This is a genomic window from Chitinophaga vietnamensis, assembly GCF_902167635.1.
Classification (GTDB): Bacteria; Bacteroidota; Bacteroidia; order Chitinophagales; family Chitinophagaceae; genus Chitinophaga; species Chitinophaga vietnamensis.
Map to the genome: position 1 here is coordinate 922,742 of NZ_CABHMS010000001.1, position 115,343 is coordinate 1,038,084.

At 50.1% G+C, this 115,343-nt stretch carries 85 protein-coding genes, 4 tRNA genes, 1 pseudogene and 2 riboswitches (2 of these 92 running past the window's edge); of the genes and pseudogenes, 47 read left to right on the forward strand and 43 right to left on the reverse strand.

Annotated elements, in window-relative coordinates:
- Positions 1–242 carry the 3' portion of a nucleotidyltransferase gene (locus tag FPG75_RS03825; protein WP_143305226.1) on the forward strand. The gene continues 247 nt to the left of window position 1, outside the view, so only the last 242 of its 489 coding nucleotides appear in the window; its start codon lies beyond the left edge, outside the window; the stop codon is at positions 240–242.
- Here FPG75_RS03825 and FPG75_RS03830 read toward each other — a convergent pair whose 3' ends face one another.
- Both FPG75_RS03830 and FPG75_RS03835 read right to left on the reverse strand, forming a co-directional pair.
- On the reverse strand, positions 243–2,102 hold the full coding sequence (locus FPG75_RS03830; RefSeq protein WP_143305227.1) for an Nramp family divalent metal transporter: 1,860 nt from the start codon (positions 2,100–2,102) through the stop codon (positions 243–245).
- 39 nt (positions 2,103–2,141) lie between these two features.
- Positions 2,142–2,801 carry a metal-dependent transcriptional regulator gene (locus FPG75_RS03835; RefSeq protein ID WP_143305228.1) on the reverse strand — a complete coding sequence of 220 codons (660 nt, stop codon included), beginning with the start codon at positions 2,799–2,801 and terminating at the stop codon, positions 2,142–2,144.
- A 128-nt stretch (positions 2,802–2,929) separates the two neighbouring features.
- On the opposite strand from FPG75_RS03835, the gene FPG75_RS03840 reads away from it, so the two are divergent.
- The 4 genes from FPG75_RS03840 to FPG75_RS03855 all read left to right on the forward strand — a co-directional run bounded on the left by FPG75_RS03840 (position 2,930) and on the right by FPG75_RS03855 (position 4,364).
- On the forward strand, positions 2,930–3,877 hold the full coding sequence (locus FPG75_RS03840; protein ID WP_143305229.1) for a hypothetical protein: 948 nt from the start codon (positions 2,930–2,932) through the stop codon (positions 3,875–3,877).
- Between the two features lie 206 nt (positions 3,878–4,083).
- Positions 4,084–4,158: transfer RNA gene (locus tag FPG75_RS03845), tRNA-Val, on the forward strand.
- A 27-nt stretch (positions 4,159–4,185) separates the two neighbouring features.
- Positions 4,186–4,260, forward strand: a tRNA-Val gene (locus FPG75_RS03850).
- Between the two features lie 29 nt (positions 4,261–4,289).
- Positions 4,290–4,364 (forward strand) — tRNA-Val (locus FPG75_RS03855).
- Between the two features lie 62 nt (positions 4,365–4,426).
- Here FPG75_RS03855 and FPG75_RS03860 read toward each other — a convergent pair.
- The 3 genes from FPG75_RS03860 to FPG75_RS03870 are packed head-to-tail and all read right to left on the reverse strand — an operon-like array spanning position 4,427 to position 7,722.
- Complete coding sequence (locus tag FPG75_RS03860) at positions 4,427–5,158, reverse strand: hypothetical protein (RefSeq protein WP_143305230.1); 732 nt, start codon at positions 5,156–5,158, stop codon at positions 4,427–4,429.
- Positions 5,159–5,212: 54 nt separating this feature from the next.
- The gene (locus FPG75_RS03865) at positions 5,213–5,566 is read right to left on the reverse strand and encodes a hypothetical protein (RefSeq protein ID WP_143305231.1); all 354 of its coding nucleotides are present in this window, start codon (positions 5,564–5,566) and stop codon (positions 5,213–5,215) included.
- A gap of 2 nt (positions 5,567–5,568) precedes the next feature.
- Complete coding sequence (locus FPG75_RS03870) at positions 5,569–7,722, reverse strand: cation:proton antiporter (RefSeq protein ID WP_236654191.1); 2,154 nt, start codon at positions 7,720–7,722, stop codon at positions 5,569–5,571.
- A 100-nt stretch (positions 7,723–7,822) separates the two neighbouring features.
- Here FPG75_RS03870 and FPG75_RS03875 point away from each other — a divergent pair, with 100 nt between their 5' ends.
- The 3 genes from FPG75_RS03875 to FPG75_RS03885 all read left to right on the forward strand — a co-directional run bounded on the left by FPG75_RS03875 (position 7,823) and on the right by FPG75_RS03885 (position 9,451).
- A complete protein-coding gene (locus FPG75_RS03875) occupies positions 7,823–8,131 on the forward strand; it encodes an ATP-dependent Clp protease adaptor ClpS (protein WP_143305233.1) in 309 nt (102 codons plus the stop codon).
- Between the two features lie 11 nt (positions 8,132–8,142).
- The gene (gene aat / locus FPG75_RS03880) at positions 8,143–8,781 is read left to right on the forward strand and encodes a leucyl/phenylalanyl-tRNA--protein transferase (protein WP_143305234.1); all 639 of its coding nucleotides are present in this window, start codon (positions 8,143–8,145) and stop codon (positions 8,779–8,781) included.
- A 64-nt stretch (positions 8,782–8,845) separates the two neighbouring features.
- Entirely contained in the window at positions 8,846–9,451 is a 606-nt protein-coding gene (locus tag FPG75_RS03885) for a DinB family protein (protein ID WP_143305235.1), read from the forward strand.
- A gap of 76 nt (positions 9,452–9,527) precedes the next feature.
- Here the strand turns inward: FPG75_RS03885 and mtaB are convergent, their stop codons facing one another.
- A complete protein-coding gene (gene mtaB, locus FPG75_RS03890; RefSeq protein ID WP_143305236.1) occupies positions 9,528–10,805 on the reverse strand; it encodes a tRNA (N(6)-L-threonylcarbamoyladenosine(37)-C(2))-methylthiotransferase MtaB in 1,278 nt (425 codons plus the stop codon).
- An 82-nt stretch (positions 10,806–10,887) separates the two neighbouring features.
- Between mtaB and FPG75_RS03895 the strand changes: the two genes are divergently transcribed.
- From FPG75_RS03895 to FPG75_RS03910, 4 genes are all read left to right on the forward strand, one after another.
- Entirely contained in the window at positions 10,888–11,325 is a 438-nt protein-coding gene (locus FPG75_RS03895; RefSeq protein ID WP_143305237.1) for a DUF4258 domain-containing protein, read from the forward strand.
- 83 nt (positions 11,326–11,408) lie between these two features.
- Positions 11,409–12,176 (forward strand): lysophospholipid acyltransferase family protein, encoded by a 768-nt coding sequence (locus FPG75_RS03900; RefSeq protein ID WP_143305238.1) that lies wholly within the window; start codon positions 11,409–11,411, stop codon positions 12,174–12,176.
- The gene (priA, locus tag FPG75_RS03905; RefSeq protein ID WP_143305239.1) at positions 12,173–14,617 is read left to right on the forward strand and encodes a replication restart helicase PriA; all 2,445 of its coding nucleotides are present in this window, start codon (positions 12,173–12,175) and stop codon (positions 14,615–14,617) included. Before FPG75_RS03900 ends, priA begins: the two co-directional genes overlap by 4 nt.
- A gap of 246 nt (positions 14,618–14,863) precedes the next feature.
- Entirely contained in the window at positions 14,864–16,072 is a 1,209-nt protein-coding gene (locus tag FPG75_RS03910) for a family 16 glycosylhydrolase (RefSeq protein ID WP_143305240.1), read from the forward strand.
- 56 nt (positions 16,073–16,128) lie between these two features.
- Here FPG75_RS03910 and FPG75_RS03915 read toward each other — a convergent pair whose 3' ends face one another.
- Together FPG75_RS03915 and FPG75_RS03920 are read right to left on the reverse strand one after the other, a co-directional pair.
- Entirely contained in the window at positions 16,129–18,096 is a 1,968-nt protein-coding gene (locus tag FPG75_RS03915; RefSeq protein ID WP_161596656.1) for a DUF3857 domain-containing protein, read from the reverse strand.
- Positions 18,097–18,121: 25 nt separating this feature from the next.
- Positions 18,122–18,796 (reverse strand): NAD(P)H-binding protein, encoded by a 675-nt coding sequence (locus FPG75_RS03920; protein ID WP_143305242.1) that lies wholly within the window; start codon positions 18,794–18,796, stop codon positions 18,122–18,124.
- A 37-nt stretch (positions 18,797–18,833) separates the two neighbouring features.
- Between FPG75_RS03920 and murB the strand changes: the two genes are divergently transcribed.
- Positions 18,834–19,862 (forward strand): UDP-N-acetylmuramate dehydrogenase, encoded by a 1,029-nt coding sequence (gene murB, locus FPG75_RS03925; protein WP_236654193.1) that lies wholly within the window; start codon positions 18,834–18,836, stop codon positions 19,860–19,862.
- Positions 19,863–19,969: 107 nt separating this feature from the next.
- Here murB and FPG75_RS03930 read toward each other — a convergent pair whose 3' ends face one another.
- The 16 genes and pseudogenes from FPG75_RS03930 to FPG75_RS04005 form a co-directional block, all read right to left on the reverse strand.
- Positions 19,970–20,932 (reverse strand): YpdA family putative bacillithiol disulfide reductase, encoded by a 963-nt coding sequence (locus tag FPG75_RS03930; protein ID WP_143305243.1) that lies wholly within the window; start codon positions 20,930–20,932, stop codon positions 19,970–19,972.
- 12 nt (positions 20,933–20,944) lie between these two features.
- Positions 20,945–21,643, reverse strand: a complete 699-nt coding sequence (locus tag FPG75_RS03935) for a type 1 glutamine amidotransferase (protein WP_143305244.1) — start codon at positions 21,641–21,643, stop codon at positions 20,945–20,947.
- A 50-nt stretch (positions 21,644–21,693) separates the two neighbouring features.
- A complete protein-coding gene (locus tag FPG75_RS03940; RefSeq protein WP_143305245.1) occupies positions 21,694–22,575 on the reverse strand; it encodes a class I SAM-dependent methyltransferase in 882 nt (293 codons plus the stop codon).
- A gap of 109 nt (positions 22,576–22,684) precedes the next feature.
- A complete protein-coding gene (locus FPG75_RS03945; RefSeq protein WP_143305246.1) occupies positions 22,685–23,644 on the reverse strand; it encodes a YeiH family protein in 960 nt (319 codons plus the stop codon).
- A gap of 94 nt (positions 23,645–23,738) precedes the next feature.
- Positions 23,739–24,563 (reverse strand): hypothetical protein, encoded by an 825-nt coding sequence (locus tag FPG75_RS03950; RefSeq protein ID WP_143305247.1) that lies wholly within the window; start codon positions 24,561–24,563, stop codon positions 23,739–23,741.
- A 139-nt stretch (positions 24,564–24,702) separates the two neighbouring features.
- Positions 24,703–25,065 carry a hypothetical protein gene (locus tag FPG75_RS03955; protein WP_143305248.1) on the reverse strand — a complete coding sequence of 121 codons (363 nt, stop codon included), beginning with the start codon at positions 25,063–25,065 and terminating at the stop codon, positions 24,703–24,705.
- A 53-nt stretch (positions 25,066–25,118) separates the two neighbouring features.
- On the reverse strand, positions 25,119–25,673 hold the full coding sequence (locus FPG75_RS03960; RefSeq protein ID WP_143305249.1) for a hypothetical protein: 555 nt from the start codon (positions 25,671–25,673) through the stop codon (positions 25,119–25,121).
- A 63-nt stretch (positions 25,674–25,736) separates the two neighbouring features.
- Positions 25,737–26,171, reverse strand: a complete 435-nt coding sequence (locus tag FPG75_RS03965; RefSeq protein WP_143305250.1) for a phosphohydrolase — start codon at positions 26,169–26,171, stop codon at positions 25,737–25,739.
- Positions 26,172–26,285: 114 nt separating this feature from the next.
- Positions 26,286–28,217 (reverse strand): annotated as a pseudogene (gene nagB / locus FPG75_RS03970) (glucosamine-6-phosphate deaminase); the annotation flags it as partial.
- Between the two features lie 217 nt (positions 28,218–28,434).
- Positions 28,435–30,738, reverse strand: a complete 2,304-nt coding sequence (locus FPG75_RS03975; RefSeq protein WP_201747878.1) for a glycoside hydrolase family 20 protein — start codon at positions 30,736–30,738, stop codon at positions 28,435–28,437.
- A 12-nt stretch (positions 30,739–30,750) separates the two neighbouring features.
- Complete coding sequence (locus FPG75_RS03980; protein WP_143305252.1) at positions 30,751–31,524, reverse strand: endonuclease/exonuclease/phosphatase family protein; 774 nt, start codon at positions 31,522–31,524, stop codon at positions 30,751–30,753.
- Positions 31,525–31,605: 81 nt separating this feature from the next.
- On the reverse strand, positions 31,606–32,490 hold the full coding sequence (locus FPG75_RS03985; RefSeq protein ID WP_143305253.1) for an alkaline phosphatase: 885 nt from the start codon (positions 32,488–32,490) through the stop codon (positions 31,606–31,608).
- Between the two features lie 65 nt (positions 32,491–32,555).
- Positions 32,556–33,314, reverse strand: coding sequence for a copper homeostasis protein CutC (locus tag FPG75_RS03990; protein WP_143305254.1), 759 nt, complete (start codon positions 33,312–33,314; stop codon positions 32,556–32,558).
- 99 nt (positions 33,315–33,413) lie between these two features.
- Entirely contained in the window at positions 33,414–34,469 is a 1,056-nt protein-coding gene (locus FPG75_RS03995; protein WP_143305255.1) for a N(4)-(beta-N-acetylglucosaminyl)-L-asparaginase, read from the reverse strand.
- Positions 34,470–34,479: 10 nt separating this feature from the next.
- Positions 34,480–35,445, reverse strand: a complete 966-nt coding sequence (locus FPG75_RS04000) for an ROK family protein (RefSeq protein WP_143305256.1) — start codon at positions 35,443–35,445, stop codon at positions 34,480–34,482.
- Complete coding sequence (locus tag FPG75_RS04005; protein WP_201747879.1) at positions 35,417–37,324, reverse strand: MFS transporter; 1,908 nt, start codon at positions 37,322–37,324, stop codon at positions 35,417–35,419. Before FPG75_RS04005 ends, FPG75_RS04000 begins: the two co-directional genes overlap by 29 nt.
- Before the next feature lie 182 nt (positions 37,325–37,506).
- Here FPG75_RS04005 and FPG75_RS04015 point away from each other — a divergent pair, with 182 nt between their 5' ends.
- Both FPG75_RS04015 and galK read left to right on the forward strand, forming a co-directional pair.
- Positions 37,507–38,829 (forward strand): sugar MFS transporter, encoded by a 1,323-nt coding sequence (locus tag FPG75_RS04015; protein ID WP_143305257.1) that lies wholly within the window; start codon positions 37,507–37,509, stop codon positions 38,827–38,829.
- 101 nt (positions 38,830–38,930) lie between these two features.
- Positions 38,931–40,073, forward strand: a complete 1,143-nt coding sequence (gene galK, locus FPG75_RS04020) for a galactokinase (protein ID WP_143305258.1) — start codon at positions 38,931–38,933, stop codon at positions 40,071–40,073.
- An 81-nt stretch (positions 40,074–40,154) separates the two neighbouring features.
- Here the strand turns inward: galK and FPG75_RS04025 are convergent, their stop codons facing one another.
- A complete protein-coding gene (locus tag FPG75_RS04025; protein WP_201747880.1) occupies positions 40,155–41,549 on the reverse strand; it encodes a Gfo/Idh/MocA family protein in 1,395 nt (464 codons plus the stop codon).
- Between the two features lie 223 nt (positions 41,550–41,772).
- Between FPG75_RS04025 and FPG75_RS04030 the strand changes: the two genes are divergently transcribed.
- The 10 genes from FPG75_RS04030 to argH all read left to right on the forward strand — a co-directional run bounded on the left by FPG75_RS04030 (position 41,773) and on the right by argH (position 53,538).
- Positions 41,773–43,803 carry an alpha-L-fucosidase gene (locus tag FPG75_RS04030; protein WP_143305259.1) on the forward strand — a complete coding sequence of 677 codons (2,031 nt, stop codon included), beginning with the start codon at positions 41,773–41,775 and terminating at the stop codon, positions 43,801–43,803.
- Between the two features lie 572 nt (positions 43,804–44,375).
- Positions 44,376–45,143, forward strand: coding sequence for a GNAT family N-acetyltransferase (locus FPG75_RS04035; RefSeq protein ID WP_143305260.1), 768 nt, complete (start codon positions 44,376–44,378; stop codon positions 45,141–45,143).
- 48 nt (positions 45,144–45,191) lie between these two features.
- The gene (locus tag FPG75_RS04040; protein WP_236652721.1) at positions 45,192–46,382 is read left to right on the forward strand and encodes an argininosuccinate synthase; all 1,191 of its coding nucleotides are present in this window, start codon (positions 45,192–45,194) and stop codon (positions 46,380–46,382) included.
- A gap of 85 nt (positions 46,383–46,467) precedes the next feature.
- Positions 46,468–47,436, forward strand: coding sequence for an N-acetyl-gamma-glutamyl-phosphate reductase (gene argC / locus FPG75_RS04045; RefSeq protein ID WP_201747881.1), 969 nt, complete (start codon positions 46,468–46,470; stop codon positions 47,434–47,436).
- Between the two features lie 32 nt (positions 47,437–47,468).
- Positions 47,469–48,593 (forward strand): aspartate aminotransferase family protein, encoded by a 1,125-nt coding sequence (locus FPG75_RS04050; RefSeq protein ID WP_143305263.1) that lies wholly within the window; start codon positions 47,469–47,471, stop codon positions 48,591–48,593.
- A gap of 132 nt (positions 48,594–48,725) precedes the next feature.
- Complete coding sequence (locus FPG75_RS04055) at positions 48,726–49,676, forward strand: N-acetylornithine carbamoyltransferase (RefSeq protein WP_143305264.1); 951 nt, start codon at positions 48,726–48,728, stop codon at positions 49,674–49,676.
- 2 nt (positions 49,677–49,678) lie between these two features.
- Positions 49,679–50,467: an acetylglutamate kinase gene (gene argB / locus FPG75_RS04060; protein WP_143305265.1), complete on the forward strand. Its 789-nt coding sequence runs from the start codon at positions 49,679–49,681 to the stop codon at positions 50,465–50,467.
- Between the two features lie 3 nt (positions 50,468–50,470).
- Positions 50,471–51,535 (forward strand): M20 family metallo-hydrolase, encoded by a 1,065-nt coding sequence (locus FPG75_RS04065; RefSeq protein WP_143305266.1) that lies wholly within the window; start codon positions 50,471–50,473, stop codon positions 51,533–51,535.
- A 1-nt stretch (position 51,536) separates the two neighbouring features.
- Positions 51,537–52,118, forward strand: coding sequence for a GNAT family N-acetyltransferase (locus tag FPG75_RS04070; protein ID WP_143305267.1), 582 nt, complete (start codon positions 51,537–51,539; stop codon positions 52,116–52,118).
- Positions 52,119–52,206: 88 nt separating this feature from the next.
- A complete protein-coding gene (argH, locus tag FPG75_RS04075; protein WP_143305268.1) occupies positions 52,207–53,538 on the forward strand; it encodes an argininosuccinate lyase in 1,332 nt (443 codons plus the stop codon).
- A 56-nt stretch (positions 53,539–53,594) separates the two neighbouring features.
- Here argH and FPG75_RS04080 read toward each other — a convergent pair whose 3' ends face one another.
- Entirely contained in the window at positions 53,595–55,955 is a 2,361-nt protein-coding gene (locus FPG75_RS04080; RefSeq protein WP_143305269.1) for a TonB-dependent receptor, read from the reverse strand.
- 10 nt (positions 55,956–55,965) lie between these two features.
- A riboswitch (TPP riboswitch) is annotated at positions 55,966–56,059 on the reverse strand.
- A 144-nt stretch (positions 56,060–56,203) separates the two neighbouring features.
- On the opposite strand from FPG75_RS04080, the gene FPG75_RS04085 reads away from it, so the two are divergent.
- The 5 genes from FPG75_RS04085 (at position 56,204) to FPG75_RS25950 (ending at position 59,465) form a co-directional block, all read left to right on the forward strand.
- Positions 56,204–56,614, forward strand: coding sequence for a single-stranded DNA-binding protein (locus tag FPG75_RS04085; RefSeq protein WP_143305270.1), 411 nt, complete (start codon positions 56,204–56,206; stop codon positions 56,612–56,614).
- A 109-nt stretch (positions 56,615–56,723) separates the two neighbouring features.
- Positions 56,724–56,795 (forward strand) — tRNA-Met (locus FPG75_RS04090).
- Positions 56,796–56,925: 130 nt separating this feature from the next.
- Complete coding sequence (gene era, locus FPG75_RS04095) at positions 56,926–57,795, forward strand: GTPase Era (protein ID WP_143305271.1); 870 nt, start codon at positions 56,926–56,928, stop codon at positions 57,793–57,795.
- A gap of 41 nt (positions 57,796–57,836) precedes the next feature.
- The gene (gene der, locus FPG75_RS04100; RefSeq protein WP_143305272.1) at positions 57,837–59,150 is read left to right on the forward strand and encodes a ribosome biogenesis GTPase Der; all 1,314 of its coding nucleotides are present in this window, start codon (positions 57,837–57,839) and stop codon (positions 59,148–59,150) included.
- Between the two features lie 99 nt (positions 59,151–59,249).
- Positions 59,250–59,465 carry a hypothetical protein gene (locus FPG75_RS25950; protein WP_161596657.1) on the forward strand — a complete coding sequence of 72 codons (216 nt, stop codon included), beginning with the start codon at positions 59,250–59,252 and terminating at the stop codon, positions 59,463–59,465.
- Positions 59,466–59,548: 83 nt separating this feature from the next.
- Here the strand turns inward: FPG75_RS25950 and FPG75_RS04105 are convergent, their stop codons facing one another.
- The 4 genes from FPG75_RS04105 to topA form a co-directional block, all read right to left on the reverse strand.
- Entirely contained in the window at positions 59,549–61,363 is a 1,815-nt protein-coding gene (locus FPG75_RS04105; protein ID WP_143305273.1) for a hypothetical protein, read from the reverse strand.
- 63 nt (positions 61,364–61,426) lie between these two features.
- Complete coding sequence (locus FPG75_RS04110; protein ID WP_143305274.1) at positions 61,427–61,876, reverse strand: glycosyl hydrolase family 28-related protein; 450 nt, start codon at positions 61,874–61,876, stop codon at positions 61,427–61,429.
- Between the two features lie 65 nt (positions 61,877–61,941).
- The gene (locus FPG75_RS04115; RefSeq protein WP_143305275.1) at positions 61,942–62,814 is read right to left on the reverse strand and encodes a transglutaminase-like domain-containing protein; all 873 of its coding nucleotides are present in this window, start codon (positions 62,812–62,814) and stop codon (positions 61,942–61,944) included.
- Positions 62,815–62,939: 125 nt separating this feature from the next.
- Positions 62,940–65,291: a type I DNA topoisomerase gene (topA, locus tag FPG75_RS04120; protein ID WP_143305276.1), complete on the reverse strand. Its 2,352-nt coding sequence runs from the start codon at positions 65,289–65,291 to the stop codon at positions 62,940–62,942.
- A 191-nt stretch (positions 65,292–65,482) separates the two neighbouring features.
- On the opposite strand from topA, the gene FPG75_RS04125 reads away from it, so the two are divergent.
- Genes FPG75_RS04125 through FPG75_RS04140 form a run of 4 tightly spaced genes read left to right on the forward strand, consistent with a single transcriptional unit; the run spans position 65,483 to position 68,347 of the window.
- Positions 65,483–66,256: a Rossmann-like and DUF2520 domain-containing protein gene (locus FPG75_RS04125; protein ID WP_143305277.1), complete on the forward strand. Its 774-nt coding sequence runs from the start codon at positions 65,483–65,485 to the stop codon at positions 66,254–66,256.
- A gap of 39 nt (positions 66,257–66,295) precedes the next feature.
- Positions 66,296–66,817, forward strand: coding sequence for a KdsC family phosphatase (locus FPG75_RS04130; RefSeq protein WP_143305278.1), 522 nt, complete (start codon positions 66,296–66,298; stop codon positions 66,815–66,817).
- A gap of 18 nt (positions 66,818–66,835) precedes the next feature.
- Positions 66,836–67,777 carry a geranylgeranylglycerol-phosphate geranylgeranyltransferase gene (locus tag FPG75_RS04135; protein ID WP_143305279.1) on the forward strand — a complete coding sequence of 314 codons (942 nt, stop codon included), beginning with the start codon at positions 66,836–66,838 and terminating at the stop codon, positions 67,775–67,777.
- The gene (locus FPG75_RS04140; protein ID WP_143305280.1) at positions 67,778–68,347 is read left to right on the forward strand and encodes a Maf family protein; all 570 of its coding nucleotides are present in this window, start codon (positions 67,778–67,780) and stop codon (positions 68,345–68,347) included. It begins immediately after the preceding gene.
- A gap of 87 nt (positions 68,348–68,434) precedes the next feature.
- On the opposite strand, the gene FPG75_RS04145 is transcribed toward FPG75_RS04140, so the two are convergent.
- Both FPG75_RS04145 and FPG75_RS04150 read right to left on the reverse strand, forming a co-directional pair.
- On the reverse strand, positions 68,435–69,616 hold the full coding sequence (locus FPG75_RS04145; RefSeq protein ID WP_143305281.1) for a homoserine dehydrogenase: 1,182 nt from the start codon (positions 69,614–69,616) through the stop codon (positions 68,435–68,437).
- A gap of 67 nt (positions 69,617–69,683) precedes the next feature.
- Positions 69,684–70,862, reverse strand: a complete 1,179-nt coding sequence (locus FPG75_RS04150) for a trans-sulfuration enzyme family protein (RefSeq protein ID WP_143305282.1) — start codon at positions 70,860–70,862, stop codon at positions 69,684–69,686.
- Between the two features lie 181 nt (positions 70,863–71,043).
- Positions 71,044–71,165: riboswitch (SAM riboswitch) on the reverse strand.
- Between the two features lie 133 nt (positions 71,166–71,298).
- Here FPG75_RS04150 and FPG75_RS04155 point away from each other — a divergent pair.
- Positions 71,299–72,579 carry a DUF2851 family protein gene (locus FPG75_RS04155; RefSeq protein ID WP_143305283.1) on the forward strand — a complete coding sequence of 427 codons (1,281 nt, stop codon included), beginning with the start codon at positions 71,299–71,301 and terminating at the stop codon, positions 72,577–72,579.
- A gap of 30 nt (positions 72,580–72,609) precedes the next feature.
- On the opposite strand, the gene FPG75_RS04160 is transcribed toward FPG75_RS04155, so the two are convergent.
- A complete protein-coding gene (locus FPG75_RS04160; RefSeq protein WP_143305284.1) occupies positions 72,610–73,017 on the reverse strand; it encodes an OsmC family protein in 408 nt (135 codons plus the stop codon).
- A gap of 165 nt (positions 73,018–73,182) precedes the next feature.
- Between FPG75_RS04160 and FPG75_RS04165 the strand changes: the two genes are divergently transcribed.
- The 5 genes from FPG75_RS04165 to FPG75_RS04185 all read left to right on the forward strand — a co-directional run bounded on the left by FPG75_RS04165 (position 73,183) and on the right by FPG75_RS04185 (position 80,962).
- A complete protein-coding gene (locus tag FPG75_RS04165) occupies positions 73,183–74,010 on the forward strand; it encodes a hypothetical protein (RefSeq protein ID WP_143305285.1) in 828 nt (275 codons plus the stop codon).
- A 35-nt stretch (positions 74,011–74,045) separates the two neighbouring features.
- Positions 74,046–74,945, forward strand: a complete 900-nt coding sequence (gene lipA / locus FPG75_RS04170; protein WP_143305286.1) for a lipoyl synthase — start codon at positions 74,046–74,048, stop codon at positions 74,943–74,945.
- A gap of 318 nt (positions 74,946–75,263) precedes the next feature.
- On the forward strand, positions 75,264–76,598 hold the full coding sequence (locus FPG75_RS04175) for a TolC family protein (protein WP_143305287.1): 1,335 nt from the start codon (positions 75,264–75,266) through the stop codon (positions 76,596–76,598).
- 18 nt (positions 76,599–76,616) lie between these two features.
- Complete coding sequence (locus FPG75_RS04180; RefSeq protein WP_143305288.1) at positions 76,617–77,753, forward strand: efflux RND transporter periplasmic adaptor subunit; 1,137 nt, start codon at positions 76,617–76,619, stop codon at positions 77,751–77,753.
- 26 nt (positions 77,754–77,779) lie between these two features.
- Complete coding sequence (locus FPG75_RS04185) at positions 77,780–80,962, forward strand: efflux RND transporter permease subunit (protein ID WP_143305289.1); 3,183 nt, start codon at positions 77,780–77,782, stop codon at positions 80,960–80,962.
- 58 nt (positions 80,963–81,020) lie between these two features.
- On the opposite strand, the gene FPG75_RS04190 is transcribed toward FPG75_RS04185, so the two are convergent.
- Positions 81,021–81,401 carry an SdpI family protein gene (locus tag FPG75_RS04190; RefSeq protein WP_143305290.1) on the reverse strand — a complete coding sequence of 127 codons (381 nt, stop codon included), beginning with the start codon at positions 81,399–81,401 and terminating at the stop codon, positions 81,021–81,023.
- Positions 81,402–81,676: 275 nt separating this feature from the next.
- The gene (locus tag FPG75_RS04195; protein WP_143305291.1) at positions 81,677–84,367 is read right to left on the reverse strand and encodes an AsmA-like C-terminal region-containing protein; all 2,691 of its coding nucleotides are present in this window, start codon (positions 84,365–84,367) and stop codon (positions 81,677–81,679) included.
- Between the two features lie 81 nt (positions 84,368–84,448).
- Between FPG75_RS04195 and FPG75_RS04200 the strand changes: the two genes are divergently transcribed.
- Positions 84,449–85,036: a TrmH family RNA methyltransferase gene (locus FPG75_RS04200; RefSeq protein ID WP_143305292.1), complete on the forward strand. Its 588-nt coding sequence runs from the start codon at positions 84,449–84,451 to the stop codon at positions 85,034–85,036.
- Positions 85,037–85,245: 209 nt separating this feature from the next.
- On the opposite strand, the gene FPG75_RS04205 is transcribed toward FPG75_RS04200, so the two are convergent.
- The 8 genes from FPG75_RS04205 to FPG75_RS04240 all read right to left on the reverse strand — a co-directional run bounded on the left by FPG75_RS04205 (position 85,246) and on the right by FPG75_RS04240 (position 96,341).
- On the reverse strand, positions 85,246–86,889 hold the full coding sequence (locus FPG75_RS04205; RefSeq protein ID WP_143305293.1) for a RagB/SusD family nutrient uptake outer membrane protein: 1,644 nt from the start codon (positions 86,887–86,889) through the stop codon (positions 85,246–85,248).
- A gap of 72 nt (positions 86,890–86,961) precedes the next feature.
- On the reverse strand, positions 86,962–87,639 hold the full coding sequence (locus tag FPG75_RS04210) for a methyltransferase family protein (RefSeq protein WP_161596658.1): 678 nt from the start codon (positions 87,637–87,639) through the stop codon (positions 86,962–86,964).
- A 68-nt stretch (positions 87,640–87,707) separates the two neighbouring features.
- Entirely contained in the window at positions 87,708–89,864 is a 2,157-nt protein-coding gene (locus tag FPG75_RS04215) for a c-type cytochrome domain-containing protein (RefSeq protein ID WP_143305295.1), read from the reverse strand.
- On the reverse strand, positions 89,865–90,890 hold the full coding sequence (locus FPG75_RS04220) for an NHL repeat-containing protein (RefSeq protein ID WP_143305296.1): 1,026 nt from the start codon (positions 90,888–90,890) through the stop codon (positions 89,865–89,867).
- A gap of 14 nt (positions 90,891–90,904) precedes the next feature.
- Positions 90,905–92,359, reverse strand: a complete 1,455-nt coding sequence (locus tag FPG75_RS04225; RefSeq protein ID WP_143305297.1) for a DUF1501 domain-containing protein — start codon at positions 92,357–92,359, stop codon at positions 90,905–90,907.
- 39 nt (positions 92,360–92,398) lie between these two features.
- Positions 92,399–94,717: a PSD1 and planctomycete cytochrome C domain-containing protein gene (locus tag FPG75_RS04230; protein WP_143305298.1), complete on the reverse strand. Its 2,319-nt coding sequence runs from the start codon at positions 94,715–94,717 to the stop codon at positions 92,399–92,401.
- Positions 94,718–95,131: 414 nt separating this feature from the next.
- Positions 95,132–95,677, reverse strand: a complete 546-nt coding sequence (locus FPG75_RS04235; protein WP_143305299.1) for a cysteine hydrolase family protein — start codon at positions 95,675–95,677, stop codon at positions 95,132–95,134.
- 76 nt (positions 95,678–95,753) lie between these two features.
- On the reverse strand, positions 95,754–96,341 hold the full coding sequence (locus FPG75_RS04240) for a Crp/Fnr family transcriptional regulator (RefSeq protein WP_143305300.1): 588 nt from the start codon (positions 96,339–96,341) through the stop codon (positions 95,754–95,756).
- Between the two features lie 196 nt (positions 96,342–96,537).
- Between FPG75_RS04240 and FPG75_RS04245 the strand changes: the two genes are divergently transcribed.
- The 6 genes in view from FPG75_RS04245 to FPG75_RS04270 are tightly spaced (at most 31 nt apart) and all read left to right on the forward strand, a layout consistent with a single transcriptional unit that may run on beyond the window.
- Positions 96,538–98,850, forward strand: coding sequence for a hypothetical protein (locus FPG75_RS04245; RefSeq protein ID WP_143305301.1), 2,313 nt, complete (start codon positions 96,538–96,540; stop codon positions 98,848–98,850).
- 2 nt (positions 98,851–98,852) lie between these two features.
- Positions 98,853–99,968, forward strand: coding sequence for a hypothetical protein (locus tag FPG75_RS04250; protein ID WP_143305302.1), 1,116 nt, complete (start codon positions 98,853–98,855; stop codon positions 99,966–99,968).
- Positions 99,969–99,999: 31 nt separating this feature from the next.
- Positions 100,000–106,359 (forward strand): DUF5977 domain-containing protein, encoded by a 6,360-nt coding sequence (locus tag FPG75_RS04255; RefSeq protein WP_143305303.1) that lies wholly within the window; start codon positions 100,000–100,002, stop codon positions 106,357–106,359.
- A gap of 8 nt (positions 106,360–106,367) precedes the next feature.
- Positions 106,368–107,615 carry a hypothetical protein gene (locus tag FPG75_RS04260; RefSeq protein ID WP_143305304.1) on the forward strand — a complete coding sequence of 416 codons (1,248 nt, stop codon included), beginning with the start codon at positions 106,368–106,370 and terminating at the stop codon, positions 107,613–107,615.
- Between the two features lie 10 nt (positions 107,616–107,625).
- Positions 107,626–108,375, forward strand: coding sequence for a hypothetical protein (locus FPG75_RS04265; RefSeq protein WP_143305305.1), 750 nt, complete (start codon positions 107,626–107,628; stop codon positions 108,373–108,375).
- Between the two features lie 8 nt (positions 108,376–108,383).
- Positions 108,384–115,343: the 5' portion of an RHS repeat-associated core domain-containing protein gene (locus FPG75_RS04270; RefSeq protein ID WP_143305306.1), read on the forward strand. The gene runs 1,902 nt beyond the window's last position; only the first 6,960 of its 8,862 coding nucleotides appear in the window; it begins with the start codon at positions 108,384–108,386; its stop codon lies beyond the right edge, outside the window.

A 115,343-nucleotide genomic window follows, 5' to 3' on the forward strand; every position in this document is an offset into this window, starting at 1 on the left:
TTCAGCTTAATAACGGTGCTCCTCTGGACATTATGACCTCGATAAAAGGAATGGAAGAGCATTCTTTTGAAGAATGTCTGGAATATGCGTCTATTGCTGAAATATATGGTGTTAAAATACCTTTTCTTCATATCAATCATCTTATCACAGCTAAAAAGGCAAGCGACCGCCCCAAAGATAGAATAGACGTTGCCAACCTTGAAAAGATCAAGGAAATGGAAGACAACAATCCCCAGACCTAATCACTGCACCACCAGTACCGGCACAGACACCCGGTGCCTTACCTGATTCGCTGTTTCACCATAAATCCAGTCTTTGATGCCACGATGCCCGTGCCCGCCCAGTACCAGGAAATCGGCATGCTCTTCTTTTACGATGCGGGCAATCTCTCGCGCCCGGCGCCGGAAGCCCAGCACGCCTTTGGCCGAGATGTTACGGCTCTTCAGCAACGCAATGTAGGTATCCAGTTGTTCCTGGTCTTTACGCGTTTCGAGGTCGTCGGAGTCCTTGCCGAAATATTTGGCGGATGCGCTTTCTACAATGTGTATCAGTATATACTGCGTGTGTGCGTTACCGTGAGCAATGGCATTTTTAATGATCTGTTCATCTTTCTTACTGAACTCCAGCGCCATTGCAACGCGGTTATACACCGGGCGTTCCAGCTCGCCAAGACTCACCTGTGCCGCGTGGATATTGGCATTCACAGCGAGGCGGTAGCGGGTGATCAGCGGATAAACGATGGTAATGACCAGCAGCGCCACAAAGCCGAGGCCTGCGCCTACTATGAGGGCATCTACCCAGAAATTGCTCTGGCCTGCTATATAACCAATGGCTGATGTATATACCATGCGCATGTTGAGATAAACGAGTATGGCGGTGATGATCCAGCTGATGATCTTTACAGATGGTTTGATGGCGAAGTCGCCCATCGTATGTTTATCGCTCACAAAATGTATCAGCGGGATGATAGCAAATCCGAGCTGCATGCTGAGCAGCACCTGGCTGAAAACCAGCAATGCGCCTACTTCTTTGTCGCCCGCAATAACGATCACCAGCAATGCAGGGATGATGGCCAGCAGGCGGGTGATGAGGCGGCGCAGCCATGGATTGATACGCAGCCGCAGGTAGCCTTCCATCACGATCTGGCCAGCCAGCGTGCCGGTAACGGTGGAGCTTTGTCCGGCCGCTATCAGCGCTACGGCAAAGAGCACGGGCGCCAGTTTGGTACCCAGCAGTTTTTCCAGCAGCTCATGTGCATCCTGTATCTCGGCGATCTGTGTGCGGCCGCTGGTGAAGAATACCGCCGCTGCCAGGATGAGGATGGCGGCATTCACCAGAAATGCCAGGTTGAGCGCGATGGTACTGTCTATAAAGTTAAGTTTTAAAGCCTGGCGGATACCTTTTTCATCGCGTTTTATTTTCCTCGTTTGCACGAGGGCTGAGTGCAGGTAAAGGTTGTGTGGCATAACGGTGGCGCCGATGATACCGATAGCGATGTACAAGGCATTGTTATCAGGGAGGGTAGGGATGAAACCTTTTACTACTTCGCCCATCTGTGGTTTGGCGAGTATGAGCTCTATCATGAAGGAGACGCCAACGATGGCGACGAGGCACACGATGAAAGCTTCCATTTTACGCATGCCGAACCTTTGCAATACGAGCAGCAGAAAGGTGTCGAGTACGGTGAGGCTCACGCCCCAGATGAGCGGGAGGCCGGTGAGCAATTGTATCCCGATGGCCATACCAAGTACTTCGGCGAGGTCGGTGGCGGCAATGGCGATTTCGGCGAGCACATACAGGAGAAAGTTGACGGCCGGCGGATAGGTTTCACGGTTGGCCTGTGCGAGGTCGCGGCCGCGGACAATGCCGAGACGGGCGGCCAGACTTTGCAACAGCAGTGCCATGAGGTTGCTCATCAGCAATACCCAGATGAGCTTATAGCCATACTGACTGCCGCCGGCCAGGTCAGTGGCCCAGTTACCGGGATCCATGTAGCCTACGCTTACCAGGTAGGCAGGCCCGAAGAAGGCGAATATTTTTCTCCATTTTGATTTACTGCCAGTATCTATACTTTCGTGTACCTCGCTTAATGACGGTCCCATAATATTTTAAATCAAAAAATCCTTAAATCCGCAAATCCTTTACAGTGGCCTTACCATGATATGCTTGGCTACCTGCTCGCTCACCATGAAGGCAGGTTGGTGTTTAATTTTTATTTCGATAGAGTTATCGTATTCATAGTGTGCGACGATCTCCAGCTGTGTGCCCAGTTTCACGCCTTTGGCATTGAGGAAGGCCAGCAATGCGGTGGATTGGTCGGTGACGGCGGTGACGGTGAGCCGCTTGGCAGTGGCCTGATCCAGGGAGGTTTGTGGGCGCGGCCTGGCGAGCTTACCCTGTGCATCCGGGATAGGATCGCCATGGGGATCGAAGAGCGGGTTGCCCAGAAATTCGCTGAGGCGGTTGGTGAGTTTCTCGCTGCGTACATGTTCCAGTTCTTCGGCCAGTTCATGCACTTCTTCCCAGCTGAAGGCCAGCTTTTCCACCAGGAAACATTCCCAGAGGCGGTGGCGGCGCACGATCTGCAGGGCGGCTTTCCGTCCTTCGGCGGAAAGGGTGATGCCTTTATATTTTTCGTAGCCGATGAGTTTTTTCTCTTTCAGCTTCTTGGCCATATCGGTTACAGAGGCGGGCTTTGTTTCCAGTTCATACGCCAAAGCGTTGGTGGTAACGGTTTCATCGCCTTCCTGCAGCTTGTATATCGATTTGATGTAGTTCTCTTCCGCAATAGATAAATTCATGTTACCTAAATAATTATTTAGACAAATCTAAATAATTAATCCGAACATTTTCCTATCCGGTATGTTTTTTGTTTTTTGTCGCGCACATATCAAAATTATATATAACTTTTGCCCAGAATTTAAAATTGATGAAGCGTTATCTGTTATTACTATTGGCGATCGGTGTTTTCGCGGCTTGTAAATCGAAGAAGAAAGGACATGGCGGCGATGAACCCATGACATTTGAAGACTTCCAGGAGTCGTTCACCGCAGGAAATCTGCCATACAAGTTGCCAGCGGATTCGCTGCAACAGAAGCTGGCGGATTCCCTCACGCTGGATACCGCCGACATTCGCCACTTCCTTACGGATACGCTCACGCGGGGCGATTTCTCCAAAAATGAAAAGGTCCGCTTCTGGCCCTTGCAGCGCATGAATGGCAGCGCGGTGAATTACATGGTGGTGAAAGCCGCCGGCAGATCCGCTACAGTAGGCTATCTATGCATGCTCGATAAAAAAAATAAGTTCCTGAAACGTTTTCGTGTAGCCGCCACCGGTAGTAACGATGGAACGCTCACATCGCTCAGCATTGATACAAAAAATGTAGTGAAGCTCACCACCGAAACGCAAAGCGCTACCAATCGCGCTACCCTTCGTGAAGACTTCTTCATGGTCAATAACGATGGCAGCATGACCCTGATTATGACCAACAGCAGCGGGCCTTCACAACCGGGCCAGCTCTTCAATCCAATCGATACATTACCGCGCAAGCACAAGTTCTCTGGCGACTATACCGCCGGCGATATGAGTCTCGTTTCCATCCGCGACGGAGAAGATGCCAAGAGCTTCCAGTTCTTCATCACCTTCTCTAAAAACAATGGCGAATGTAAGGGAGAACTCAGTGGTAAAGGCCATTACCTGGCCGGCAACAGAGGTGAGTATAAAGACAAGGAATCCTCTTGCGGTATCAGCTTCCAGTTTTCAAGCGGCCGGGTGAACATCCGTGAAATAGGCGGCTGTGGCGCTTATCGGGGTATCAAATGTTTCTTTGAAGGCGGCTTTGTAAAGAAAGCGGAGAAGAAGAAAAAGAAACAATAATCATTTTGGAATGTATGGATTTACGGATTTTTTGATTGGATGGAAGAGATTTTAAAATCGATGAAATGCTTGCTGGTAGCCACAAATCCGTAAATCAATAAATCCGTAAATCCCAAAATTTCAAAAATTATTTGGTAGAATAAAAATAGTTTATACCTTTGCGATCCAATCGAACGAAAGGCTCGAAGGTTACGAAGAAACATAACGGGAGTTTAGCTCAGCTGGTTCAGAGCATCTGCCTTACAAGCAGAGGGTCGATGGTTCGAATCCGTCAACTCCCACACTTCAAAATAATAAAGATCTTTTCAGGGAGTTTAGCTCAGCTGGTTCAGAGCATCTGCCTTACAAGCAGAGGGTCGATGGTTCGAATCCGTCAACTCCCACACTTCAAAATAATTAAAGATCTTTTTAAGGGAGTTTAGCTCAGCTGGTTCAGAGCATCTGCCTTACAAGCAGAGGGTCGATGGTTCGAATCCGTCAACTCCCACAACATAATAAAAGCAGCTACGATGAGTAGCTGCTTTTTTATTTATAGCGCCTGCCGGCACATTATTTATTCCCCAATTCCTCATCAATTTCCGTAATCAGCGTTTTTATTTCTTCTTTTAAAGCTACTTTCTGATCTGTCATCTCGTGCAGCAGGTTCCTTTGCCACATGATTTGAAACCGGACGGCCGGGTCATTTAAAAGACCGGAGATCAGAGAATTGCCCTTAGGCCCCATGGGTGCTTTCGATCCGATAAAGGTGATGTACTGATTTCGTCTTTCCTGAAAAACCAGTTGATCTGAGTTGCGCCTGTTAGGTAAGGCTACGGTGTACATTTTAGTAATATGCTGCAACAATGTTTTATCTTCTATTAACCTTAGATTTCCGGAAGACTTAAAGCTTTCAAACCGGCTGCCGTCAAAAACAAAGCTTGCCATATTGACGAGATTGCCGCTGGCGCTGTCGGCAAATGCGGGGTTGAGCCTGTTCTCAACGATCTGCGTCCAAAGCGTGTCATAGTAATCCAGCGTTTGTTGGAAATGTATGTTGCCCTTATCTATCGTAGTGGCAGTTATTTTGAGATCTTCGCTTATCCCGGTCAGGAAATCTTTTGCAAGCTTCTTTTCGTGCAGGTGCTCATTCCAGTTATGGAACCAGAGTGTAATGCTTACCGCTATTACAATGATCAGGATTTCAAAAAAGAGCTCTTCCAGTTTTTTCTTCCAAGGGGTATTTTTTCTCAGGAGTACTTTGGCTGCGTTTCCGGTGTGTTTAATAATTTTTTCCTCAGACATAAGGTTTAATGACGTATTTGGTTTGTACTAAATATAAAGTGAATAATAATAGTTTTACTGATTTTCTTTTGTATTCTCCACATGAAAAATATGTAGTATCCGGTGCGCTATGGGCGTGAACATGATCGCGGTAACCGTCAGGAACATCACACCGCTGTACAGGGCATAGAGGCCTGAAAATATTTTAGCGGCGTTGGAGGTCATCGGATTTACAGGCCCCATGCCAGTGAGGATCATGGCCGCATTCAGATAGGCATCGATCCAGTTGAGACCGGCGAGGAAATGATAACCCATCGTTCCTATCAGCATACTGAGTACAATCAGCCCAAGGGCATACCTGCCGTATTTAAGCAAACGTTTTGCAAAGCTGCGCCTGGATGGCAGCGCTTGTGATTTATGTTCTAACATAATTATTTTTTCGGCCCTTTGAAAATGCGTTTCACTGCCCTGCCCAGTTTGTTCAGGTTAGCCAGCTGTTCCTGGATAGGCGCCAGGGTAAGGTCTTCCGGCTGAAGGCCTGCTTCAATAAAGTCTACCGCCCTTTGTTCCGGATACAAAAGGATCACGTTATTATCCTTGAAATGACGGCTTACCTTAGCCGGGATCGATTCCATAAAAGCATGGTAAGAGAGCGTTCCCTTGCGGGCTGTCACCGTTACCACGAGGTCGTCGCGCGTTACTTCGCGGGAAAGGATGAGGAAATCCTCAATGGTATCGAACTGCTTGAAAACCACGTCCACACTCATTTTCGCCTGTTCCATCCAGGCAGTGACCACCTGTTGTGTTTTGTTATTACAGAAGATGAGCAGCCTGGCCCCGGCTTGTTTGGCCAGTACGAACATCTTGCCGATATAATGTGAAAAGCCGATCTCATACTCGGTATTATGCGGCATCACCAGCACCATCTTTTTAGTGGTACTGAGCGGATGCTGGAAATTGCAGACGTATACTGTTTCCCAAACGCTTTGCAGCACGTTATCCAGCGTGGTACCGAAGATATTGCCGAAAAGACGGTCGGTAGTGCTGGTTTTGTCGGTCCAGCCGAGGATCACGTCGCTGACCATGAGTTCTTTGGCGGCTCTTGCGATACCATCAGATACGTTGAGGTCAATACGCGTCACCACCTGCACTTCGCTTTCGGTAGCGGCAGCGTGTATCACGGCTTTCTCCATCATTTTGTTGGTAAGATGGATGCGTTCTTTCGCTTCTTCATTATCCTGCACTACTGCCAGCGGATAGATGGGCGTGGGGGCGTGCGCATCTTTGATCATCACTGCAAAATCCAGCAGGGCTTCTATACGCTCGGGGTTGGCTACGGGAATGAGTATACGTTCTGGCTGATCGGGCAGTTCGGGCTTGTCCGCTGCATCTTGTATGGCCAGCTTGCGCGCTGCGCCTTCCGTTACAAATGAGCCAACGAGACAGGTAATGAGGATCAATACCACGGTGCCATTCAACACATTTTCATCTACAATGCCCATATTAAAACCAATGAGGATAACGGCGATCGTAGCTGCGGCATGCGCGCTGCTCAAACCGAAGATCACATTGCGTTGCGTAGGGCTGTAGCGGAACGTGAGCTGTGTGAAAAATGCGGCGAGCCATTTGCTCGAGAGCGCCATGCCGGTGAGCGCGCCCGCGATGATGAGGGCTTCCGGCCCTCTCAGCAGCACGCGAAGGTCTACCAGCATACCCACGCTGATCAGGAAGAAGGGGATGAACAGGGCGTTGCCAACGAACTCGATACGGTTCATTAACGGCGAGGTATGCGGTATCAGTTGGTTGAGCGCCAATCCGGCGAGGAAGGCGCCGATAATGCCTTCCACGCCTGCGAGTTCGGCGAGGAAGGCAGCTGCGAACACCAGTGCCAGCACAAATATGAAATGCGATGTTTTGTCGTCTTTTATTTTTTTGAAGAACCAGCGGCCCAGCATAGGCATGAGCCACAGGATGATGGCGGCGAATACGGCCAGGGAGATGCTCAGCCTGGTCCAGAACTGTGCATTGAGGTTGCCGGCTTCAGCGCCGGTGATGATGGCCAGTATCAGCAGTACCAGGGTATCTGTGATGATCGTGCCGCCAACGGCTACAGTTACGGCTTCATTTTTTGTAACACCCAGGCGGCTGGCCAGGGGATAGGCCACTAGCGTATGTGTGGCAAACATGCTCGATACCAGCAGTGTGGCCATGAAATTGAAATGCAGCACATAGGAACATACCAGAAAACCCATCACCAGCGGAATGAGGAAGGTGAAGGCGCCGAAAACCATGCTGCGGTAGCGGTTCTTGCGGAACTCTGTCATGTCCAGCTCGAGGCCGGCGAGGAACATGATATAGAGCAGGCCTGCTTTTCCAAACAGGTCTATGCTGCCTTTTTCTATGATCTTGAAGCCATGGTCGCCGATCAGCATGCCGGCCAGTATCAGCCCGATAATGCTGGGAATACGGAACTTGCGCAGGATGATGGGCGCCAGCAAGATGATAAACAATACCAACGAAAAAATAGGTACCGGATCTTTCAACGGCAAGCTGGTACTCATCAATAAAACCAATCTGTTCATCATAACCAATTTTTAAAAATTACAGAAAATCGTCCGATCTCAGCTATCAAATATGGATAAATTAACGAATAATCCATGTAATTTTGCATAAAGCTTTTTTTAAATGAGCGATCGTACAAGTACTGAGATAATTCCTGAGGAATTGGAAGATGTGATGGTAGCGGAAGATGAGCAGTTTCCCTTCAGCCTGATCGTTTGGAATGATGAGGTAAATACGTTTGACTGGGTCATCGCATCGCTCGTAGAGGTGTGTGGCCACTCCAATGAGCAGGCAGAGCAATGTGCCCTCATCATCCATTTCAATGGTAAATACGCCGTAAAGCATGGTGAGTACCTGAAGTTGCGCCCGCTGTGCGAGGCATTGCTGGAGCGGGGCCTCAGCGCCACCATCGAGGAAATGGCCGGCAAGTAGTTTCTTTCAACATGTCTGTTTTCCGTCTTAATAAAAAACTGATCTTTCCTCCTGTGCAGCTATCGGAATCCGATGGTTTGCTGGCGGTAGGCGGCGATCTTTCCACCGAACGTCTTCTGCTGGCCTATCAATCCGGTATCTTCCCCTGGTATGATGAACCGCCCATCCTGTGGTGGAGCCCTGATCCCCGTTTCGTACTTTTTCCCGAAAATCTCAAAGTGTCTGCCAGCATGAAACAGGTGCTGAGGCAGCAGCGTTTCCGTATCTCCTTCAATGAAGCCTTCCCGGCGGTAATCCGCCGCTGTAGCGAGATTCCGCGGGCCGGGCAAAGCGGCACCTGGATCACCAAAGAGATGCAGGAGGCCTATATACGCCTGCATCGCGAAGGCTATGCCATGTCGGTGGAATGCTGGGATGGCCCCCTGCTGGCCGGCGGCCTCTATGGCGTAAAAATTGGCCGCTTCTTTTTCGGCGAGTCCATGTTTGCGGATGTCAGCAATGCCTCCAAAGCCGCCTTCATCACGTTTGTACAAACCTTTGGCCACGAGCTCACCATGATCGATTGCCAGGTACATACCCATCATCTTGCATCGCTGGGGGCCAGCTTCATCACACGCGAAGAATTTCTACAGCTACTGGATTTTTCGTAACTTTTGGCCCTGCTGTAATTCCTCTTTTTCATTCAATTATTTACTGGCACTAAAAAATTAAACTATGAAACGTACACTCCTGCTGTTGGCTGTTGTTGTGTGCTCGGCATTTCTTGTCCCCAAACAACCCACTGTTCGGGAAGACCGCAGCCTGCTCCTCTCGGAATTGAAAAACACCAAAGAGAACCTGCTCAAAACAGTGCAGGGGCTCAGCGACGCCCAACTGCAATACAAGCCCGCACCTGACCGCTGGTCAGTAATAGAATGTGTGGAGCACATCACCCTGATCGAAAGATTTTTCCGCGAAGCGGAACAATCCATGATAAAGGAACCTGCCAACCCCGACAAAAAGAAAGACGTAAAGGTAACGGACGACTTTATCGTGAAGTCGGTAGAAGACCGCAGCCACAAACGCCAGGCGCCGGAATTTGGGCAGCCTAAAAATACTTTTGGCTCGCCATCCGCTACCATAGCGGCTTTCAGCGCACAGCGCGATTCCCTGATCGATTATGTTACTAACACCACGGATGATATGCGCAATCATCTCACCGACAAATCCCCTTTTGGCACTATCGATGCCTATCAACTGCTCCTGCTGGATGCCGCCCATACGGCCAGGCATACTAAACAAATGCAGGAAGTGAAGGCGGATAGCGGATTTCCTAAATAATTTATAGTACAAAGGAGAAGGGCTTTTGTTGTGCACTGGCACAGCAAAAGCCCTTCTCCTTTGTACTATAAATTATTTATCTAAGTTCCCAGTCGATGATCTGATTGCTCCATTCTTCACGGAAAGGAGTGGTGATCTTGATGTAATTATCTGTATAGCCTTCCATCATACCATCTTTGTTGTGTGATTCAAACAATACTTTCCTGGTTTGATGAAGATGTTGTTCGGTGAAGAACTGCATCTTTTTATGGCTGAGGTTACGCAGCGCCTTGTTGCGCTCGTGGCGTACATTTACGGGCACTACCGGCTGAATATCCAGTGCCTGGGTATTGGCGCGTTCAGAATAGGTGAACACGTGCAGGTAGGATATATCCAGCTGATGAAGGAAGTCGTAAGTATCGCGGAAATGTTCATCGCTTTCGGAGGGGAAGCCTACGATCACATCCACGCCGATGGCGCAATGCGGCATGAACTGTTTGATGAGCGCTACTTTTTCGGCATAGAGCTCGCGGCGGTAGCGGCGGCGCATCAGGCCGAGAATATGATTGCTGCCGCTTTGCAGCGGAATATGGAAATGCGGCATGAACTTGCGGCTGTTGGCTACAAATTCGATGATCTCATTGCTCAGCAGGTTCGGCTCTATTGAAGAGATGCGGTAACGCTGGATACCTTCCACCTGGTCGAGCGCCTGTACCAGTTCATAAAAAGTTTCTTCTCTTTTTTTGCCGCCTTCGAAGCCTTTACCGAAATCGCCCAGGTTTACGCCGGTGAGTACGATCTCTTTCACGCCGCTGGCAGCAAGGGTTTCCGCGTTTTTAATCACGTTGGTGATACTATCGCTGCGGCTTTTGCCACGAGCCATCGGGATGGTGCAGAAAGCGCAGTTATAGTCACAGCCGTCCTGCACCTTCAGGAAGGTACGGGTGCGGTCGTTGATAGAGTAGGAAGAATGGAAGGAGTTTACTTCCTCGATATCGCAGGAACATATTTTAGTGCTGTCGCCTTTGGTGAGCGTTTTCAGGTGTTCGGCGATATTGAATTTTTCAGCGGCGCCCAGTACGAGGTCAACTCCTTCGATGGAGGCGATCTCCTGGGGTTTGAGCTGGGCGTAGCATCCGGTGATCACGACCATGCTTTCGGGCGCGCGGCGCTGTATGCGCCGTACCAGCTGCCGGCATTCCTTGTCGGCATTGTCTGTTACCGAGCAGGTATTGATCACATATACATCTGCGGTGTTGTCGAAATCTGTTTTCACAAAACCATCCTGTTCCAGCAACCTGCTTAAAGTGGAGGTTTCTGAAAAGTTCAGCTTACAGCCGAGTGTATGAAATGCTACTGTTTTTACTTGTTCCATAAAGGAGGGCAAAGGTAGCAACTTTTTATGTCATAGACAGGTCAGGAATTTTAACTATTTTACGCTGCGCTTTTAATTGATTATGAAATCTCTGCAGAAATACCTTCCAGTTGGATTGTTGGCCTTGTTACTGGTGGCCGGATGGCACCAGCATTGGTGGAAAAGTAATATACCTGGCGCCGGCGACCGGCCGTCGATGACCCGGGTGCCGCGTCCAACGGCCGCCCAGGCAGGTGATATCCTCAACCGCCACGCACATCTTGAATATACGAAACATGCCAGGTGTCGGATGGAATGCCGTCATGTGACTGAAGCCGAAGTGGGAGAGATCCTGAGCGACGGTAAAGTGAACATGGAGAAGTCCAATCCCAACGATCATCCCTGCCCAACGTATGCCCTGGAGGGATATTCCCATGAAGGGCAGCACCTGCGGATTGTTTTCGCACCTTGCGATGATAGTAATACGCGGGTGATTACCTGCATCGACCTGGATAAGGACTGGTCTTGCAGTTGTGAATAATTTCGACCCTGCAATTCATAATTCGTAATTCGTAATTATTGTTGTAGTTTTCGGCCTTAATTCATCACTCTCAAGGGGCGTTTATGAAATTTCTTTTGAAACTGTTGCGTGTTATTTATGTAGTATACGCCGCCATTATCTTCTTAGGGATCATGTTCCTGATACTGCCGCCGATATTCCTGGCGTCCTTGCTGGGAAAGGAAAAGGGCGGAAATATCATTTTCTATTTTCTCCGTTTCTGGGCACATGCCTGGTTTCCGCTGGTAGGCATGCGCGTATCGCGTGAATATCTTTGTGAGAAAGATAAAGAGCCGTGTATCTACGTGGTGAATCACCGCTCTTACCTGGATGCCGCCATCGCGGTGAAAGTGATGCGCCTGCCTTTCAGGCCGCTGGGCAAAGTGGAAATGTCTAAAATTCCCTTCTTCGGTTTTATTTACAGAAATTCTGTTGTGCCGGTAGACCGCTCCAATGCGCCTGCCCGCGCCCGCAGCGTACGTGAGATGATGACCGCTCTCAAAGCAGGCATCTCCATCCTCATGTTCCCCGAAGGCACCACCAATGAAACCAATCAGCCGCTGAGGCCCTTCCACAACGGGGCTTTCCGCATGGCCATCGAAATGCAGATACCCATCAAACCCGTACTGTACATCGATGCCGGCGACCGGCTGCCGCATACTGGCCCCATGCATTTGAATCCCGGTAAATGCCGCGTCGTGTTCCTGCCCACCATCCCTGTGTCGGGGCTGACCCTCGATGATATCAATACCCTGAAAGAACAGGTATATGAGGTAATGGAAAGCACCCTGCGCAAATACCGGCATTATCCAACCTTGCAGCAAGTAGGATGAAATACGCAGATGTAATACTGCCATTGGCTTTACCTAAAAATTATACTTATGCCGTTCCCGAAAAAATGGAGGCCATCCTCCAGGTAGGGAGCCGTGTGGCCGTACAGCTGGGCAAACAAAAGAAATATGCCGGCATCGTAAAGGCCATCCATGAACAGGCGCCGCCAGACTATAAAACCAAGCCGCTGCTGGATATGCTCGACAAAGAGCCTGTCGTATATCCGACACAGTTAGCCTTCTGGAACTGGATCGCCAGCTACTATATGTGCAGTGAGGGAGAAGTGCTCAACGCCGCATTGCCCGCACATCTCAAACTATCCAGCGAAACACTGCTGCTCTTCAACGACGCCTACGGCGAAGATTTCTCCGCCCTCGACGATGATGAATACCTGATCGCAGAAGCATTGCTCATCCGCAAAGAGCTGCGCATAGACGAAGTACAACTCATCCTCGATAAATCAGAAGTATATACCGTCATCAAAAAACTCATCGAGAAAAAAGTTTGCCTGGTATACGAAGAGCTGAAAGAAGTTTATAAAGAGAAGAAAGAAAACTACGTACTGCTCCACCCTGCCTATCATGAAGAAGAGCAGCTGGCGGCGCTTTTCAACGATATGGGCCGCGCTCCCAAACAAATGGAATTGCTGCTCGCTTATCTTCACCTGCAAAAAACGCAGGGAGAAGTACTGCAAAATGAACTGCTGAAAAAATCCGGCGCTACCACCGCGCAACTCAAAGGGCTGATCGATAAAAATGTATTGTTCATTGAGAAACGCAGGGTAGACCGTATCCAGAACAGCAAGGTAGATACGCAGATCGATTTCGAGTTGAGCCCGGCCCAGGAAACCGCGCTGGCAGCGGTACGCAGCCATTTTAAAGAAAAGCAGGTATCCCTGCTCCACGGCGTTACCTCCAGCGGTAAAACACAGGTATACGTGAAGCTGATGGAAGAATGCCTTGCCAGTGGTAAACAAGTGCTGTACCTGTTGCCCGAGATCGCGCTCACCGCGCAGATCATCCGGCGCTTACAAAAACATTTCGGCAAAAGCATCGGCATCTATCACTCCCGCTTCAATAATAATGAACGTGTGGAGATATGGAACAAGGTCAAGAACGGCGAGCTGCAAATATTGCTGGGCGCGCGTTCCAGCCTGTTGTTGCCTTTCCGCGACCTCGGCCTCATCATCCTCGATGAAGAGCATGATGCCTCTTACAAACAGCATGATCCGGCGCCCCGCTATCATGCGCGCGATGCCGCTATCTATTATGCCGGCCTCTTCAAAGCCAAGGTGCTGCTGGGTTCTGCCACACCCTCGCTGGAGTCCTACTTCAATGCGCAGCAAGGTAAATACGGCCTGGTAGAACTAAAAGAACGTTTTGGCGGCATCGAAATGCCGGCCATCGAAATAGTGGATGTGAAGAAAGAAACCGCCGAAAAGACCATGGACGGCAACTTCACACAAGCCTTGAAAGATGCGATTACACAAAGCATCGCGGAAGAGAAACAGGTGATCCTCTTCCAGAACAGGCGCGGCTATGCACCTTTCATGATGTGCACCACCTGCGGCTGGATACCGCATTGCAAACAATGTGATGTATCGCTCACTTATCATCGTAACCAGGACAAGCTCCATTGCCACTATTGCGGCACGCGTTATCCTTATGTGTATACCTGCGCCGCCTGCGGGAGCCAGTCGCTCGTACCGAAAAGTTTCGGTACTGAAAAGATCGAAGACGACCTGCAACAGGCTTTCCCGGAAGCGCGCATCGCCCGTATGGACGTGGACGCCGTGAGGAATAAGGATAGTCACAATAAAATGATCAAACTCCTCGAAGAAAGAGGGATCGATATTTTAGTAGGCACGCAGATGGTGGTAAAAGGCCTCGACTTCGAAAACGTGAACCTGGTGGGCATCCTCAGCGCTGATAGTCTCCTGAGCTACCCCGATTTCCGTGTGAACGAGCGTGCCTTTCAGCTGATGGAGCAGGTAAGCGGCCGTGCCGGCCGTAAACACGGCAAGGGCAAAGTATTAGTACAGGCCAGCAACACGCGTCATCCGATATTGCACTATGTGACCGAACACGATTACAAAGCTATGTATGATGCCGAGATCGCAGAGCGGCAACAGTTCGGCTATCCGCCATTTTACCGCCTGTTGAAGATCACGCTCCGTCACAAGAACCAGCAGATCGTAGACCAGGCCGCGCAGATATTAGCCAGCTGGCTGCAACCACATCTCGGCCCTCAGCTGGTAGGGCCCGCCGCCCCGCTCGTAGCCAGGGTGCGCAACAACTACCTTCAGGAAATGCTGATCAAACTCCCCCGCGAAACCCGCGTGATCGCGCATACCAAACAAGTGCTCCGCGAATACTTTATACAACTGCTCGCAGAAAAACGCTTCCGCTCCGTAACAATTGTGCCAGACGTAGACTGCATGTAATATTTAGGGATTTAGGGATTTTCGGATTTATGAATTTAATTGGAGCGGAGATGATATTGTTTATCTCCGCTCCAATTAAATTCATAAATCCGTAAATCCGTAAATCCGTAAATTCATAAATCCGTAAATCCATAAATCCGTAAATTCTGCGGGGGCGCCGCAGTGAAATATCCTATCTTAAATGATCATCTCCACGTTATTATATGATCACCCGCTCATTGTTCACCTTTTTTAATTGCAAATTCCATGAGAGTAAAACCTATTTCGTTCCACGTTGGCGCGTTACTGTTAGTCGCCATGAGTTCCTGTACAAAAGATGTAAAAGATAAAGCGGCCCTTGATCCGCTGAATGCGTCTAAAAGCGCCATCACAGCCCAGGCGGCCGCTACTTATAACCTGATATGGTCTGATGAATTTAATGGTACCAGTGTTGACGGCAACAAGTGGCAGTTTGAGACCGGCCCCGGTGTTAATAATGAGAAAGAATATTACCAGGCGGCCAATGCTACGGTAAGCAATGGTAACCTGGTGATCACCGCAAAGAAAGAATCAGTGAATGGCTGGCCGTATACTTCGGCGCGCCTCAATACTGCCGGGCGTTTCACCACCACTTACGGACGTATAGAAGCGCGCATCAAACTACCTTCGTTCCAGGGCCAGTGGCCTGCATTCTGGATGCTGGGTAACAATATCGGTTCCGTTGGATGGCCCAAATGCGGCGAGATCGATATTATGGAACAGGTGAATACCAGCAACACTATCTATGGCACTATCCACTGGGATGTGAATGGACACGTGTCTTACGGTGGCAATATGGCATCTACCCCCACTGATTATCACGTGTATGCGGTAGAGTGGGACCCCAGCTCTATCCGTTGGTATGTGGATGGTACGCAATATCTCACTGCCAATATTTTAAATAATATCAACAATACAGGCGCTTTCCATAATCCTTTCTTCATTATCCTGAACCTCGCTGTGGCAGGGGATTTCCCGGGACAAACGGTAGACGAGAGCAAGCTGCCCGCCAGCATGTATGTGGATTATGTGCGTGTATATTCCATTACGCCAGGCAGCAGTGCGCCGATTGGTTCCACGATCACACTGAAAGGATTTAATAACGCTTATGTAAGCAGCGAGAACGGCACACAACCCATGACTTGCAACCGCGCTACTGCCCAGGCATGGGAACAGTTTTATGTGGAAGATGCCGGCGGCGGCAAGATCGCATTGAAGAGCATGGGCAAGTACGTATCATCTGAAAACGGTGTGAACCCGATTACCTGCAATCGTACAACAGTAGGGGATTGGGAGAAGTTCGACTGGGTGGTGAATGCAGATGGTACTATTGCGCTGCACGGCAACAATGGCCGTTATGTATCGTGTGAGAATGGTACACAGGCCATGACCTGCAACCGTACGGCTATTTCAGGTTGGGAATCGTTCCATTATTGACAACATATTATCTTCGGGTGATCAGTGGCCGGCTGTTTTTGCAGCCGGCCATCTTTTTATTTTTTCTCAAGGATAATACCTTGTTGCTGTATATGTTTGATCCGCTTCATCATGGCTTCGAATGCCGGTTTTTCCGCATCGTTGAAATCGGTGTTGCGGTACCATTCTATCAGGTAAATGTGCAACTGGTTGCCGGATTCTTCGCAACGCATTTTATATCCCAGTGCATTGCTTTTGCTGCTGATATCAGCGCTGAAGTCGGCTTTGTTCATCACTTTGTATCCCGCCGGTATTTCGATGTGCAGTTTCTTTTCCTGGTAGAATGGAAAGCCTATCTGCGCGGGCGTTCCGGCCGGCGGCATTGCGGTGGCAACAGTATTGCTGCCACCCAGTAAAGAACCGATCTTTATATACAACTGGTTGCCTTGTTCCAGCACAAGGTTGGGCGTGGTGAGCGTGCTGTTGAGCACAAAAGGCTCATCGGTGAAAGGATTGTAAGCTTCATTTTTCATGGTAACGCCTGTTACGCGGCGATCGCCGGGCTCCATCGGCAGCAGGAGATTGAGCAAAGCGTTCCTGCGTTCCGTGCTGCTATTACCTTTGAGCGCCTCGCGGATATTGGCCGCAGGGTAGCCGCCGAAGGATTGCACCAATTGCCAGCTGCGGTCTTTGAAAGAAGAGAGCGTGGCTTCCAGTGTGATGTTGCTGTTGGTATAAGTAGGCAATGGCGTGCGTATGAAATCCGTGATCACCTTGCTTTCCTGGCCAATGAGCGTATCGCGGGCGCGTAGCGCGAGGGTGTTGATCCACATCGGTGGGTAGCAGGGAAAGCGTATAGCCGTTTCCGTTGGCGCCAGCGCTTGCCCCAAGGTAGGGAAATACAGCAGCACGTTTTTAGCCAGCGAGCGGTTTACCAGCTGCGAATCCAGCGGGAGCGTATCTCTTGCGGAGGTGAACAGCATCTGCACCGGAACATTGAGCATGTAGTAGATGGCGTTCATCAGGCGGGTGTAGCCGATCTTGTCTGTTCTTTTGGTGCGCAGCGTAGCGATGATATCGCCGGGCTCATACACCTCATCGGGATTATCGACGGTGAAATTGGTTTTCACAAAATTCTCCACCTGGTACACCAGCTGGGCCATCGGCATGCGGCGTTGTGCGAAAGACAAGCGGCTCATCTCTTTTTCCAGCGCTTTGTATTCAGCCTTGCTTACGGCCACATAAGGTACGTAGGCCTCCTCACCGAATTGTTTCCAGGTTACTTTGGTGGTGTCGCGGCCTTCAACGAAAGAATGCAGGGCATAGTCGATACGGCGCAGGCGTGGCAGCGTATAGGCCAGCTCGCTGTTTTCTATTGCAGGAATATTATGTACCGAGAGATCATATACATGGTTGTTGCCGGAGATGCTTTCCGTTACATCGGGCAAACCATTGACGCTCTTGAAACTGAATATCAGATCTTTGGGGGCTACTGCCCTGAAAGTGGCTTCCACACAGGGAATCGCGGACTGTATATATTCAGAACCGGCATAATCGAACTGTGATTTGAGGTTGATCTCATATTCCAGTTCACAGCCGGGTTGAAGGGCGAGATTACTAACGACGATGGCTGTACGATCATCTTTAAGGCGGAGGCTGCGGGTTTGGTTATCGTAGTTCATCACATTGCCATCCGGCATGATCGCACGTACACGAAAGCCGCGCAGGGCCTCGGTTTGTTCGAGTTCCAGCACCAGTTGTGTGAGGCTGTCGGCCGCCGGTTTGGAATTGATGCGCACATTTTTATACACCGTTTTATAGGTGGCATAGCCATCGGCCTTATCACGGTTGGAAGCATTGAAATCCTTGATCACCAGGTATTGCAAGGCGGTATAGGATGAATGAAGTTGACTGGCATCAGGCGCCGGATGCAGTGTGGGCGTAGCTTTCCAGGTATCAGGGAAATAATTGTTCACCTGTGCCTGCGTGGTGGCTGGCCGGGCAAATATAGCGGTGAGGGTCAGGAAGAATATAAGTCGTTGCATAGGCGCTAAAGATACGTACTTTGCCTCAACAAGCTCCCGGTGTTTCTCCGATCTCCTGTATCGCATCTGATTCAAATACATGGATGCCGGCTTCGCCCCTGATTGCCGTTTTTACCATGGCGCTCGCCACGATGGCGGCTTTGATGCCCCGGTATTTCTTCCATCTTCCCTGTAACAAAAAATAGAACAGCTGGATAAGATATTTAGCGATCCATTCGCCCAGGCGAAATTCTTTTCTTTGCCCCAGCAGGAAAGAAGGCCGGAAGATATAAGTAGCGCGGAAGCCGGCACCGGCGATCACGTTTTCTATTTCGCCTTTGGTGCGCAGGTAAAATGAGCGGGAATGCTGGTTGGCGCCGATAGACGACATCAGGAGAAATTTATCTGTTCCTTGCTGCCGCGCGATGCGGGCGCATCTTGCCGGGATATCAAAATCCACTTCGCGGAAGGCTTGCTGGCTGCCAGCCTTTTTAATGGTAGTACCGATGCAACAAAAGAGGTCATCGCCATGCAGTGCAGCGGCCAGGCTTTCGTCATCTTTAAAGTCCACGATCACGCTTTCCAGTCCCGGCCGCGGATGCGCCCAGGGCTGGCGTACGAGCACTTTCACCTTGCTGTAATATGGCTGTTGCAGCAGCGCTGCCACCACATGTGCGCCGGTCATGCCCGTAGCGCCGATTACTATGGCTGTTTTATTCATGTATCGATTATCTTTGCCTGATTATAAAGTTAAGTTATTGAAGCTTTTTATGCGCATCTCCGAAAATGTTCCGCTCCAGCCATATAATACGTTTGGTATTGCCGCTACGGCACGCTATTTCGCATCTTTCAGCCATGTAGAAGACCTGCAGGCGCTGCTGGCCGATACCCGCGCCAGCAGTCTGCCTCACATGATATTGGGCGGCGGCAGCAATATCCTGCTCACACAGGATTACAATGGTATCATCCTCAAAAATGAGATCAAAGGCATCACTACCATCAGGGAAGATAACGACTACGTATATGTGAAAGCCGGCGCAGGGGAGAACTGGCATGGCTTTGTGCAGCATTGCATTGCCGCCAACCTCGCCGGACTGGAAAACCTGTCGCTCATACCCGGCAACGTAGGGGCCAGCCCGATGCAGAATATTGGCGCATATGGCGTGGAGATAAAAGACTGCTTTCATGAACTGGAAGCGCTGCACCTGAAAGACCAGCAGGTAGCGACTTTCAGCAATGCGGACTGCCAGTTCGGTTACCGTGAAAGCGTTTTCAAAAAGCAATACCGTCAGCAATTTGCGATCCTGTCTGTCACCTATCGTTTAAATAAAACACCTCATTTCAATACCAGCTACGGCGCGATAGAAGAGGAGCTGCGCCGCATGGGGGTACAGGAATTGTCTATCCAGGCGATCAGCCAGGCGGTGATCAATATCCGTTCGTCCAAACTGCCTGATCCTGCGCAGATCGGCAATGCCGGCAGCTTCTTCAAAAACCCTTCTATTGATCAAGCCAAATACGAACAGCTGAAAGCCGCTTTCCCTGACATTGTCGCATACCCGTTGCCCGACGATCATTACAAACTTGCCGCCGGCTGGCTGATCGAGCAATGCGGCTGGAAAGGCTATCGCTCCGGCGATGCCGGCGTGCACGCCAAACAGGCGCTGGTACTGGTGAACTATGGCCATGCCAAAGGCAATGAGATCTATGCGCTGTCGCAGGAGATCGTGGATAGCGTGATGGAAAAGTTTGGTGTGGAGTTGGAGAGAGAGGTGAATATTATTTGAGGATTTTTTGATTTACGGATTTATGAATTTATGGCGGATCTGAAGTCTGCCACAAATTCGTAAATCCGTAAATCCGTAAATTCGTAAATCCGTAAATCAAAAAATTCTCAAATCTTAATATTGCTTATAATCCTGTCCGCATGTTCCCTTGAATTCTCAATAAACCACAAATGCGTGTCCATGCCGCCGCACACTACCCCTGCTAAATAAATACGCGGCATATTTGTTTCCATCGTTATCGGATTGTAGGCCGGATGTTTCTTGCCATCGTCAGACAGTGCAATGCCTGTTTGTTCGAGGAAGCGGAAGTTAGGCTGGTAGCCTGTCATGGCGATCACAAAATCGTTAGGGATGGTGATCATACCTTCCGGGGTGTTGATATCCACTTCCTGCTCGCGGATAGCCTGTACGGTGGAGTGGAAATAGGCTTTGATCGAGCCTTCCTTGATACGGTTTTCGATATCAGGTTTTACCCAGTATTTCACACGGGAGCCGATACCTTCTTCCCGGATCACCATGGTCACATGTGCGCCTTTGCGGTAGGTTTCGAGAGCCGCATCCACAGCGGAGTTGTGGGCGCCGATCACGAGCACTCGCTGGGTAGCGTAGAAGTGAGGATCTTTATAGTAATGCGTTACTTTAGGAAGATGTTCACCGGGTATGTTGAGCATGTTGGGGATATCATAGAAACCGGTGGCGATCACTACATGCCGGGCATGGTATGTTCCTTTGGAAGTAGTAATCGTATACTCGTTGGCGTTAGGTGTTACCTGTTGTACTTCTTCAAACAATTTAATGTTGATGTGATGGGAGGTGGCTACGCGGCGGTAGTATTCCAAAGCCTCTGGCCTGGTGGGTTTCGGGTTGATGGAAACAAAGGGCACGCCTCCGATCTCCAACCTTTCGGAGGTGGAGAAAAAGGTCATATACAGGGGATAGTTGAATAAGGAATTGACGAGACATCCTTTCTCTATCACTATGTAAGTAAGTCCGGCCTTCTGTGCCGAGAGGGCGCAGGCGATACCAATAGGCCCTCCGCCTATGATCAGTACATCAAATGCAGCATTCATGTTTCCATATTTTTACAACGCGGCCATAAATTGCAACAGGCGTTTCATGGTGTTGTTGTTGTCTTTTAACAGGTGTTGTTGTGCCAGTATATCTTCCCGGCTTTGAATGAACTGGCCGCCTTTTGCGATCACTTCTTTTCCGAAGTCGAGCATGCCGGGCAATGCATCGGGTGTTACTTCCATATGAAATTGCAGCCCGATCACGCGGTCGCCATAGATAAACGCCTGGTTATTGCAAGCCGAAGAGGCGGCGAAACGGGTAGCATTGGCGGGTATATCGAAGGTGTCGCCGTGGAAATGGAAAGTATCCATATGTTGTGGCAGCACATCGATGAGTGGTGCGGCATTGTCCTGGAAAGTAAAGTCGATGGGATAGATGCCCAGCTCTATCTGTGTATGTGGATATACTTTAGCGCCGAGTGCGGCGGCCAGCAGCTGTGAGCCGAGACAGATGCCCAGCACTTTTTTGTTTTGTTGTATGGCTTCGCGGATGAGTGTTATTTCTCCGGCCATCCAGGGATATTGATCCGCTTCATATACGCCCATGGGGCCACCCATGATGATGAGCCAGTCGGCATCGACCAGTGGTGCGGTGTCGGCTGTTGCTTCGTACCAGCGGGTACCGGTGAGGCGGTGTCCTTCCTGCTTTATCCAGTCTTCAATGCAAGCCAGCCCTTCAAACGGAACATGTTGGAAATAGTGAATATGCATACGGATCTTTTTTGCCTGACAAAGTTCCGGCAAAGATCCGATATTCAAAATTATTTCAGCTCTGCTTTTACGACGCAGAAGTATTCATAGCCGTGCATGTGGTTGGCGGCGGCGCCGAAGTATTGAGCGCGATATTTGTCAGCGCCGCCTTCATAGAGCACGCGCATATTACGTTCCCGCATAAACGAATCCCATTCTGCCGGATGCATGCCGTAGTTCCATTTGTCGCCACCGGCGCGCATCGTGCGGGCGATGCGGCGGAAACCGCGATAGGCGGTAGGGTTGTCGAGCGCGGCTTTGTTCATATACGTAAAGATCACTTGCGTGCCTGCCGGGAAACGGTTGATATACCGGAAGATGGTATCGGCTTCACGTGCTTTCAGGTCGCTGGTGAGGCCTTCCCAGAGGAACAAGGTCTTGTAATGCTGGCGCTGCAATAGTTGATCGAATACCTCCGACATGGGCTGGGTGTTGATATCCAGCGGGATATAGTCTACGAACTTCGCCGGTTCTTCCAGTAATTCGTATAGCCGTTGCTGTTTGCGATACTGGCTTTCAGGATGGTCTATCTCTACAAACTGCACCGGCGATTCGGTTTTCAGGCGATGAGCGCGGGTATCGATACGGGCGTTCAGGATGATCACCTGGTTGATACCTTGCTTGTCTACCGCTTCCACGATCATGTCATCGATCAGGCGGGTACGGGCGATACCTGCGGTATAGGTGCCCGGCCAGAAGAATTGTATATACGCGGTGAACAGGCGCCGGAACAGCGGAAATGCGCAACAGGCAATAGCTGTCTGGTACCTTTTGTCAACAAAAGCGGCCGCAAAGGGATCATAAAGCAATCTCTTGTCGGCGGGTTTGCTGCTCTCTATAGCTCTGAACACGGCCATATAGATGGATGACCTGCTGGCGGGACTCCAGCTCATAAAACAGGTTTGTGCATAATGGTTATTTTTTCCTGCAAGGAGATTTTGGCTATCTCAACATTCTATGTTTCCAAATTTAACGAATCAAAATGAGAATTCCAGCATTAGATCATGCCCAATGAAGGATGGCCGCCAAAGCGCCGGCGCTGATAGCGATCCATAGTACAATGCCCTGTAGTAGCGGTTTCCAGCCGATGCTGGCCAGCGTTTGGCGGGTAAGGCCCGCGCCGATCAGGAAAAGCGTGAGCGAGAGTCCTGTTTTGGCGCCGCTTACCAGCCAGGGGCCGATCGTACGCACTGCTGGTACCCAGGTGTTGAGCAACATGACCAATACAAAGCCGGCGATGAACCAGGGTATCTTTATTTTTTTAGCGCCGCTGCGGAAGAAGAAGGTAGTGAGCAAGGCCATGGGAATGATCCACAGCGCGCGTGACAACTTCACGGTGGTGGCCACTTGCAGGGCTTCGTCGCCATATTTGGCGGCGGCGCCTACCACGGAGCTGGTATCGTGTATGGCTACCGCGCTCCACAGCCCGAACTGTGTTTGCGACAATTGCAGCCAATGGCCTACTGCAGGGAAGATGAACAAGGCGGCGCTATTGAGGAGAAATATGATGCCCAGCGCAGCGGATATCTGTTTCTCTGTTGCTTTGATCACGGGGGAGATGGCCGCGATGGCGCTACCGCCGCAGATGGCGGTGCCGCAAGCTACCAGGTGCGAAGTGTGTTTGTCTATGCGCAGCCAGCGGCCCAGCAATGTGCCGAGCAGCATGGTGGCGGCGATGGATGCGATGGTGAAGATCCAGCCTTCGCTGCCCGCTTTCAGGGCGCTGTGCGCATCCATGCCGAAGCCCAGCCCTATCACCGACAGCTGCAACAGCCAGTGGGTAAGCCCCGGCGTTACATTGGCGAAAGGATTGCCGATGGTTTGCGCCAATGCGATACCGAGCAGCAATGCTATGGGCGGTGTCATGAAAGGCAGCAGGGTAGCGGCTCCTGCCAGCAGGAACACTGTTTTGTAAAGGGCTGACGCCTGTTGCCAGCTGCTGATGAATGGCTGTTGTTGCATGTGCTGATCCTTTGTTTCGAGGTACAAAGTTCAGCAGTATCCGGTCGCAAGTCAAATGCCTATTGGTGATAGATCATAACCAGAAGTTATAGGATCAATCAACGGAAAGAATAAAGGAATTGAATTTTTTGCAGAAATCATCCCGGAGGGTTTTGTCGATCCCGTTGAGGAAGTTGATGGCAAACCCGCGCTGCATACGGCGCGAGGTGGTGCCTTCGATGCTAAGGGGGCGGGCATGTATCACACCAATCAGCTCATTGCCCTGGAATACCAGCGCCAGCCGGTACATAGGACTGGGATCATCGATACCGCTTTCGTAGTTGAACCAGAGCACGTAGGGTTTCAGCACTTTTTCTTCTTCCAGCTTGAAGTTGCGGATGAAGGGTTGCATGGCGTCCAGGCTGTAGTTCTTGTGTTGTTTGAGGTAGCTGGCCACGGCATTTTCGATGATGGTGCCGCTACGGATGCTGGTTTGCTCCGTATAGCCGTTTACGGTAGCCCACATCTTTTCGCCGTTGGTGGCTACGGGCAGGCGGGTATCGCGTTTCAGCTCGCCGGCCACTACGCCATTCACTTTCAGCTTGCGGCCTTTGCGGAAGAGCGGCTTGCGGTACTCGTCCGGCGTGATGTCGATATCCACGCTCACAGGGTACCATCCTTTTTGCAAACTGGCGCAGCGCACAGGGATATAGTCCGCGAGCGTGGCCAGCACATCGCCGTTGGGGGCGGTGCGCAGCGTGGCGGCGCCGCTGATGCGTTCTCCGATCACAGGGGCAGCAGCGGCTGTTTTCTTCTTCGTATTGTTGGTATGGGAACTGGAGGTAGTGTCTTCTTCGTTATCGTATTTACTATGCCTGCCCTTCTGGTCGCAGGCGGCCAGCAGCATGACTGCCAGCACCAGGTGGATGATCTTCTTCATAAATCACTCTGATACAGGCCGTAAGATAATCAATTACGAATTACGAATTAAGAATTACGGTGTTTATTAATCAATGTATGGGCAGAATGTTAATGAACCATATTGCATCTACCAATATCCAGCCCCGTAGGGGCGATATCTATTCTTTAATGGAAAATAAAATGCTGTCGCCGGATTGAATACGGTTGATCTGTTTCATACTGGAGAATGGATCGAGTGGCGACCAATCGCTGGAAATATAGAGCAGTACCGGCTTTCCAATGAAGGCTTGGAATTGGGCGGCATTTTTTTTATGCGCGATATAATAAATACGGGGATCCTCTTTCAGGTGAATAACAGTACCGGGCGATCCATCTTTTACGATCTCCACGATTCCTCTTCTGGCGGTACAACGGTGTAAGGATGCATGGCTGCTGCCGGGGAGGCCGGAGATCAGCAATACCAAAATCAGTGCAGCGGCCAGCAACAGGGCCATGCCGCCTTTCTTGTAGGTTGTCGTCATAAGTACAGGGGATAAGGTTCTTCAAGCGCGGATAGCGCCTGAAGAACGAATAATTATTTCTCTTCTTCTTCTTCCCATTCACCGGTTTCATTCCACTCTTCATCGTCCCAGTCTTCCTCTTCTTCCTCGATGAGCAAACTCGCTTCTGATCCGGGTTCTACATTGTTGCTACGCCAGTGGGCCACGATTTCGTCGGCACGTTGTTGTACGGGCCCGAAGTTGTCGATCTTTTTTCCTTCAAAGAAAACTTCGGTATTGAGCACGTCTTTTATTTGCTGATAACAATCGGCTAACAGGGAAATGTTGACGGGCGCATTGCGCAGCGCGCTGTAAGACAGGCGCAGGGAATCGAAAGGGCCGGCGTTGTGAAATACTTCTTCGCCATTCTGCATGGGGAAGAGCCATACCAGTACATCATCTCCTTCTTCCTCACCGTTAAGTATGCCGAAGAAATCATCTAGTTGTTCAAAGCCCAGCGAGGCCAATTGTTCAAAGGCCCTGTTTTTGGGCGGGAATTTCGGATGATCTTCTCCGGTAATTAAAAAAAGTTCTCCGAATCTTGGTTTTTCTTTCGTGAACCTGAAGTCAATGAGGATATCATTTTCCATCGATGGGTAAACTTTTGCTTATGTAATTTAATTGTTTAATCGGGAAAGCTGTTCAATTTTTATTTAAGTGCGGGCAAGCGCTGCTGAAATGCGTTGCCATGCGTGCAGATACTTATTGAGCCGTGCAACATCTTTATCTTGTACGATGGACATGCGTTTGATGTCCATATTATCGGTGAGGTCATTGAGTTTCACCAGGCATGCGAGCCGGTTTTGCAGGGTACGGTTTACAAAATGTTCGTAGTCCTCTTCATCAGAAAGTTTCGTCACGCAGCGAAGCGCTTCGAGGATATGCGGTGCGAGGCCTTCCCGGGCAAGGGCTTCAAAGGTCCAGTCGCTGTCTTCGACCACATCATGTAGTACGCCCAATATTTTCTCATCCTCCGTACGGCCTTGCTGCATCACACGGAACACATGGCCGATATAAGGCTGACCATATTTATCTACCTGGTTCTTGTGTGCATCGATCGCGATTTCAATGGCACGGCTGAGCGTCATGTGAGGATATTTTGTTGTAGGGGTGAAGGTAGATCAGATTTTTGATTTTTTGATATGTTGAAAATAAAAAGTCCCGCCGGATAGCGGGACTTTTTTATGATCATATGAAGATGATTACATGAAATGATAACGTACGAAAGCCTCCATGGCGGCGTATTTCTGCAAGCCGAGCTTATCATACAACTCTGCGGTATTGGCGTTGCGGTCTTCTGCGCGCTGCCAGAACTCGCGGAGGTCGGTACCCTGGAAAGGCACCACATCTTTCTGACTTTGGTGGATGAAGATACCAAGACGTTTCTGCATCACCTGGTCAGGGCTCATGGGCACTGCCATTTCAATCTCATGGATATCCCATTCCTGCCATGCGCCTTTGTAAAGCCATACCCAGCAATCTTTTGCCCAGTCGTCGTGTTTCACGATCTCCAGTGCAGCGAAGATGATATCCAGGCAAACTTTGTGGGTGCCATGCGGATCGGCGAGATCGCCGGCGCAATAAATTTGTTGTGGTTTTATTTTACGCAGCAGGTCTACCGTGAGCTGCACATCTTCAGGACCCATTGGTTTCTTTTCTACCAGACCGGTTTCATAGAAAGGCAAGTTCATAAAGTGGGCATTCTCTTCGGGGATACCTACGTAGCGGCAGGTAGCTTTGGCTTCGCAACGGCGGATGAGGCCTTTGATAGCGCGGATCTCCGGAGTATCTTTCTGGCTGGGCTTTTTCACGTTGATGAACGCTTTGGCATCTTCCAGGATATTGGAGCTTTTGCTGTTGTTGATATCGAACATGCTTTCAAAGCCTACGGCGAAGTCGATGAAACGCAGCAGGAACTCATCATTCACGGCGATGTTACCGGAAGTCTGGTAAGCTACGTGTACATCATGGCCTTGCTCGTGCAGGCGGATGAAAGTACCGCCCATAGAGATGATATCATCATCCGGGTGGGGAGAGAAAATGATCACGCGTTTTTTCGCGGGCTCGGAGCGCTCGGGATGTTTGGGCAGCTGTGGGCCTGGTTTGCCGCCGGGCCAGCCAGTGATGGTATCACGGAGCGCATTAAATTCTTTGATGTTAAGCTCATATGCCGAACCGTATTGTACGATCAGGTCGTTCAAACCGTTCTCGTTATAATCCCTGTCGGTGAGCATGAGGATCGGTTTGTTCAGCTTGAGAGCCAGGTTGGTAACGGCTTTGCGGATAAGACCGGGCGTCCATTCGCAATCGCCGGTGAGCCATGGCTCTTTGAAGCGTGTCAGTTCCTGTGATGCCTGTTCGTCGATCACGAACTTGGCATTAGGATGCTGTTGGAGCAGGGAAGCAGGCACCTGGTCAGTGCTCTGACCTTCTACAGAGCGGCGTACGATCTTGGCTTTGTGGGAACCCCAGGCCATGAGCAGTATACGTTTCGCTTTGAAGATAGTGCCGATACCCATGGTGATGGCCAAACGCGGCACCTGGCTCATGTTCGGGAATTCGTAAGCGTTTGCCAGACGGGTGCTGTTATCCAGCGTGATCAAACGGGTATGTGAGTTGATATTGGAACCGGGTTCGTTGAAACCGATATGGCCGTTGTTACCAATGCCCAGTATCTGGATATCGATGCCACCAGCCGCTTCAACGCGTTTGTCGTATTCTTCGCAGTATTTTTTGATCTGGTCTTTCGGGATGGTGCCATCTGGTACAAAGTAGCTGCCTTCCGGAATATCCACATGGTTGAACAGGTGTTCTTTCATAAAGCGGTTGTAGCTCTGCAGCGCATCCGGCTCTATGGGGTAATATTCATCCAGGTTGAACGTAATAACATTTTTGAAGCTCAGACCTTCTTCTTTGTGAAGGCGAACCAGTTCGGCATAAAGGTACTTGGGAGTGGAGCCTGTAGCTAAGCCCAATACACATTTCTGATTGGCAGCCTGCCTTTCGCGTATCAGCGCGGCAATTTCCTGTGCCACAGCCTTTGAACCTTCTTTCGCCGAGGGATAGATATCCACTGCGATCTGTTCAAAGCTGTCAATCAGTTCGATTTCCTGATGATTAATCGTCATTTGTAAACGTTTTTGATTAGATGCGGTTTAAAAACGAGCCGGAAAATTAAAGAAAATACTGCTAAATATGTGCAAATATTAGCGGGTATTTAATTTTTATTTCTCGCAAAGTTCGCAGAGGAGCAAAGCAGCAAAGGCGGGCTTCGCCCGCAGAAAAAATATTTTTACCCGCGGGCGAAGCCCGCCTTTGCTGCTTTGCTGCTTTGCCCCTCTGCGGGAAATATTATTGCACGATCAGCTCATCGGCGAATACCCAGGCCGGATTACCCGCGCCTGCTGCGCCGGCAGGTATCTTGCCCGCATTTTGAACATTCATTTTAATATAACGGCCACGCACATTGTCCAGCTTGCCGCGCACACGGTTGATGCCGGTCTGCGGGAAAGCAGTTTGCTTATACACTTCTTTCCACATCTTGCCATCTTCAGAAACAGAGAAAGTGACCTGTTTGGGTGGATAGATCCAGTTGCCTTTTACGCTCAATGTATTCATACCTACAAGATGAATGTCCTGCACGCTATCCAGTTCCACTGTAGCTTCCATATCGGCGCCATTGTAGCCGAACCACTGGTTATCGTTATAGGTGTCGGAACCTTCGATACCGTTCACCAGCGCAAAGCTGCTGCCCGGATTGTAGGACTGGCTGGGCGGAGCAGCCAATGTTACTTTTTTGCCCAGGGCTTTATGGAAGATAAAATACTGGTTGTATTCATTACCGAAAGGTTTGCCATCAGCGGTGAACACCTGCGCGCGCACTGTGCCGCTCTGTTGTATGGGCAGTGGCGCAGCGTAAGCGTGCGATTGCATCGTGGGCGCGCTGCTATCGGTAGTATAGAAGATCTTGCCGCCATCCAGCTTGCTGTCGAGCTGCACTTCGATACCGCCTTTCTTGCTTGCTGCTACTGTGCCGCGTGCTTCAAACACATGTTTGGCGTAATTCACTTTTTTCATGTCGAGGCGCTTCACATGCAATTTCAATCTTTCGAGAAAGTTGTCATAGTTCTTTCTTTCCGGCTGGCTCCACAATACTTCTGCCAGTGCGCTGGCCCGTGGATACACCATATATTCGAGATAGTCGGCATTGTTGATGTATTCTGTCCATACATTGGCTTGCGCGCCTTTGATGTATTTCGCTTCATCTTTGCTCAGTTCTGTGGGCACTGGCTCGTAGGCATATACCATGCTTACCGGCGTGTAGCCGCCGATGGCAATAGGTTCGTTCTTGCTCTGTGATTGATAGTGATCGAAGTAGCAGTAGTTGCCGGGCGTCATGATCACCCCGTGTTTTTGTTTCGCTGCTGCGATACCGCCTTCGATGCCTCTCCAGCTCATTACGGTAGCATTAGGAGCAAGACCGCCTTCGAGTATCTCATCCCAGCCAATGATCTGACGACCTTTACTGTTGAGGTATTTCTCCATGCGCTGGATGAAATAGCTCTGCAAGGCATGTGCATCTTTCAGGCCTTCCTGTTTCATGCGGGCCTGGCATTTGGGGCATTTCTCCCAGCGTACTTTGGGGCATTCGTCGCCACCGATGTGGATATACTTGCTGGGGAAGAGTTCCATCACTTCGTCGAGCACGCCTTCGAGAAACGTATATACGCTATCGTTACCTGCGCAGTATACATCGTCGTATACGCCCCAGTGGGTGCCTACTTCGTAGGGGCCGCCGGTGCAGCCGAGGTTGGGATAGGCGGCGAGTGCGGCGAGAGAGTGGCCGGGCATTTCGATTTCAGGAATGACGGTCACGAAATGTTCGCTGGCATATTTCACTACTTCTTTCACCTGTTCCTGGGTGTAGAAGCCGCCGTAAGGTTTACCATCGTATTTGTTGTCGGCATAGCGGCCGGCCATGGTTTCCTTGCGTTTGGAGGCTACTTCCTGCAAGCGCGGATAACGCTTGATCTCGATGCGCCAGCCCTGGTCTTCGGTGAGGTGCCAGTGGAAGGTGTTGTATTTGTGCATCGCCAGCAGGTCGATATATTTCTTGATAAATTCTACCGGGAAGAAGTGACGGCCCACATCGAGGTGCAGCCCGCGGTAAGCGAAGCGGGGCGCATCTTTCACGGCTACGGCAGGGATATACAGGGCATTGCCTTTTTCTACGGGCAGCAGCTGGATGAGCGACTGCACGCCATAAAAAGTGCCGGCGCTGCTGTTGCCATGAATGGCGATATTATTATGATCTACATCCAGCGTATAGGCTTCTCCGTTAGTACTGTCGCTACCGCTTTGCAACAGTATGGCGTTGCGGTCGGCCTGGTCTTTAATGGTGAGTTCGTAGCCGGTGAGTTCTTTGAGCCAGCTATTGAACAGGGCGGCAGTTTGTTTATCGGCTGCATTGGAAGCAACGATCACGGTGTGTTTGTCGAGCAGAAAGGAGTCTGTCTTTTCTGTGATGCTTGCAGGCATCGGGATAATGCTCACCTTACCTTTGGGCGCGTCTGCATGTTGGGTGGAGGAGCAGCTCCAGAGGCCTGCTGCGGCCATCACCACGCAAAGGCGGGAGATGTTTTTCTTTATCATCATTGGCATATAGTTTTAATTGCTGATCATCGAGAGTTCACTGAGTACAGGGCGGTGGTCGGAAGCGATGGTTTCCTCTATCACGCGGGCGCTGAGGGGCTGCCAGCGATGTTTCGGATGTACCAGTATATAGTCCAGCTTCACCTTCGGCGTATCGGAGGGGAAGGTATGACCTGCTTTTTCAGTGATGTCGGTGAAGAGTTGTTTCATCACGGCGATCTCTTTGCTGGACGGACTTGCATTGAAATCTCCTGCGAGGATCACCGGCGCTTTCAAAGTATTAAAATATTCAACGAGGGTATTGGCCTGCGCTATGCGTTCATTGCTGTTGTCTGATGCATCGAGGTGTGTACAGGCAAAATGCAGGAGGCTATCGTTAGGCAGTTTTACGCTTACAATGCCAACGGCTCTCGGCTCTTGTCCTTTGGCGCCGGGCAGCGGCAGCGTAGTGCCTTCTGTGATCGGGTAGCGGGAGAGGATGCCGGTGCCATAGGCGCCGCCATCGAAATCCATCGACTTCGCAAAGTAGGTGTACATGCCGGTGACGGAGGCAAGTTCTTTCAGCTCATCCAGTTTTTGGGTGCGCTGAGTGGCGCTGTCTACTTCCTGTAATGCCACCAGATCCGGATTGGTGGCCAGTATCACGTTGGTGATGCCTTGAAGGTCCACCACGCCTTTCACATTTTCTCCATGATGGATGTTGTAGGTCAGCACCGTGATCTTTTGCGCCTGTGCAAACAGGGATAAGCTGGTGAAGCAAACAGCTGTAACGAGTAGCAATTTTTTCATAGCACAAAATATTTATGGATTTACGGATTTTTTGATTTTGGGATTTAAATCAGAAAATCCGTAAATCCGTAAATCAAAAAATTATTTGAATGCTTCTGCCACGGGCCTGCCAATCCATACCTGTGGCGTTTTGAGGCCGAATATCCAGGCGAGGGTAGCGGCGGTGTCGAAGGTCATTACGCTGCCGGTGATCTCTTTGTTCTGGCGAACGCCGGGCCCGCGCATGATCCAGGGTATCTGCATCTCCTCCATGGTTTTACCGCCATGTCCTTTTTTGATGCCGCCATGATCTGCTGTGAGCAGGATGATGGTATTATCCCACATGCCGGCATCTTTCACCGCTTGTAAAATTTTCCCTAGCAGGATATCGTTCTTGTGTACCTGTGCAAAATATTCGGGAATATTATGACCGATATTATGACCGGTGCCATCCGGCTCATCGAAATGTACGAAAAGAAAATCCGGTTTTTTTGATTTGATGTAATCCACGGCAGTGGCGGTGGCCAGACTGTCGTTATCGTGGCAGGGCACTGCGTAGTTCACCGCTTCTTTCGGGAAAAGGTAGCCGATGCCTTGCCAGCTGTAAATAACGCCTATTTCCGCATTGGGTTTCTGTTCGCGCAGCAGGGTGTAGATAGAAGGGAACATGCCGTATTTGTCGAGCATGCGGGAAGGCAGTTCCGGTTTTTTGCTGTCCCATTCTGTATATCCGTGGATCTCGGGGCCGGCGCCCATTACCATAGATGCCCAGTTAACGGCACTGGAAGAGGGGAGTACACTGCGTGCCTGTAATGTCCAGGCGCCGTCTTTCATCATTTGTTTCATGTTAGGATTGTCTACTTTCGGGAAGCAGTAAGCGCCGAAGCCGTCCATTCCTACCAGGATCACGTGTTTCACGCCTTTCACTTGCGCATGCGCGAAAAGCGCAGCCAGCATGCATCCTGTTGCAATGATCAGTTTTTTCATTCCTTGTTCACTTTATGTTGATGATTAAATTGTCGCGATCATCCCGCCGCTAAATAACTGAAATATCAGTTTGATTTTAATGCTTTTTCAGCAATTTCACGTATTAATAATACTTCATTTTTTTGTGTGAGAGAGATACCGTATTCCGGTACGCCGGGAATGCCGCCCATGCTGACATTGGGATTGCGGTACTGCATCTGGCTGTCTACATAAGCTTTGGCGGTGGTATGATATTCTGTGACGCCGGTAGTTTTCACCAGTTCGGCGATATTGGTGGAGCGCACGCCGGAACCGGCCATGATGGCGATGCGGTCGTTGGCGCGGATCACTAATTCTTTCAGGAGGGAAGCGCCTTCCAGCGCGGTGTTGCGGCAGCCGGAGCTAAGTATTCTTTCGCAGCCGATGCTGATAATATCTTCCAGTGCTTCAAATGGATTGTCGGTCATATCAAACGCACGGTGAAAGGTAACGCCCATGGGCCATGCGGTATCCACGAGCGCTTTGCAGCGGGCTTTGTCTACCCTGCCATCGGCGGTGAGGATGCCGATCACTACGCCATTACAGCCGAGTTGCTTGCAAAGCTCCACATCTTTTTTCATGACTTCAAATTCCAGGTCGGAATAGAGGAAATCGCCGCCACGCGGCCTGATGATAGGATACAGGTCGATCTTCACTTTTTCACGGGCAATGGCAATGGTAGCGTAACTGGGTGTGGTGCCGCCTTCCAGCAGGTTGTCGCATAGTTCAATACGATTGGCGCCGCCTTCTTCCGCAGCAATGCAGGAAGCGACTGATGCAGCGCATATTTCGAGGGAGATTTTCATATTTGTTTATTTGTTTATTTTTTTATTTGGCTATTTCGCTTCCAGGAACTTTTTCCTGGAAGCGAAATAGCCAAATAAAAAAATAATAAAATGATGAAATTAAAAGTAGTGTTTGCCATCGATCAGCACATTGCTGGTATCGCTGGTGCACACAGCATAGCTAAAGCCTTTCTGGAGGCAATATGCGCCGTGCTGGCCTTTTTTGTTGAGGGCAAGAAAACCTACCTGTATCTCTTTGGCTTTTGACGGGCTTCTCTTTACGATGCGGTTCACTGCTTCTTTGCAGGCGGCTTCCGGAGGGTAACCCTGACGCATCAGTTCCACTACGAGGTGGCTGCCTACGATCTTGATCACTTCTTCGCCTACGCCGGTGCTGGTGGCAGCGCCTACTTCATTATCTACGTATAGTCCTGCGCCGATGATCGGCGAGTCGCCTACGCGGCCATGCAGTTTGAAGGCCATGCCACTCGTGGTGCAGGCGCCGGAGAGGTTGCCTGCGGCGTCCATGGCCACCATGCCGATGGTATCGTGATTGTATACATTGCCGGGCAGCATCAGCGGATTAAAGGCGGTAGCGCCTTCCTGCTTGCCGTACGACTGGTTTTCGATGTTGATGACTGGTTTGTATTCAGATTTTTTCAGCCACTCTTTCCAGGCTTTTTCTGATTCGGGCGTGAGCAGGTTCTCTTTCTGGAAACCATTGGCCAGCGCGAATTGCAGGGCGCCGTCGCCAACGAGCATCACATGCGGCGTTTTTTCCATCACGAGGCGCGCCACGGAGATGGCGTGGGTCACATGTTCCAAAGCCGCTACAGATCCGCAGTTGCCGAATTCGTCCATGATGCAGGCATCGAGCGTTACGCGGCCGTCGCGGTCGGGATAGCCGGAGTAACCAACGGTGTGGTTGTTGGGATCTGCTTCCGGTACGCGCACGCCGGCTTCTACAGCGTCGAGGGCGCGGCCGTTCTTCTTCAATATCTCCCAGGCGGCAGCATTGGCGGCACGGCCAAAATCCCAGGTGGATACCACGATGGGCTTACCTGTCACGACGCCTTTTTTCGACTGTGCGCGTAGAGGCGTTCCCGTTACTCCGTCTAAAGAGAAAACAGCGGCGCCCAGGGCCGCTGTTTTCAAAAAATGTCTTCTATCTTTCATATAAATATTATTAGTCTTTCATCTCCCATGCCAGGGCGCTCGCGCCGAGGATGGCGGCATCGCTTTCCTTCAGTTCAGAGAACACTAATTTAACTTTATTCTGGAAAATAGGAAGCAGGTTGGCTTCCATATGTTCGCGGACAGGCTTCATGATCAGGTCGCCAGCTTTGGTGAGGCCACCGAAGAGGATGATAGCTTCCGGGCTGGAGAACATCACGAAGTTGGCCAGCGCTGCGCCGAGTATCTTGCCGGTGAACTCATACACTTCCATCGCCAGCGGATCGCCTTTCATGGCGGCTTCGTAGATCAGCTTGGAGTCGATCTCTTCTTTGGTATGCTCGCGCAGAAGGCTGTTCATTTCCGGGCGGGTAGCCAGCAGTTCCAATGCAGAGTTGGTGACGCCGGTAGCGGAGGCATAGGCTTCCAGCGAGCCATGGGCGCCGGTTCCGGGATGCAGCCTTCCACCGGGGATCACGATGCAATGGCCCAGCTCTCCGGCAAAGCCGTCATGACCATAGATCAGCTGGCCATTGGCAACGATACCGCTGCCTACGCCAGTGCCCAGGGTGATCACGATGAAATCTTTCATACCTCTGGCTGCGCCGTAGATCAGTTCGCCCAATGCGGCGGCATTGGCGTCGTTGGTTAATACTGCGGGCAAGTTGAATTTAGCCTCCAGCAGCTTGGCCAATGGTATAATGCCTTTCCAGCGCAGGTTAGGCGCATATTCAATGTTGCCATTGTAATAGTTGCCGTTCGGCGCGCCCACGCCGATACCCCTGATATTTTCGATTCCACCTACCTGCGCAATCAGCGGAGCTAGTTGGTTGCTGAGGTCTTCAAGAAAACAATTGACATCTTCATGCTTGTTGGTAAGCATTCTGCCATCGCATAAAATATTTCCCCGACGATCTACAATACCGAATTTGGTGTTAGTACCCCCAATATCAATGCCCACCACTAATTGCTGACTCATAATCAATTCCTTGAGATTTTAATATGTTTTTTACTCTGAAAGCGAAGAATGCAAGATATGCAAAGCACAGGCCCGGGATCACATAAGAATAATGGATACCGATGCTCGGGATATCGGCCAAACCGCCCTGTACTGGCGGAACAAGCGAGCCGCCGAGGATCATCATCACAAGGAAGGCAGCGCCCTGACCGGTATATTTACCCAAACCGGCGATAGACAATGCGAAGATGTTCGGCCACATTACAGAGCAGAACAATCCACCGCTGATGAAGGCGAAGGTAGCAAGCGGACCATGGGAGGCGAGACCTATCAGCACAGAAACGATGCCCAGCAAACCGAATATCATCAAGGTTTTGGCAGGTTTGTCCTGGCCGGCGAAGAAGCCTACAATCTGAATCGCGATGCAGATCGCATAAGGATAAAGCTGGCTGATATCGTTGCCTTTGATCACGTTAGCGCCCAATACTACGCCGTAAGCAACGAAGGGCACGATCACGCAAAGTATCTTGCGGGTATTTTTAGAAACGTTGAAAACGCTGATGGCGCCTGTCCAGCGGCCGATCATCATACTACCCCAGAAGAGGGATACATAAGGATCGAGTTCTGACTCGGCGAGGCCATTAGGCGTAAGGAAGCCCGGATGTTTCAGCAGTGCGCCGAGGTTGCTGGCGATGGTCACTTCTACGCCTACATAGATGAAGATAGCCAGCATGCCCAGTGTGAGCTGCGGATATTTCATCGCGCCCCAGCCTTCGCTGTTATTTTGCGAAGCTATTTTTGTATAGAATAGAATGCCGATGATACCAATAATACCGGTGATGAACAGCGGCAATTCCACTTTCAGATAGAGGCCCAGCAGGATCAGGATGAACATGAGAGAAATACCGACGATAGATTTGGTTGCTTTCGGTGATGACTCAAATGGCTCATCGCCGCCGCCTTCCGGCATTTTCACAAATGCGAAGATCGCTGCCGCAATCAGGAAAAGCACGATGAGCATGATATACAGCGTGTTGATCTTGCTGATATCAGTACTCACTGCACTGCCTTTGATATTGCCGAACAACAGCATGCTCACGATGATGGGACCGATGGTGGTACCAAATGAATTCACGCCTCCTGCAAGATTGAGGCGGTGAGAACCTTTGGCCGGATCGCCCAGCAGCACGGCAAATGGATTGGCTGCCGTTTGTTGTAAGGAGAAGCCCAGCGCTACGATGAACAATGCCATCAGGATGAGGACAAAGTAGCCGAAGGTAGCCGTTTGTTTGAATTGTGTATCCAGCACGCCGAGCACTTTAGGCAGTTCCGCCTTTTCGAAAGTGCCCGTGTAATGATCTTTATCTTTGGTGAAGCCTGCCGGTACGGTAGACAGCAGATCCGCATTGCTGGTGTATTTGGCGGCTGCTTCATTATCTGCAATGATGAGCGAGTAGTTGTTGCCTTTTTCGCGGCGGATCTTCACCTGCCTGTCGGATGATTGCAGTTGTTGTTCCGGTTGGAAGCCGCTCACATCTTTCAGCGTTTCGCTGATGGGAACGATCTTTTCTTTGTTTACACAAGGGATCATGATCGCCGATCCGAGTACAGAGATGAGGAGACCGTAGATGATACCTTTTTTGTAGCCGATCTTGTTGAGGATATCCACTTTTCTTGCGGCAGAAGCGAGGTACAGAATAACAGAACCAATGAAATACGCGCTGTAAAAGGAGAAGTCGATCAGTTGTGACTCAAGCTGTGTAAGGTTGAAATGAGATTTACAGAACGGGATAAAGATACTGTTGGATGCAGCCAGAAACCCCCAGAAAAAGAACACCAATATTAGCACAAAGAACGATGGATGAGTGCTCTGTGCGCCTTGCTTTGTTTGCTGAGCCATAAACGTGTTAAGTTACAGTGAAATTTTGCCCGATAAATGTATAAATATTTTTTTAGGAATTTCTAAAAAACCTAATAAACCCTTGTATTTTTTTTGGTTGATAAAACGTTTTAGCTAAGATATTTAATAAAATATAGATAAAGTTGTTTATGTTCGCGTTTATCTTAAACAATTGACAGCTTATGTCCAACCAAACAGCAACAATGGAAATTCCCGCCAAGCAAGCGAGTTATGGACAATCTATGGCCATCATGGGCATGTTGTTCTTTATATTCGGCTTCGTTACCTGGCTGAACGGCACCCTCATCCAGTTCTTCCAGATCGTGTGTGAACTTAACGTATCCCAGGCTTTACTGGTAACCTTTGCGTTCTTTCTCGCCTATTTCTTTCTGTCATTACCTTCTTCGTACATCCTCGGAAAAACAGGATTCAAAAACGGGATGTCGCTCGGCCTGCTGATCATCGCTGCAGGCTCACTGGTATTCATTCCCGCGGCCAATGCCCGCAGCTTTGGCATGTTCCTCACGGGCCTGTTCATACAGGGCGCCGGACTGGCATTGCTGCAAACGGCTTCCAACCCTTATGCAAGTATCATCGGTCCTAAAGAAAGTGCTGCCAAAAGGATCAGTATCCTCGGTATCTGTAACAAGGGCGCAGGCGCGCTGGCGCCGCTCATCCTCGGTTCCATCGTACTGAAAGGCGCAGAGAAACTGGAAAGCGATATCAAAGCCGCAACGGATGTAGCACAGAAAAACGCGTTGCTCGATAGTCTCGCCTCCCGTGTGATTGGTCCTTACGTAGTGATGGCCATCGTGCTCACGATCCTCGCCATACTGCTGAAACGCTCTTCCCTGCCTGAAATTGATACCAACGCGGAAGATGAAGGTACAGCTGCCGTTACCAATGGTAAAACCAGCGTGTTCCAGTTCCCGCACCTGCTGCTCGGCGTATTGTGCATCTTTGTATATGTGGGCGTGGAAGTAATGGCGGGCGATGTGATTGGCTCCTACGGTAAATCGCTGGGCATGAGCGTGGCGGATACCCGTTACTTCACCACCTTCACGCTACTGGCGATGATGGTCGGATATATTATTGGCATTGCTACCATTCCCAAGATCATCAGCGGCCAGAAAGGTTTGCAGATATCTGCGGTATTGGGCGTGCTGTTCACTGTGTGCGCTTATCTTACCAGCGGTTTTTCTGCGGTAACATTCATCGCGCTGCTGGGCCTCGCCAATGCACTGATGTGGCCCGCTATCTTCCCGATGGCGATCGATGGCCTGGGCCGCTTCACCAAAACCGGTTCTGCCTTGCTCGTAATGGGTATCGTTGGTGGCGGCGTGCTGCCGCAGATCTACAGCGGTATGTTCAACGAAAAAAGTATGTTCAGTTTCCTTTATAGCAGCAGCATCGATTTCAAACATGCCTTCCTGTATTGCATGGTGCCCTGCTACGTGTACATCCTGTTCTATGCAGTGGCGGGCTATAAAGTAGGCAAGGAATAAATTTATTCAACACATCTCGCAAGGAACAATCAAATTTGTTGTTCCTTGTTTTTTATTCTTTATTTTTAGGTGTAAAAATTACGTTTAATTCCACTTTTTTGATGATACAGACAACAAGAGAGCAATTCATCCGCCTCTTCGGAAAAGAGCCACTGATAGTAGTTTCGCCCGGAAGGATCAATCTTATTGGAGAACATACCGATTACAACGACGGTTTTGTACTACCCGCAGCGATCGATAAAAAAATTGTATACGCCATTGCGCTGAATGGCACGCAACAATGTACCGCGCATGCTGTATTCACAAATGAAACGGTGTCTTTTTCACTCGACAAAGTGCAGCCCACCAAAGGCTGGATCAATTACCTGATGGGCGTAGTGTTCCAGTTGCAGGAACGTGGCTTGCCGATGCAGGGCTTCGATTGTGTGGTGGCGGGTGATATTCCGGTAGGCGCGGGCATGTCTTCATCCGCAGCAGTAGAAGGCGGCCTGGTAGCGGCGCTGGACAAACTGCTCGGCTATGGCCTCGATCGCATGCAGATGGCGCTCATCGGCCAGAAAGCTGAACACACCTTTCCTGGCGTGAAATGCGGTATCATGGACCAGTTTGCAAATCTTCACGGAAAGAAAGACCAGGTGATGCGCCTCGATTGCCGCAGCCTGGCCTATGAATATTTTCCTTTCAATTTTCCCGAATACAAAGTGGTGCTTTGCAATTCAATGGTGCATCACTCGCTGGCATCATCAGCGTACAACGTACGTCGTCAGCAATGTGAAGAAGGCGTGAAGGCCATCCGGCTGAAACACGCTGCCGTGCAGTCTTTGCGCGATGCCAGCATGGCCATGCTGGAAGAAGTGCGCGCACAGCTTGATCCCAAAGTATACGACCGCTGCGCATACGTGATCGCCGAGATACAACGCGTGCAGGATGCCACCCAGCTCTTGCAGGCCGGCGATCTTGCGAAATTCGGGGAACTGATGTATGCTACTCATGAAGGACTCAGCAAGCTCTATGAAGTGAGTGTACCGGAACTGGATTTCCTCGTGTCGCTCGCCCGCCAGCGGGAAGAAGTGGCTGGCGCGCGCCTGATGGGTGGCGGCTTTGGCGGCTGTACCATCAACCTCGTAAAAGCAGATAAGGTAGATGATTATATTTCGTTTATACAATCCCGTTATAAAGCGGAATACGGAAAAGTACCGGAAGTGTACGTAACAACGATACAGGACGGTGTAACAGTCTTATAATTACGAATTACGAATTAAGAATTACGGCCTGCCTGGTAGCTACCAGGCAGGCCGTAATTCTTAATTCGTAATTCGTAATTATTAATATTGATCGTCGAAAGCGAAGATCGGCTTCCTGTTCATCCAGCGGCCGCGGGTGAAGTCAGGAATGTATTGTACGCTGCCGCCTTCTGCTACTGATTGCTCGCTCAGCGGAGTGATCGCGTACCAGGTAGCCATATCGTATACGTCCAGCTGATAAGGAGCGCCACGTTTGATGCTCTCGATGAAAGAGTTCATCACGAACCAGTCCATACCGCCGTGACCTGCGCCTGCAGCGTCGTTGGCATAACGCTTCCACAGCGGGTGATCGTATTTACCGAAGTAAGAGGCTTCGTCTTTGAAGTCGCCTGTTTTCTCCCATTCATCGTACGGACTTTTCTTTTCGATGTAGATAGATTTCTGATCATCCATCCACAGGCCGTTGGTGCCTTGCACGCGGAAATTGAGGGAGTAAGGGCGTGGCGAGTTAGTATCGTGCGACAGCATGATCGTTTCACCATTATTGGTTTTGATCAGGGTAGATACGATATCGCCGAGTTTAAATTCCACTTTGGCATTGGGATGACTTTCGCCGCCATTGTCAACGATATATTTGTGCAGGCCGCGTGATTTCGTTGCTACGGAAGTGAGCGACAGCAGGCGGTTTCCACGGTTGATGTTCACAGCGTTGCAGATAGGACCGAGGCCGTGAGAAGGATACAGGTCGCCGTTGCGATGCACGGAGTGGTTAGTTCTCCATTTCGCTTCGGAGAGGCCTTTCTCGCCAAATTCCACGCCGCCGCCATAATATTGTTTGCCATTGTTGAACTTCACCCCGCGGAGGTCGTGCTGGTAGCCGCCTTGCAGGTGTGTGAGCTCACCGAAGAGGCCCTGGCGTACCATGTTGAGCACGGCCATCACATCTCTGCGGTAGCATACGTTTTCCATACCAAACACTTGTACGCCGGTGGATTCACTGGTGTTCACCAGTTCCCAGCATTCCTGGATATCGGAAGCGCCGCAAACCTCTACAGCAGGGGTTTTGCCGGCTTTCATCGCAGCAACGGCCATGATGGAGTGCCATTCCCAGGGTGTAGCGATGATCACTGCGTCGATATCATCACGTTTCAGCATATTGCGGAAATCTTCCGGACCATTGGTGTATTCAGCCACTTTCCTTTTGCCGCCATAGGCTTTGGTGATCATGTCTCTGGCTTTCGGTACCGTGAAGGCGGTATCAGGATCAGCAAAGGCAATTACTTCTACATCTTCACGACGCAGGCAGAGGTTCAGGTGACCCAGTCCGCGGGCGCCTACACCGATCAAACCTACTCTAACCTTTGGCTTTTTTTCATTGGCAAACAGTTTTGCAGAAGAGCCCAACATGGAAAGGCCTATTCCTGCCGCTGCCGTGTTTTTGAGAAAACTTCTGCGATGCAGTGGTTGTTTAATCATTGTTCAGTTGTTTAAATATCGTATTAATACTACGTTCAGGAGGGTTTAAATTTATAAAATAAGATCTATCTTATGCAATCCTGCCGCTTATTTTCTTACATTTTTGTGATAAACGGCAGATAATTTTTTTGATAATAGTGAAGATAGGATCATGAATGGATAATAACGTTCAGTTATCGGCAGGATAACTACATTATCTTCGCTCTGATCTAATTACTTATTAATGAAAAGAACACTGCTGATTGCCTGCCTCCTGGGCAATGCGGCGATGGCGCAACAAACCATCAAGCCTTACGGTGCATTGCCATCCAAAGCCCAGGTAGCATGGAATGACATGGAGTATTACATGTTCATTCATTTCGGTCCCAATACCTTCACTAACCGCGAGTGGGGGCATGGCGACGAAGATCCGAAAGTATTCAATCCAACGCATGTAGATGCCCGCCAATGGGCGCGTACCGCCAAACTCGCCGGTATGAAAGGCATCGTGCTCACAGCCAAACATCACGACGGCTTCTGCCTCTGGCCCAGCAAATACAGCACGCACACGGTGCGTGAAAGCAGTTACAAAGGCGATATCCTCAAGGAGCTCTCTGCTGCCTGTAAAGAATATGGCCTCAAGTTCGGCGTATACCTTTCGCCCTGGGACCGCAACCATCCCGAATATGGCACGCCCACCTATAACCAGGTGTTCGCCAATACGCTCAATGAGGTGCTATCCAGCTATGGGCCTGTGTTTGAGCAGTGGTTCGATGGCGCCAACGATGGTACCAAAAAGCAACAGTACGACTGGCCCCTGTTTCACAGCGTAGTATATAAAAATCAGCCCAACGCCGTTATCTTCAGCGATGTAGGCCCCGGTTGCCGCTGGGTGGGCAATGAAAACGGCATCGCCGGTACCACCAACTGGAGCACGCTCAACGTAAAAGGCTTCTCGCCCGGCGCTGGCGGCCCTCCCGCCAAATCGCTCAACGAAGGCAATGAAGATGGCGAACGCTGGATACCCGCAGAATGTGATGTGAGCATCCGCCCGGGATGGTTCTACAGCCCCGATACCGACGACAAAGTGAAATCCCTTTCCGAGCTGCTAGATATCTACTATGGTTCCGTAGGCCGCAATGGTAACCTGATCCTCAATGTGCCGGTAGACCGCGACGGGGTGATACATCCCAACGACTCTACCCGCCTGATGGAGCTGCGCCGCGTGCTGGACGCCTCTTTCAAAGATAATCTCGCTAAAAAGGCGGTAGTAACGGCTACGCCTACACGTAAAAATAACAGCGCCGTGAAAGTGGCCCACCTCACCGATGGCAACAGCGACACTTACTGGGCTACCCCCGACGAGGCCACCACAGCGGATATCACGTTGAGCTACGCCCAGCCGGTCACTTTCAACCGCGTGGTATTGCGCGAGTTCATTGCGCTGGGGCAGCGTGTGCAGGCTTTCTCTGTATCCATCTGGGACAAAGGCGCCTGGAAGGAAGTGGCCAAAGAAACCACCATCGGGCATAAGCGCATCCTGCGCCTGCCGGACTATACCACTACTAAAGTGCAGGTGAAAATACTGGCGGCAAAAGCAGCGCCGGTGATCAGCGAAGTACAGCTCTTCAAAGCGCCTGCCGTGCTGGCCACGCCGGAGATCAGGCGCAACAGGGAAGGCATTGTGCAGATACGTTGCGCCTCTGCCGATCCGGAAGTACATTATACCCTCGACGGCAGCGATCCCGTGCTCAGCTCACCTTTATATGATGGCAGCATGCCGCTGGCGCTCCCGCAGGGCGGCATCGTGAAAGCCCGCGCCTTCATCAACAAAGGGCAGCAGGCCAGCCAGGTGGTGACGGCTCATTTCGATGTGGCCCCCGCCAAATGGACCGCTACCGCTGCCGGCAAAGATGCATCTAAAGCCATCGACGCCAACCCGGGCACTGCCTGGGTAGCAGAGAAAGGCTTCCCGCAGGAACTGAAGGTAGACCTGGGCGAAACCCTCACCCTGAAAGGGTTTACTTATCTGCCTGTTACCGGTCACCAGGGCGGCGTAATATATAAATATGCTTTCTATACCAGCGAAGATGGCCAGCAATGGGGCAATCCCGCTGCCAGCGGCAGTTTCGCGAATATTAAAAATAATCCGGTACTGCAAATAGTACCCTTTGCGCCTGTGAAGGCCCGCTACATCCGCTTTGTAGCGCTTTCACCTGCCGATGAAAAAGATACACAGGCCACCGTGGCCGAACTGGGCGTGATCACGCGATAGGTTCTCGCAAAGGCGCAAAGCAGCAGAGCAGCGAAGGCGGGCTTCGCCCGCATAAATCTGGCTCAGGATTACAGGATTGAAAGGATTTATCAGGATTTTCGAATTGATCTTCGCGAATCTTTTTTAATCCTGTAATCCTGGGTTTAATCCTGTAATCCTGAGCCAGATTTATGCGGGCGAAGCCCGCCTTCGCTCCTCTGCGCCTTTGCGGGAACGCCTTTTGAAAAAAAATTGGTTTCCCCAAAAAAATTGGACCATTTAAAAATATATTGTTATAACTTTGCGGATATTCTAAACTAAAGACAATATTTATAACAATTTAACGCTGAACTGAAGTTGGAAAAAATCGCAACTCATACCAACATCTCCGCATATCATCCCGCTTTAAACGAAGGGGTATATTCTGTTGGGTTCAATGTCTTTAGATACCTTTCCCGACGACCTAGGATTTGATAGCGTTTGTCATATGGCCCGCTGTCGCACCGTGATTCCCAATCATATGGTGTTCCTTTTATTTCCGCCAAGGAAATTTCTCAATGTAGTTTATTGATTCACGATTTCAATTTAAAAAGTTGGAAAATCAGCATATCATCGTTAGGGTAGCCACTCCTGACGATATACACTATTCAAAGACCATCACCGATGAGATGGAATCGTCTGCAAAGGCGCGTGGAACCGGCATTGCCAAGCGTTCCCCCGCTTATGTAGAGCTGAAGATGCAGGAAGGCAAAGCCGTTATCGCCGTTACAGAAAAAGGAGACTGGGTAGGCTTCTGTTATATTGAAGCCTGGGGACATGAGAAATTTGTTGCCAACTCCGGACTGATCGTGAATCCCGCATTCCGTGGGCATGGCGTAGCTAAATCTATCAAGAAAAAAATATTCGAGCTTTCCCGGGAGAAATATCCTGACGCAAAAATATTCGGTCTTACCACCGGCCTCGCCGTGATGAAGATCAACTCTGAACTGGGTTATGAACCGGTTACCTATTCCGAGCTCACCGATGATGAGGAGTTCTGGAAAGGCTGCCGCAGCTGTGTCAACTTCGATATCCTCACTGCCAAAGGTCGTAAGAACTGCCTCTGCACGGCCATGCTCTATGACCCCCTGGAAAAGCTCCGGGAAGCGGAAGAGAAAGCCAAAGCCGCTGCCGAAGAGCAATCCAAACTGGCCGTGAACGCCGGCGGGCACATGCACCACGAACATCGCCGCAGAAGAAGATTTAAAGGAAATATAAAACTCTACGAGCGCTGGCTCCGATTTAAAAGATTTGTTTTGCTGAAAAGCAAAAAAGAAGGCGGCGCCGCCGGATCAAAAAAGAAATTCTTTTTCTTCTTCTGATCTCTTTAAAAAAAATAAATATTGTTATTCGTATAAAACGTTGTCATAATGAAAAAAGTAGTATTGGGATTTAGCGGAGGACTTGATACTTCCTATTGCGTTAAATATCTGACGGATGAAAAAGGTTATGAAGTGCATTCAGTGATCGTTAACACCGGCGGCTTCTCCGATGAAGAGTTGCAGGAAATTGAAAAGCGCGCTTACAGCCTGGGAGTAAAGAGCCATAAAACCGTTAATGCCATCCGCTCTTATTATGACGGCGTGATCAAATATCTCATCTTCGGCAATGTGCTGAAGAATAACACCTACCCGCTGAGCGTGAGCGCCGAGCGCATGAGCCAGGCCCTCGCTATCGCGGAATATGTGAAGGAAGTAGGCGCCGACGCTGTAGCACACGGCAGCACCGGCGCTGGCAACGACCAGGTACGTTTTGATATGGTATTCCATATCATGATCCCTGGCGTAGAGATCATCACGCCCATCCGTGATATGAAACTGAGCCGCGAAGAAGAGATCTCCTACCTTAAAGCCAAAGGCGTGCAGATGAACTTCGACAAGGCCATGTACTCTATCAACAAAGGTATCTGGGGCACTTCTGTTGGCGGTAAAGAAACCCTTAGCTCCAATGGCATGCTGCCGGAAGAAGCCTGGCCTACACAGCTCACTAAAAAAGAAGAAGAGCAGGTGAAACTGGTATTCGAAAAAGGTGAACTCAGCGGTATAAACGATAAAACATTTGCGCATCCTTCCGAAGCGATCCAGTACCTGCAAACACTGGCAGGACCTTTCGCGATCGGCCGCGATATTCATGTGGGCGACACCATCATCGGCATTAAAGGCCGCGTAGGCTTCGAAGCCGCCGCTCCCATGGTGATCATCAAAGCGCACCACGCCCTCGAAAAACATGTGCTCACCAAATGGCAGCTCAGCTGGAAAGACCAGCTGGCGCAGTTCTACGGCAACTGGATGCACGAAGGCCAGATCATGGACCCCGTAATGCGCGACATCGAAGCCTTCCTGCAAAGCACCCAGCAGCACGTGAGCGGCGAAGTGTTCGTTACCCTCATGCCATACCGCTTCCAGGTTACAGGCATCCAATCTGCCTACGACCTGATGAGCAGCAAATTCGGCAAATACGGCGAAATGAACAGCGGCTGGACCGGCGACGACGTAAGAGGCTTCAGCAAGATCTTCGGTAACCAGACGATGATCTGGCACCAGATCAAGAATAATTTATAGATTTCTTGATTTGAGAATTGATGAATTGTATTGAAGCGGTTTAATAAATCAAAAAATCCGTAAATCCATAAATCAGTAAATGACCATGGTAAAAGTTGGAATCGTAGGCGGAGCAGGATATACAGGAGGGGAGATGATCAGGTTATTGCTGCATCATCCGGCGGTAACTATTTCGTTTGTACATAGCCGTAGTAATGCCGGCAACCCGCTGTATGCGGTGCATGCCGACCTGCTGGGAGATACGGACCTCACCTTTACCGGTGAGCTGAGCAATGATATTGACGTGATGTTCCTGTGCCTCGGCCATGGCGAATCCAGAAAGTTCCTGGAAGCTAATGATGTTGCGCCACACGTGAAAGTGATAGACCTGAGCCAGGATTTTCGTTTAGGCGAAACCGTCAATGGCCGCGAATTTATCTACGGCCTGCCCGAAATGCAACGTGAGAAGATACAATCAGCAAAGAACATCGCCAACCCCGGCTGCTTTGCTACCGCCATACAGTTAGGACTCCTGCCACTGGCTAAAGCCGGTCTGCTACAGGAAGTACATGCTACCGGCATCACCGGCTCCACCGGCGCAGGACAGAGCCTTCAGGCTACCTCGCACTTCACCTGGAGAGCTAACAACGTATCTACCTACAAAGTGCTTACCCACCAGCACCTCAAAGAGATCCGACGAAGCCTTCAGCTGCTGCAGCCGGAATTCGCCGCCGATATCAACTTTGTACCGGTACGGGGCGATTATCCAAGAGGTATCTGGATCACTTCCTACACACAGAGCGATCTGTCGCTGGAAGCCGCTGTGCAGCTGTATAAAGACTACTACGCCGGTCATCCGTTCACACACGTGAGCGATAAACAGATCGACCTCAAACAGGTGGTGAATACCAACAAATGTCTGATCCAGCTGGAGAAGGTAAACGGCAAACTCGTGATCCACTCCATTGAAGACAACCTGCTCAAAGGCGCTTCCGGTCAGGCCGTACAGAACATGAACCTGATGTGCGGCCTGGATGAAACGGCAGGACTTAAACTGAAGTCCATCGTTTTCTAATCGTTTTATCATTTTCAATTCCAACGACGAACATGAAACTTTTTGATGTATATCCGGTTAATAATATTGTTATAGATAAAGCGCTCGGCTCTCATGTATGGGACGACCAAGGCACTGAATACCTCGATCTCTACGGCGGCCATGCCGTGATCTCTATCGGTCATACGCATCCGCATTATGTAAAGCGCCTCACCGACCAGCTGCACAAAGTAGGTTTCTATTCCAACTCTGTGAAGATGCCTTTGCAGGAACAGCTGGCAGCCTTGCTGGGCAAGGTTTCCGGCAAGGAAGACTATCAGCTCTTCCTCTGCAACTCCGGCGCGGAAGCCAATGAAAATGCACTGAAACTGGCTTCTTTCCATAATGGGAAAAAGAAGATACTGGCATTCAAAAAATCTTTTCATGGCAGAACATCACTGGCGGTAGCAGCTACCGACAACCCGAAGATCGTAGCGCCGGTGAATGAAACAGATAACGTTGTGTTCCTGCCCTGGCAGGATGAAGCTGCGCTGGAACAGGCTTTCAAGGATCATGAAGTATCTTCTGTGATCATCGAAGGTATACAGGGCGTAGGTGGCATCAATGTGGCCAGTCCGGCATTCCTGCAAAAGATACGCAGTCTTTGCGATGCCCACAATGCCGTATTCATAGCGGATTCCGTGCAATGTGGCTATGGCAGGAGCGGTAAATTTTTCTCCCACGATTTCGCTGGCGTAAATGCAGACATTTACACCATGGCGAAAGGGATGGGTAATGGTTTCCCGATCGGCGGTATCATCATCTCCCCGAAAATCGCGCCCAGTCATGGTATGCTGGGAACTACCTTCGGCGGCAACCACCTCGCCTGCGCGGCAGCACTGGCCGTACTGGAAGTGATTGAATCTGAAAAGCTGATCGACAATGCCGCTAACATCGGAAATTACCTGATGGAGCAGCTGCGCACTTTCCGGCAAGTAAAAGAAGTAAGGGGTCGTGGCCTCATGATCGGTATCGAGCTGCCGGAAGAACTGGCGCATGTAAGAAAAGCATTGCTCGGCGCCCACAAGATCTTCACCGGCGAAGCCAAGCCCAACGTGATCCGCCTGCTCCCGTCGCTGGCACTCACCAAAGCCCACGCAGATCAATTTTTAGAAGCATTCGGAAAAGAAGTTAAATAGATTTTGGAATTTTTTGATTTACGGATTTATGGATTTGTGGAAACGGGAATATGGTAAAATGCAAGATGTTGCCGTTCCCACAAATTCGAAAATCCGTAAATCCCAAAATTCCAAAATCCCAATCAAATGTCAATGAAGCAATTTATTTCTACAGCAGATGTTCCCAGTGTCCCGCGGCTGGTGGACATTGCATTGAACTACAAGAAAGATCCTTTCAGGGATCAGGAATTGGGTAAGAACAAAACCCTGGGTATGATATTCCTGAATCCCAGTTTGCGCACGAGGCTCAGTACGCAGGTGGCTGCAAAGCACCTGGGCATGGAAGCGGTGGTGTTCAATATTGACAAGGAAGGATGGCAGCTGGAAATGAATGACGGCGTAATCATGAATGGCAATACTTCCGAACACGTGAAAGAGGCCGCCGCCGTGATGGGACAGTATTTCGATATACTGAGCATCCGTACTTTTCCCGGATTGAAGAATAAAGAAGAAGATTATACAGAGAAATATATCAATCAGTTCATCAAGTACGCCGGCGTGCCGGTGGTAAGCCTGGAAAGCGCTACCCTGCATCCTTTGCAGAGCCTTACCGATGCCATCACCATCAAAGAACGCTGGCAGGCCACCAGCAAACCGAAAGTGGTGATGACCTGGGCGCCCCACGTAAAAGCGCTGCCACAGGCCGTTCCCAACTCCTTCGCACAGTGGATGAATGCCTGGGGGGAAGTGGATTTCGTGATCACGCATCCCGAAGGCTATGAGCTGGATGAGAAATTCTCCGGCAATGCACGTATCGAACATGATCAGGACAAAGCCCTCGAAGGCGCCGATTTTGTTTACGTGAAAAACTGGTCGTCTTACAAAGACTACGGCAAAGTAACCTGCACCGACAGCAGCTGGATGATGACCAACGATAAACTCAAACATACCAATACCGCCAAAGTAATGCACTGCCTGCCCGTGAGAAGGAATGTGGTGATCGCCGACGAAGTGCTCGATGGCCCGCAATCCATCGTGATACCGGAAGCCGGCAACCGTGTGTGGGCCGCACAGGCAGTATTGAGCGAAATTCTGAAAGGATAATTATGATCGACCTGTTTATTATTAAAGTAGGCGGAAATGTAATTGACAACCCGGAACTGCTGCAATCTTTCATCGGAAAGTTTGCAGCCATTCCCGGTAAAAAGATATTGATACACGGTGGCGGCAAGATCGCTACGCGTATCGGCGACAAGCTCGGCATCGAATCTAAATATGTGGATGGCCGCCGCATCACAGATGCCGATACCATCGACGTAGTAACGATGGTATATGGCGGTCTGGTGAACAAGCAGCTGGTGGCCCGTTTGCAGGCAACAGGCTGCAATGCTATCGGTCTCACCGGCGCTGATGCCAACATCATCCCGGCGGTGAAACGTCCTGTGAAAGAGATCGACTACGGTTTTGTAGGGGATGTATACCCGGAGCAATTGCAAACAGCGCCTTTGATCGCCCTGCTGGAAAACGGCATCACACCGGTGTTTGCGCCCCTGACGCATGATGGCAAAGGCCAGATGCTCAATACCAATGCGGACACCATCGCCTCTTCTCTCGCCATCGCATTATCTTCAACATATAAGGTAAGACTGATCTATTGCTTCGAGAAGAAAGGCGTACTGAGTGATCCGAACGATGATAACGCTGTGATCAATCTCATCAACAAAGATATTTATCAACAATTGCTGACCGATAAGGTATTGTCCGACGGTATCCTGCCCAAGCTGCAAAACGCTTTCAGCGCGATCGGTAACGGCGTGAAAGAAGTGCTGATAGGCCACGCCGCTGATGTGCTCAGCAACACCACCGGCCAGGTAGCCGGCACCTTAATATGCTAACCTATGTGGAACGAGAAATTATATGATGTGGCCGTGGCGCTCCTGAAACAGCTGATCGCCACCCCCTCATTGAGCCGCGAAGAAGAAGGGACCGCACAAGTGATCAGCGATTTCCTCGCTGCCATGGACATCCCGCACGAACGGCATCTCAACAATATCTGGGCGTACAACCAACACCACGACCCGGCGAAACCCTATATCCTGCTCAATTCCCATCATGATACCGTAAAACCTAATCCGCAATATACCCGCGATCCTTTCAGTCCGGATGTGGAAGACGGCAAACTGTTCGGCCTCGGCAGCAATGATGCCGGCGGCTGCCTGGTAAGCCTCATCGCCACTTTCCTGCATTTCTATCAGCGCACGGATCTCTCTTATAACATCATCCTCTCTGCTACCGCAGAAGAAGAGATCAGCGGTCATAACGGCATAGAAAGTATCCTCGATAAATTGCCTGTGATCGATTTTGCGATCGTGGGCGAGCCTACGCAAACGCAGCTGGCCGTAGCCGAAAAAGGCCTGATGGTGCTGGATTGCACGGTTACCGGCAAAGCAGGTCATGCTGCGCGTGAAGAAGGAGAGAACGCGCTCTATAAGGCATTGCCCGACCTGCAATGGTTCAGGGATTTCCGTTTCCCGAAAGTATCGGAAACACTGGGCCCCGTGAAGATGAGCGTAACGGTGATCAACACTTCCAACAAAGCGCACAACGTAGTGCCGGCAGATTGCACCTTTGTGGTGGATGTGCGGGCCAATGATCAATACACCCTCGAAGAGCTGCTGGATATCATCCGCGCCAACGTGCACTGCGACGTGAAGCCACGCTCCATGCGCATGCGGCCTTCATTCATCCCGCTGGATCACCCCTTTGTGAAAGGAGGCATCTCGGTAGGGAAAACCTGGTATGGATCGCCTACAACATCCGACCAGGCGCTGATTCCGGCTACTTCGGTGAAGATGGGACCCGGCGATTCCGCCCGTTCGCATACCGCCGACGAGTTCATTTATCTGGAAGAGATAAGAGCTGGTATAGATAGTTATATTAAATTGCTGGAAATAATCATGTAAGATGGATTTCTTTCCTACACTAGAGAATAAACGTGTATTGCTGCAACCGCTGGAAATGGAGCACCTCGACGACCTGTTGCCCATTGCCCTGCAACCGGTGTTGTGGAAACTGACACCCACCGCAGTGAGCAGTCAACAGGACCTGGAAAGATATATCCAGACGGCCCTCGACGAGCGCACAGCGGGCGTTTCCATCCCCTTTGTGATCATCGACAAACAAACGCACCGCGTAGCCGGCAGCACCCGCTTTGCCGCACTAACGCTGCCGCATAAACGAACCGAGATCGGCTGGACCTGGATAGATCCATCCCTGCATGGCACCGGCCTCAACAAAGCGATGAAGTTCGCCATGCTGCAACACGCCTTTGAAGTGCTGCATCTTAATCGTGTAGAGCTTAAAACCGATGAACTGAATACGCAATCGCGCAACGCCATGCTGAGCATCGGCTGTCAGCAGGAAGGCATCTTCCGCAGCCATATGATCACCAGCAGCGGCAGGGTCAGGAATACCGTATATTTCAGCATCATCAAAGAAGAATGGCCGGAAGTGAAGGAAAGGATCTTCGGCAAATACGATCTATAACACGCAAAGCCGCGAAGTGGCAAAGAACGCAAAGAATATCTTTGCTGCTTATGCTGCTCCGCTGCTTTGCGAGAACAAATACTCGATTATGAAATTGTGGCAAAAAGATAAAGCATCGCTGGCAGCAGTGGAAACGTTCACCGTCGGTAAAGACCGTGAAATGGATGCTTTCCTCGCACCCTTCGATGTACTCGGTTCCATGGCCCACATCACCATGCTGCAAAGCATCGGGCTGCTCGAAAAAGAAGAACTGACCGTACTTAAAGCGGAACTGAAAAATATTTACCAGGAAATACAGGAAGGGAATTTTACGCTGGAAGAAGGCGTAGAAGATATTCACTCCCAGGTAGAACTATTGCTCACACGCCGTTTGGGCGAAGTAGGCAAGAAGATACACAGCGGCCGTTCCCGCAACGACCAGGTGCTGGTTGACCTCAAGCTGTTCCTGCGCCACGAACTGCAGCTGATGGTAGAAGAAGTACAGGCCCTGTTCACTTTACTGCAATCGAAAAGTGAGGAGTACAAACATCAGCTGATGCCGGGTTATACACACCTGCAAATAGCGATGCCCTCCTCTTTCGGGCTGTGGTTCGGCGCCTACGCCGAAAGCCTGGTGGATGACCTCACCATGCTGCAAGGCGCTTACCGCGTGGTGAACAAGAACCCGCTTGGCTCTGCCGCCGGCTATGGTTCTTCGTTCCCCCTTGACCGTGAGCTCACCACCTCCCTGCTCGGGTTCGACACGCTCAACTACAACGTCGTATATGCCCAGATGGGCCGCGGCAAAACAGAAAAGCTGGTGGCCTTTGCATTGGCAGGCATCGCCTCTACCATCGCTAAAATGGCCATGGACGCCTGTTTGTTCATGAACCAGAACTTCGGCTTCATCAGCTTCCCCGATGAGCTCACCACCGGCTCCAGCATCATGCCGCACAAAAAGAACCCGGATGTATGGGAACTGATCCGCTCTCATGGCAACAAGATACAGGCATTACCCAACGAGATCGCCATGATGATCACCAACCTGCCATCGGGCTACCACCGCGACTTACAGCTGCTGAAAGAAAACCTGTTCCCGGCTTTTCAAACGTTGAAAGACTGTATCCGCATGAGCCGCCTGATGCTGGAAAATATCCGCATCAAGGATCATATTCTCGACGATGAAAAATACCAATACCTTTTCAGCGTAGAAGTGGTGAACAACTTCGTGCTGCAAGGCACGCCATTCCGGGAGGCGTATAAAAAAGTAGGACTGGATATCGAAAACGGAACGTTCTCTCCTGAAAAAGAAGTGAAACATACACATGCCGGCAGCATCGGCAACCTCTGCACCGCGCAGATCAAAGCTCAGATGGATGCGGTGGTTAAAGGTTTCCCGTTTGAAAAAGTAGAACAGGCAATTGCTGCGTTACTAAAATAATTATTACTAGAATAAACTAAAAGGTCCCGGCAAAACGCAGGGACCTTTTAGTTTTATCAGAAGCCAATATTCACGCCCACGAAGAAATTAAATCCCGCCATCGGGTAATAGTAATTATCCGGTCTTACTCTACCATCCACATACGAGCCATAGGTGCTGCCATTAGGCTGATAGAGATTGTTGAAGATATTGTTGAGCAACAGCTGTACACCCAGTTCGCGGAACAGTGGCTGCGGCACCAGGTAGTTGAAACGCAGGTTGCTCACGAAGTAAGGATCGAGGCTGCTGGCTATATTGGATGTGTTATCCATATATTGGCGGCTTACATATTTTCCTTGCAGATCGATGGTCAGGTTCTTCACTGGTCGCGCAGTTAACGTATATCCACCTACGAAAGCGGGGGAGTAGGAGATGTTGGTATTGCCAAACTGCAATACATGTGGCGCATTGGCAGCGTCATAATATACGCCGCTGAAATCCTGTACTTTGTTCTCGCTCAAAGCCGCATTGGCAGCGATGTTGAACATACTGCCCAATTTCACATTGCCCTGTACCTCCAGGCCCAGGCGGTAGCTTTTCGGGATGTTGGTGCGCACATACGCGCCTACATCGTTGAGTTGCCCGGTTTGTACAAGCTGGTTGCGGTAGCTCATGTAATATACATTGGCTTGTATGTTGGCGATGTTGTTGTTCCACACGTAGCCTGCTTCAAGATCGCGCAGCATTTCCGGTTTGGGCATGCCTGCTCCGATGTTGGACTCAAAGTCGGTACGGTTGGGCTCTTTGTGGCCGATGGCAACAGATGCAAAGATGCGGTTGTTGGTATTGAGATAATAATACAAGCCTGCTTTCGGGTTGAAGAAATCGTAGTTCACATGCGGCATGTATTGTGGCGCCGCATCGAAGCCGTTCATGTTATACTGGATATTGCGGTACTGCAGATCGGCGAAGAAGCGGAGGGCCTCTGTGATCTTGTATTCTCCTTTCCAGTAGATGTTGAAATCATTTTTGTCTGCCGGAAAGCGGTGATATTCGTGGTCTTTATCGATGCCGGCGAAGGCCCAGATCACTTTCCCGAAGTGTTGCCCTTCGTAGCGGTTCCAGCCGCCGCCAAGGCTCCAGTTGAATTTATTGCCGGTACGGTTAACGGAGAAAATGGAGCCATAGAAGTAGTTGTCGAGCCATAGCTGGCGCACGAGATCGGTGGTATCTACTTTACCGCCATTGATCACCGGCGCTGCAATGCCGTAATCGGCGAGGGCTTGCGCGGCTTTGTATTCTTCATAGTAGCCGCGGCCGCGTGTGAGGTGGAGCGCAACGTTGAAGTTGAGATGCGTATTGATCTCCTGGTTGAGGAACAGTTGATAATGATCCTGCTGGTAGTTATCTGTTTCGTTATCGTAAGGTGTGCCGGGCTTTTCCGTGCCTGCGGGGTTGTAGGTACGGTTTGTTTTCAGCATGGCTTCTGGTACGCCATACCAGGCCTGGTAAGTTTTTTCTTTACCGGAGAAGATGTTGAGGCGGATCGCTGTTTTTTTGGAGATGTAAGCAGCAGAGGTGTAGAAGGACCGGAGATCGGAAGATGCGCGGTCGATATAACCGTCTGACGATATTTTAGACAGGCGCGCATCGATGGTGAAGTGATCGTTGATCAGGCCGGAACCCGCTTTCACGGTATGTTTCCAGCTATTGAAAGAACCGTAGCTGTTATTCAGTTCGCCATATGCTTTCTCATGAAATTCGTTGGTGCTGAGGTTGAGGGTGGCGCCGAATGCGCCTGCGCCGTTGGTGGAGGTGCCTACGCCGCGCTGCAGTTCTATACTGCTGACAGAAGAAGCGAAATCAGGCATGTTCACAAAGAAAGTACCTTGTGATTCTGCATCGTTGATGGGGATGCCGTTCACGGTTACGTTGATGCGGGTGATGTCGGAACCCCGCACCCGCAGGCCGGTGTAGCCGATGCCGGTACCTGCGTCGGAATTGGTGACTACGCCGGGGAGTTCATTCAGCAGGATGGGGAGGTCTTGTCCGAGGTTTTGTTTTTTGATCTCTTCCGCAGATAAAGTGCTGTGTACGAAAGGCGCATTTTTTCCTGCGCGCAGGCTGCTGATCTCGATCGGTTTTACGAACAAACCGGTTTCTTCCAGTGCGATGTTGATGGTTTCACCAGTGTTAACGCTGGTATTGAATGCCTTGAAACCCAGGTAGGTGGCGGAAAGCGGGTAATGACCTTTTTTATGCAGCTGAATGGTGAAGTGTCCTTTGCTATCGGTGAGTGCGCCTTGCTGGTTCACGGATATCGATACGCCTTCGAGCGGACTGCCATTGGTTTTGTTGATGACGGTGCCGGTAATCAGGGATTGTGCTTGCAAGATGCCTGGTATAGCCAGCAGCATCCACAACATGAGCTGTTTCATTAGTAATATGTATTTCTTGTTTTCAAATTCCTAACCAGCATTACCTGGTCCAGGTTCGGTGGGTGTGATCTCAGCCTGAAAGTAAGGCACCCCATTGGAACGCTTGTGCAGCGCTATTTCCAGTACAAAGGTATTTTGTTGGCGCTAAAAAAGGCAAATTATTTTTTGCGAAGAGAAAAATCAGTAATTTGATGTGGCTTCTCTCAATCATCGGTATAAATTTTTAATCATTTAAATTTTTATTGAAGATGATCAAGATGCAGTTGATCGGCTACCTCGGCCGCGATGCGGTAAAGCGTGAGGTAAACGGCGTATCCGTTCTTAATTTCTCGGTAGCGGTAACAGAGCGTTTCAAGAACGCGCTGGGCGTATTACAGGAAAGGACCACCTGGGCAGATTGTTCCCTTTGGGAGCGCGACTATCTGGCGCCTTTTCTGAAACTGGGTACGCAGGTATTTATAGAAGGCTCTCCGCGGGTGGAAGGTTATGTGAGTAACAACACCGGCGAAGTAAGCGGAGCCTTGAGGATACGTGTAGGCCAGTTGCAATTGCTCAGCCGTAAAGACGACGACAAACGCCGCGCTACCACTTCCATTGAACCGCCTGTACCGGAGGCCTCGCCCGAACAGGAACTACCGGCAGACGATCTCCCATTTTAAATGTTCATGTGCATTCCAATATGAAAGCCAACCTGTTATGGTTGGCTTTTTTGTATTTTTTCAAAAAGATTTGGTGTTAATTGAAAAACACCTATCTTTGCACCCTCATTGCGAGGTAGAGCAGAGGTAGCTCGTCGGGCTCATAACCCGAAGGTCAGTGGTTCGAATCCGCTCCTCGCTACAAAAAAACAAGGGCCGAAGAAATTCGGCTTTTTTTATTTAGGAATTTACTGATTTTCGGATTTTTGGATTTGATGTAAATCCTTAGATCCAAAAATCAATAAATTCCTAAATTCATTCAAGGTTATATCATGCATAAAGCTGGTTTTGTAAATATCTTCGGTAAGCCCAATGCGGGAAAAAGTACATTGCTGAACGCCATCATCGGCGAGAAGCTGGCCATTATCTCCCCCAAAGTGCAAACCACCCGCCACCGTATCACAGGAGTGCTAACGGAACCGGGCTATCAGATCGTATTCTCGGATACGCCGGGTATCATCGATCCCAAATACAAGCTGCATGAAAAAATGATGAGCGCCGTGAAATCCGCCCTCGAAGATGCGGACGTAGCGCTGCTGATCGTAGATGCGAAAGACTCGCTCGACGAGAACCTCGCTCTCTTTGAATCGCTGAAGCTGAAAGTGCCCTGTATCCTCATCCTCAACAAAATGGATGTGATCAGCAAAGAAGATATGGCCGCGCTGGTAAGCCGCTGTGAGGCCTGGGGCCATGCCAAAGCAGTGATCCCCATCTCCGCCCGCCAGCAGAAAGGCGTAAAGGAACTGATCGCCAAAATAGTGGAACTCATCCCCGAAGCCGAAGCCTTCTACCCGGATGACACACTAACGGATAAGTCTACACGCTTTTTCGTCGCCGAGATCATACGCGAAAAAATATTCCATCTCTTTGAAGAAGAGATCCCCTATCACACCGCCGTGATCGTAACACAATTCCAGGAAAAGGAAACGCTCACCAAAATTACTGCCGAGATCATCGTTACCAGGGAAACACAGAAAGGTATCATCCTCGGTGAAAAGGGTAAATCCATCCGTGAGCTGGGAACCCTTGCCAGGAAAGAGATTGAGCAGTTCATCGACAGGAAGGTGTTCCTTGAGCTCTTTGTAAAAGTGCGGGGCAAGTGGAGAGATAATGACCTGTATCTGAAAGAATACGGATACTAGGTAAGGACTGAAAATTTTTAGAATATCAAATCAAAGTAATAATGGCTGGATTTACAGTAGCTATAGTGGGCCGCCCTAACGTGGGCAAATCAACGTTGTTCAACCGTTTGCTGGAACAGCGCAAAGCTATCGTGGATGACCAGAGCGGCGTTACGCGCGACCGCCAGTATGGTATTGCCGACTGGAACGGCAAAACTTTTAACGTAATCGACACCGGTGGATTTGTAGCAGGTAGCGACGATGTGTTTGAAAGAGAGATCCGCAAACAGGTGAAGATCGCGATGGAAGAGGCCAACCTGCTGATCTTTATGTGCGATGTAACTACCGGTATCACCGACCTCGATGCCGACGTGGCAGACCTGCTGCGCCGCACCTCCAAACCGGTATACCTCGTAGTGAATAAAGTGGATAACCAGCAACGCCAGCTGGAAGCGACCGAGTTTTACAGCATGGGTTTCGAACATATATTTTTCCTTTCTTCCATGACCGGCAGCGGCACCGGCGAACTGCTGGATGATATCGTTACACATATCACCGACGATATGGGCGAAGCCACCATGGAAACAGACCTGCCCAAGATCGCCATCATTGGCCAACCTAACGTGGGTAAATCTTCCCTGCTGAATGCCCTCATTGGCGAAGAACGTAACATCGTTTCTGATATCGCCGGTACCACAAGAGATACCATTCACACGCATTACAAGCTGTTCCAGAAAGAATTTATGCTCATCGATACCGCTGGTATCAGACGTAAAACAAAAGTAACAGAAGACCTGGAGTTCTACTCTGTGATCCGCGCCATCAAAGCGCTGGATGAAGCTGATGTAGTGATGCTGCTGCTGGATGCCGAAAAAGGTATCACTGCGCAGGACCTCAACATTTTCAGTCTGGCTGCCCGCAAAGGTAAAGGAGTAGTAGTGCTGGTGAACAAGTGGGACCTCGTGGAAAAGGCTACCAATACGGCCCGCGACTACGAAAAAGAACTGAAGCAACGCCTGGCGCCATTCTCTGATGTGCCTATCATCTTCACCTCAGTAATGGAAAAGCAGCGTATCTTCAAAGCCATAGAAACCGCGCTGGAAGTGTATGAGAACCGTACCCGCAAAATACAGACCTCCAAATTGAATGAGGTGATGCTGAAGGCCATCGAGGCTTATCACCCGCCAGTAGTAAGAGGTGTGCCTATCCGCATTAAATATGTAACGCAGCTGCCTACGCATACGCCGGCCTTTGCGTTTTTCTGTAACCTCCCGGATGATGTGAAAGCGCCTTACCGGAATTACCTGGAAAACCAGCTCCGTAGCCACTTTGACTTCCGCGGCGTACCCTTAAAGATATTCTTCAGGAAAAAATAAATTCGGATCCGGATGCAAACATGACGAAATAAATATTTTGTATTTTGATTTTATTCAATACCTTTGCGCCGGTTTTTAAAAAATAAAAAAACACAGAAAATGAAAAAAGTATTTGTATTCGCAGCTGCTGCCAGCCTGTTCTTCGTAGCTTGCAATGGTGGTAAATCTACTACTACTGATTCTACTGCTGCTCCAGTTGACACTGTAACTGCTGCTGCTCCTACAGCTGCTCCTGTTGCTGATTCAGCTGCTAAAGTTGACACTGCTGCTCACGCTGCTGCTCCTGCTGCTGATTCAGCTGCTGCTAAAAAGTAAGAGATTATTAGTATAATAATATCTTTCTTGCAAGAAATAAAAAATGTCCCGTCATTGGCGGGACATTTTTTATTTTATATAGGTTAAACAGCATTGCCTGTCATATCTTTCCAGTTGGCGCCCCACCAGATGATTTTCTTTTGTATAGTGAGATCCAAGAATTCCAGTCCTGCGGGCTGTGCCACCGGCCTTTCAGCGGAGGCTCCTGAGACAGGTGATACAACCAGGTTGGCGCTGCCGATCTTGTTACAGATACGCATTGGTGCTTGGTCATTTCTGTTGGTGATGCTATTATTGATGATATTATTTAGTCCCATAAATACCGTGAAAGCCGGGAACTCAATAGAATTGAAGGTAAGATCGGAAATAAATGAATTGCTGATCATATTGCAATGTTCCAACTGCAGAGAGGTAGAGGATGGGTCAAATCCGTAGATACCAAATCCATTTCCTTCGAAAATATTGTGTGTAATATCACATTTAGACAACAGTGCGTTAATCAGCAGCAATCTGTTTTTAAAGAGATTCTGTGTAATATGTAAATAGTTATGGGTGCCTTTGAGGCTCACCGACGCCATGAAAGTATTACCACGAACATCAGATTCCACCAACAGATTATTCAGTACCGTTTCCCCATAAACGATGTTGCCGGTGATATTGGCAGCAACATTAGTGTTGGTGAGCAGACTGATCTTGCCTATTGCAGAATTATTGATGATACTGATTTTACTGTTTTGGGTGGCAGTAGGGGACCAGTTCCACATAAATTCCAATGTAGGTGCATAGTTGCGGGCGACGTGTACATCGAGAGTCCCATTGATCATATTGATTTTACCGGCCTGCACGACGTTGTTGTCGCTGATGAGTAAACTGGAATCCGTATTGCCATATTCTCCTCGCTGATTAAAAAGATCTCCTGAGCATATAATGGCGGGATTATTAGCGATAACGATCTGTTTGGGCAATTTGAAGAAATTAGTACCGGTGAAGACTTCGCCGTTGTAGCCCATTACAAATTCTCTACAAGTCACATTGTTTCCTGTCACATGGAGATATTCGCAAGGCCGGGAAGCACTGTTGGTATTAAGGTAAATAAAATCACTGAGGGGAGCGTGATGCATGTTATCCTTGATATTGATCACTGCATCATTGCTATTGGTAATGATGCTGATGGTGGCAGTGGTATCGTTGGCTGTATCGGCAGCTATATAAGTGTTACCTGAGTATTCGAAGTACGGTTTCTCGGTATTATATTGCGCTATAGCAAACCTACACAACTGGAACGCACCGTCACCGGTGGCGCGCTTTCTGAATGAGAAGCGGTTGTTGGTAACAAGTGCGGACTGATGATTTTCCACCCAGATAAATCCAGGCGGATTAAAGCCTTTCAATCTGTCGGAATTAGCGATAAAGCTATTTTCACTGATTAGTATCCTGCTTTCCGGAAGGCTACTTGTGTTGTAATGATCGGCGCCTATGCTTAATCCGCTGCTATTCTCAAACAGGTTGTTGATAACATTCATTTTGTTGCCTAGTAATGAAATGGGCTGTCCAAACTGCCACGCGTATTTCGTGGTGGTGAAATCTTGAGGGGTTTCTACGCCTTTGGCATCTACAAGTACAAATTGATCTGGCATTAATGCGATATTATAGAATCTGTTTCCTTCTATATTCAGTCCTCTATTTGTCCATTGCGCATCGCCCCATATTTGCACGCCACAGTCCACAAAGCAATCGTCGTGAATATTGTTTCCGATGAAGTCCACATCGCACTGAACAAGCTGGAAAATGGCCACGCCATAAACAGCAGTGATATCGCAATGGTGTATGTTAACGATATTACAGCCGGAGAAGGTGAAGATATAACCTGCTTGCCCGGAAACGGTAAATTGATACAATTTTGTTTGGTCATAATGATCACTAAACTTTAGTACGGCGGGTAAGCTATTCCTTACGTTTACCTAAAAATCTACCAGTGGACAACTAATAAATGTGATCATGTCTCCGGTTGTAAAACGCTTGTTCAGAAAGCCATCAGGCGCCGAAGAAATAGTAATGCGTTTGTTGCTAATGGTTACAGGCGCGGTAATGGCGTAGTCGCCTTTGTCGATATAAACATTATCGGAAAAGGTGAGGCATTGTTGAATGGCAGCCGTATCGTCATTGGTACCATTGCCTTTAGCACCAAACCATTTCACGTTGATGGCGCCACTATATACTCTTTTCCATCTGCCGCTGGCAATACCATTTGCCTGTATCACAGTACCTCTGTTATCTGTTTCCATACTGGTGTCGTCCCAATAAAAATCGCCACCACCGCCATCTCCAGGGGTATAATAGCCCAGCACGTTCCTTAATTCCATAGATGTTCCGCCTGCGTTTTTCAGCGCGGCAATAGATGTTACTGTCATACTTTTTTGGGGTTTTAAATAAAAGTATGCCGTTGTTGCGCATTGGATATACGCAGCCTTGATGTTTAATCTTCCAGGATAGAAGAGAGATTCATCAGCTCATCCTGCTTATACGCGTCTTTATCATCGCGGAAGCATTTGGAAAGCTCTTCGAGCAGAAATTGTATAATGCGTTTGTTGGATTGCGGTTTGAAATAGGCAGGCACAGAAGGCACGGAAACGCGCTTCAGGTAAGTGTCTACATCCTGCTGTGTGTAGATCTGTCCTTGAATGGGATCAATGAAAAAGAGGATGCGGTGATCGCTGCTGGCTACGGGCTCGTCGAAATCGATGAAGGAATCGAAATAGGCGAGAATGAACTGTCGCGGGATATTCACGGCATACACCGGCAGATCCAGCATGGTGCAAAGGCTTTGGTAGATGACGCCGTTGGTAACAGGATTTCCTTTTTTAGATTCTATTACCTGGTTGATGAAGAACTGGTTTTTGCGCTGGTACGATACTTCTTCGCCTTTCAGCCCAAAATAATTATAGATCATGCTGTTGAGCACATTGATCTGTTCCAGTGGTGTGAGGTAGTTATTCAGTTCAAGCCAGATGTTGCGTTTGATGCGGTCTATTTCCGTCATCACCTGTCCGGCGCTGAGGTCGGGGAATTGGTACCTGGCCGCCAGGATAGCGCCCTGGAGCAGGTCTTGCGCGGCAGACAGGCCCCATTCACGCAGGGCTGCTTGCAGATCCTGGTAGTGAACCCGGTGGATCAGCAATTCTATCCTTTCCTGTATAGACTCGTCAATCGTATTCTCCCACAAATTCTCCAGGTTCGGAATAATATCTTTGCCGTACAATAATATCTTATTGGCAACGGTGTCAAATACTTCCTGATCAGGATCATCCAACAGGTGGAACAAAGCGTTTATTTCTCTGTTTTCGTGCATGTCATCTTAATGAGCAATGATCAATCTCCGCATGCGATCCTACAGGCAAATTTAAATAATAAATAAAGTGAATGCGCAGCAGTTGCTTTACTTATTTTTTCCCCCACGTTGGCCCCACACGGTTATCAGGCTTTCTTTTTTCTCGGCGGCGCTTTCTTTTTCGGCGGATTGGCTTTGGCTTCTTCAATGATGGCCTTGGCATCTTCTACCGTCAGGTCAGCGGCGTGATCGATCTTTTCTTTGGGTATCTTGTAGTTCTTCAGGCCTTGCTTGATGTAAGGACCATAAGGACCTCTCAATACCTGTATCTTTTCTTTTTCAAAAATCTTGATGGTGCGTTCGTCTTTTGCAGCGCGCTTTTCCACGATCAGCGGGGCTATTTCATCCAGCTCCACCGTGTATGGGTCCATTTCCTTTTTGAGGGAATAGAATTTTTTATCGTGCTGCGCGTACGGACCGAAGCGGCCTATGTTCACCACTACGTCGGTGCCTTCAAAGAGGCCGAGGTTGCGGGGCAGTTTAAACAGCTCCATGGCCTCTTCCAGCGTGATGGTCTCTATGCTTTGCGTTGCTTTCAGTTTGGCGAAGCGCGGCTTCTCTTCATCTTCCACCTTACCGATCTGGATCATCGGGCCATAGCGTCCCATGCGGGCTACGATGGGCTTGCCGGTGGATTCCTCGATGCCCAGCTGGCGTTCGCCTTTTACGCGTTCCGCATTTTCCAGCGTGTTTTCCACATCCTTATGGAAAGGACTGTAGAATTCTTTGAGCATCTTGTTCCATACTTTTTTGCCGTTGGCAATCTCGTCAAATTCCTCTTCAATCTTCGCAGTGAAGCCATAGTCCATCACGGAGTTGAAGTACTGGTTGAGGAAATCGGTGACGATCATGCCAAGGTCGGTAGGGAACAGTTTCGCTTTTTCGGCGCCGGTATTTTCGTTGTCGGTTTGTTTGTTGATCTTGTCTGCCTTCAGGATCAGGATGCGGAACGCTCTTTTCACGCCTTCCTTATCTCTTTTTTCCACATAACCACGTTTTTGAATAGTGGTGATGGTGGGCGCATAGGTAGACGGGCGGCCGATTCCCAGCTCTTCGAGTTTTTTCACCAGACTGGCTTCCGTGTATCTCGGTGCAGGACGTGAGAAGCGTTCGGTAGCTTTCATTTCCTTCAGGTCGAGCGATTGTTTCACGGAAAGCGGCGGCAGTGAGCCTTCCTGAGCCTCGTCTTCATTCACATCTTCATCATCATGGCTTTCCATATATACTTTGAGGAAGCCGTCGAATTTCAGCACTTCACCGCTGGCGGTCAGCTCTTCATGGTTGGTGGAGATATCGATTTTGGCGATGGTCTTTTCCAGTTCTGCATCGGCCATCTGGCTGGCGATGGTACGTTTCCAGATGAGCTCATAGAGGCGACGGGTATCGCTGTCGTCTACAGAGGCATTTTCCATATAAGTGGGGCGGATCGCTTCGTGCGCTTCCTGAGCCGATTCGTTCTTGTTCTTGAACTTGCGGTGTTGATGGTAACGCTCGCCGTAGTTGCCGATGATCGCTTTCTGGATATCGGCGATGGCGGTATCGGAGAGGTTCACCGAGTCCGTACGCATGTAGGTGATATTACCGCTTTCATACAGCTTCTGCGCCAGCAGCATGGTTTTAGACACGCTGTAGCCCAGCTTGCGGCTGGCTTCCTGTTGCAGGGTAGAGGTGGTGAAAGGGGCTGCCGGCGTTTTTTTGCCGGGCTTTACCTGGATATCTTTTACCGTATAGGCGGCGCCGATACACTGCTGAAGAAATTTCTCCGCATCTTCGGCGGTCTTGAATTTATTGGGTCCTTCTGCTTTGAAAGAGATGTTCTTTCCATTGATGTCCTTACCGGTGAACCAGGCTTCTACTTTAAAGGTGCTGGTAGCGTTGAAGGCGTTGATCTCTCTTTCTCTCTCTACGATCAGCCTTACCGCTACTGATTGTACACGGCCGGCAGAGAGGGAATTGCGCATGCTCATCTTGCGCCACAGTACGGGGGAGAGCTCGAAACCCACGATGCGGTCCAGTATGCGGCGGGCCTGCTGGGCGTTCACGCGGTCCATATCCAGCTTGCGCGGATGTTGTACGGCGGCCTCGATGGCAGGCTTGGTGATCTCATGAAAAACGATGCGCTTGGTACTCTTTGGATCGAGGCCCAATACCTCGCACAGATGCCAGGAAATGGCCTCCCCTTCACGGTCCTCATCCGTTGCCAGCCATACCTCATCGGTATCCTTCGCCAGCTTCTTCAGGTCTTTTACTACCTTTTCCTTATCTTCCGGTATCACATATTTAGGCTTGAAATTATTATCAATGTCAATCCCCATGTCATCCTTCTCCAGGTCACGGATATGACCGAAGCAGGATTTGACTTCGAAGTCCTTGCCCAGGATCTTTTCAATGGTCTTGGCCTTGGCCGGGGACTCAACTATAACTAAATTTTTTGCCATGTATGCTTCTTTAATAGGAATACGAATTTTGCAAGTATATAAAATATTTCTCGCAAACTCACAAAGCTGCAAAGTCGCAAAGTTTTTTTCTTTATTTACAGAAGATTTATATAGATTATAAATTTTATATATAAAATCTTTGTTGCTTTGCTCCTCTGCGAACTTTGCGCGCAACTCAAAAAACCTGATCCATGGAAATTGTAATCGTTGGCACCGGGAATATAGCCCACTGCTTTGGTCATCTACTGAAACTACACGGCCACCAGATCAAACAGATCGTGAGCCGCAACCGGCAACATGCAGAAGAGCTGGGCGAAATGTTACATGCTCCCTTCACCGACGACCTGCTGGATATTAATATGGAAGCAGACATGTACCTGCTGGCGGTGAGCGACGGAGCCATCCCCGAGCTGAACGACCAGCTGCGCCTCGGCAGGCGCATGGTGGCGCATACCGCCGGCGCAGTGCCACTCGGCGCCATCTCAAAAATATCCACACATACTGGCGTGATCTATCCCCTGCAATCTATCCGCAAGGAAATTAAAACATACCCGCCCATCCCCATCATGCTGGAAGCCAGCAGCGATGAGGTATTGCGCCGACTGCAAGCCCTGGCACAGAGCATCGCTTCCCGCATTGAAGTGGTGAACTCGCACCAACGCCTGCAATATCATCTCACCGCCGTGCTGTGCAACAACTTCACCAACCACCTCATTGCGCAAGCCAAAGCCTTCTGTGATAAAGAGCAGCTCGACTTCACCCTGCTGCAACCTATTATTAAGGAGACCTTCGACCGCCTCGAGAAATATCCGCCGGAATCAGTACAAACCGGCCCGGCCCTGCGCCGCGATGAAGCGACCATGAACCTGCACCGCGGCCTGCTCGCGGATAATGAATACCTGCAGCTGGTGTACCAGGTGATGTCCGACAGCATCTCCCAGTTTCATCAGCGGCAACAACAGTAATTAATAAGTGGTGTCTTCTTCGTATTTTCGCCCCCGACTATGAACGTATTATCGCTTTTTAAGCCCATCACCACCTTTGTGCTGGATGTAGACGGCGTACTCACGGATGGCACCCTGCAATTGTTGCCCGGTGGTGAGATGTCGAGGAAAATGAATATCAAAGACGGCTATGCCATGCAACTGGCTATGAAGAAAGGTTACCGCGTAGTGATCATCTCCGGCGGCAGATCAGAAAGTGTAGTGAGCAGGTTGCAAGGACTGGGCATCAAAGATATCTATACAGGCATCACCGATAAAAAGGAAAAGCTGCAGGACTATGTTTTTGAACACGATTTACGTTGGGATGAGATATTGTACATGGGAGATGATATCCCGGATTATCAGGTAATGCAGCTGGTATCATTGCCGGTATGTCCTGCTGATGCTGCCGCAGAGATCAAAAGTATCTCCCGTTATATTTCCCCTCAACCCGGCGGCCATGGCTGCGTGCGCGACGTGATGGAAAAAGTGCTGAAGCTCAATGGCCATTGGCTGATGGACGAAGGTATTGCCTCGAAATAATAAAAGAATCAAGAAACTATGAAGCTCTGGGCCGCATTTTTCAGACTGGTGAGGTATCCCAATCTATTGTACATTGCCCTTACCCAGTTCCTCTTGCAATATTGTGTAGTGGAACCAGTGCTGCGCAGCACGGGGGAAATGCCTTCCCTCACCGTGCCGCAGTTCGTGCTGCTATGCCTCTCCACCGTACTGGTGGCTGCCGCAGGATATATCATCAACGACTATTTTGATATCAATATAGATATCATCAACAAACCGGAGAAGATGGTGCTGGACAAGATCATCAGCCGGCGCTGGGCCATGGCATGGCACACCATTTTCAATATGACCGGCGTATCGCTCGGGTTTATTGTGGCCTGGAAAACAGGACAGATCTACCTCGGCTTCACACAGGTGATCTGTTCTCTCTTGTTGTGGTTCTATTCCACCTCTTTCAAAAGACAGGTACTCATCGGCAATGTGATCATCTCGCTGCTCACCGCGCTGGCTGTGGTGGTGGTAGGCTTCTACGAAAAGCAGATCTATGAAAGCTTTGAGGCTATCATGTCGCCAACGGGCCGCAAGCTGATACAGATCATCGGCGTATATGCGCTCTTTGGTTTCGTGATCTCGATGGTGCGTGAAATTGTGAAAGACCTGGAAGATATGATTGGCGACAGCAAAGATGGTTGTCGTACCATTCCCATCGTTTGGGGCGTGTTGCCGGCGAAGCGCCTGTGCAATGCTTTCCTGCTGATCCTGTTTGTAACGATACTGGCGGTAGAAGTGCGCGTATGGCTGCTGGGCTGGTATGTAGCAGTGATCTACCTGCTGTTGTTCGTACAACTGCCATGCCTATACGTTTATCAGCAATTGAAAAAGGCGCATCTGCCGGAGCATTATCATAAGGTCAGTGCTGTTGTGAAGCTGATCATGCTCACTGGTATCTTATCCATGATATTCTTTAAAATATTTTTGTAGATGTATAAAGGAGGACCTGTGATACTGGCTTCACAGTCGCCGCGCCGCAAGCAGCTGCTGGAGCAGGCCGGCATTTCATTCCAGGTGAAAGTGGCAGACACTGAAGAAACATTTCCGGCAGGGATGCCTATCCCGGATATACCGGTGCATATCGCGCGGCAGAAGGCAGATGCTATACAAGCGCTGAGCGATGCCAACGAAGTGATCATTGCCGCAGATACGGTAGTAGTACTTGACAGCGATATCATCGGCAAACCGAAAGACCGCGCCGATGCCATCCGCATCCTCACAGCACTCAGTGGCCGCGAGCACCGCGTGATCACAGGTGTGATCATCCGCGGCAAAGGGAAAGAGCAGGCCTTCTCCAAAGAAACAGTGGTGCATTTCAAGGCACTTACACAAGAGCAGATCATTTATTACGTAGACCATTTCAAACCCTTTGATAAAGCCGGCGCTTATGCCATACAGGAATGGATCGGTGCAGTGGGCATCGATCGTATCGATGGCTGCTTTTATAATGTGATGGGCCTCCCGGTAAGCAAGGTAGTGGAGGAGTTGGAAGCATTTTAAACAACAAACGGTGCAGAAAACTGCACCGTTGTAACATGGTTGGCTGCGCATCCTGCGCAAATGCAATACTGGTTGGTTTTTGCTGCTTTATTCGAGTACCAGCAGGTTCACGTCTTTGTTCTTCAGCCAGCTGGCGTCTTTTAATTTTTGCAGGTTGATGGTGCCTACTACATAGCGCCAGCCTGGAGATTCGTATTTCTCTGAAATATTGAAGAACTCCGTCAGGTCCACCTGGTCGGGCGTTTTGTAGCGCAGATATACTTTCAGCTTCACATCGTTGGTGAATGCCGGCTGATTGGATTGTTTGATTTTTTTGTATTCGTAGCGGTAGTTATACAGCAGCGCGGAGATGTCGGACAGTACAGCGCTGCCGGTGGCGGTGCCGCCTGCGCCCTTGCCTACGAAGAACTGTTTGTCGGTGAAGGCGCTTTCCAGCAAGATGCCGTTGTATTCGTTGTACACATCATAGAGCAGGTTATGTTCTTTGATGAGATGAGGTAATACATAGGCGAACACGCTGCCGTTCTGGCGGCGGCATTGGCCTATCAGCTTGATGGTGGAGCCGCGTTGTTTGGCGAACTGGATATCGAAATCGTTGAGGTGATGGATACCGAAGTTGAACACTTCTTCCGGTTTTACGAAGGTGCCGAAAGCGTGGAGCAGGAGGATCACGATCTTGAATTTAGGATCGAATCCTTCGATGTCGAGCGTAGGGTCGGTTTCCGCGAAACCCAGTGCCTGCGCCTGTTGCAGGGCAGTTTCGAAGCTGAGGTTCTCTTCAAATATTTTGGTGAGGATATAATTCGTAGAGCCGTTACAGATACCTTCTACTGCGTTGAGCAGGTCGTTATCATAATATTCTTCCAGGTTGCGGATGATGGGAATGCTGGCGCAGCTGGAGGCTTCGTACAGGAAAGGTACTTTGTTCTCTGCCTGCAATTGATACAGTGATGCCAGGTTTTCGGCGATCATGCGTTTGCTGGCGCTTACTACGGCTTTGCCGTTGCGCAGTGCGGTGCTTACAATTTCGAAGGCCGCTTCCGTGTCGTTGATCAGTTCCACTACCACGTCAATGGTGGGATCTTCGAGGATCTCGTTCTTATCTGTAGTAAAATAACTGCTGTCTATCGGTCTTGACTTATTAGGATCTTTGATGCATATTTTTTTGATGCGTGCATTGATACCTTTAGTCCTGTTCAATACTTCGTACAGTCCTTGTCCTACGCAACCGAATCCGAAAATACCCAGATTGATGATCTTTTTTTCCATACTTTTTTTCAAACTTGTTGATGCGTATGCGAACCGGTTTGCGAAGGCCGACACGGCTGCATCTGCATTATTGTAAAACGGTAATTTGTTTTCCTGCCGGATGGTTTAGCTTATCCAGCGCTTGTTTCAGGTCGTTGATCAGGTCATCGGCATCTTCGATGCCTACTGATAGCCGGATGCAGGAGTCCTGTAGTCCTGTTTTTCTGCGGAAGTCTTCCGGTATGTTGCGATGTGTCATGGTGGCCGGGTGGGCCAGCATACTTTTCACGCCGCCGAAGCTCTCCGCGAGTTTGAACAGCTTGGTAGCGTTCACGATGCGGATCGCATTTTTGATATTATCGGCTTTCAGTGAGAAGCTCACGAGTGCGCCGTAGTTCTTTTGTTGTTTCCGCGCGATGTGATGATTTTTATGTGTGGCCAGGCCCGGGTAGTACACTTTATCTATCGCGGGATGTGTGGCCAGCCAGTTGGCGATGGCGCTGGCATTGCTGCATTGTTTTTCCAGCCGCAGGTATAATGTTTCGATGCCGCGGATGGTAAGCCAGGCTTCGAAGGGGCTGAGGATACTGCCGGAGATGTTCTGGTTATATCTCAGCTGATCGGCCAGGGGCTTGGCGTTCACCACTACCAGTCCGGCGATCACATCACAGTGGCCGGCGAGGTATTTGGAGGCGCTGTGTATCACGATATCCGCGCCCAGTGTGATGGGTTGTTGTAGCAACGGCGTGCTGAAAGTATTATCTACTACGAGCAGGATATTGTGCTGCCGTGCGATCTTGCTGATAGATTTGATATCAGAGATGCGCAAGGTAGGATTGGTGGGAGATTCCAGCCATATCACGCGGGTATTGGGCGTGATGGCAGCCAGCACTTTGTCGGTATTGCTGGTATCCACGAAATTCACTTTGATACCGAAGCGTTCGAACATGTGGTTGAATATCTGGAAGATGCCGCCATAGGTATCTTCTACCGCCATGATCTCATCGCCGGTTTTCAGCAGCTTGAGCACCGCATCAATGGCCGACATACCGCTCGCAAAGGCGAAGCCGGCATAGCCTTCCTCAAGGTGGCAGATGAGGTCTTCCAACACCTTACGTGTGGGGTTGTTAGCCCTGGAAAACTCAAAGCCTTTATTGATGCCTGGTGATTCCTGCACAAAGGTGGACGTTTGATAGATAGGCACGGAGATCGCGCCTGTCAGTTCATCTACCGGAATGCTGTGAATCAGTTGTGTAGCTGTTTTCATGTTATTATAATATTTTTTAATGATGTCGGAAGCATAGTATATCTATTGCAACTTTATCATTAAAAATCAACTTAAACAACCACTAAATCCATGAGGGGGCGGGAAGAAGGCAAAAAAAAAGCTCTTCCTTGTTGGAAGAGCCTTTCTGAATATATTATTCCGGTGAAGAATTATCTCTGCCAACTTATCTTTCCCACGCTGTTACGTGGGCAGGAATTAGCACCTTTTCTGTTGATCATTACTGATCAGAGATGGTTGCTAAGGCATCGCAGGGCCAAGTCCCTCCGCCTTTCTGGATAAGTGATGTGTAAGAACTGGGCGCAAATATAAGGCACATTTTCGAATTTTCGAATTTTTTGATTTTCGGATTTATTTTTTTGATCAGGCAGACAAAATCCGTAAATCCATAAATTCGTACATTCAAAAATAACCAACCATGTTTGTTAACCCGCTACTCTCAGAAGAGCTGTTCCAGCACATCTGGCGTTTACGCCTGTTTGCCAGGGAGCAGCTGCAAACCACTGCCGGCGAGCCTTTGCAGGTATTGCATCCCGGTACGCTCAACAGAAACGGAGGTCCTGATTTTACTGCTGCCACCATCCGCATCGGCGATGCGGTATGGGTGGGCAATGTAGAGCTGCACCTCTGTACCTCGCACTGGTTCCGTCATGGGCACCAGCACAACCGGCAATACCAGAATATTATTTTGCATGTGGTGTTCCTGCATGATATGCCTGGCGCCACCACGGCGGGCGTGCCCTGCCTGGAATTACAGCAGCATATCCCGAAATTGCTGTTGCAGCGTTATGAGCTGCTGCGCCGCTCTGCGGCTTTTGTGCCTTGTGCCGCCAGCATCGGGCAGGTGCCGCGCCTCACCTGGATCAGCTGGATGGACCGCCTGCTGGCCGAGCGATGGGAACAGCGTGTGGCAGTGCTGCGCACCTGGCTGCATAGCAGCCGCTATGATTGGGAAGAAGTGTGCTACTGGGCCGTGGCAGAGAGTTTCGGCCGCCCGGTGAATACGCTGCCCTTGTTGCAGGTGGCGCAATCCTTGCCTGCCAGGGTGCTGCTGCGGCATCGCCAGCAGCCACTCGCGGTAGAAGCCCTCGTATTCGGACAGGCAGGCATGTTGTCGCCGAGCTTCCGCGACGTATATCCGTTACAGTTACAAGACACCTATCGCTGGCTGCAACACAAATATCAGTTGCAGCCATTGGCGCCGCATCAGTGGAACTGGCTGCGGATGCGGCCTGCCGCGTTTCCTACGATCCGGCTGGCCGCCTTTGCGGCGCTGTTGCAAAACCGGCAGCACCTCTTCTCCAAACTGCTGGAAGCAGCAAGCATAGCGGAACTGGAACAGCTGTTTGCCGTGCAGCCGCAGGACTACTGGCGCACGCATTACCGCTTTGACCATGCCGTATCCAGAACGCAGTGGCCCGCAAAGCAGGCAGTACACAGCATCCTGATCAATGCCGTGCTGCCATTGATGTTCCTCTATGGACAAGAAAAGCAATCGGCCTACTACCGGCAAAAGGCGCTGGACCTCTTGCAACAGCTGCCGCCGGAGCGGAACAGGATCACGCGGCAGTGGGCGCAGCTGGGCATCCCGCAGGAAAACGCGCTGGCCTCGCAGGCGCTGTTACAGTTGAAACAATATTATTGTGAAGAGAGGAGATGCCTGTTGTGTGCAGTGGGGAACAAAATTTTAAGTAATTGATGCGCCAACGGCGCATCAATTACTTAAAAACTACCAGTTGAAAGTCACATCCTGTACAATATCAGGATGGATGCTTTTGGCTACGGGGCAGGTGTGCGCGGCTCTTTCCAGCACGGTTCTTTCTTTTTCTCCCAGTCCGTGGCCGGCAGGGAAATCGAAAACCACCTGTACGCCGGTGATGCGGCGAGGCTCGGTGCCCATGATCTTTTTGATGCTCACTTTGGTGCCGTCGATATGCCAGTTGTTATCCCTGGCTTTGATGCCCATGATGGTGAGCATGCAGGAGCCAAGTGCGGTGGCCACAAGGTCGGTGGGAGAGAACCTTTCGCCTTTACCATTGTTATCAACGGGTGCATCGGTTTCGATGACGGTGCCGGATGACAGGTGGGTAGCCGTTGTACGCAGTTCGCCGTTGTATATGATCTGTGCGGTTTGCATGGTCGGTATTGTTTTTTATTGAGATGATCAGAGCGTAAAGTAAATGTATTTTCACGTTATCAAACTCGAAAAAAATTAGCTACGTTTGTAATATCAACATAACAATACCTTTATCCAAGCGTTTAATTACTAGACTAATAGCCCATCACTGTGAAAAAATTATACTTGTTTTTATTTATATCGATGATTGCTGGCAGCCTGCAGGCCCAAACCACTGACAGCCAGCCTAATTCCACAAGAAAGCTGTCTAAAAAGGAGGAGAAGGAACAACGCAAGCTGAAGAGGATTTCGGTGTTCAGGGAACAGGAAGAAGGTGAGAATGTGTTCCAGCGCGACTTTTCAGTGGGCGCACGCCTCAATACCGATGGCTGGACAGGCTTCCTGGAGATGGGCTACCGCAAGAACCGTAAAGTGGTGAACTATTTCCAGTTCGAGTTCTCCGAGAAGAAAGACCCGAAAGAGGACAAGCGCCAGGGACAAGGATCTTACCAGTTCGGGTTCACCTCCCGCCCTTATATCTTCGGTAAACAAAATAATTTCTATCCAGCCAAATTGGGCATCGGCCAGCGTTATCTCATCGGCGGAAAGGCCAACAAAAACGGGGTGGAAGTGAGCGGCATCTACTATGGTGGTATTTCTATCGGTCTGGTAAAACCTTATTATATCTCTGTTGAAAACAAGGCGGGACAGGTGGTAGACATGAAATACGATCCCAATAATCCTGATAATTTCCTGGAATACACCAAAATACAGGGCGGTGCAGGCTTTGGCAAGGGCTGGAGCGAAGTGACCGTGATCCCCGGGCTGCATGCCAAGCTGGGTATGCGTTTCGACTGGGCCCACTTCAACGAAGTGGTGAGCGCCCTCGAAGTAGGCGTGAATGCTGAAATGTACACCAAAAAGGTGCCTATCATGGTCACCGACAATAATAAACAGCTCTTTTTCAATGCATATGTTGGCCTGCAATTCGGGAAGCGCTGGAATAGGAGATAAGTAGTAACTTTGCTGTTTTAAAGAAAGGATAAGCGATGCAAGAACTACCCGTTATAGCCGCAGAGCCGGCCACCGCCAGGGTGAAGAAGCCAGACTGGCTGCGCGTGAAATTACCAATAGGCGAGAACTACAAACAGGTCAGGAACCTGGTAGATACCCATAAATTACATACCATCTGCGAAAGCGGCAACTGCCCTAACATGGGCGAGTGCTGGGGCGCCGGTACGGCCACTTTCATGATCCTCGGAAATATCTGTACCCGCAGCTGCGGCTTCTGCGCCGTAGCCACCGGCCGTCCGGAACCAGTAGATCATGATGAGCCGCAACGTGTAGCCGAAGCCATCTACCTCATGAAGGTGAAACACGCGGTGATCACCTCGGTAGACAGGGACGAGCTGAAAGATGGAGGCTCCATCGTATGGGCCAATACCATCAAGGCTGTAAGGGCGCTGAACCCCGACACCACCATGGAAACGCTCATCCCCGATTTCCGCGGCCAGTGGGAAAACCTCCAGCGTATCATCGATGCTGCTCCCGAGATCGTTTCCCATAACCTGGAAACCGTTGAGCGCCTCACCAAACAAGTAAGGATACAAGCCAAATACCACCGCAGCCTGGAAGTGATCCGCCGGCTGAAAGAAGGCGGCATGCGCACTAAAAGCGGTATCATGCTCGGCCTCGGCGAAACCAAGGAAGAAGTGATCCAGGCGATGCAAGACCTGTACGACAATGGTTGCGATGTAGTAACCCTCGGCCAGTACTTACAGCCTACGCCGAAACACCTGCCCGTAGTTCGTTTCGTTCACCCGGACGAATTTGCAGAACTCCGCGAGATCGGTTACAACATCGGACTCGATTACGTAGAGGCGGGACCGTTAGTACGATCTTCCTATCATGCAGAAAAACATATTGCCAGCGGTCGAAATAAGGGATGACCGGCAAAGCAATTCATCTAATTGTTAAAATCCACTCTTCGGGGTGGATTTTTGTTTTGTTAGCATTATCTTAGCGCCTCGAAAAAACCTTTTGTTTTACCTGACCCGTTCTTCCAACGGAAACCTACTACACACTACGGTTTGAACTAAACCTGTCACTGCGGCACTTTTAAACGAAATGATATAGTTCTGTAAAACTATATGCTATATATGGTCAATAGACCGACGAACAACCGTACCTGCGTGTAGCCGTTACTGTTGTATCGATCTATTGCCCCACGATTGGTACAATGATGAACTGAATGTCAAAAGCCTTTTATGAAAAGAGCATTTTACCTGTTAGCTGTAACGTGCGGGATGTTGCTATCCATCCATGCCAACGCGCAGCAATCTACGGATTCCTTACTAAGTACTGCCACGCTGGACGACTGTATCCGCTATGCATTGAAACACCAGCCCCTGTTACGGCAATCGGATATTGATGCCGCCATTACCGACAGAACAGTGAAAAGCAAGCTGGCCGACTGGTATCCGCAAATAGGCCTGGACTACAACCTCCAGCATTACCTGGAACTGCCTACTTCCATCTTCGGTGGTAATCCCACCAAGGTAGGAGTGGCCAACACGTCTACCGCGCTCTTTACGCTGAACCAGAACCTCTTCACCCGCGATCTGCTCCTGGCCTCCAATACCGCCAGGGATGTGCGCAAGCAGGCGAAACAAAACATCGTGCGTAACCAGATCGATGTGGTGGCCGATGTGAGCAAAGCCTACTATGATGTACTGCTCACCCGTCAGCAGATCGATGTGCTGGAAGAAGATATCATCCGGCTGGAACGCAGTCTGAAAGACACTTACGCGCAATACCAGGGCGGCGTAGTAGACAAGATCGACTACAAGCGCGCTACCATCTCGCTCAACAATGCGAAGGCGCAGCGCAAAACCGCCAAAGAGCTGCTCACTGCCAAACAGGCCGTGCTACGCCAGCTCATGGGCTATCCGGAAAATGGCGGCGACGTACCACTGGTATATGATACCACGCAGATGGCCAGCGCGGTGAACAGCGCCGATACGCTGCTCACCGCCAATTACCAGAACAGGATCGAATATCAACAGCTGCAAACGCAACAAAGCCTGCTGCAAGCCAATGTGAAGTATAACAAGTGGAGCTACATCCCTACCGTATCAGCCTTTGTGAACTATGCTTTTGCATGGCAGAACCAGGACTTCGGCAAGCTGTTCGCCAACGACTATCCCAACTCGCTGCTGGGCCTGAAATTGTCGTTGCCGATCTTCCAGGGCGGCAAGCGGGTACATAATATCAAGATGGCCGAATTGCAGTTGCAGCGCGTGCAGTGGGACTTTGCCACTTTGCGTAGCAATATCAGCACGCAATATGCGCAGGCGATGGCCGCCTACAAAAGTAACCTCAACGACTATACGACGCTGAGAGATAATATGCAGATGGCGCAGGATGTGTATAACATGCTGCAATTACAATACAAGGAAGGCATTAAAACATACCTGGATGTGCTGATCGCTGAAACGGACCTGCGCACTGCGCAGCTGAGCTACTACAACGCGATGTACCAGGTACTGAGCAGCAAGATCGACTTGCAGAAAGCATTAGGAACCTTAACAACTAATTATTAAATGGTAACCGGATCGGATATGAAAAAAATGAACCACATTGTCTTTATGAGCGCTGCCGGCATCCTGGGCTTTACTGCCTGCAAGGGGCCTGCCCAGAAAGGAGCGCCAGCTATGCCCCCCACGCCGGTGAATATTACGGAGGTATCGATGGCGCCTGCCGTTTATTACGACAAATTCCCCGCCACCGTGGTGGCGCTGAACCAGGTAGAGCTGCGTTCGCAGGTAGCCGGGTTTATTACCGGCATCTTCTTCCAGGAAGGCGAGGTGGTACAGAAAGGCAAGCCCTTGTATGAGATAGACCGCCGCAAGTATGAAGCTGCCTACCGTCAGGCAGAGGCCAGCATCGCCAGTGCGAAGGCCAACTTCACAAAAGCTAAAAAAGATGAAGAGCGCTACCACCGCCTGGCCGAACAGGATGCGGTGGCACGCCAGATCGTAGATAACGCGGAAGCCGCACTGGAAACGAGCCGCAGCCAGCTGGCCGCAGCAGAGGCCAGTTTGCTCGCCGCCCGCACCGACCTCGACTACTCCCTGATCAAAGCGCCTTTCACTGGCCGCATCGGTATCTCACAGGTGAAGCTCGGCGCACAGATCAGCCCAGGCAATACTTTGCTCAATACCATCTCCAGTGAAAACCCGATCGCAGTAGAGTTTGTAGTGAATGAAGCCGATATCGCGCGCTTCGCCAACCTGCAAGGCAAAGGCGTAGCCACCGATACCACCTTCCGCCTGCAATTGCCCGATGGCAGCCAGTATCCGCATACCGGCAAGATCATCGCGATAGACCGCGGCGTGGATAACCAAACTGCCACCATCAAAGTGAAAGTGGAATTTCCGAACCCGGATCAACGCCTGAAAGATGGTATGAGCGCAGTACTCAACGTACTCAATGAACAATCCGGCGACCGTTTGATCATTCCGTATAAAGCGATCACAGAACAGATGGGAGAATTTTTTGTATTCGTCGCTAAAGACAGCGTGGCGGAGCAACGCAAGGTACACCTGGGGCCGAAGATTCGCGACAGGGTAGTGATCATGGATGGCATTCAGCAGGGCGAGAAAGTGATCACAGAAGGTTTCCAGCGCCTGCGCGACGGAGGCAAGATACAGATAGGCATTCCTGCTGCACCGCAAGGCGCCGCAGCGAAGAAATAGTTCATTAGCATCAACAGAAGAAGATCATGATTGCAAATACTTTTATCAAAAGACCGGTAACCGCGATAGTGATATCTGTCGTGCTCGTACTGGTGGGCATATTGGCGATGATGAACCTGCCCATAGGACAGTATCCCGAGATATCGCCGCCCACCGTACAGGTAACCGGCACCTACACCGGCGCCGATGCACAAACGGTAGAACAAACCGTGGCTACGCCCGTGGAAGTGCAGGTGAACGGTACTCCCGGTATGACCTACATCAACACCAACAACACCAGCAGCGGCCAGATGAGCATGACGGTGAACTTTGAAGTAGGTACCGATATCAACATCGCAGCGCTGGATGTGCAGAACCGTGTAGGTATTGCGCAGCCCACCCTGCCACAGGAAGTGCAGCGTTTAGGCCTCACCGTTAGAAAGCGTAATCCCAGCATCCTGATGCTGGTAGCGCTCTATTCTCCTGATGGCTCTCATGATATCACGTTCCTCGACAACTACACCAACGTATACGTAAAAGACGCCTTGCTCCGCGCAAAAGGCGTGGGTGATATCTTCACCCGTGCCGATGATTTCAGTATGCGTATCTGGTTGCAGCCCGACAAGCTCGCACAGATGGGCGTTACCGCGGATGATATCCGCGCTGCCTTGCAGGAACAGAATGCGCAGATCACCGCCGGCTCTGTAGGCGCGCCACCGCAGCCTACCGGCCAGACCTTTGAATATAACATCTTCACCAAAGGTCGTTTAACCACTCCCGAAGAATTCGGGAACATCGTGGTGAAAACGCGTCCCAGCGATGGATCGCTGGTATACCTGAAAGATGTGGCCCGCATCCAGCTGGGTAAATTCAACTATGCCGGTAACAACTTTGTAGATGGCCGTCGTGCCGCTTACCTGCTGATCTACCAGGCGCCGGGCAGCAACGCGATCGAAACCGCCGCCAACGTTAGCGCTGCCATGGAACAGCTGAAGAAGCAGTTCCCCAAAGGCGTGGATTATGTAGTGCCTTTTGAATCCGTATCCGTGGTGAAAGTATCTATCGAAGAAGTGGTGCACACCCTCGTGGAAGCCTTGCTGCTCGTGGTGTTGGTGGTGTTCCTCTTCTTACAGAGCTGGCGCGCTACGATCATCCCGATCCTCGCGATCCCGGTATCTATCATCGCTACTTTCATCTTCTTCATACCACTCGGATTTACCATCAACACCCTTACCCTCTTCGGTTTTGTGCTGGCCATCGGTATTGTGGTGGATGATGCCATCGTGGTGGTGGAAGCGGTGCAGCATAATATCGACCATGAGAAGATGACGCCGAAAGAGGCCACCATACAGGCGATGAAGGAGATATCCGGACCGGTGATCGCCATCGCGCTGATCCTGGCTGCGGTGTTTGTACCGGTAGGATTTATACCCGGTATCGTAGGCCGCCTGTACCAACAGTTTGCCATCACCATCGCGATATCTGTATTGATCTCTGCATTTGTGGCGTTGTCGCTCACACCGGCCCTGTGTATCCTTATCCTGCGGCCGATGCACCTGAGCAAGGACTCGAAAGGCCTTAACCGTTTCTTCTTTAAATTCAACCGCTGGTTCTCTCACACTACTTCGCGTTATTCGCTGGGCGTGAAGAAGAGCATCCGCTTTGCCAGGTATGTGATCATCCTGCTGCTGTGTATTTTCGTAGGTACGGTGATGTTATTCAAATCGAAACCTTCCGGCTTCATTCCTACAGAGGACGACGGACGTATCATCATCACTTTTGATCTCCCCGAATCTTCTTCTACAGAGCGAACAGTAGATATGTTGCGCAAGATGATGAAGGAGATCGACAGTACGCAAGGCATTGCGCACTATGCGGCGCTCGGTGGATTGAATGCGGTGAACTTCTCTACCAAATCCAATAGCGCTACGATCTTCTGTCAGCTGAAACCCTGGGGTGAGCGTAAAACAGAAGCGCTGCACGTATTTGGTCTGGTGGCCACTTTGCAGAAGAAGCTATCGAAATATAAAGAAGCTAACGTGGTGGTGATACCACCGCCGGCTATTCCCGGTTTAGGACAAACAGCCGGTTTCTCTTTCATCTTGCAACAGCGCGGCAACGGCGATATCAAAGCATTTGAGGGCGTGCTGCAAAGCTTTGTGGCAGCGGCGAACAAGCGCCCGGAAATAGCAAAAGCTTTCTCGTTCTTCACCGCGCGTACGCCAGGTTACCAGCTGGATATTGATCGTGAGAAAGCGAAGAAGATGGGCGTGCGGATATCCGATATTGCGAGCGCCCTGCAAACATATATGGGTAGCGCCTACATCAACGACTTCACTATCTACGGCCGTAACTTCCGTGTGGTAACGCAGGCGGATTCATCGTACCGCGGCGACATCAAAAACCTGAACCAGTTGTTTGTGCGCAACAGCAGCGGCAGTATGGTGCCATTGAGCGCGCTCACTTCTTACAAGGTGATCGAAAATGCGCCGGTGATCTCTCACTACAACCTCTTCCGTTCTGCGGAGATCAATGGTAACCCTGCACCGGGCTACAGTAGCGGCGATGCCATCAATGCGCTGAAAGAAGTGGCCGCAGAGGTATTGCCGGAAGGCTATGGGTACGAGTTCTCGGGCCTGAGCCGTGAAGAGATATTATCGGGGAGTAAAACCGTATATATATTCGCGTTATCCATCATCTTCGTATTCCTGTTCCTCGCGGCATTGTACGAGAGCTGGTCGGTGCCCTTCTCGGTGCTGCTGGCAGTGCCTATCGGCGCTTTTGGCGCGATCACCGTACTGACCTTCCTGCCTAAATTAAGCAACAACGTTTACGCGCAGATCGGTTTGATCACGCTGATCGGGCTATCAGCCAAGAATGCGATCCTGATCGTGGAATTTGCCAAAGAGCGTGTGGACCGTGGCATGGATGTGGTGACATCGGCAGTGGAAGCGGCGAAGCTGCGTTTACGGCCTATCATCATGACATCGCTGGCATTCCTGTTGGGTATCATGCCGCTGGTACTGGCCTCCGGCGCTGGTGCGGAAGCGCGTAAAACCATGGGCTGGACGGTGCTCGGCGGTATGTTCACCGCCACCTTCCTGGCGATATTCATTGTACCGGTATTGTTTGTAGTGATCACCCGATTGGCGTATGGCAAAGAAAAGCTCGCCAAAATGAAAGAAAGCTACCAGGCGATACCTGAGCATGATGTGCAAGGGAAATTATAATGATCAACAATAAACACCATAAAAACAGAGGCGTTGCGCAAGCAGCGCCTTTGTTTTTTCAGGAAGATCTTTTGTTGCCATCATCATCAAATTCCTGTGTGAGGCGCCACTCTGTAAAGCCCACCATATAAAGCGTTCCGGCGATAACGGCGCCAATGGTGATGTACTGGAACCAATCGCTCTGGCTGTTAAAAAGCAATGCGCAGATGATACCGGTGATGATCAGCACCATACCGATGCGGCGGGAAATATAGGCTGCGTCCTGATTAGCGGCCTGCCACATTTCAGGGTTACGTGTGGACAGTACGCTGCGGTAGCCGTACCATGTTTTAATGCTTTTGGGCGGATAATGTTTGATGAACCACCCCATACCAAGGAAGATAAGTCCTACGAACAGTGCGGCGTTGCACCAGGTAGTATGTATGAAATGGTGGAACATGAAGATAAGTTACGAAAAAAAAGCGAAGGTTGTCTTTGCTCAGGATTATAATGATTGAAAGGATTAACAGGATTTTTTTTATCAGGATTAATAAAGATTAAAGGAGATTGATGGGAAGATATTCGCGAGTATAGCCCTTGAAGCGCTCAAAGCGCTTCAAGGGCTGACGCCTTGTTGATCTTCCCCACCAATCTCCTTTAATCTTTATTAATCCTGAAAAAAAATCCTGTTAATCCTTTCAATCATTATAATCCTGAGCAAAGACAACCTTCGCGTTAATGCCTGGTGGTATCTGCTTGTTTCTTTTTGAACAGGCCGTTCAGGATGCCTTTGGCGGATTCGCCGGCTTGTTTGCCTACGTTTTGCAGGCCGTTGCCGTTGCTGGTGCTGTCTTTCTTGCCGCTGAGCTGATTTTTCAGTTCATCTTTGAGGGCGTTGACGGCGTTTTTCTTGATCTGGTTTACGGTGTCGCGTACGGCGTTTTTCACTGTGTCGATCTTGTTCTTCACCAGTTCGGTAGCTTGCGATTTCAGGTTGTTGGCGCTTTCGCGGAGATCCGTTTTGAGGGACGGCTTCATGATGTTGCCACCCATCAGTACTTGCAGGTGTACGCTGTCGCCGATATTTACGGGGATGCCTTTGCTCTGCGCCTGTGCAGCGAGGTTGTTGACCAGCGTATTGCCGGCATTGCCCATGAGTGCGCGTGGCAGCGCCATTTGCAGGGTATAGTCGAGCGATTGATCAAAGCCGTGCGAGCCGGCGATATTCATGGTGATGCCTTTCACGGCCACTTTGAAAGGGTTCACTTTCACGCGGCCATTTTCGAAGGCGAAATAGTTTTTGATATCGCGCAGGGAGAGGTCTTTCAGCTGCGCCACATTGAGGGTGTTGGCGAGTTGGTCTACCGGTGCAAACTGTTTCAGGAAGCCTTCAATCAGGAGCAGGTTGCCTTCGCCGGTGAGGGTATTCATCACGGGGATCATATCCTTGCCCAGTTTGCCATGCATCTGTAATTGCGAAGTGATTTTACCGGAGAGGAACTTGCCGATGGGCATCAGCATCTGTACGGTGTTGAAGGCGTTGAATGTTTGTTGTACATCCAGTTGTTGTACGTTATAGGAGAGATCGATATCCGGATTGGTTTTGCTGGCTTTGGTGCTGTAGCTGCCGTTGATCTCCATGGTACCTTGCAGGGCATTGGCTTTGAGCTGTTGCATGGTCACGGTTTCATCTTTCACGAGGAGGTTGCCGGAGAGGTTGGTGAGATCTACTTTTTCGTAGTGTACTTTATCCACGTTGGCTTGCAGCCCGATATTGAGGTTGGCCGGTACGGCGAAAGGCATGGCGGCGGCAGTATCTTTTTTAGCGGTGGTAGCTGCCGTGGTGGAGGAGGCAGTAGTACCCATCCATTTATCGAGGTTGATCTGATCTGCCTTGAAATTGAATTTACCATCCAGCGGCGCGCTCTTGAACGTATAGGCGAGGAGGTTATTCACTTCTCCGTTTGCCTGGAAGTTGGTGCCAAGGTATTGACCGCTGAGATCTTTTACTGTAACGTTTTTCGGATTGAACAGCAGGGAGAGGTTATTCACTTTTACACCGTCGGGGTAGTCTTTGCTTTTATAGACCATATTGCTCAATTGCAGGGTGCCGGCGGCGTAGAAGCGGTCGTACTGTTGTTTTTCGATGGCGCTCATGTTTCCTTTAGCGGAGATGTCGGCATCAAGGAGACCGTTGAGGGCGGTACCGTTTTCCAGTTTCACAAATTCCGTGATCTTGGAGAGATCGATCTTTCCTTTGGCGGCGCCGTCGATATACATATCCGATATGGGCGTTTTCACGAGGAGACGAAGATCGAGCGGGGTATTATCCATTTCGAGGTGGCCGGTGGGCATATCTATCACGGTATGATCCGGTACGCCATCGGGGTTGCTGATCTTCACCGCCAGCTGGATATTTTTTACTGGTTTGGGCAGATCAGGGTATTGGAAGAAACCATCTTTTACGGAGAGGTTAAGGCCGAAGGCCGGCATTTGTTTGGGGGAGTAGTTTCCTTTTACAAATCCGTCGAAAGCCGCGCTGCCGCTGGTTTTAATTTTGTTGAAATCCGTTTTGTAGATAGCGGGTACGAGGGAGAGGAGGTCTTTGAAATTGGTGGATGGCGCCTTGAAGGAGAAGTCCATGCCATAGGTAGAATCATTGACCAGCCTGAAGAGCCCTTGCAGTGCTATCTCGAGGTTGTTGAGCGCTGCTTTGGTATCTTTCAGCGTATAGGTGTGCGCGTTATTATCGATCTGGATATTGGCATCCAGTTTTGTTTTTACATTGTTGAGATAGGGGATGAGGCCATAGCGGAAAGTGATGGCATCGGCGGTGGTGGCGGTTTCGAGGGTAAATTGATCTTGTGTGAAATCGCCGGTACCGGAGTGATTGAGCCCTTCGGCGACGAATTGCATATTGCCCTGGCGGTCGTCGTAATTGATATAGGCATCATCGATGCTATATTTTTTCAGGCTGAGGGCGAACTTGCTTTTGCTGGTATCGGCCGGGTTGTGTTGGGCGGTATCGGGTTTGGTGATGTTCCAGTTGGCGGCGCCGTCTTTATTCACAATAGCGTGTATCCGTGGGTGTGAGAGGGAGATGTTGTAGATATCCATTTTATCTCCTTTGATCACACTCATGAAGTTGAGCGCTACATCTATCTTTTTTGCAGCCAGCAGCGTATCATCCTGGAATGCGCCGGTACCTGTTATCTGGAGATCTTCCAGGCCTACGGCCAGTCGCGGGAAATGCCGCAGGAGGCTGATATCCACGTCTTTAAAATCTACTTTGGCTGTGAGCCGGTTGTTGAGTTCCGTTTTCACTTTGGCCATGATCTTGTCTTTAAAGAGAAACGGAACAGCGATGGCTGCCAGTATCAAGACCACAATTGTGATACCCACAATCTTCAGGATCTTTTTGAGCATAGGTTTTTCGTGTTTTGATTAATGGCGTGAAATTACCTTATTTCGTAATTTTACGCCACTTGGAATAATATTTTTTTTGATATGACACCAGAAAGAAGGGAAAGATTGCTGTCGGTACTGAACAAGCGGCAGGGGAATTTAACAGTGGTATTGGAGAATGTGCAGGACCCGCACAATATCTCTGCCGTGATGCGTACCTGCGATGCTGTTGGTATACAGGAGATATATGTGCTGAACACGATGATCCCCCGTCACAAGAAGTGGGGCGCCCGGAGCAGCAGCAGTGCTGCCAAATGGCTGACTATCCATCAATATGACAATACAGCAGCCTGCTTTGCCGAGCTGCGTAAGAAATACAGCCGCATCGTTACTACCCACCTCGCGCACGATGCGGTGAGCCTCTATGATATTGATTTCACCGGCGCCGTAGCACTGGTATTCGGTAACGAACATGAAGGCGTAAGCGAAGAAGCCCGCACCCTCGCAGATGGCAACTTCATTATCCCGCAAATGGGCATCATCAAATCATTGAACATCTCTGTGGCCTGCGCTGTCAGCATCTACGAAGCTATGCGCCAGAAAACGCTGGCAGGGCATTACAAGCAGCCCGGCCTGCCGGAAGCGCAGTTCAATGCGCTGCTGGAGCAGTGGGGCATGGAAGAGGATTGAGTGATTAGCGAAGGTTGTCTTACTCAGGATTATACTGATTGAAAGGATTACCAGGATTTTTTTTATCAGGATTAATAAAGATTAAAAAGGATTCGCGAAGATCAAATCGAAATGATCTTCGCGAATCCTTTTTAATCTTTATTAATCCTGATAAAAAAATCCTGGTAATCCTTTCAATCAGTATAATCCTGAGTAAGACAACCTTCGCATCAATATCCCGGGTTCTGTTGCAGCCCGGTGAATATATTTATTGTCTGCTGTGGAATGGGCAGCAGGCTGTTGTTGGGTTTGAAGCCGAGGGGCGCCAGTCGTGGCGTGAGCAGTTGCCATCTTTTGAGGCTGTTGAAAGTGAGGCCTTCAATGGCAAGATCATCGCGGTATTGTTGCTGGATGATGGCCACTACTTCTGCATTGGTTTTGGTAGTGGGTATTGGATAGATGGGGCTGCCGTTCCTGGCTCTGAGGATGTTCACTCTTCTCAATGCATCATCAAGATTGTTGGTGAAGGTGAATAGCTCTGCTTGCAGCAGGAGGGCATCGGCCAGGTGTATTTCGGGCGCATAATTTCCTTTATTGAAGATCGCTTTCAGGTCCTGGTTGCTGATTGGGCGGCTATCGCACCAGATATTTTCCTGGCTCAGGGGATTGTTATAAGCGCCATTTTTTACCAGGTCGATCTTGATGAGGCTATCAGGCGTATAGAGAGAATTTAATGAACTGCCGCCAGTGCTATAGTTATTTTGTTCAAGCTCGTTGCGCAGCGCCAGTATATTACAGGCTTCGGAGCTGAGGTGGCTGCGGTTGGCAGTGGGGGAGAGATGGGGAAGACTGAGTATTGCCAATTTCAAAAGAGCCGAGATCAGCATGCGTGTGGGAGTTGGCGCCATGCTGCTTACATTCATCGGTATGGCAATCGTATTGTAATTGAGCACCGATCCAAACATATTCACCAATTGCAGGTACATATAGGCTTTCACGGCACGGGCATCCGCCATATAGATGGCCACATCCGCCTTGCTCACCGGAGAGGTGGCCGCATAGCTGAAAATACGGTTGGCCTTGGAGATGATCATGTAGGCGTTCTGCCACAATGTATTAATACGTGTATCCGTTGACGTTAGCTGGTAATTGTTGATGGGGCAGTAGGCCGGTAATGCGGAGCAGTCGGCATCATCCGTGTATACTCCATCGATGGTGGCATGCAGCTGGTGCCAGGTATGCACTTCGTTGTAAAGATTGTCCACGGCATCTTTTAATTGTTGCGCCGTGGCAAAGGGTTGATAATTTACGTTGTCGGCAACGCCTATCAATACTCTTTTCCGGGTAATTCTGGCGCTATCGGCGTGGATATGTTCTGCCGGAAGTTTTACCATGTCTTTACTGTCCAGTACACCATCTGCATTCAGGTCTTTGTAGATGAAATTGCCGGGATAGGGAAACAGTTCGTTTACACGGGCAGGCACGGTGAATTGCTGGTACAGGGAGTCGAAAGTATATCCCATCGCAGGATTGGTGTTTATCCTTCCGGGGAAGTTACTGAGGGTATCCAGCTGCGCAACGATGTAGTAATCCGCTGCTGCGATGCCGGAAAATGTTGCCTTTCCGCCTGCGTCGGTTTGCCCTGATGCTACCGGTTTCTGCGCATAGTAATCATCCTGTGTGAGATAGATACTAACGTTGACGCCAGCACGTAATTGACCATAAGGATTGCTGGCATCCCAGGCGGTAGCATCATAGACCGCTATTTCCAGTTTGGTGGTGTCGTTTGCCGGAGGCTTTGAAGGTGGCGTATTGTCGTTTTTGGCGCAGGCAACGAGGGATAATAACGCTGCCGCGATAAGATACTGTTTCATAGGGGGACATATATTTTTATGTCAACAAGATAAAGAAAAATATAATATAACAAAGGGGTTGCAGGAATCTGTTTACCATACCCCCGGAATCAATCTATACCTTGTTTGTTGACAATACGCCGTATAGCCGTTCAGGTGAGTGCGTAAAAATCTTTCTTCATCGAGCAGGCGCCATGCCAGGCCGCCGATGAGCAATATGCTGAAGAGGAGGGTGCGCCAAACGCCCAGTGCCAGCGGGATCGCCAGGAACATCAGGAGAGCGCCGGAATACATCGGGTGCCGTACCAGGCGATAGGGACCGGTGTTGATCACCTGCTGGTTGCCGGATACTTCAATGGTCGCGGAAGCAAAGCTATTGGTTTTGAATACAACGAATACAAGATAGTAGCTGAGCAATACCAGTAAATTACCCATGATGACAATATACATGGGAATAACATGCGGATACCAGCGGTATTCCAGCGCAGAGCAGATATACAGCAATATTATCAAGGCGCCGTTGACAGATTGTATAAGCCGTTGGCTCTTCTCTTTTTCATGCCTGGGGCCGGAATTGACGCGCCGCTGTAGCAGTGCAGGATCATGTTTCAGGAAGTAGTAGGTGAGCAGCCAGATATTGATGGCGTTGATGATAAAATAGATCCATCCCGGCCAGTAACGGAGTGTGCCCGCTGGAATGAAAAGCAACAAACCCAGTACGATAATGGATTTTACAACGCCACGGTACGTTTTTGTTCCTATGACGGCCATAGTATGATAATTTGTAGTAAAGGTAAGCATCGCTGGCGGTTCTACCTGCGCAGCGATGCTTATCTTTTTTAGTTGAACAGCAGTTCATCTACAAACACCCACGCATGTTTGCCTTTGCCGGGATGCCAGGCCGGCAGCGTGACGGGCGTCATCACAATTTTCATGCATGATATATGTGCGAGGGGAAAAGTACAATCTATATCCATAGCAGTCACCGGGTCGTCTTTTTTGGCAGCCGCAGGCGTTACCTTTTTTAGTAAGCGCAGGTGTTGCGGATCAGCGCCACCCCATAGCTCAACTTGCTGCGGCGGGAAGATGTAAGAGCCGGTATTGCGCAATGCGCCTATAGTCACGGATTTGAGGGGCACGGGCTCGCGGAACTGCAAGAGGGCCTCCATCCTGTTTTTCGTATAGCCGAGCCATTTACCATTGTTGTAATCCATGCCGCCTTTCTGCCCGTCGGTGAGGGTACTGGGGCCATTGCCGCCATAGGCGCCTTCAGGCGGGTTGAGCAGCAGGATGCTATCCGGCACATAAGTGGTTTTACTGAAAGCAAACTGTATCGGATCACTGGCATACCAGCCTTGCTTGCAGGCGATCGCACGAACGATGGTATTGTTGGTGAGCAACAGGCTGTCTTTGAACACGGGAGAATGCACACTGTCGGGCGTGCTGCCATCTGTGGTGTAACGTATCTCTACGCCTTTGACCGGATGTTTTAAGATCAGTTGCATACTGTTCCTGAAAACCGCCACGGTATTGAGTAACAGCGGTTGGTTCAGCTTCAGCTCTTCACCGTTATCATTGGAAAATCCTTTTACTACTGTTGCCTGCGGGAACGTTTTCTGGGCCTGCTGAATATCAGCAGAAGAGAGGCCGGTGTTCCATACATACAGCTCTTTCAATGCCGGCGCTGATTTCAGCTGCATCAGCTGTTGCAAAGTGACTGGCGTACCTGAAAGCGAAAGGCTTTGCAGATAAGGAAGTTTCGCGAGCACATTTAATGTTTGCCCGGTGATGTTGGTAAAGCTCAGGTTGAGCACCCGCAGTTGTTTGAACTGTGCCAGTACTTCCAGGTCGGCATCGTGCACGGGCATCTTCTGTAAATGCATTTCTATCAGCTGTTCCTTTACCGGCAGCAGTTCGCGGACGGAGGCAATATTGAATTTGTCTTTGTTATACCAGTTGGCGATCAAAGGCGCGGCATGTAACGCTAACGGATATACGACGCGGTAGTTGTTATTCAGCTGCTGTACCAGTTTTTCATTTGCCGGAGAAAAATCATACGCCGCTTCCTTTGCTTCAACCGGCTGTAAACGTGCAGCAGCAAGCAGTCGCAGGCTATCATGCGCTGGAAGCGCCGCTACCATCTTCTTAAAATCCGCCCCTTCTTTGATCCAGTAGTAGAGCAAAGCGGTTTCCTCTGCCGTGAGTGGCGGCTTGCCCACCGGAGGCATATGTTTTTTATCTTCCTGTGGAAGATGTATACGCTCCATCAGCAGACTGGCAGCAGGATTACCAGGAATGAAGAGCTTCCCGCTTTTACCGCCGCTCATCAATTGTTGTGGCAGGTCCATCGATAAACCACCTTTGGCTTTACCTGTATTATGGCAGTTCATGCATTTTTCTTGCAGGATGGGTTTGATCAGATGATCATATACGATGGCCTTGTCGAGCGGCACGCCCGCCGGTGGCGGCGTAACAGGCGCCAGCACGTAATTGTTGCCGTGGGTGATATCTGCACCGAAATGCCCGGTAATGAGCAGCAATATAGTTGTTAATACTGCGCCTGCTTTCGGCAGCCAGGGTTTGGCGGATGCACGCAGCCAGTACAAGGCGGATGCAGCCCACAACACCGCGACGCCGCCCCATTTGTGCCATTGCACGTGGCCATCGGCGGTATAGCCTTCTTCGCGGGAAAGCAATAAACCCATGATAACGGTAAGGGCTGTACTGAGTGCGGCAGCTAACAATAGCGCGCTGGTAAAGTGTGTTTTCCATTTGTGGGCTTCGGGTTCGCGCAGTTGTATAAATAACAGCAGGCCGCCGAGCAATAGCAACACGATCGGGAAGTGCAGGAACAAGGGATGCATGCGCCCAAACACCTGCAGCCAGCCTGGCACCACTATTTTAGTGCCGGCTACGAGTAAAACTAAAACAAAGATATTGGTGGCGAACAGGAGTTGGCTGCCAAGGTCCTGCCACCGGAAACGGTTCCACTTCATCTACACCCTCCTGAGTTTATACGGATACACTTTGCCAGCGGCCCATTGCGCCACATACAAGTTTTCATCATCATCTACACATACATCATGCGGATGTACGAAGATCTTTTCAGCCTGTTGCATCGGCTGCAATTGTGCGCCCTTGTATACGGGAGCAGTGCCACCGATATTGGAGATCACTTTGTTGTCTTTGTCAAGTATCGTGACGAAGCCGCTGCCGCTCACATTCATATCAGGAGAGCGCAGTACGGCGGCATAGAGATGCTCCCCGCGGATCACGGGGCGGCACACGCAGGCGCCGGGCAATGCGATCACTTCCAGCAGCTGCCCGTCCATGCTGAAACGTTTGAAGCAGTTGCGGGTACGGTCCGTGATCAGCAGTGTGGGCGTGCCTTTGCGGCGATCCACACAGATGCCGTGGGCATTGTCGAGATGGGCGTCGCCTTCGCCGCGGCCGCCGAAAGTGTTCAGCAGTTTGCCGTTGCGATCGTAGTGCATGATGTATTGCGCGCCGTAGCCATCAGCGATATAGATATCGCCATTGTCGGTGATAGTGGTTTCGGTAGGTACAAATTCTTCTTTCTTTTTGTAGAAGCCTGTTTCCGCAGGATAGTCGATTGTCATCAATATCTTGCCATCCATCGTGGTTTTGTATACCTGGTGTTTTTCGGTGTCAGTGATGAAGAGGTATTCGGTACCGTTTTCATTGCTGAGGGTAAGACCATGCGCGCCGGGAAACTCGTGTCCCCAGCAGGATAGCAGCTTTCCGGATTTGTTATAGATGAGGATATTGTTCTGCGTTTCGTTGGTGAGCAGGATGATGCGGCCTTTTTTGTCCTGTACCATTTCGTGGCAATCCTTCACCGGGTGACGGCTGGCGTCCAGCGTACCCCAGCGGGTATCAAGGGTATAGCGCATGTTTTGATGGCCATATACCGGCCCTTTGGGGCGGGCAAAGAGATCGCGCGAAATATAAAAGGATGCGGCAACTAACGCGGATGCCTGTACGAATTTTCTTCTCTCCATAAAATATTTTTTTATCAGGCCATGAGCCCTGGTATAACTTTTCCGGCAACATCGGTGAGCCGGTAACGGCGTCCCTGGTGTTTGAAGGTGAGCTTTTCGTGATCAAGCCCCATGAGATGTAATACGGTAGCGTGGAAGTCGTGCACGTGTACGGGATCTTTGATGATGTTGTATCCAAATTCATCGGTTTCGCCGTACACGATGCCGGGCTTTACGCCGCCGCCGGCCATCCAGATGGAGAAGCAGCGGGGATGGTGATCGCGGCCGTAGTTGTCGGCCGTCATCTTGCCCTGGCAATAATTCGTTCTTCCAAATTCTCCGCCCCATATCACGAGCGTTTCATCGAGCAAGCCACGTTGTTTGAGATCGGTGATGAGCGCGGCGGAGGAGCGGTCTACGTCTTTTGCTTGTCCGGCCATATCATTCGGCAGGTTACCATGTTGATCCCATCCCTGGTGATAGAGCTGCACGAAGCGCACACCGCTTTCCGACAGCTTCCTGGCCAGCAGGCAATTGGCTGCAAAGGTACCAGGGACAAGGCATTCGGGGCCATAGAGCTTGACGATATCATCCGGTTCTTTGGAGAGATCGGTGAGCTCTGGCACCGCAGTTTGCATGCGGTAAGCCATCTCGTATTGCTGTATCTTGGTGCTGATCTCCGGATCGCCAAAATCCTTGTATGACTGATCATTCAAGGACGCCAGCTGATCGAGCATCTGGCGGCGGTTGGCCATATCAATGCCTTCGGGGTTGTTGAGATAAAGCACCGGGTTATCGCCGCTGCTGAATTGCACGCCCTGGTGGATGCTATCTAGGAAGCCATTGGACCATAATTTAGAGTACACGCCCTGGCCATTGCCTTTGCCGCGCGACAATAACACACAGAAGGCAGGCAGATTTTTATTTTCGCTGCCGAGGCCATAACTCATCCAGGAGCCAAAGCTGGCGCGGTTTCCCTGTTGTGCGCCGGTTTGAAAAAAGGTGAGGGCGGGATCGTGGTTGATCGCTTCGGTGAACATCGATCTCACGATGCAGATATCGTCTACGATCTGTGCGGTATGTGGAAAAAGGTCGCTGACCCAGGCGCGGGCTTCTCCGTATTGTTTGAAATCGAAATGCGAGCCTACCAGCGGAAAGGACGACTGGCCCGAGGTCATACCGGTGAGGCGTTGTCCCATGCGGATGGAGGGCGGCAGTTCCTGTCCCATCATGTCGCGCAGTTTCGGTTTGTAGTCGAAGCTCTCCAGTTGTGAAGGCGCGCCGTTCTGGAACAGGTAGATAATCCTTTTTGCTTTGGGAGCAAAGTGCGGCATACCGGGAATGAAAGGCGCTTCGCTGGCGCTGCTTTTTCCAAACAGGTCGGGTATGAGCAGGGAGCCGAGCGCGACGCTGCCGATGCCCAAACTGAGCCGCGACAGGAACTTGCGGCGATTCATATTCAGGTGATGCTCCAGAAATTCGTTTTTCATCTTGTCAATTTTTTTTAAAGAAGAGATGATCAGCCCTAGCTATGTTTTGGATAAAGTTTCTTCCAGGTTGTAGATAGTGGTGATCACTTGCATCATAGCAGCCCAGGAGGCCTGGTCCAGATTGGCCGCCATGGGGTATTCGCCATGATGCAGCAATTGGGAGGCTTTGCCGGGTTGTTGTTTATAATACGCCTGTTGTTGTTCGTAATATTTGAGCAGTACGGCTGTTTCCTGTGCTTGCGGTGTGCGGCAAACGATGGCGCGGAAGGCTTGTTGTATATCCTGCTGTGTGTTGCCATTTTGTTGCAGCAGGCGGGATGCCAGTACTCTGGCGGCTTCCAGCACGGTAGGATCATTCAGCATGATGAGCGCCTGCAAGGGTGTGTTGGTAGCGGCGCGTTTCACTTCGCATTGATCGCGGTTGCTGGCATCGAAGATCATCATGGAAGGAGGAGGTACCGTTCTTTTGATGAAGGTGTACAAGCCGCGCCGGTAGAGGCTTTTACCATGATCCTGCCGGTAGGTAGCGAGGAGGCCGCGGCCGGAGGTCGCCTGTTCCCACAGGCCTTTTGGCTGGTAAGGTTTTACGCTGGGGCCTCCTACTTCGCGCACGAGCAGGCCGCTGCTTTGTAATACCAGGTCGCGCACGGTTTCCGCGGGGAGGCGGAAACGCGGGCCGCGGGAGAGATAAATATTTTCAGGATCGGCTTTCAGTTTTTCTTTGCTGATCACGGCAGATTGGCGATAGGTGGCCGACATCACGAGTTGTTTCATGAGGCGTTTGATGTTCCAGCCATGTTGCATGAAATCTACTGCGAGCCAGTCGAGCAAAGCGGGATTGCTGGGAAGATCGCCCTGCATGCCGAAATCGCCGGTGCTCTTGACGATGCCTCTGCCGAATATTTCCTGCCACAGCTGGTTCACGAAAACGCGTGCGGTGAGCGGGTTTTTCGGATCGAAGAGCCAGTTGGCAAGACCGAGGCGGTTAGCCGGATAGGTGCTGGTGTTGAAAGAAAGGATCGATGCGGGTGTGCCGGGCGTTACTTCGATGGTGGGATTGTCGTAATTGCCGCGACCGAGCACAAATGTTTTTCTCGCTGTATCTCTGTCGCCCATTACAGAAACAATCAGGCGGGCGGTATCTTGTTTGTTCAGAAAATGCAGTATACCGTTGAGGTCTTCTTTGGTGATTTCCATGAAAGGCTTCTTGGCAAAGGTTTCCGGGCCGCCTACTACAGATTCCAGGCCTACTTCTTTTACGTTATTGAAGAAGGCGAAGAGTTGATAATATTCTTTTTGAGAGAAGGGATCATATTTATGATCATGGCAATGTGCGCATTCGATGGTGATGCCGAGCAGGCTTTTACCGAAAGTGTTGGTGCGGTCGGTGACGTATTCGATGCGGTATTCCTCATCGATCACGCCGCCTTCTTCGGTGATCTTGTGGTTGCGGTTGAAGCCTGATGCCAGCAGCTGTTCGCGGGTGGCATTGGGTATCATGTCGCCGGCGAGTTGCCAGGTGATGAAGTCTTTGTAGGAGAGGTTGGTATTGAAAGCATGAATGACCCAATCGCGCCAGGGCCACATGCTGCGGTAGTTATCGTCCTGGTAGCCGTGGGAGTCGGCGTAGCGGGCTACGTCCATCCAGTGCACGGCCATTTTCTCGCCGTAGGCGCTGTCTTGCAGCAGTTCATCGACCATGCGTTCATAGCCTTTGTCGCTGGTATCTTTCGCGAAGCGTTCCATGCGGTCGAGGGTTGGCGGCAGGCCGGTGAGGTCGATGCTGAGGCGTTTGAGCAGGCGTTCGTGATCTGCCACAGGATTAGGCGAGAGGCCTTTTTCCTGCATATGTGCCAGTGTGAATACGTCGATCTCGTTACGTGGCCATTTGTGGTCGGTTACCGGCGGCAGCGCGGGCGTGGCGGGCGGAACGAAGGCCCAGTGAGGTTTGTATTTAGCGCCTTGCTGTATCCATTTCTCTATCAGCTTCACTTCAAAATTGCTGAGCGTCATATTGCTGGATGGCGGCGGCATGCGCATGGAAGTATCGGTGGTGCTGATGCGCTGGTATACGGCAGACGCCATCGGGTTGCCGGGTACGATCGCATGGGCGTGCGGATCATCTTTCAATGCTTTGTAGGCGCTGTCGGCAATATCCAGGCGGAGGCCGGCTTCGCGCTTGTTGGCGTCGGGGCCGTGGCAGGCGTAGCATTTGTCGGACAAGATGGGCCGGATATGAAAATTATAATCCACGATGTCAGGCATCTTTTCAGATGAGGTATCCTGTACGTCGGACGGGTGACAGGCAGTAAAGAGGGTGAGGATGCATATAGCAGCCTTTGTATAACGTTGGAACATAAATGAATATCAATAATCGTTGCTCACTGATGGATGCAGCCTTTGGAATTGCGTGTTGTTTGATCCTGATTGATGTTTTCCTTTGTTTCTTCTAATTGTTCATATGTATGAACATATTTTACAAATATAGGGTTTCTGTTGAGAAATAAAAGTGTGTGTGGATTTTTTTGAGGAGTGGTTGGCTAGATAATTTGAAAGGAGGGGGGAGATGGCCGTATGTCCCGGGTCTACCGAGCTACCGCCCCTACGGGGCTTAGCGTATCTTTGTTTACCAATGTAAACGATCCGCTTTTATGTGCCCCGTAGGGGCAATAGCTCGGTAGACCCGGGTGAAACCCGGGGAACAAAATGCGATCTACCGATAACCAGCCCCGTAGGGGTGATAGATTCATGTAAATGCTGATATTATCGGCCTTACAGCTGCATCATTTCACTAGTGGTTCTTATGGTGGCGTAATAAAACGAAAGTGCCGCCAGCATTGCATTCTGCACATCTACCGCTTTTACCTTGTTACCCAGCACCTCCACGTCTCTTGTAGCGCAGGCATCCCCGATAACGGTACAGTTGAACCCAAAATCTTTTGCGGCCTTGGTAGTGGCGTCGATACAAACATGTGTCATCATGCCGGTGATGAGCAGATCGGTGATGTTATTATTGCGCAGGTATGGCAATAGATCGGTGTGTTGAAAACTGTTGGGCGTATGTTTGGTGATCACTTTCTCACCCGCGGCGGGCAGCACCCTGTTATTGATCCTGGCGCCTTCCGTGTTGGGGAAGAAAAATGCAGGATGGCTGCTGTTGTCGATATGCTGCACGTGTACTACCAGCATACCTTGCAGCCGGCAGTGTTCCAATATTCTCCCGATGTTGTCCGCTACGGTTTCTGCGCCGGACAGTTCCATCAATCCTCCTTTGAAATAATCATTTTGTACATCTACGATGATTAAAGCCTGTTTCATATTTTTAGTTTTGCCAACAAAATTCGTATAGCCATGGAGGGTGGCCATTGATCCAGGTCAATCGGGATGTTAATATTTATTTGCGTTTGGCTTTCAGCATACGGCTGAAGAAAGCGGGCGTAACGCCGATGAAAGAGGCGATCTGTTGTTGTGTGAGTGCAGAGGCGATATGTGCATATTGCTGCTGGAATTTCTCGAAGCGCTCTGCTGCGGGCAGGCTCAGGATATCCACAATGCGTTGCTGGCTCACCGCAAAGGCGCGTTCTGTAAGGATGCGGAAGTAGCGCTCAAAAGCAGGCACTTTTTCCAATAGCTGCAACCGGTGCACTCTGGAGAGTAGCAAGGTATGCGTGGTTTCAATGGCTTCAATGAACAGGTTGCCCGGGTTACTGGATACATAACTCATCACATCTGCCACCCACCAGTCTTTCGAGGCAATGGTGAGAATATGTTGATCTCCTTTTTTATCTACGAGATAACTCTTGGCAAAGCCTTTACAGATAAAAGTGAAATTTGTGCAGGTATCGCCTTCGCGGAGGAGCAGCTCTTTTTTATAGTAGGTGCGTTCTTGTAACAGGGAGAGAAAATAGGATTTCTCCTCATCGCCAATGGTGATGTGTTTGTCGATGTTGTTGAGCAGGAGGAGACGGCCTTCAATATGCATCTTTCAATTTTAACACTGAAATAATTTTTTCAAGATACTTGTTTTTTCAAATTTAAATTTCCACCTTTATCCCGTTATTCCAATAGAACAATATCCTTATAACCAGATGAAAATAATACAAATACATTAGTGCGCTATCTGTACTGAGTCATGGAGAAGAACACCCCCTTATACCAGCATTAATAGCGCATATCCATTGAAACATTTTATTTTATTGTTGTTTGTAGGCCTGTTTTGTGCTGCCCATACTTTTGCACAAGGTCCCCCCGCTATCAGCAAAGCTATTGTTGATACAGGCTACTACTATGTACGCGCGGGATGTAAATCACAGATCATCGTGCCGCTACCTTTGTACGGCAAGAAAGATTCCGTGAAACCGGTGATCGTCCGCATGCGGCGCAAACCTGCTCCTGTCCAGCATTCGCCGTTGCTGACCATACATGGTAATATCATGTACGACCTGTATTATCAATCACGGGTAGATACGCCTTTCGTGGAAAAAGATATCTATCAGCATACCGTGCAAACCTGGCTGGACATCACCGTCAAAGACAGATACCCGCTACGCGTAGCCTTCAGCACGCAGATGGGCAACTCTTCGCTGTTCAGAAATATCACCGGCATCAACTTGCAATACTCCAATAAGGATCTGAAGAACATGATCCTTGCACGTGCAAAAAACTGGGATGCCAGTAAATTGAAACAAATACAGGAGCTGGCAAAGCTCCGGGATAAGCTCAATGGCCTGTCTGACCAGCTTTCCGGGCTGAAAGGATGGCTCTCTTCTCCCTCACAGTTACAACGCCTGATAGAAGAGAGAGAACGTATTTATTATCGCATCAAAGATACGGCGTTCAGAAAACTGGATGAAGTTACGCAAATAGGACGCGCAGGCACTTACGATATTGCGAGTATCATCAAAAGCCGTCATGTGCCGGACAGCCTGCAGCAACGCTGGCTGAACACTGCACCAGCCATAGATACCAGCTTCCCTGTACTGAAAGCCTATCAGCAAAAACAGCACGAAGCCGACTCGCTGGAGAAAGAGATGTCTAAAGCCGAGGCCCGCTACTGGTCGATGCAAAAGAAGTATGGCCAGAAGAAAGCTACACTGATGGACGTGCTTACGCACAGCCGCAATAATAAAGAACTGACAGAAGGCCTGTCGGAGCTCAACCTGCCGGATAGCGTGCTGCCCAAAGGTTATCGCACGCTTTTATCCATCCGGTCTTTTGGCATAGGGCGCACCATGGTGAACTATTCCGAGCTGACCGCGAAAGATATCAGTATCACGGGTGTGCAGATGGAATACAATCCTTCCTGGTATGTGGCCTTCGCTACAGGCGCGGTGGACTATCGTTTCCGCAACTATGTGGTAAATGAAGCCCGGCCTAAACAATACCTGAACCTGTTACGCGCGGGCATTGGAATGAAGGAAGGCAACAATATTATCCTTACGTGGTACACCGGCAAACGACAGGTATATAACATGAATACCAATGTGGTGCCTGGTGAAGAGGTGAGCGTTAACAACAACATCATGGGCGTTTCCCTGGAAGGGCAGTGGCGGCTCTGGAAGAATACCTACCTGACCGGAGAGGCGGCGAAATCATCGCTTCCGTATTATGCCCGGCAGGGAAGCCATAGCAGCGCTTTTAACAGCATGCTTAACTTCAACAGCCATTCCAATGAAGCCTATGCAGCAAAATTCGCTACCATACTACCGTTCACGGATACACGTATTTCGGCGATGTACAAGCTGATGGGAAGTGATTTTCAGTCGTTCAGTTTGTATACTACCGGCTCGCGGCAAACCGCCTGGAACATGAGAGTGGATCAGCCGCTGTTCCGCCGCAGGCTTACATTGACCGGCGCCATCAGGAAAAATGATTACGTCACCTACCTGCAACCGGCCAATTACCAGAGTAATACGGTATTCAAAAGCATACAGGCCACCATGCGTATTCCGCGCTGGCCCGTGATCACGGTGGCTTACCAGCCATCGTCGCAACTGATGAAACTTGGTGATGGCCGTTTCATGGAGAACCTCTTCTATACGCTCTCCGGTAATGCCAGCTATTTCTATAAGTATAAGGGCGTGATGATGAGCAGTGTGTTGTCGTATTCACAATTCTACAACCACAAGGAAGACAGCAATTTTGTGTATTTCAACAGCCGTAACCTGGTGGCCAATCATACGATATTCCTTTCGCGGTTTACGCTCAATGGTATGTTGTCGGCCGCTGTGAATGAGGAATACGGCTTGTATGGCGCCGCCGGCGACGTATCGTGGAAGATAAAACGCTGGCTCGAAGCAGGCGGGGGATTGAAATACAACCGGCAAACGGTGTATCATATTCAGCAGCTGGGATATACCGCCAGTATGCGCGTACAGATACCCTATTTCGGGGAACTGGCCATGATGGCCGACAAGGGATTCATTCCCGGACCAAATAAAAAATTAGTACCAAATAATACAGGACGATTAACCTATACCAGGATATTTTAACTATGAAAAAATCCAGAACCATACGCAGACTCGCATGCTGGATGCTTTGTCTGTTGTTTGTTACAAACGCAAGCGCCCAGGTAACGATGGCAGTTCAGGTGCCTCCTGCCGGTGTGATGCAGCAATCGCAATTATGGAATATGATGCTGGTGAACGCCGCTACCAATACGGTGAGCGTGCGTATCATGCTACGCCTCACAGATGCCGGCAATGCACAGCCGGTGCTCACTGCCGTTACGCGCAGCATCCCGCTCAGCCCCGGTGGCCGGCAGTTGCAACTGAAAGATATCAACCCGGTGCAGTATGAGTATTTGTCGCCCGTGGCCGACAGAAGGGAGAATGGCCTCCTGGCGCCGGGCAACTACGTCGCCTGTTACAGTGTGATGATAGACGGCGACAAGAGCGAGAAGCCTGCGGTAGAAGATTGTATTCCTTTCACGGTGGAGCCGGTGAGCCCGCCCCTGCTCAATACACCGGAGGATACTGCCAGACTGGAAACAAGGCTGCCACAGTTTTCATGGCTGCCGCCCGCTCCGCTGAACCTCTTCACAGATCTCAACTATGAACTAAGAGTAGTAGAGGTACGGGCGGATCAATCAGCCGCAGAAGCCATCCAGCAGAACATCCCGGTTTATATCGGTACCGGCTTGCGCAACCCGGTCATGACCTATCCTTCCGGCGCCGTAGCACTGGATACCGGCCGCACCTATGCCTGGATGGTGATTGCCAACAATGGCCGCCTGTTTGCCGCACAAACAGAAGTGTGGACTTTCAGCCTGAAAGATACCTCGATCGCTAAAACCCCCGATGACGGCGGCTATGTACTGTTGAAAAGAGAGATAGACGGCGTGATGGGCAATTGCAGCGGCGCCCTGAAATGTATCTATGTCAACGATCCTGGTGATGATAATGTGCGTTATGAGATCATTGCGCTGGATGATGAAAACCAGGTGGCGCAATCCGGCAGCTTTCATCTCTCTCATGGTGATAACCGCCTGGAACTGCAGCTGGGCAAAGGCCGGCGATTGGCTGCTGGCAAGCATTACACCTTTGTGCTGTACAACTCGCGGAATGAACAATGGCGAATGAATTTCGCGTTCAACCCCATTCAACAATAATATTTTTACAAGCTCCCTATACAGATCAGATATGATATTGGCATTCGTTGAGAAAGGCAAGAAAGTGATCGCATATACGATGCTCTCGCTCATCTATTTCGAGAGTGTGATACCTGCCCATGCGATCGGCAGGCCCTTCGACCCGCACGTAATTGAAAGCAGTGCGCTGCACCCTTCCGCAGCAAAGCCGGCAGCAGCGCCACTTAGCGGCACTGCTGTGAAAAATATAGCCCGCCGCGGCGATCTCGGCGGCCCTACACAACCGGAGATGACGGGCTTCCACGCTTCCGGCAATGATAACATGGTAGATCTCTTCACCGGCGATTTTTCCTATACCATCCCGCTGATGGATGTGGGTGGATATCCCTTGACCTTAGGTTACAACAGCGGCGTATACGCCGACCAGGAAGCCAGCTGGGTAGGCCTCGGCTGGACACTCAACCCTGGCGCCATCAACAGGAACATGCGCGGCCTGCCCGATGATTTCAATGGTACAGACTCTATCAAAAAAGATATGTCTGTGAAGATGAACAAGACCGTTGGCGTTACAGTGGGCGCAGATCTTGAGATAGCAGGTATGCCGCAGGGAAGCAACTCTATCCTGAAATTTGGCGCAGGCGCCTCTTTGGGCGTATTCCACAACACCTACCGCGGATGGGGACTGGAAAACAGTTTGAATACCTCCATCGCTGCGGGTAGCAAAAGCATGGGCGCTTTTACCGGTGGTTTATCTCTCAATAACAACTCGCAGGAAGGATTTACCATATCTCCTTCCGTAGGTTTCAGATATACTGAACATGAAGCACTAGAAAAAGGTGGCTATAGCGGTAGCCTATCGATAGGTACTGCTTATAATTCACGTTCAGGGATGAAGGGACTGCAATTCTCTGCTGGCGTGAGGTTGACAGATGCGCAGATCAAAATGGACGACCGGACCTTACATATGCGTGGCCTGAGTATTCCGGCATCAGCAAGTATCTCTTTTGCACATCCCGGATATACTCCTACCATCACCATGCCTTTCACCAGCAGGCTAACCACCGTGAACTTCAGGGCCGGTGTGGAATTGGAGATCTTCACACCGAGTATTGCATTGGGTGGATATGTTACCAAGCAATACCTCGCGGATGCAGATAAACACATGTCTATTCCTGCTTATGGATATCTCAACTACCAGAACGGCATCAGGAATATCAATGCCCTGCTTGATTTCAACCGGGAAAAAGAAATCCCTTATCGCGAGTCACCGCCGGTGCCGCATATCGCCATTCCATCTTATACCTATGATATCTTCTCGATGTCGGGAGAGGGCACTGGTGGCATGTTCCGTGCGTTCAGGGGAGATATCGGTTATGTATTCGATCATCAGATGCAGACACGCGATGTATCTGACCGCTACAGCGGCGATGTGGCTTTTGGCTCTACTTTCCATGCGGGCGTTGATCTTACCTTCACGCACTCGGTTACACGCTCCGCTTTGTGGGAAGAACAGAACCCGCTGGCAAGAACGATCGCCTTCAGAAAATCTGACAGAAGCTTTGAAGCATCCTATTTTAAAAATCCGGGTGAGAAAACAGCAAACAACAAAGCCTTTTATGATGCGATCGGTGGCGATGCGCCAGTAACCGTACGCCTGTATCAACCCGATCGCAGCAGCCCAACGATCACCACCACCAACAAGCTGACGCCATATGCCAGCGGCTTGCCGGGCAACGACGTGACGCTCAACAGCCAGAATGTGGTGAAGCAGCAGCGCGATAAACGTACCCAGGTGATCTCTTACCTCACCGCCGCAGAAGCCAGCGAAGTGGGCTTGTCGAAATATATTGAAAGCTATGCATTGAACAGTTTCGGTATCAACCGCTGCAATGTACCAGTGCCCAGCGATGCCGGCAACAACCCCGTACACGGTTTGAATGCAAGTTATTATGCCAGTACCGACCTGAGTGGTCCGGTAATCATCAAGCGTATTGACCCGCAGTTAAATTTCAGCAGCAGCGGTAATAGTAATGTTACCTCATTTAACTATACCGGTGTGGACAGACCATTAGGCACCAATTTTTCCGCCCGCTGGACTGGCCGTTTCCTGGCGCCTGTTTCCGGGCAGTACGTTTTTTATTCTCTCTATGATGATGGATCAAGATTGACGATCAACGATAGTACTTTCCACGACAGAATGGTAGAAGATCCTAATTCAAGATATGATACCATGAACCTCGAAGCCGGCAAGCTCTATAACATCAGGATGGAATACTACAATGGTCCTGGCGACGCCACCATGAGGCTACAATGGAAGTATGGTAATATGACCGCCTTCGAACCCATGCCTACCAATGTGTTCTTTGCCTCGCCGGCAGTGGATTCCGCGCGAACGGATATCGTGATGCGGGAGCGACGCGTCAACGCTTTCAGAAAACCCAATCACATCTCTGAAATCGATGTGCTCAACGCAGACGGAAAAAGATATGTGTATGGTATCCCGGTATATAACCTGGAACAGAAAGAAAGTACTTTCTCTATACCGCAATCTTCCGGTGATGTTAACACCGGCCTGGCCACTTACACCGGCACAGACGATTCTTTCGGTAACACGAACGGACGTGATAACTATTACTCCGCCGAAACAATGCCGGCTTACGCGCATTCCTTCCTGCTTACCGGCATCTTATCTCCCGATTATGTAGATGTAACCGGCGACGGTATTACCGATGATGACGCAGGAGATGCCATCCGTTTCAATTATACGAAAGTTGCGGGCATCAACAATCCTTATAAATGGCGTACGCCTTACAGCAACAAAGCCAATTACAATGAAGGCCTCCGGACAGATAACCTGGACGATAAAGCCAGCTATGTATATGGCAAGAAAGAGCTGTGGTACCTGAACTCCGTAGAGTCCAAGAATATGATCGCGGTATTTACTTTGCAGGACCGTAGCGACTTACAGCAGATGGATTCTGCCGGCGTGAGATCGAATGGCAATGCTAAATGCCTGAAGCGGATCGACCTGTATACGAAAGCAGATTTTCTCAAGAACCCGGGCAAAACAACGCCTATAAAGACAGTCAACTTTGAATATACCTATGCGCTTTGTCCTGATCCCAACAATGGCAACGTTGGCAAACTGACCCTCTCAAAAGTATGGTTTACTTATAACGGCAGTACCAAAGGGAAAAGGAATGCGTATGTATTCAACTATAATGCTAACAATCCTGCTTATGGTTTCAGGAATTATGACCGTTGGGGTAACTATAAATCTGCCAGCGATAATCCTGGCGGCATCAGCAACCCGGATTTTCCTTATGCCCTGCAAGATAGCACCAAAGCGGCTTACAACGCCGCCGCCTGGACGCTGGATTCCATTGTTACGCCATCCGGGAGTCGTATCAAAGTGACTTATGAAAGTGATGATTATGCTTATGTGCAGAACAAGCGCGCCATGCAGATGTTCCGCATAGCGGGCTTCAGTAAAGACGTTCCGGCCACCCTCGCGGATGTGAAACAGGAATTGTATTATGCCGATATCACCGGCAACCGCGACTATCTCTATGTTTCCGTCAATGTGCCTTACCCGGTGGGCTCTGTGCAGGAGGTTTACAGCAGGTACCTGGAAGGCATCAATAACATGGCCTTCCGCCTGTATGTGCGGATGCCCGCCGATAAATACGGCAATGGCAGCGAGTTTGTGCCTTGCTATGGCAAGCCCGAAAAATGGGGCTATTACAATAATGGCAAAACCATCTGGATAAAATTGGTGAGCATCGATAAGAATGGCAAAGATGGTGGTGATTTCAGTCCGCTGGCCAAAGCGGCGCGACAGTTCCTGCGTCTCAACCTTCCTTCAAAAGCCTATCCGGGATCGGATGTAGGCGATAACCTCGACCTGGCAGATGGTGTGAAAATATTGGTGGGCATGGCGGACAATATCAAGAACGCGTTCCGCTCTTTCGATGAAAGCGCCCGTAGTAAAGGGTGGGCAAAAAGTATCGACACCATGCGTTCTTTCGTTCGTCTTACTAATCCCTACCTGAAAAAGTATGGCGGCGGTTTGCGTGTGAAGCGTGTGGCCATCTGGGATCACTGGAATGCGATGAGCGGACAGAAAGAATCGATGTATGGCCAGGAATATCAATACACCACCACCAAAAATATTAATGGTAATGATGTAGAGATCAGTAGCGGCGTGGCGAGCTATGAGCCTATCCTCGGGGGAGAAGAAAATCCTTTCCGGGTGCCTATCTCCTACACAGAACAGGTGGCGGCACTCGCGCCCGTTACATTGGGATATTCCGAAGAACCGCTGGGAGAGGGCTTCTTCCCCGCGCCTTCTGTAGGTTATAGTAAAGTAAGGGTGCGCTCTGTTAATACCAAGAACACGCGCTCTGCCAATGGTTTCAACGAAACCCGTTTCTATACGACCTATGATTTCCCTACTATCACTGACAGAACCACGCTGGACCCTGATACCAAAAAACGTTTCAAACCAGCGCTGGATGCGTTTCTGAAGATCAACGCCAGGCATTATATCGGCGTATCGCAAGGCTTCAAGATAGAGCTGAACGATATGAACGGAAAGGTGCGCTCACAAGCTGCCTATCCTGAAACCGATTCAAAAAACTGGACCACCTATACAGAGAACTTTTATAGAGTGGATGATCAGAACGCTACTTTCAAACACGTGAAGAATGATGTGCTGACGATCAATCCGAAAGGAGAGATCGACGCGAAAGCCGTGATCGGGAAAGATATTGAGCTGATGACAGATATGCGTGAAGAGCGTTCTGTTACCAATGGTTATGATATTGCGATCAATACAGATTTCTTCACGGTCGGCCCCTGGCCTTTCCTGATACCTTCCCTGCTGAATATCGCGCAGCGTGAGGATAATATTTTCCGCTCGGTAGCCGCTACCAAATTGATCAACCGTCATGGTATCCTGGATAGCGTAGTGGTGATCGACAAAGGCAGCAAAGTAGTAACCCGCAACCTGCTCTATGATGCAGAAACCGGCGATCCGGTATTGACCAGCACACAAAACGAATACAACGACCCCATATTTAATTTCACCTATCCGGCAGGCTGGGTGTATGATGGCATGAGCGGCGCTTACAAGAATATCAACGTCACCATTGATCATCTTGATTTCCGTGGTGGCAAGATTGTGAAAGGACTCACGTCCACGGATACACTGACTAACTATTTCAGTCCCGGCGATGAACTGCTTGTATATACCAAGCCTAAAGTAGGCGGCACGGATTGCAATCCGCTGATCGCTACTTTCCCATCCACCGGTAAAATATGGACCATGGATGCGAAGATGATGCAGAACACCACACCTGACATCTACTTCCTGACGAAAGACGGCGACCCCTATAGCGGCAATGATGTGTCTTTAAAGATCATCCGTTCCGGCAGAAGGAATATCGCCGCTACAGGAGGTAGTGTTACCATGCTGGTGAATCCGCTGGTACAGGATGCCAATGGTAACTACACCTTTGTGATCAACAACAATAGTAAAGTGATCACTGCGGCCGCCAACGAGTTCAAACAAAACTGGAAAGTAAAAGATAAACGTAAACGGGTAGTGATTCCAGGCCTCGTGCCGAATGATGAGCTGGCGCGGTATTATACCCGTAATAACTGTACTGGCGGCACCTTTGGCAGTCCGGTACTGTTTAAAGTGAATGCTGCCACTTTCTTCGGGCCGGATAAAGATTCTGCTAACAGGATGGCATTGACTTACCTGGATACTAACGGTCAGGCATATGCAAATACGAATGGGCAATGTTTGTACGGGAATAATCCCAAGAGCGGCACATTTACCAAGAATGATTGCGGAGGTGCCCCCGGTTCCAGCGTAACTTATTCCGTACCACAGAATAAATATTTTGCTGCTACGCAAGCTGCTGCTGATTCATTGGCGCAAGCTGAAGTGGATAGTATGGGCCAGAGCTATGCAAACAGAGTGGGTACCTGTGGCGGATTCTATGCGAAGTTTACAGTGACGCAGGATAGTACGACGATAGATACCTATAAAGATAGTAATGATAAGATAATAGAGACAGATAAGACAACATTCAGCAGCGTAAGGATTTATTTCTTTAAAGATGCTGCATGTACTATCCCGTTGAGCGTTACAGGGGTGCCTGTACAGCTGAAGTTTACGGAAACGAATTCTGGAAGCGGGAAATATGCTTCAACTGATCCCACTCCTTACATATATACTCAGAACTTTAATTGTAATGGTAGTACAGTGGTATTATTACCAGCTACTGTTACTGGTTCAGAGAGGCATGAACTGGGAGGCCCTCTGACCAGTGAAACAAATGACTATTTGTGGCGAACGGTTACAATTGAGTTGCTTCCTAATTCATTGTTTACCGTTAAATAATTCGACTTATGACGATCAGAAGTAAAATGATAATGATTCTCTTGCTGGTTGCAGTACAGTTTGCAGTAGCGAGCAAGCGTGGAACAGCAACGGTAGTAAGCAGCAGTTTTGCATCCCCCGACACTTCCGGCGGTTGCTACAGCGCTATCACAGAATCGAACGTAAACCCTTACGTATACAGCATTGCAGGCAACTGGCGCGTATCGCGTACCTATACCTACTACAGCACGCGCGCAGAAGGAGATACCATCTCCAATCTGAACAACAGTACCAACATCCGCCAGTATGGCGCCTTTCCAACGTTCGTGCCCTTCTGGACACGGCAGGGAAACAGTTGGCAGGGATCAACAGATACCACCAAATGGGTATGGAATGCGGAGTCTACACTATTCAATACAAAAGGCTTCGAGCTGGAGAATAGAGACCCGCTGGGCCGTTACAATGCCGGACTGTATGGCTATGACAATGCCCTGCCCATTGCCGTGATACAGAATAGCCGTTACCGTGAGTCCCTCTTTGAAGGCTTTGAAGATTACGACTTCGGCAACAATAACTGCGATACATCCTGCTCCAATACCCGGGGATTTGACTTCTCACCCTTCAGGTCGAATTTCGATACCACCGCGCATACCGGCCGTTACAGCCTGCGCGTGAGTGGCGGCAGCAGCGTGGCCGTGAGTACATTCCTTACGCCCACGGACGATCCGTCGTTTTCGTTCACCATCAATAAACAATTGAGTACCTGTACAACAGACTCTTTATTGAAGACGATACAATCCGATGCCCGCACATTGCTGCCTTCTTTTTCTCCGATCAATGGCAGCAGGTTGCTCGTGAGTGCATGGGTGAAAGAAGACCAGGATTGCAAATGCATCTCTTATACAAAAAATTCATTGACAGTAACCGCCGGCAATAATACCGTGGCTGCCACGCTGAAAGGCTCCATCATCGACGGCTGGCAGCGCTACGAGGCCATCGTAGACGTTCCTGCCAGCGGCAGTGTCTTCACCATCACCATGCAGGCAAACGGTACCAACGTTTTCTTCGACGATATCCGCGTGCATCCTTTCAATGGCAATATGAAGTCGTTCGTATACGATCCTGTGTCATTAAGGCTGATGGCGGAACTGGATGAAAACAATTACGCCACCTTCTATGAATATGATGATGAGGGCACCTTGATCCGCGTGAAGAAAGAAACAGAAAGAGGCATCAAAACCATTCGCGAAACACGCAGCGCATTGTTAAAAGAATAGTATCGTGAGTATGAAGAGAACATTATTTTTCCTGGTCATTTACGCCCTTACGCCCTGGATCGTATCGGCGCAAAACAGCGATGACCGGTCATTGCAGCAGGCCGGCCAACTGTTGATCAAACTACAGCAACATATATTGGCTACGCCGCAATCGTTCGATATGCGCTATACCTACGCTAACGAACACACGCCCGCCATCCTGCTTGATTCGCTGGAAGGTAAGATGACGGTGGCCGGAAAGTACTACCGTTGCCTGATCCGCAATACAGAAACGATCCGGAATGATCACTATCATATTATCGTCTTCCACGACGACCGCCTGATATACCTCAGCGTGCCGCCAGCCATTGATACAGCTGCCATGCAGCCTTTGCAAATGCTGGAGAAGATGATGAAGCAACAACATATCGAGCGTTGCGAGATCGCCCGCAAAGGCCCGCAACAGACGATCCGGTTTATCTTCCCGAAAGATCAATTGTGTAAACGCATGGAGATGACGGTAGATACTGCTTCCTGGCAGATAAAAGATTTTACGTCGATCGTTAAAACCAGCACGCTGGTTGATGAGCAGGTGACGCTGGACAAGAGCTATGATGAGTATGCCATAGTGAAAACTACGTTCTCTCATTACGCGGCAGTGGCGCCATCAGCGCAGCTATTCGATGCAAGCAATTTCTTTTACAAAAGTGGAAAGGAATACAAGCCAGCAGCGGCCTTTCCCGATTATAAAATATTTATAGGTTCACCCCAATTACAATAATGCTATTTATGATACCTATACCGAAAAGATTAACTGTATGGCTGATAGCAACTTTGCTCATGATCATGGGCCAACAGGCCATGGCGCAAACCGGAATAACGGTGCGGAAATCGCTCGATGGCGGCCAGAATGCGCTGGTGGCCAATGCTGCTATTACCGTACGTGACAGCGCCTATTTCAGTACTACCGACAAAAGCAAACTGGATACGCCCTACCAGGTGCGCAATGTGATCTCCTTCAAAGTGAATGAGTCTGATACTGTGATGCCGCCATCGTCCTTTACGGCGAGCATTAATGTGTTGCTCACCTATAACTACTTTGACGCTACCAACGTGCAGCGCCAGGACACCATGATACAGGTCTTGTCCGTGAACTATGACTCCACCAAGCCCTATCAGTCAAGGGCTTCATTTGCCTTTAGCGGCTGCCGGCAAGTGACCGCACAGGTGTTGTCGATCACCGTATCCAACCCGGCCGCCATGAGAGCGCTGATACTCGATAATGAAATGACCATCCTGCCGGTATATAAACTGGATCGTGTAGCCGATGCCGTTAAGAACCTTCGTTTTGCCAGCGTTACCACCAATCCTTTCGATAAGCTGACTGTCAATTGGGACGCTGTAACTGGCGCTGATGAATACGATCTCGAATGGACCTATATCGATTCCACCGCCCTGGGCCGCTATGGCAGCCCTTTGAACCAGGTATTGCTCTTCCGTAACAACGCCACCCGCGTAACTGTGAAAGGCAATACCTATGATATCCCGATGTTGTATGACGATAGCGGCTTTCTCTTCATCCGTGTGCGCGCTGTACAGGCCAAAGGCCCCAAGGCGCGCTGGGCCACTATCTGGAGCTCGGAAGCGGCGGGCGCTGCGCCAGTATCTTTCTCTTACGCCGGTCATGAACGGATGCTTAACTGGCAATCATCTGTGAGCTTCGCGGAAGAAGGCAAGCGCAAAGCCGTGATACAATATTTTGATGGCAGCCTGCGCAGCCGGCAAACCGTTACCAAAGATAATGTGACCAATACGGCCATCGTTGCAGAAACGTATTACGATTACCAGGGGCGACCGGCGATACAGGTATTGCCTGCGCCATCGCTCAGTTCTATCATCAGGTATTCCCGCAACTTCAACACCGGCGCCAACAGCGCGGAGTATGACCGTAACCGTTATGACCGCCTGCCCAGCACACCGGATTCTATCCTGAAGATGAGCGCCGATTCTATGAGCGTGTTCAGTGGCGCAGCGCAATATTATTCTGCGGCCAATCCATCCAGCGGCGCAGGAGCGGACCGTTTCATTCCGGACGCACAAGGCTATGCCTTTACCGAAACGGAATACACACAGGATAATACCGGCCGTATCAGCCGTCAGAGCGGCGTTGGGGCGAACTATAAACTTGGCAGCGGACAGGAAACGAAATACACTTACGGCGCTGCTAAACAAAATGAGCTGGATGCCATCTTCGGTACCGAAGCGGGCGATGAAACGCACTATTTCAAAAATACGGTGCAGGATGCCAATGGTCAGCTGTCTGTAAGTTATGTGGATATGCACGGCAGAACCATCGCTACCGCGCTGGCAGGCTCTCCGGACAATGGCAGTCTTACAGACCTTACCAATAAGAACAGTGTAACGGTAACGGATACACTCTCCGGCGTCACCGATAACATGGTGCAGGATCTGGTGATGACCATCAAGAAAACGCAGCAGGTAGAAGCCCGTGGCGATTATCTGTTCAGTTATTCATTGGTACCGCCGGTATTGCAGAAGAAAGATTGTAACAACAATAATATTTGTTATGTAGGTAAATATGAGCTGGAGATAAAGATCACTGATGATGCCTACAATCAGCGGCTGGCGGGCAAGTTCCCGACGGATACTATCATCCGGAACTTCAGCAGCCCTGCGGCGGTGATCCCCGACTGTACTGCACCACAGCCGATCCAGGTGAGCTTTACACTGAACCTGCCCAAAGGTAATTACGAGATCACCAAAACGCTGCGCATCAGTCGCGAAGCGATGGATACCTATCGCGACAGCTTCTACCTGAAAAGTAATCTTTGTACAACACTCGCACAGTTTGTACAGCAGCGGGCTAACGTATACGGCAATACGAATTGCGCACCGGATTGCGCTTCCTGCCTGGCCAGGATCGGCAGTTATCAGTCCTTCCAGGATAGTTATATTGCTGCTGCTGGTATTGCTCCCGCTGATTCTTCCAGTTATCGTGGCCAGATATTGAAAGCCTATAATGATGCAGTAGACGCCTGCAATGCGCTTTGCAAGAAAAGCAATACGGCAGACGATATCCGCAAAACCATGCTGATGGATATTTCAGCGCCTTCAGGTCAGTACGCAAAGGTGGCAGATAGCGCTTACAAGTATTCCATCTTCTTCAATAACAAAGGAAATACTCTCCCGGCGTTCCGCAATAGCAGTATCACTTATCTGAATGCTGCCGGTCAGCCAGACCAGGTATATGATGAAAATTCAGGTACTTATGTACTGCCTCAGAACCTGCAACCCAAGCAGTTTTCGGACAAGTTCAATCCGGCCTGGGCCAATGCCTTGTTGCCTTACCATCCGGAATACCAGCGCTTGCTGGCATACGAATCCTACAAGCCCAGTTATAACTACGACCTGCAGATGCAGGCGATAGATAATTTCAACGATGCCAGTGCAGCAGGGTTCCTGAACCCTTTGGGCGACGCCAATGATCCGTACCCCATCAACCTGCAGGATTCGATGATCAATCTGTCGACTACTTTCAAGAGCAACATCGCTGGCAAATTGAGCAACTACCGCAACAGCGGCCGTTCTATATGGGCCATCGCGATGATGAGCGTGCTTTGCCCGAATGGCGGTAACAGCTGCGCTGCCAATTATGCGAGTCAATATCCCGGTATTAATACCAGTACTATCTGTAATGGCGACCTGAATATGATCTGGCGCGCCTTCCGTGAGTTATACTTACAAGCCAAGCGCGATTACGTTCAAACCCTGATCATGTCGGTGCCAGGCCCTTCTCCCAGCGATACGGTGGGGGGCAAACAGCTGATATTTATGAATACAGATGTTGCGCTCAACAATTATGGCCTTGGCAATCCCGCGAGCATACCTTCGCAAGCACAAGCGCAGGCCCAGGGTAATGATAGTATCAATAAATGGGTAGATGCCAACTGTCGCGCGAATGTAGATAACTGGAAACGTCAGTTGTCTGCCTGCACCAATTATAGTGATGCTGCGTTGACAGAGATCACCAATGCCTTGCTGGCGGTATGTAAAGATGGTGGAGATATAGATCATCTCTATGGCGCCAGTACGGTGAAGCCCTCCAGTACAGCCACTTTGCGGTCTTTCGAAGATGTGATCAGGGATTACAATAGCCGCAACGGGATTGCACTGAGCGCGCAATGTAATCCGCTGCTGGTGAACATGCCGGCGCCGTACGACAAACAACCAGCGTTGGCGGACAAGATGATCATCTCCAAACCCGCTCCCTGTGAGTGCGAGCGTTTGAGTAATTTGAAACTGGAGTTTAATAATTATCGTCAACCCGCGGATGTCAATCTCTCTGCCTACCTGTTGCGTACGCGTCAGCTGGTGATCACGCAAAGCCTGCTGGACAGCCTGTCCAGCGCTTGCACGCCCGGCTCCGGATGTACTTTCCAGGAAAGAGCGATCACGCTGCCGGCGGCCCTGCAATGCAATGCCACCAGCAGTTGCGCTACCTGCGCCACCGTGACTACCTCCTATAACAATTATGTTGCTGCTTACCCGGGCATGCTGCCTGCAAAGATCGATACCACCGATGCGCAACATGTGAATAACCGTTTGTTTGCTACCTACATGAACAACAGGCTGGGGCTGGGCAAAGAAGCCTGGCAATATCTTGCGTTCATGGACAGTTGCACGCGTGTAGGATATGATTCTGTTTCTGTATGTAATTCAGTGCAGACTTACACCTATTTCACGGGCGCCGGCGGCGGCGCTACCTTCATGGCTGCCCGTGCGCAAATGGCTACACTGGCGGGAACGCCGGCATCCAACTACATTTCCAACGCTGGCATGACTATCACGGATATGCGCCTTACCAAAGATAAAGGCTATATCATCGCCGGCGCAAAAATGGATGGTTCTCTCTACAAGCAAGCGTATGTGATCAAGACCGATGCGGCAGGTTATGTGCAGTGGGCAAAAGTTTATGATGGTGGTAGCGGTCAGGAGATCTTTACGAAGATCAAAGAAACGACGGATGGCGGATATATCGCTATCGGTAACACCACTTCGTATTCGGCTGTGGGCGCCTCTTCGCAGGCGGGCATGATCGCGAAGCTGGATCGTGGTGGTAATGTAACCTGGAGCAAGTCGATCAGCGCTGGTACTACCAATGGGGAAGATGGCCGTGATGTGATCCAGCTGAGCAATGGCAACTATGCCTTCTGTGGAGATTATAACGTGGCTGCCGGTACGGCCGACTGGATGGTGGGCGTGCTCAAATCCAATGGCGATTACCTGTGGACCAAGCAACTGGGCGAGCCAGGCAATGCAGAACTGGTATATCATGTTGTAGAGAATAACGATACGCTGGTGGTGGCGGGCCTGGTAGTAGGGCAGTCGTATTATATCCCTGGCGTGATGAAGCTGGACCGCAATACCGGCGTCACGTATCAGAAAAACAAGTATACACGCGTCAGCGGAGATCGTAAGCATGATATCACCGGTCTGTTCAAAACGGCCACTGGCTATCGTATCACGGTGATGCAATCAGATAACTGGGGCAGCTACAATGGCGACGCCGCTTACCTGGATATCAACAATGCCGGCGCTGCTACTGCCGGTTATCAATTGACGAAAGGCGGCAGTGGTAACACCTATGGCCTCGCCTCGTTCTATGCGCCTGATGGCAGCATGTACCTGTCGCCATCTTTTGACATTACCACCCAGTCTTATTTTCTTTATAAGATCAACGCCAATAACACAATAGCCTGGGCCAACCAGATCAACACTGCCTATGGCAGCGGCAACAGCATCGCGCGTATGGCCCTGAACGACGACAATACGATAGAGGCTGCGGGCCTCACTTTCAACCGTGGCGGCCTTTTCCACTTTGGTGTAAATGGCGCCAGCGGTTGTACAGATGTTCCTTTGTCGGTCACCAATAATGTAGACAGCTACATGGATGCGGGGGCTTTTGCTTCCAGCTTTGTAGACCAGCCCATCGGCGTGGTGACGGCAGATTTCAAACTGGATGTGCAAGACAGTATTCCTTATGCCGGCAGTGAAAGCTGTGCGATCGGCACTTGTCGGTATTCCTATCGCGGGCCACTGCTTTGCAGCAGCAATACGGTGTTTGAGTCAACAGATCCGAATGTGATCAATAACTGTTCTGATAATCCCTTCTTCGCAGCCAACGCCGGTAATGCGATGTACAATGCTTACCGCGATTCGCTGATCGGTTCCTTCAACCAGGATTATGTGAACAGTTGCCTGCAAGCGGCTGCCAGGGAGAGTTTCACGCTCACGCACCAGTTAAGCGAATATCAATACACGCTCTACTACTATGATCAGGCGGGCAACCTGGTGAGAACGGTTCCTCCTGCCGGCGTGGTGGTGAATCGCTCCAAAGCCTGGCTGGATGGCGTGAAAGCCGCCAGGGCAGCCGGTCAGGTACAAACGCCGGCGCATACGATGTCGACGGTATACCGCTATAATACGCTCAACCAGGTGGTGACACAGTTATCGCCTGATGGCGGCAAGAGCCGCTTCTGGTATGACCGTCTGGGCCGGTTGGCGATCTCGCAGAATGCCAGACAGGCGCTTACTAACGCTTACAGCTATACGTTGTATGATGCCCTGGGAAGGATCACAGAGGTGGGAGAGATCAGCAGCAGCACTGCGATGTCTGATGCGATCAGCCGCGATGCCACTGCCTTGCAGACCTGGATCAACAATGCCGGCAACTCACGTGCCCAGATTACACGCACCGTCTACGATGCAGCCAACTGGCCGGTAGGCGGCGGCATGCAGGTGGGTAACAATGTCCGTAACCGCGTGGCCTATAGCGCTGTATACGACAAGGTGGCCGATACGGCTACGGGCAGCTATGCCAGCGCTACGTTTTACAGTTATGACATCCATGGTAATGTGGATACCCTGCTGCAAGACTATAAGAAAGGCGGTATGGCTGATAACTCCAACCGTTTGAAGAAGATCACTTATGACTATGATCTGATCAGCGGTAAGGTGAACGTGGTGTCTTATCAGTCCGGCCAAAGAGATGCGGTCTATCATCGCTATACTTATGACGCAGAGAATCGCATCACCAACGTGGAAACGAGCCGTGACAGCATCTACTGGGAAAATGATGCCTATTACCAGTATTACAAACATGGCCCGCTATCGCGTGCAGTGATTGGTCAGCAGAAAGTACAGGGTCTCGATTACGCCTATACGCTGCAAGGCTGGCTGAAAGGCGTGAACAGCACCACCGCCACTGCCGCTTACGATATGGGCAGCGACGGGCAATCCAAATCATCTGCTGCCACCGACGCTTTCGGTTATGCGCTGCATTACAATAACAGCGACTATCAGTCGATCAACACCGGAGTGAAGCCCTTTGCCAGCGCCTCGGTATCAGCAGGTTTCAAGCCGCTGTATAACGGCAACATCGCCGCGATGAGCATGCAGCTGCCAAAAGTAGGGGAGCCGCTGTTATATACCTATGGCTATGATGCGCTCAACCGCATCATCGCGATGGATGCCAACCGTACCTTCAACGCATCCACCAACACCTGGACGCCCACGGCCATCAATGATTTCAAAGAACGGGTATCTTATGATGCCAATGGCAATATACTTTCGTATAACCGTAACGGTAATAACACCTTTGCCGGCAAGCCTTTGGGCATGGATAGTCTCACCTATAACTATGCCGCCGGTAAAAACCGGCTGGACTAT

Excerpts from the sequence above, each read along its gene's own strand:
- FPG75_RS03830 (WP_143305227.1), bottom strand. The coding sequence starts at position 2,102 with ATGGGACCGTCATTAAGCGAGGTACACGAAAGTATAGATACTGGCAGT.
- FPG75_RS03835 (WP_143305228.1), bottom strand. The coding sequence starts at position 2,801 with ATGAATTTATCTATTGCGGAAGAGAACTACATCAAATCGATATACAAG.
- FPG75_RS03840 (WP_143305229.1), top strand. The coding sequence starts at position 2,930 with ATGAAGCGTTATCTGTTATTACTATTGGCGATCGGTGTTTTCGCGGCT.
- FPG75_RS03860 (WP_143305230.1), bottom strand. The coding sequence starts at position 5,158 with ATGTCTGAGGAAAAAATTATTAAACACACCGGAAACGCAGCCAAAGTA.
- FPG75_RS03865 (WP_143305231.1), bottom strand. The coding sequence starts at position 5,566 with ATGTTAGAACATAAATCACAAGCGCTGCCATCCAGGCGCAGCTTTGCA.
- FPG75_RS03870 (WP_236654191.1), bottom strand. The coding sequence starts at position 7,722 with ATGATGAACAGATTGGTTTTATTGATGAGTACCAGCTTGCCGTTGAAA.
- FPG75_RS03875 (WP_143305233.1), top strand. The coding sequence starts at position 7,823 with ATGAGCGATCGTACAAGTACTGAGATAATTCCTGAGGAATTGGAAGAT.
- aat (WP_143305234.1), top strand. The coding sequence starts at position 8,143 with ATGTCTGTTTTCCGTCTTAATAAAAAACTGATCTTTCCTCCTGTGCAG.
- FPG75_RS03885 (WP_143305235.1), top strand. The coding sequence starts at position 8,846 with ATGAAACGTACACTCCTGCTGTTGGCTGTTGTTGTGTGCTCGGCATTT.
- mtaB (WP_143305236.1), bottom strand. The coding sequence starts at position 10,805 with ATGGAACAAGTAAAAACAGTAGCATTTCATACACTCGGCTGTAAGCTG.
- FPG75_RS03895 (WP_143305237.1), top strand. The coding sequence starts at position 10,888 with ATGAAATCTCTGCAGAAATACCTTCCAGTTGGATTGTTGGCCTTGTTA.
- FPG75_RS03900 (WP_143305238.1), top strand. The coding sequence starts at position 11,409 with ATGAAATTTCTTTTGAAACTGTTGCGTGTTATTTATGTAGTATACGCC.
- priA (WP_143305239.1), top strand. The coding sequence starts at position 12,173 with ATGAAATACGCAGATGTAATACTGCCATTGGCTTTACCTAAAAATTAT.
- FPG75_RS03910 (WP_143305240.1), top strand. The coding sequence starts at position 14,864 with ATGAGAGTAAAACCTATTTCGTTCCACGTTGGCGCGTTACTGTTAGTC.
- FPG75_RS03915 (WP_161596656.1), bottom strand. The coding sequence starts at position 18,096 with ATGCAACGACTTATATTCTTCCTGACCCTCACCGCTATATTTGCCCGG.
- FPG75_RS03920 (WP_143305242.1), bottom strand. The coding sequence starts at position 18,796 with ATGAATAAAACAGCCATAGTAATCGGCGCTACGGGCATGACCGGCGCA.
- FPG75_RS03930 (WP_143305243.1), bottom strand. The coding sequence starts at position 20,932 with ATGAATGCTGCATTTGATGTACTGATCATAGGCGGAGGGCCTATTGGT.
- FPG75_RS03935 (WP_143305244.1), bottom strand. The coding sequence starts at position 21,643 with ATGCATATTCACTATTTCCAACATGTTCCGTTTGAAGGGCTGGCTTGC.
- FPG75_RS03940 (WP_143305245.1), bottom strand. The coding sequence starts at position 22,575 with ATGAGCTGGAGTCCCGCCAGCAGGTCATCCATCTATATGGCCGTGTTC.
- FPG75_RS03945 (WP_143305246.1), bottom strand. The coding sequence starts at position 23,644 with ATGCAACAACAGCCATTCATCAGCAGCTGGCAACAGGCGTCAGCCCTT.
- FPG75_RS03950 (WP_143305247.1), bottom strand. The coding sequence starts at position 24,563 with ATGAAGAAGATCATCCACCTGGTGCTGGCAGTCATGCTGCTGGCCGCC.
- FPG75_RS03955 (WP_143305248.1), bottom strand. The coding sequence starts at position 25,065 with ATGACGACAACCTACAAGAAAGGCGGCATGGCCCTGTTGCTGGCCGCT.
- FPG75_RS03960 (WP_143305249.1), bottom strand. The coding sequence starts at position 25,673 with ATGGAAAATGATATCCTCATTGACTTCAGGTTCACGAAAGAAAAACCA.
- FPG75_RS03965 (WP_143305250.1), bottom strand. The coding sequence starts at position 26,171 with ATGACGCTCAGCCGTGCCATTGAAATCGCGATCGATGCACACAAGAAC.
- FPG75_RS03975 (WP_201747878.1), bottom strand. The coding sequence starts at position 30,738 with ATGATGATAAAGAAAAACATCTCCCGCCTTTGCGTGGTGATGGCCGCA.
- FPG75_RS03980 (WP_143305252.1), bottom strand. The coding sequence starts at position 31,524 with ATGAAAAAATTGCTACTCGTTACAGCTGTTTGCTTCACCAGCTTATCC.
- FPG75_RS03985 (WP_143305253.1), bottom strand. The coding sequence starts at position 32,490 with ATGAAAAAACTGATCATTGCAACAGGATGCATGCTGGCTGCGCTTTTC.
- FPG75_RS03990 (WP_143305254.1), bottom strand. The coding sequence starts at position 33,314 with ATGAAAATCTCCCTCGAAATATGCGCTGCATCAGTCGCTTCCTGCATT.
- FPG75_RS03995 (WP_143305255.1), bottom strand. The coding sequence starts at position 34,469 with ATGAAAGATAGAAGACATTTTTTGAAAACAGCGGCCCTGGGCGCCGCT.
- FPG75_RS04000 (WP_143305256.1), bottom strand. The coding sequence starts at position 35,445 with ATGAGTCAGCAATTAGTGGTGGGCATTGATATTGGGGGTACTAACACC.
- FPG75_RS04005 (WP_201747879.1), bottom strand. The coding sequence starts at position 37,324 with ATGGCTCAGCAAACAAAGCAAGGCGCACAGAGCACTCATCCATCGTTC.
- FPG75_RS04015 (WP_143305257.1), top strand. The coding sequence starts at position 37,507 with ATGTCCAACCAAACAGCAACAATGGAAATTCCCGCCAAGCAAGCGAGT.
- galK (WP_143305258.1), top strand. The coding sequence starts at position 38,931 with ATGATACAGACAACAAGAGAGCAATTCATCCGCCTCTTCGGAAAAGAG.
- FPG75_RS04025 (WP_201747880.1), bottom strand. The coding sequence starts at position 41,549 with ATGATTAAACAACCACTGCATCGCAGAAGTTTTCTCAAAAACACGGCA.
- FPG75_RS04030 (WP_143305259.1), top strand. The coding sequence starts at position 41,773 with ATGAAAAGAACACTGCTGATTGCCTGCCTCCTGGGCAATGCGGCGATG.
- FPG75_RS04040 (WP_236652721.1), top strand. The coding sequence starts at position 45,192 with ATGAAAAAAGTAGTATTGGGATTTAGCGGAGGACTTGATACTTCCTAT.
- argC (WP_201747881.1), top strand. The coding sequence starts at position 46,468 with ATGGTAAAAGTTGGAATCGTAGGCGGAGCAGGATATACAGGAGGGGAG.
- FPG75_RS04050 (WP_143305263.1), top strand. The coding sequence starts at position 47,469 with ATGAAACTTTTTGATGTATATCCGGTTAATAATATTGTTATAGATAAA.
- FPG75_RS04055 (WP_143305264.1), top strand. The coding sequence starts at position 48,726 with ATGAAGCAATTTATTTCTACAGCAGATGTTCCCAGTGTCCCGCGGCTG.
- argB (WP_143305265.1), top strand. The coding sequence starts at position 49,679 with ATGATCGACCTGTTTATTATTAAAGTAGGCGGAAATGTAATTGACAAC.
- FPG75_RS04065 (WP_143305266.1), top strand. The coding sequence starts at position 50,471 with ATGTGGAACGAGAAATTATATGATGTGGCCGTGGCGCTCCTGAAACAG.
- FPG75_RS04070 (WP_143305267.1), top strand. The coding sequence starts at position 51,537 with ATGGATTTCTTTCCTACACTAGAGAATAAACGTGTATTGCTGCAACCG.
- argH (WP_143305268.1), top strand. The coding sequence starts at position 52,207 with ATGAAATTGTGGCAAAAAGATAAAGCATCGCTGGCAGCAGTGGAAACG.
- FPG75_RS04080 (WP_143305269.1), bottom strand. The coding sequence starts at position 55,955 with ATGAAACAGCTCATGTTGTGGATGCTGCTGGCTATACCAGGCATCTTG.
- FPG75_RS04085 (WP_143305270.1), top strand. The coding sequence starts at position 56,204 with ATGATCAAGATGCAGTTGATCGGCTACCTCGGCCGCGATGCGGTAAAG.
- era (WP_143305271.1), top strand. The coding sequence starts at position 56,926 with ATGCATAAAGCTGGTTTTGTAAATATCTTCGGTAAGCCCAATGCGGGA.
- der (WP_143305272.1), top strand. The coding sequence starts at position 57,837 with ATGGCTGGATTTACAGTAGCTATAGTGGGCCGCCCTAACGTGGGCAAA.
- FPG75_RS25950 (WP_161596657.1), top strand. The coding sequence starts at position 59,250 with ATGAAAAAAGTATTTGTATTCGCAGCTGCTGCCAGCCTGTTCTTCGTA.
- FPG75_RS04110 (WP_143305274.1), bottom strand. The coding sequence starts at position 61,876 with ATGACAGTAACATCTATTGCCGCGCTGAAAAACGCAGGCGGAACATCT.
- FPG75_RS04115 (WP_143305275.1), bottom strand. The coding sequence starts at position 62,814 with ATGCACGAAAACAGAGAAATAAACGCTTTGTTCCACCTGTTGGATGAT.
- topA (WP_143305276.1), bottom strand. The coding sequence starts at position 65,291 with ATGGCAAAAAATTTAGTTATAGTTGAGTCCCCGGCCAAGGCCAAGACC.
- FPG75_RS04125 (WP_143305277.1), top strand. The coding sequence starts at position 65,483 with ATGGAAATTGTAATCGTTGGCACCGGGAATATAGCCCACTGCTTTGGT.
- FPG75_RS04130 (WP_143305278.1), top strand. The coding sequence starts at position 66,296 with ATGAACGTATTATCGCTTTTTAAGCCCATCACCACCTTTGTGCTGGAT.
- FPG75_RS04135 (WP_143305279.1), top strand. The coding sequence starts at position 66,836 with ATGAAGCTCTGGGCCGCATTTTTCAGACTGGTGAGGTATCCCAATCTA.
- FPG75_RS04140 (WP_143305280.1), top strand. The coding sequence starts at position 67,778 with ATGTATAAAGGAGGACCTGTGATACTGGCTTCACAGTCGCCGCGCCGC.
- FPG75_RS04145 (WP_143305281.1), bottom strand. The coding sequence starts at position 69,616 with ATGGAAAAAAAGATCATCAATCTGGGTATTTTCGGATTCGGTTGCGTA.
- FPG75_RS04150 (WP_143305282.1), bottom strand. The coding sequence starts at position 70,862 with ATGAAAACAGCTACACAACTGATTCACAGCATTCCGGTAGATGAACTG.
- FPG75_RS04155 (WP_143305283.1), top strand. The coding sequence starts at position 71,299 with ATGTTTGTTAACCCGCTACTCTCAGAAGAGCTGTTCCAGCACATCTGG.
- FPG75_RS04160 (WP_143305284.1), bottom strand. The coding sequence starts at position 73,017 with ATGCAAACCGCACAGATCATATACAACGGCGAACTGCGTACAACGGCT.
- lipA (WP_143305286.1), top strand. The coding sequence starts at position 74,046 with ATGCAAGAACTACCCGTTATAGCCGCAGAGCCGGCCACCGCCAGGGTG.
- FPG75_RS04175 (WP_143305287.1), top strand. The coding sequence starts at position 75,264 with ATGAAAAGAGCATTTTACCTGTTAGCTGTAACGTGCGGGATGTTGCTA.
- FPG75_RS04180 (WP_143305288.1), top strand. The coding sequence starts at position 76,617 with ATGAAAAAAATGAACCACATTGTCTTTATGAGCGCTGCCGGCATCCTG.
- FPG75_RS04185 (WP_143305289.1), top strand. The coding sequence starts at position 77,780 with ATGATTGCAAATACTTTTATCAAAAGACCGGTAACCGCGATAGTGATA.
- FPG75_RS04190 (WP_143305290.1), bottom strand. The coding sequence starts at position 81,401 with ATGTTCCACCATTTCATACATACTACCTGGTGCAACGCCGCACTGTTC.
- FPG75_RS04195 (WP_143305291.1), bottom strand. The coding sequence starts at position 84,367 with ATGCTCAAAAAGATCCTGAAGATTGTGGGTATCACAATTGTGGTCTTG.
- FPG75_RS04200 (WP_143305292.1), top strand. The coding sequence starts at position 84,449 with ATGACACCAGAAAGAAGGGAAAGATTGCTGTCGGTACTGAACAAGCGG.
- FPG75_RS04205 (WP_143305293.1), bottom strand. The coding sequence starts at position 86,889 with ATGAAACAGTATCTTATCGCGGCAGCGTTATTATCCCTCGTTGCCTGC.
- FPG75_RS04210 (WP_161596658.1), bottom strand. The coding sequence starts at position 87,639 with ATGGCCGTCATAGGAACAAAAACGTACCGTGGCGTTGTAAAATCCATT.
- FPG75_RS04215 (WP_143305295.1), bottom strand. The coding sequence starts at position 89,864 with ATGAAGTGGAACCGTTTCCGGTGGCAGGACCTTGGCAGCCAACTCCTG.
- FPG75_RS04220 (WP_143305296.1), bottom strand. The coding sequence starts at position 90,890 with ATGGAGAGAAGAAAATTCGTACAGGCATCCGCGTTAGTTGCCGCATCC.
- FPG75_RS04225 (WP_143305297.1), bottom strand. The coding sequence starts at position 92,359 with ATGAAAAACGAATTTCTGGAGCATCACCTGAATATGAATCGCCGCAAG.
- FPG75_RS04230 (WP_143305298.1), bottom strand. The coding sequence starts at position 94,717 with ATGTTCCAACGTTATACAAAGGCTGCTATATGCATCCTCACCCTCTTT.
- FPG75_RS04235 (WP_143305299.1), bottom strand. The coding sequence starts at position 95,677 with ATGAAACAGGCTTTAATCATCGTAGATGTACAAAATGATTATTTCAAA.
- FPG75_RS04240 (WP_143305300.1), bottom strand. The coding sequence starts at position 96,341 with ATGCATATTGAAGGCCGTCTCCTCCTGCTCAACAACATCGACAAACAC.
- FPG75_RS04250 (WP_143305302.1), top strand. The coding sequence starts at position 98,853 with ATGAAAAAATCCAGAACCATACGCAGACTCGCATGCTGGATGCTTTGT.
- FPG75_RS04255 (WP_143305303.1), top strand. The coding sequence starts at position 100,000 with ATGATATTGGCATTCGTTGAGAAAGGCAAGAAAGTGATCGCATATACG.
- FPG75_RS04260 (WP_143305304.1), top strand. The coding sequence starts at position 106,368 with ATGACGATCAGAAGTAAAATGATAATGATTCTCTTGCTGGTTGCAGTA.
- FPG75_RS04265 (WP_143305305.1), top strand. The coding sequence starts at position 107,626 with ATGAAGAGAACATTATTTTTCCTGGTCATTTACGCCCTTACGCCCTGG.